A 115343-nucleotide genomic window follows, 5' to 3' on the forward strand; every position below is an offset into this window, starting at 1 on the left:
ATGAAGGGTTATTTTTAATTTGTATAGTAGTAGAGGAAGCAGGTTAGTATTGTCGGTTTTTGTCGGTAAGTCGATATATCTAGAAAATCGCTGATATAATTCGAGTTGCGCCGATATATTCAAAAAATCGCCGATATAATTTCATATACCTCTAAAACACCTCAAAAAAACGATCCACATAATTTCAATTACTGTAAAATTATCCCAGGAAAGAAAAAAGACGCCACATAGCGTCTTTCCTACGAACGAAACGGAAATACAAGAATAATCGTCGTTCCTTTTCCGAGTGCGCTATCAACGGAAATTGTTCCGTTATGAGCATGAACGAGCTGTTTTGTAATGGCTAGGCCAAGTCCAGTTCCGATGTTGCTTTCTTCTGTGTTTGTTCCGCGGTAATATCGTTCAAATAGAAGTTCTTTCGTTTTTTCATCCATTCCTTTTCCATCATCTGAAATGGAGAGTGTAAAGGAATTAGCGTTTTGTGATAGTTTTACGATGACAGTAGTTGTTTCATTATTATGTTTTACAGCATTTACTAGTAAGTTTTCGATAATACGCTGGAACCATTTTTCTTCAATGAAATATTGAATTTTATTTGAGCTCGGTACGAATTCAATATTTTGATTTTGGAGTGTTGGATTGTTAATAAATTGCAATAACACTTTTTGAACGAACTGATTGATTTCAACGTTTACGTGTTGGGCAGGAAGGCTGTTATTTTTTAATTGATACGTTAAGCTTAAATCATCAATTAATGTCGTCATATATTGAGATTTCTCTTTCATAACACTACCAAATTGCTGAATATCACGATCAGTCCAGTTATATTGATTCGATTCGAGTAATAATGCGTAGCCATATATAGAGCTAAGTGGTGTTTTTAAATCATGCGTTAGACCGGTAATCCATTCTTCTCGTGTTTGCTGAAGTACTTGCCTCATCGCATCGTTTTTTTTGAGTGTAATAGAAAGGTGTTCTAGTGAACTTGTTACATCTCTAAACAAACGGAATGACCATTTTTCTTTACCAGATCGCCGGAACCTGACAGGTTTTCCTTTTTTACTAATGGGTTCTTCATACTTTCCACCAGCGATATTTTTAAGCCAGCGCATCGCATGTAATAACGGTTTCCCGAATTTATTACCGTACCAAATAGAAAGAATGACTAAATAAACAAATACGATAAGAAGGATTAATCCGCATCCGATGAGAAACTTCTTAGTAAATACATCTTCAATTTCGTCATCTGGATAGTAGTGATCATTTTTCGCAGTCACAACGAGAAGGTTGCCACTATTTGCATCGTAAAAGCTAGACGTGTTTTCTTTATGATTCCACGGTTCTTTTTCATTAAGGGCGATTTGTATTGCTGAAAATGTTTTTTTCTTTCCAGCTGGATAGGCAAAAACCTCTTCGCCATTTTGATTAAATATTTGAAGTGCTGCTTTTTCTTTAGACAGTAACTGTTTTTCTTGATCTGTTAATGTGAACGAATCCATCGTTAAAGAGGAGTGATCCTTTTGAATTGCTGTCAGTAACGCATTGCTTTTTAACATACCACCATAAATAACAAGTACTTTCTTTTCTTCTAATTCAATTTCCCAATATGTAAATTTATAATTACTTTCGATATGATGTTGTATATATGCGACTAAAGATGTCTTCGTATAAGCATTCGGAACATCATTTGGTGTATTAAAGTGGTAGAGGATTTTTCCGTTTTCATCTACAACTTGGAGCCAATCATTTTTCTCCTTTATTAAATCTTGCACTTCAGATTGTAACGAAATATGCCCATCTTCTGAAGAGATGTATCTTGAAATTGTAAAACTATCAGAATCTGGAATATTAGGTTCGTATAAAGTACTAGTAAGAAGAAAAATTAAATAAGTAAAAGCAGCAACTACAGCGATAAGTAATGTAACTAAAACAAAAACGTGTTGCATGATAAATTGAATAATAAGTCGTTTATTAAAATTCATATCGTCACCCTACTTTGTAACGAACTTATAACCAAGCCCGCGAACGGTTTTTATATATTCTGGTTTACTTGGATCGTGTTCAATTTTTTCACGTAGTTTTCGAATGTGGACCATAACAGTGTTGTCATCGCCATTATAGGCAGGTGCTCCCCAAACTTTTTCGTATATTTCCTCTTTCGAAAATACGTAGTTCGGATTCTCGCAAAAGAAGAGTAGTAGTTGAAAGAGTTGAGCGGAACATTCGACAATGTGACCATCCACTGTCAGTTCTGCAGAGTGCTGATCAATTTCAAATCTGCCAAATGAAATCGAGTGTGATTTTTGTTCGTGTGGTACGGTTTGTTTCATATGTCTCCGAAGCTGTGCTTTCATACGTGCTACTACTTCTAATGGATTAAAGGGCTTCGTAATATAATCATCCGCACCGTATGAAAATCCGGATATTTTATCTAAATCAGATGCTTTTGCTGATAGGAAGAAAATTGGACAATCTGTTTGTTGGCGAATGATTGGACAAATATCAAAACCGGATTGTCCAGGAAGCATTACATCTAAAATAATTAAATCGTAATTGTTTTGCTTAGTTAGAGATAAAGCTATTTCAGCTGATGTTGCAGTTGTAATATGAGAAAAACCTTCTTTTTCAAGAATGGTAGTTAGTAATTGTAAAATTGCTGTTTCATCATCAACAAGTAAAATATTTGCTTGGTACATAAAAATCCCTCCTAATTTTCTCGAATATCATATCATCATTTTGTAACTTATGGAATTTTTAAGGAAATTTTAAGGTTTTCTTTCGCAAAAAATTAAGAATCAAATGATATGATAAAAGTAACATAGGGGAGGAGATGAGTGTGAATCCGTTTCAAGTGATGCGAGCTAGATATTTTTTAATTGTATTTGCACTATTAATTTTAATAGCGAGAAGTAGTGGCGATTTGCTAACAAGTATATTTCATATACAAAATTCTTCTTTTATAAATATCCTTATATTCTATATCCTTCCGATCGTATGGATTTTTTATGAGTATAGAAAGCATCGCATTTCATTTTCATTGTTTGTTAATAAAAATGAAACATTTAACTTGGTGCAAGTTTTATACATTACGGTTATGTTGTGCATGTTTAGTTACGGGTATCTTATTTTGTATATGTATAGTTTTGCATGGATTACACCGGACTTTATTATGAATGCATTGCATGAACCGATTATAGATAGTACTGGGGGATATGTATATCAAGTCATTAGGGTCGTATTCATCGCACCAATTATCGGGGAGTTTGTTTTTCGCGGATTTTTACTTCAACGTTTTGCAACAAAATGGGGAACGAGCATAGCGACCATCGTTGTAGCAATATTGTTTGCGTTGTTACATGTTGATTTCCTCGGTGCAGCCATATTCAGCATCGTATTATCAATCGTATATATTCGTACGAAAAGTTTACTCATGCCAATTGCAATACATATGTTAAACAATGCATTTATAATGGGTGCGTCTTTTTTTATAAGTAGAGAAAAAATTATGAGTTTTGCCGATTTCTCAAATTATACGACATTCTTTCCTGGACTTATTATTTTTATAACAGGATTAAACTTAGTACTTATCTTTTTATTTGTTAATCGTAAATATTGGAGTAAAGAAGTGCCAGTTATATATGCAGAGCAGGAAAAGAGCTTTTCAGATATAGTGGGGAGTAAATGAGATGAAGAAGACGGTTGAAAAAATATTAAAAGAGATTATAGATGCTACGTCTATTACAGATATGTGTGATAAAAGCGTTTGTCATTGGCTTCAACCTGTAGTAGATACGATTGTGTTTCCAGAGTAGTACTTATTTTCTAGTACTCATTTAAAAGAAAATATTATTTCTCTTCTTATTGTGTTCGGGGTTTTACTAATATTTGGTCTAATTGTAGAAGAAATGATGAAGCGCATCTTCAGAAAGAATGAAGAGAAGTATATGTGGATTCATAAAGTATTCGAGAAAGTAATGGTGGCTTTCCTTTTGTTTTATGGTATGAAAATAATCATTTACTTTATAGCTTTGAAACATCATTAATTCGAAATTTGAAAGGGATGTATAAAATTATATGAATGAAACGATATCATCAAATAAGTTTTTTTATTTGATTTTACTTAGTCTAGTGTTAATAACGACAGTAAATGTTATTTTGCGCTGGGAGGAAGCTTACTTTTTCATGTATTTAGCGCTTCATTTGCTAGGGATTTTATGTATAAGTGGTGGAGTGGTTACTGAAAAAAAGAATGAAGAAAGCGTTAATTATATGTGTGTGATCGGTCTTGTTTTACTTTTAGCTGTACAGGGTATTATGAAATATAGTTCTTTCTCTTTACAAGATTTTAATTTATTAATAGATGTACTTCCTTAAAGAGGCTTTTTATGTTATCTAAAAAGCAAGTAGGGTACGTGTGTTGGTTTGTACGTGCGATCCTTATTCCGGATTATGAACTAAAGAAAGTGTTTAAAGATAGGTAAAACTCTTCTTGTGTAGAAGAGTTTTTTTATGTAAATAAAAGGATCTCGAGCAATTCACATAATAAGCTTGTTCTAATTTAGCGTGTACGAACTTACAATAATAATAGACAGGCAGCATAGAGGAGGGAATAGCGTGAGGAAGGTTATCGGTTGGTCGCTTTTTTTGTACGTTGGATTTGCGTTACTTATATATTGGTATTTATTTGGATGGAATCATGAACTTATTCCGGACATGTATAAGGGAACGAGTGCAGATCCAGAAACGTTTATGAGTACGAGAGAGCTTACGCTAAGCCAAGATTATTCGCGCGTGAAAAATTTACTATACTTTTTAGCGACGCCTCTTGAATGGATTATTTTATTATTTGTACTTGTGCTAGGTATTTCAAGAAAGTTTGAGAAATGGTCGAAGGAAACGACTAAAATAAGTGTTTTGCAAGTTGCGATTTATTTCTTTTATTTATCATTATTGACAACAGTGCTTGCCTTACCGATGCAATGGATTGGCCGGAAAGTGTCCGTTGATTACGGCATTTCAACGCAAAGCACACAAAGCTGGATAAAAGATCATGTTATCGGTTTTTGGGAAAGTTATGCGACTATGTTAATTGTAGTTACCGTTCTATTATGGCTTATCCGTAAATTTCCGAAGAGATGGTGGCTCGCAGGATGGGCGCTCTCTGTTCCATTTACAATCTTTTTAACATTCATACAGCCTGTCGTTATTGATCCGCTTTATAACGACTTCTCGACGCTGAAAAATAAAGAATTAGAAACGAAAATTTTAGCGATAGCAGACAAAGCGGATATTCCTGCTAAACACGTATATGAAGTAAATATGTCAGAAAAAACGAATGCATTAAATGCTTACGTAACAGGAATTGGCCCTAACGCCCGTATTGTAATGTGGGATACAACGCTTAAGCAGTTAAAAGATAAAGAGATTTTATTTATCATGGCCCATGAAATGGGGCATTATGTTATGAAGCATATATATTTTGGCGTTGCAAGTTATGTATTGCTATCGTTTATAGGTATGTTTTTAATTAGTCGTATTATAAATATGTGTATTCGCAAATGGGGAGATACATTGCAAATTTCAAAAGTGGCATGTTTCTCCATTTTACCTTTATTTTTCTTAATTTCTTCTATACTCTCATTTGCAGTACAACCAGCAACAAACTATGTTTCACGTATAGAAGAAAGAGCGGCAGATCAATATGCTTTAAATATGACGAAGGACGGAAAATCTGGTGTGAAAACTTTTCAATATTTATCAAAAACAAGTTTAAGCCAAGTGAATCCGCCTGCGTTAGTGAAATTTTTCTTATACACGCACCCACCAATTTTTGAAAGAATTCATACGTTTGAACAATATGAGAAACAAAGAAAAAAGGAGTAGCTATTATGCTACTTTTTTTTATAGAGATATAAGTTTCATATTGGGAATATTTATCATTGCTTTTTATTGCGATTTTGTAAATAATAAGCTATAAAATTCTAAAAATCTATATATAAAGGAATAAAGGTGAAAAAATGTATTTTTTACAAAATTTAAAAGTGAAATATAAATTATTAGCGCTTATTTCATTAGCAGTTTTAGGTATGGTAATTATAAGCAGTGTAGCAATTAATTCTATTAATAAGATTAAGCACGATACAGAGGTTGTAGTAGATGATTATCAATATTCTGCAATTTTATTAGAAGGAATGCTTCGCACACAAAATTCACTAGAATATAACTTATTAGAGTTAATTACGGCATCACAAAATGAAGTGGCAAATAAAGAGGGAATAATTAATAATATTGAAAAGGATCTTAAAAAATATGATTCTTTATTAAAAGAATATGATGATGGTTTTAATTTAAGTAAGCAAGAGGATGAACTGTTTCAGAAGATGAAGAAATCTTTACCAAGTTATAAAGATACATATAAGAAATTATTTGAAAAGGCGAAGGCAACAAACGAGCCGCAAATGGTAAATGAATTTCAGAAGGAATTAAAACCGAAGGGAATAGAGTTAGCTGGTTATGCAGTGGATCTAGAATCGTATGTTTCAAATTTAGCTGACCAAGTATTTAAAGATTCGCAAAAAATGATTGATCGTTCCGTTATTACCTTTATCATTCTTGTAGTAGTTACTACAATCGTTATATGTATAGTAAGTTATATTATTAGCAAGCTTATAGTTGCTCCTTTACAAACGGTTAGTCGTATGATGGAAAGAGCGAAAGAAGGAGATTTAACTGTACATGGTGATTATACTGCTAAGGATGAATTAGGTGTATTAGTAAGTAATTTTAATGAGATGATTGCAGGGCTAAGAACAAATATGCAAGAAGTAGAGAATAATATTCAGCTTCTATTCCAATATGCAGACGGAGTAGCATCTGCGTCAGAAGTATCTAGTAGTGCAGCAAAAAAAATCACTATGGATATTGAAGAAGTCGCAAATGGTGCAGAGAGTCAAATGCAAGCAATGGAACAAACTGCGGGTGCGATGGAAGAGTTGACACAAGGAATGCAGAGTATAGTCAATACATCATCCTCTGTAAATGAATTATCTGCTCAATCAGCATTAGATGCAGAGAGTGGTAACAAATTAATGAAACAAATGATTCAACAGATGGATACAATCCAAAATTCGGTACATAGCGGTGTGAAACAAGTAGAGACTATGAAAGAACAATCAGAAGAAATTGTTAAAATCATTGATGTAATGCAAGGTATTACCTCTCAGATTAACTTATTAGCATTAAACGCCGCAATTGAGGCTGCACGTGCTGGTGAAAGTGGTAGAGGATTTGCAATTGTGGCAGATGAAGTGCGGAAATTAGCAGAACAATCTAGTGATTCTGCAAAACAAATTGAGAATCTTATTACTCAAGTTATGGGAACAACGAACCATACGGTACATATGATGGGGAAAGTAGATAATGAGGTACAGGCAGGTACACAAGTAGTAATGCACACAGAAAAAGTATTTGGAACAATTACAGAAAAAGTACAACAAGTATCTGAGCAAATTCAAACGGTATCTATGTCTACAGATGAAATTGCAGCGAGTAGTGAGGAAATCTCGGCTTCTGCAGAAGACATGGCTCAAATTTCCCAAAGATCATCTGACCGAACTGATAGGGTAAAAGAGTCTATTCAACAGCAAGAAAAATCTGTTCAAGAGATTTCGGTTTCAATTGAACATATGCATAACGCAGCAGGAAAATTAAAACAAATAGTTGCCCAATTTACTCTTCAAAAGTAGTAGCATATTTGAGTGTTAATAAATATAAAAAAAGCATCCTCTTTTAATAAAAAAAGGATGCTTTTTTTATTGCTACTATTCATAGACTTCGGGCATTTTCAAGGCGATGATTTATACATACTAGATTTGTATATTACTTGTTTTTTGACAGTGTAAGAGGTTTATCGACGAGAATTATTTCTGTATTAGTGTTTTTAGATCCTGCTGTTGCCAAACTATTAGACCGGATTTAGATGCAAGTAATAAGGATTATCCTTATATTTGTAGGGATGGCACTAACTTTTCGCAAGGGAAGAGAAGGCGAGTTATCAGTGAAGGGGAATGCTAACTCTGAAATATAAATCATGAATATAGTAACCTCCATTAGGTATTTCCTTTACGCGCCAATAAAGGGAAGTTGTAAAGTGAAAAGGAGTTTATAAAGAGATTGTAGAATGTTTTAGTACATAACACCTTAGAGGTGACAACTTCCTTTTTGAAAAAGAAAGAAGGAGGCATAAAGCAGAAAGGTAGTGGAAATATTTCTTCTAGAAGATTTGCATTTTATCTTACATTCACCAAAAAAGAGTACTCCTGAAACAATGAAATTCATTTTATTTGAATGAAATAGGGAGAGAGGATAATGAAGAAAAAAATATTGGGTGTAATGATGATTGCGACAATGGCAGGAGGTATATTTGCAGGGACGAATGTGACGCCTGTAAAAGCGGAAGAGTATCCACAAATGATTGTGTTTGAAGATGTTCCATACGGATTTTGGGCATATGATGCTATTATGGATTTAGCATATCATAAAATTATATTAGGGTATGGAAACGGGAAGTATGGTGTTGGTGATCTTATAACACGTGAACAAGTAGCTGGGACTATTTACAGAACACTTGAGATAAAAGAAGAAGGATCAGTAGCGAATCCATATAAAGATGTTTCTGATAGTACAACAACTTTTAAAAAGGAAATTTTGGCGTTAACAAAACGTGGTGTTTTTACAGGGGATGGCCAAGGGAATTTTAGGCCGAAAGCACCAATCTCTAGAGCGGAAATGGCTGTCATTTTAAAACGAGCATTTAATTTTGAAACGAAACAAAAACATACATTTAAAGATATTCCAAAAGGCCACTGGGCAGAAGATGCAATTAGTGCGCTACAATCTAATAATGTTGTAAGAGGAACTGGGAATGGCATGTATGAATTAAATCGCCCTGTACCTAGAGAACAATATGCTCAGTTTATTAATAATGCGATTATTAATTATCATTTGAAAGAGGATTGGAAATAGAGTGAAATATGAAAGCACAAATAGAAATATTTGTGCTTTTTTGTTTGTTTAAAAAAGAATTATTATTCGTTTATTTGTATTTTTAATGTTATACATAAGCTTTATAATCAACCCCATAAAAAAGACATGATGTGTAATATGATTCACAAAACCGTCACGAAATGTGTCGAAAAATATATTGTCACTATACCATTTATTCTGTATATTTTTAAAAAAACATATACATATTGGGGAGATAATTTGATGAGCAAAAAATTATTAAAAACAGCTACAGCATTAACAATTATGGGTGGGGTGTTATTCTCAGCAGAGAGTAACAGTGTAAAAGCGGAAAGTGCACCGTTGCAAAAAACAAATACAATTGTATTTAAAGATGTACCAAAAGGACATTGGGCATATGAGGCAATTCATGAATTAGCGGAACAAGAAATTATTTTGGGATATGGCGATGGAATATTCGGTTTTGGGGATAATGTAACACGTGAGCAAGTTGCAGCTTTAATTTACCGTGTGTTTGATATGGAAGAACAAGATGAATATGAAAACCCATATGGAGATATTGATGAAAATTCAACAAGCTTTATCGAGGAGATATTGGCTTTAACGGAAATGGGAATTTTCCAGGGAGACGAGAATGGAAACTTTAGACCGAAGGCGACGTTAACGCGTGCGGAAATGGCACAAGTTCTTACGAATGCTTTTGACTTACAGGCCAAGGGATCTCATAACTTTAATGATGTTTCAGCAAATTCATGGGCAACGAATGCAATTAGTGCAGTACAAACAAATGGTATTACAATGGGAATCGGAGAAGGTAAATTCGGTCCGTCTATGAAGGTAACAAGAGAACAATACGCACAGTTTTTACATAGAGCAATATTGCATGATATGGAACAAGGGCAGTAATAAAGTTTAACTAGTCAAAGTGAAATTTAAAAATAATACAAAAAGGTCGTTGTTGTATAACAGCGGCCTTTTTTGTATGAAATAAAGCACGAAAGAATGGCGTTTTGAAAAAAAATGAAATGAATTTTCAAAAAAAACTTCCTTTTCTGAAGATTTGTTATATAATATAAAACATGAAATCAAATCTGTTATAAAACAGTTTAAGAAGGGGATGCTAATATGTCGACGCAAACTTCACGGGTTACACTCGTTGGAGAAATGTTACCAGCGTACAACGAAATATTGACACCTGAGGTGCTTAGTTTTTTGAAGGAACTACATGAGAATTTCAATGAGCGCCGCATAGAACTTTTACAAAAACGTGTAGAAAAACAAAAGAGAATTGATGCAGGGGAGTTTCCGAAGTTTCTAGAAGAAACAAAACACATACGTGAAGCGGATTGGACAATTGCCAAGCTGCCAAAAGACTTAGAGGATCGCCGCGTAGAGATTACTGGACCGGTAGATAGAAAGATGGTCATTAACGCTTTAAATTCAGGAGCGCATCTTTTTATGGCGGATTTTGAAGATTCGAATGCACCAACTTGGGAAAACGCAGTTGAAGGTCAAATCAATTTACGAGATGCAGTAAAGGGAACGATTTCACATAAAAATGATAAAGGGAAAGAATATAGATTAAATGAGAAAACAGCTGTACTCATTGTACGTCCAAGAGGATGGCATTTAGAGGAAAAGCATATGCAAGTTGATGGGAAGAATATGTCGGGTAGCTTAGTAGATTTCGGCTTGTACTTTTTCCATAATGCGAAAGCTCTTTTAGCAAAAGGAAGCGGCCCATACTTTTACTTACCAAAAATGGAAAGTTATTTAGAAGCGAGATTATGGAATGATGTATTCGTATTTGCTCAAAAATATATCGGCATTCCAAATGGAACGATTAAAGCAACTGTGTTACTGGAAACGATTCACGCTTCGTTTGAAATGGATGAAATTTTATATGAGCTAAAAGATCATTCTGCTGGCTTAAACTGCGGAAGATGGGATTATATTTTTAGCTTTTTAAAGAGTTTCCGTAATCATAATAAATTCTTACTACCAGATAGAGCACAAGTCACGATGACGGCGCCATTTATGCGTTCGTATTCTTTGAAAGTAATTCAAACATGTCACCGCCGTAATGCACCAGCAATTGGAGGAATGGCGGCACAAATTCCGATTAAAAATAATCCAGAAGCAAATGAAGCAGCTTTTGAAAAAGTGCGTGCTGATAAGGAGCGCGAAGCTTTAGACGGTCATGACGGGACTTGGGTTGCCCACCCTGGACTTGTACCGGTTGCAATGGAAGTATTTAATCACATTATGAAAACACCGAATCAAATTTTTAGAAAACGTGAAGAAATATGTGTAACAGAAAACGATTTACTAGAGGTACCGGTGGGAACGATTACAGAAGAGGGCCTTCGCATGAATATTAGTGTAGGTATTCAATATATTGCATCTTGGTTAAGCGGACGGGGAGCAGCACCCATTTATAACTTAATGGAAGATGCGGCAACTGCTGAAATTTCAAGAGCACAAGTATGGCAATGGATTCGTCATGAAGGTGGAAAACTAAATGATGGTCGTAATATTACGCTTGAATTAATGGAAGAGCTAAAAGAAGAAGAATTAGCAAAAATAGAAAGAGAGATTGGTAAGGAAGCCTTTAAGAAAGGGAGATTCCAAGAGGCGACAACGTTGTTTACAAATCTCGTTCGAAATGATGAATTCGTACCATTTTTAACATTACCGGGTTATGAAATTTTATAAAAAATGAAAAGGGGATGGAACAAATGAAAAACGAAAGAATCGAGAAGTTACAAGAAAGCTGGGAATTAGATGAGCGTTGGAAAGGGATCACACGTCCATATTCGGCAGAAGATGTAATTCGCCTGCGCGGGTCAATTGATATTGAACATACGTTAGCGCGTCGTGGTGCTGAGAAGCTTTGGACATCGCTTCATACAGAAGACTATATTAACGCACTTGGCGCATTAACAGGAAACCAAGCGATGCAACAAGTAAAAGCTGGGTTAAAAGCGATTTACTTAAGTGGTTGGCAAGTAGCAGCTGATGCAAACCTTTCTGGACATATGTATCCAGACCAAAGTTTATATCCAGCGAACAGCGTACCTGCTGTAGTAAAACGAATTAATCAAACGCTTCAACGTGCGGATCAAATTCAGCATATGGAAGGAAGCGATGATACAGACTATTTCGTACCGATTGTAGCAGATGCAGAAGCTGGATTTGGTGGGCAATTAAATGTATTCGAACTGATGAAAGGTATGATTGAAGCAGGTGCATCAGGTGTGCATTTTGAAGATCAATTATCTTCAGAAAAAAAATGTGGCCATTTAGGCGGAAAAGTACTACTACCAACGCAAACAGCAGTACGCAATTTAATTTCTGCACGTCTTGCAGCAGATGTAATGGGAGTGCCGACAATTATCGTTGCAAGAACAGATGCGGATGCAGCTGATTTAATTACGAGCGATATCGATCCTGTTGATAAAGCATTTATTACAGGAGAAAGAACACCAGAAGGATTTTACCGTACGAATGCAGGTCTTGATCAAGCAATTGCGCGTGGTTTAGCGTATGCACCGTATGCAGACCTCGTTTGGTGTGAAACGTCGGAACCAAATTTAGAAGATGCAAAACGATTTGCGGACGCAATTCATAAGGAGCATCCAGGAAAGCTACTTGCATATAACTGTTCACCTTCATTCAACTGGAAACAAAAACTAGATGAAAAAACAATTGCGAGCTTCCAAAAGGAAATCGCATCTTACGGTTATAAGTTCCAATTCGTAACGCTTGCTGGATTCCATTCATTAAATTACGGTATGTTTGAACTAGCACGTGGCTATAAAGAGCGCGGCATGGCAGCATACTCTGAACTACAACAAGCAGAATTCGCAGCTGAAAAACACGGCTACTCTGCAACACGTCATCAACGCGAAGTAGGAACAGGTTACTTTGATGAAGTGGCACAAGTGATTACAGGCGGAACTTCATCAACGACAGCGTTAAAAGGATCTACAGAAGAAGCACAGTTTACGAAATAAAAGGAAGGGGCACCTTTTTGAAAGGTGCCCCTTGTTATTTTCTAAAAGATTCGAAAAGAAATATCGATTTACCGGCAAAAAACGATACTAACTTTTCTTTATTACTAAATCAACTCCACTCAGCTCCATGATCGCGAATAAACTTCATATCTTTCTCGTAATGCTCTAGATGTCCTTCATCAATCATTCTTTGGAAATTCAAGTCGCCTTCTTGTGCTTTTCGTTTCATATATGTACATAACCCTTCTAATCGAAGCAACACCATTCCTAAGTAATCTTCATCCATATTTTTATCATAGGACTGAACGAACAAATTCATTCTCTCTTTAATACAATCTGCATGTTGCGATGAGTCATAATGAACGGCTTCACCGGATTCTGTATAATACACTCTACTTAAAGGCACACAAGTATAGAGTGTATAAGCGATATCCCATAGTCTTGGACCAGGAGCAGCAACATCGAAATCAATAATCCCTACTGGCTTCTCATTATTAAAAATAATGTTATATATGGCAAAATCATTGTGACATAAAACCTCAATGTTATTTGGAGTATGATCCATCGGTTTCCAATCATCTAATAACGGAAAATCACTTACAGCATCATGGTAAAGGCGGAGCATCTTTGCGATTTCTTTTAATACATCATTAGATCGCATATATTCTTTTAAAGGATAATTGCCAGCTTCTCCTTCAATAAAGGATAAAATCTCTCTATCCTTTTCATCTACACCTAAAAACTTTGGAGCATAATGAAATCCTTTGTTTTCTAAATGTTGTAATAGCTTATGAATCTTTTCACTGCCTGGCTTTAACTCTCGCCGAACAGTATTTTCAGAACGATATACGCTTGAGACGTTTCCCCCTGTTAGCCTTTCTTCTTTAGCGTAGTTTGACATGTGAAAATTCCCCCTATAATTAAAAAATCCAATTCCAAATAGTGAATAGACCAACAATGGCAGAAAAGAGAAGGGAAGCAAGCAATGCTAGACAGCCAAAAGGGACTAGCTTATCTTGCCATGTTTCTTTATACTCATAAATTAACTCCTCTGCTACTTTCTTCTGCACTGAAGATAAAGGTTGCTCTTTATACAAACTTTTTATATGGTTAGAATCGCCTTTAAACTTTAAAGCACGTGCAATATGATGAGGACTATTTCCCATTGATTTTTCAAATAATAAACATGATTCATGCATTATGTCTGTTTTATGCTCCTCTAGATACCAGTAACGTCCAGCCATTTCTGGATATTGTAATGTATAATAAATATCTCCGAGTTGTTTTCGAAGATGTAATTCATTTGGGTATGTAAAGATGAGGCCGTGCAATCTGTCTCTTGCTTTTCCAAGATTATTATTTTCAATATCCTCTTCGATTCTTTTTAATGTTTTTCTAGGAATTTTATTGTTCATAAATTCCTCCTTATTTGGAATAGAGATAATTATATTTTATAAGAAATACTAAAAATTAGAAATTCCATTTTAGAAAAAGATTGTACATTTTATTTTAATGTGCTATGATGATGTCAGTTGAATAGTTAAATTAAGCAATCCATATGTTATCAAGTGCTGAAAACGAACGAGAAAAAGTATGTGAGAACTAGTTTATGTTTCGTATTTGATAATGTGTGGATTCTTTTTTTAGACAGGAAGACTAAAAAATTTAAAATTTGTATTTTCTTAGGAGGAAATAATTATGGCAGTAACAGGACAAGTAAAATGGTTTAACAACGAAAAAGGCTTCGGTTTCATCGAAGTTCCAGGTGGAAACGACGTATTCGTACATTTCTCTGCAATCGAAACTGACGGTTTCAAATCTCTAGAAGAAGGTCAAAAAGTTAGCTTCGAAATCGAAGACGGTAACCGTGGACCTCAAGCTAAAAACGTAATCAAACTATAATTTTATAGTTGATGATAAAAAAAAGGATGGCTAATGCCATCCTTTTTTTAGGTTGTGGAGAAAATTTTTCCAGAGCCTGTTTTTATATGTAAATCTCTTTTTTTATGTTAAAACTGGTAAAAAATTATCGGAAATGCGTATTAGTTTCTGTAGAAGAGTTAGTTCAGCAAGAGTATTTGCTGCGTATGATAGTAAATAACTATAAATTTGTTTTCTCTGTTGAAATGGGGAAATCTTTTCTAGATAGACCTTGAGTAACATCTTTTTTGTTAGCATTGTTGTTGGAATTTTGTACGTTTTGAGATGATGTTTCTAACAGTTGTTCTTGTTCCTTACTAGGGGTATTCAGAGCATCTGAGGGAATGCTATTAACCTGCTGACTTAATAGATTTTCTTTATCCATAGTATACAGCTCCTTTTTGGAATTCGATAAAAAGCAATATAATTATAAATAGCCACTTATATATATTGTGTTTTTGAATGAAATTATATACAAAACTTATATTACAAAGTTAACTAATTAACGAATTGTTAGTGATGGATAAAGATGTACAAATTTGAAGTGTTTAATAAAAATTAAAAGCGGGTAACAAGTACAAATACTCTTTCTCATGTTTTATATAAGGATCATATTACAAATCAAAAAAGATGTAGAGAACCTTGAAAGAAAATATAGTTTTTTTAGGGTGAAGAAGAATAAATAAAATGATACTACAAATGTAAAAAGGCATTCCATAAAGGAAGGCCTTTTATTGTTCTTGCCCTGATTTTTTCTTCTCACGTTTTTTACATTCTGGACATTTTGATTTACGAAACGGTTTAGCAAAGAATAGCAGAATGAAAAATAAACCGAATATAATACTAGCTGAGTTTTTCACGATAATGACGCTGCTATTTTTCATTTGAATCGATGGTTGGATCTCTTTTTCCTTCATAGTGGCCCTCCATATATTGGATTTACATTTTAATTATAGCAAAGTTAATTGTTTTCATGATGTGAAAATAGGAAGGGATAATAAATATTTATAGGTAGTATAAATGCTGTTTTTATAACTTTAAAATTAAATCATTACTATATCGTGATTTTTTTATTTAACAAATGTTTGATAAATGATAAAAAATTGTAAAAAAGCGGAACTTGTAAGCTATTTCCTTTTCATAGATGCTAAAATTGTATATGCAGCTGCTAATATAAATGGAAAAAAGGAGATAATGGAGTATGGAAAGTAAAGTGGAACGCTATGTCGAAAATTATGTTGTAACGAAAAATACGATGGCCTTACTTCCTGTTATTCTAAGTGAAAAGAAAATTGTTACGCGAGTCGTTGAAATGAATGATTCTTTTTTCGTATTTCAAAAACCTCTAGATATTATAGAAAGAAGTTGCCGCAAGCATGGCTCTAGTTTCTTAGGCAGAAAAGAAGGAACGAAAGAGTTAACTCATATTACACATAAAGCACCGATTGCGATTAGTCCAGCAGATCAACTTTATTTTTTCCCTACCTATTCTTACTCTAGAAAAGAGTGCGCTTGGTTGTCTCATTTTTATATTGAAAGTAATAAAGAATTAAAAGATGGAAATCTTATTATTAGATTTATAAATGGCTTTGCTGTGAAATTAGAAATATCAAAAACTAGTTTTGAAAATCAACAAAATCGTACAGCGAAATTACGTACTGAATATGAAGATCGTAGGAAAAAACAAGGGAGCCCTTGTTTTAAAGAGGTTGATAAAAAAGAGGAATCAACATTAAGACCCGCTTATGAGAGTGTGTATTTTGTGAAAGAAGGCGAGGTGTGAAAGAATGGGGGAATCCCCATTCTTTTTTTGTTTATCCCGTTATTTGTGGGCAGTAAGACCCCCACCTCAAAATTCAGCGAAAGCAAAAAAGTTAGGTGGGGGTCGGGCTGTATAGATAAAGCGATATATTTAGAAAATCACCAGTGTAATTTCATTTACCGATAAAAAATCGGAAAACCATCTAAATAACAAAACGAACGACATGTCCTGTCGAATATTGATAGATTATCATAGCTAAATAATGAAGGAATTCTTATGAAAGATATGGAAACTTTAATAAATGCATCTCCATATGTCGTATCTACCATTTCCTCTTTCATATAAGCGATGATACAGTAGGGATAGTATTTAGAGTAAAGGGGTAAAGTGTAGAATGGATTTTCAGACAATCAAAGAGTATTTTTCACCAGAAAATATGGATCATATTGTTGAGAGTTATAAAGCGTTCGGACCACTTCTTGGTATTGGTTTACCGATGATAGAGGCGTTGATTCCAGCATTACCGCTTATCGTATTTGTACTGGCGAATGCTGTTGCATTTGGCTTTTGGATCGGTTTTCTTTATTCATGGCTTGGATCAGTAATGGGTGCATTACTTGTCTTTTTCATCATCCGCCATTTTGGTCGCAGTCGTTTCTTTTCGTTTGTAAATAAGCATGAGAGAGTACGAAAAGCAATGGGGTGGATTGAAAGGAAAGGATTCGCACCGATTTTTGTTATATTTTGTTTTCCGTTTACACCGTCAGCGCTCATAAATGTTGTCGCTGGTTTATCCCGAATTAGTGTAAAACAGTTTGGTCTAGCGTTAGCATTCGGAAAACTTGTGATGATTTTTATTTTAACGTATATCGGTCATGATTTAATGTCATTTATTCATAACCCGGTGAAATCAGTCATTGTAGCGATTGGTATTTTTATTTTATGGTATGTCGGTAAGAAAATCGAAGTAAAGTTAGAACTACATTAAGAATAGTCTTCTTTGTAAAGGAAAGCTTCAGTATTAAAGGATAAGGGGAGAAGCAGATGAAGAAAACTTTGAAAAAAGAAGGCATAGAGTGGATACGAACAATTTTAATTGGTGTATTATTAGCTGTATTTTTTCGAACGTTTTTCTTTTCAACGTATGTTGTAGAGGGGAAGTCAATGATGCCGACATTGCAAGATGGCAATATGCTCGTTGTAAATAAGGTGAGTTATCAAGTTGGGGACTTGAACAGATTTGATGTTGTGGTGTTTCATGCGAATAAAAAAGAGGACTATGTAAAGCGAATTATCGGTTTACCTGGAGATCATATTGAATATAAGCATGATAAGTTATATATAAATGGACAATTTATTGATGAGCCGTATCTAGAGAAGTATAAGAAAGAGATAAATGGAAGGCAACTAACAGGCGACTTTACATTAGAAGAGTTAACGAAAGAAAAGCTGGTGCCACCCGGGTTTATTTTTGTAGTAGGTGATAACCGGCTCGGGAGCTGGGATAGTAGACACTTTGGCTTTGTAAAAGCTGATACAGTCGTCGGTAAAGTTGATTTGCGATATTGGCCAATTCAAGAGGTACAAACGAATTTTTCAAAAGGTTGATATAATGAAGTAGAAGTATAGAAAAGACAAACAACTCAGTTTGTCTTTTTTCGTGTACTATAATACAATTATAGTAGCAAACTAACGTTCGTTATGTAAGTGAAAGGTGGGGTTACATGTCACTTCGATTTGTGATTGGTAGAGCGGGAAGTGGAAAAAGTACACTTTGTTTACGTGAAGTGCAAGAAGAGTTAAAACAGCGCCCGAGAGGGAAAACAATATTATATCTTGTGCCAGAACAGATGACATTCCAGACGCAGCAGGCGTTAATTGGAAGTGAGGATGTAAGAGGTTCTATTCGGGCACAAGTTTTTAGTTTTTCACGATTAGCGTGGAAGGTGCTGCAAGAAGTTGGCGGAGCGAGTCGTCTTCATATTGATGAAGCTGGTGTACATATGTTACTCCGTAAAATTGTAGAGTCTCGTAAAGATGGATTATCGGTGTTCCAAAAAGCAGCGGAGCAAAATGGTTTCTTTGAACATCTTGGCAGTATGATCGCGGAGTTTAAACGTTACAATGTAACGCCATCTAACGTATATGAAATGTGGCAACAATTAGATGCGCATAGTAGCAGTGCCGAACAAAAGTTACTAGCGAATAAAGTGTATGATTTACAGTTACTATACGATGATTTTGAACGTGCTTTAATTGGAAAATACTTAGATTCAGAAGACTACCTGCAATTGCTAGTGGAAAAGCTTCCGCAGTCTGAATATGTAAATGGTGCGGAAATTTATATAGATGGATTTCATTCATTCTCCCCGCAAGAGTTAGAGATTGTAAGACAGCTTATGATTTGCGGAGCGAAAGTTACGATCACGTTAACGATAGATGAAAAAACGTTAGCACAGCCAGTAAATGAACTCGATTTATTTTATGAAACGACGTTAACGTATGAAAAAATAAAACAAGTAGCGCGTGAAGAGAAAATAGAAATTGAAAAAACAATTCCACTTATGGAACAGCCGCGTTTTCATTCTCCAGCATTAGCGCATTTAGAAGCTCATTATGAAGCGCGTCCGAATGAAAAATTTAACGGTGAAGCGAGTGTAACGATTAGTACAGCTGCGAATTTACGAGCGGAGGTAGAAGGTGTTGCTCGTGAAATTCGTAAACTTGTTGCGGACGAAAAATATCGTTACCGAGATATTGCAGTGCTTCTTCGTAATGGGGAAAGTTATTACGATGTGATGCGAACGTTATTTACAGATTACAATATCCCGCACTTCATCGATGAAAAGCGCCCGATGTCACACCACCCATTGGTAGAATGTATTCGTTCTGCACTCGAGATTATTAGTGGGAATTGGCGTTATGATGCGGTGTTCCGCTGCGTGAAAACAGAGCTTTTATATCCATTAGACGTAAGAAAAGAAACGATGCGTGAAGAAATGGATGAATTTGAAAATTACTGTTTAGCGTACGGTGTACAAGGAAAGAGATGGACTTCAGAGGATCCATGGATGTATCGTCGTTATCGTTCTCTTGATGATACGAACGGGATGATTACAGACAGTGAACGTGAAATGGAAGAGAAAATAAATAGACTACGTGACGTTGTAAGAATACCTGTTATTCGCATGCAAAAAAGGTTAAAGCGTGCAGGAACAGTTATGCAAATGTGTGAAGCAGTTTACTTGTTTTTAGAAGAACTGGATGTTCCGAAGAAACTAGAAGAATTACGTATACGTGCAGAAGAAAGTGGAGATTTCTTATTTGCGACAGATCATGAACAAGTATGGGAAGAAGTAATGAGCCTTCTTGATACATTTGTAGAGATGCTTGGGGAAGAGAAAATGTCTCTTTCTATGTTTACTGACGTTATGTCGACAGGTCTTGAGGCACTTCAATTTGCTAACATTCCGCCGTCATTAGACCAAGTGTTAATTGCTAATATTGATCACTCCAGGTTATCTGACGTGAAAGCAACGTTTATTATAGGTGTAAATGAGGGTGTCATTCCAGCAGCACCTATGGATGAAGGTATGCTTTCTGATGAGGAAAGAGAAGTTCTTGGTGCGGCAGGGATTGAATTAGCGCCAACGACGAGACAAACTTTGTTAGAAGAACAGTTCGTTATGTATCAAATGGTAACGAGAGCATCTGAGAAGTTATACATTTCATGCCCGCTTGCAGATGAAGAAGGAAAGACGTTACTTGCGTCTAGCTTTATTAAGAAAATAAAAAGAATGTTCCCTAATGTGAAAGATTCATTTATTACGAATGATGTAAATGATTTATCACGTTCAGAACAAATTTCATATGTAGCAACGCCAGAAGTAACGTTATCTTACGTTATGCAGCAACTACAAACGTGGAAGCGATACGGATTTGAAGGAAATTTAGACTTTTGGTGGGACGTATATAATTTCTACGTAACTTCAGATGAATGGAAACAAAAAAGTAGCCGCGTCTTATCAAGTTTATTCTATCGAAATCGTGCGAAGAAACTAAGTACAGCAGTAAGTAGAGATTTATACGGAGATATAATTAAAGGAAGCGTCTCTCGTATGGAACTATTTAATCGTTGTGCATACGCTCATTTTGCGCAGCACGGTTTATCGCTTAGAGAGCGTGATATTTTCAAGCTTGATGCGCCAGACATCGGCGAATTATTCCATGCGGCATTAAAGAAAATTGCGGACAAGTTATTGCGTGAAAACCGTACTTGGGCGGATTTATCCATAAAAGAGTGTGAGCATCTTTCTGTTTTAGTAATAGAAGAAATCGCACCGTTATTACAACGACAAATTTTATTAAGTTCAAACCGTCATTTCTATTTAAAACAAAAACTACAACAAATCATTTTCCGTACTTCAATCATTCTTCGTGAACATGCGAAGTCAAGCGGATTCGTACCAGTTGATTTAGAAGTGCCGTTCGGTATGGGTGGTACAGGATCACTTCCGCCGATGGAATTCTCATTACCAAATGGTGTGAAGATGGAAGTGGTCGGCCGTATTGACCGTGTTGATAAGGCAGAAGATGAAAACGGGACGTTCTTACGTATTATTGATTATAAATCAAGTTCAAAAGCGTTAGATTTAACGGAAGTGTATTACGGATTAGCACTTCAAATGTTAACGTATTTAGATGTCGTTACTTCGAATGCACAGACGTGGATGAAAAAAGGCCACGCAGCATCACCAGCTGGTGTATTGTATTTCCATATTCATAACCCAATCGTTGAGATGAAAGGTGACGCATCTGAAGCTGAAATTGAAAAAGAAATTTTAAAGAAATTTAAAATGAAAGGACTCGTATTAGGAGATGCTGACGTTGTTCGTTTAATGGATAACAAACTTTCAACAGGGAGCTCAGATATTATTTCTGCTGGCCTGAAAAAAGACGGTAGCTTTAGTGCGCGTTCAAGTATTGCAAGTGAGCAAGAGTTTAACGTACTGCAAAAATATGTACACCATACGTTTGAAAATATCGGAAAAGATATTACAGAAGGTGTTATCGATATTGCTCCTTATAAAATGGGAAATAAAGCAGCATGTACGTTCTGTAACTTCAAGTCTGTTTGTCAATTTGATGAGTCACTTGAAGATAATCAGTTCCGATCGTTAAAAGATATGAAAGATAGCGAAGCGATGGAGAAAATAAGAGAGGAGGTTGGCGGAGAATGATAGAAAATTGGCCTAAAAAACCAGAAGGTAGTCAATGGACAGATGACCAGTGGAAAGCTGTTGTAGCGAGCGGGCGTGATATTTTAGTTGCGGCTGCAGCTGGATCAGGTAAAACAGCAGTATTAGTTGAACGTATTATTAAAAAGATTATTAATGAAGAGAATCCAGTCGATGTCGACCGCCTGCTCGTTGTAACATTTACGAATGCAGCAGCGCAAGAGATGAAAAACCGAATCGGGGAAGCGTTAGAAAAAGTATTAATTGATGAACCAGGCTCTCAACACGTAAGAAAGCAGCTGAGCCTATTAAATAAAGCTTCCATTTCAACAATTCACTCATTCTGTTTACAAGTAATTAGAGGATATTACTACATGCTTGATGTTGATCCTCGTTTCCGTATTGCGAACCAAACAGAAAATGAATTGTTAAAAGAAGAAGTGCTAGATGACATATTAGAAGAAGAGTACGGAATCGAAGATAATACAATTTTCTTTGAACTTGTTGATCGTTATACGAGTGACCGTAGTGATGATGACTTACAACGTATGATTTTAGCGCTTCATACAGAGTCAAGAGCGCATCCAAATCCGGAAAAATGGCTTGATAAATTAGTAGAAGCATATGACGTAGAAGGAAAGACAATTGAAGATTTAGTATATGCTTCTTATTTATTAGAAGATGTGAAATTCCAGCTTGAAACAGCGGAACAGCATATTCGTAAGGCAACTGAACTCGCGATGCTTCCTGACGGTCCAGCGCCTCGCATTGAAACCCTGCAAGCAGATGTAGCATTACTTGGAACGCTATCATCAGCTGCTCGTGAGTCGTGGACAAGTTTGTATGAAGCGATGCAAAACGTATCGTGGCAAACGTTAAAGCGTATTAAGAAAAGTGATTACAATGAAGATGTTGTAAAACAAGTAGACTCTCTTCGTAATAAAGCGAAAGATGAAGTGAAGAAATTACAAGAAGAGTTATTTAGCCGCAAACCTGAAAGTTTCTTACGAGATTTTCAAGATATGCACCCAGTATTAGAAAAGCTTGTTCAACTTGTAAAAGTATTTACAGAGCGTTTCCAAGCGATGAAGCGAGATAAAGGAATGGTCGATTTCACAGATTTAGAGCATTTCTGTTTACAAATTTTAAGTGAACAAAGTGAAAATGGTGAAATGAATCCTTCAGCAGTAGCGCTTCAATATCGTAATAAATTTGCTGAAGTGTTAGTCGATGAATATCAAGATACGAACTTTGTACAGGAATCCATTATTAAATTTGTAACGAAAGATTCTGAGAGTGAAGGAAACTTGTTCATGGTTGGCGACGTAAAGCAGTCAATTTATCGTTTCCGACTAGCCGAACCAGGCTTATTCCTAGGAAAGTATAAACGCTTTACGCAAGAAGGATCGGGCGGCGGAATGAAGATTGACTTAGCGAAAAATTTCCGTAGTCGTCATGAAGTGCTAGCAGGAACGAACTTCATCTTCAAACAAATTATGGGCGAAGAAGTTGGGGAAATCGATTACGATGCTGACGCTGAATTAAAGCTAGGTGCTAGCTATCCAGAAGGTGAAGATGTAGCGGCAGAGCTATTATGTATTCAGCAAACGGAAGAAGAAGTAATAGACGGTGAAGAAGGTGCAGAAGTCGAAAAAGCACAGCTAGAAGCTCGTCTTATGGCGCAGCGTATTAAAGCGATGGTTGATTCAGGTTATGAAGTGTATGATCGTAAAACGGATAGTATGCGCCCTGTACAATACCGTGATTTCGTTATTTTACTCCGCTCGATGCCGTGGGCGCCGCAAATTATGGAAGAGTTAAAATTGCAAGGAATTCCAGTATATGCTGACCTTGCGACGGGTTATTTTGAAGCGACAGAAGTAAATATTATGATGAACGTATTCCGCGTTATTGATAATCCGATGCAAGATATTCCGCTTGCAGCTGTACTTCGTTCACCGATTGTGGGACTAAATGATGAAGACCTTGCGACGCTTCGTGCTCATGGGAAGAAAGGGTCATTTTATGAAGTAATGAGCTCGTTCTTAAAAGGAGCACCGCTTGAAGAAGAGCAAGAACTTCATGATAAATTAGAGTGGTTTTATAATTTACTGCAAGGATGGCGTGAATTTGCCCGTCAACAATCCCTTTCTGATTTAATTTGGAAAGTGTACGGTGAGACAGGTTATTACGACTTCGTTGGCGGTTTACCAGCAGGAAAGCAAAGACAAGCAAACTTACGCGTACTATATGACCGTGCAAGACAATATGAAGCAACATCATTTAGAGGATTATTCCGCTTCTTACGTTTTATTGAACGTATTTTAGAACGCGGTGATGATATGGGTACGGCGAGGGCTCTCGGTGAACAAGAAGACGTTGTTCGCATTATGACGATTCATAAAAGTAAAGGGTTAGAGTTCCCAGTTGTATTTGTAGCTGGACTCGGTCGTCGTTTTAATACACAAGACTTAATGAAACGTTTCTTATTGCATAAAGATTTCGGTTTCGGTTCGCAATTTATCGATCCGCGTAAACGAATTAAATATACAACATTATCACAGCTTGCGATTAAGCGTAAAATGAAAATGGAATTAATTGCGGAAGAAATGCGCGTACTATACGTAGCATTGACGCGTGCGAAAGAGAAGTTAATTTTAATCGGCACAGTTAAGGATGCAAATAAGGAAATGGAAAAATGGCTTGATGCGAGGGAACATAGTGAATGGTTATTACCAGATCACATACGTGCTGGAGCGTCTTGTTATTTAGACTGGATTGCACCTTCATTATATAGACACCGTGATAGTGAAATGCTTCTTGAATTAGGACAAGGAAGTATTCCAGATGAAATTTACGGGTATGACACTAGCTGGAAAGTAGAAGTTGTGGACGGTAACACGCTACTTGCACCAGAGCCAGTTCAAGAAGAGAAACAAGAATTGTTAGAAGCGCTTCGTGAGAAAAAGGCTGTTCCCCTGCAAAGTGAACGGAAAGAAGAAGTGTACGACAGATTAATGTGGAAGTACGGATATGAGGATGCGACATCTCATCGTGCGAAGCAATCTGTTACAGAAATAAAGAGAAATTATCAATCTGAAGAAGGTAGCGATAACGCCTTTATTAAAAAACTACGTGCACCAATTAAAACACGTCCGCGCTTTATGGAGAAAAAAGGGTTAACGTACGCAGAGCGTGGAACAGCAGTCCATGCCGTTATGCAGCATGTAGATTTGAAGAAACCGATTACGGCCGAAACGCTACAAGAACAAATCGCGGGAATGGTAAATAAGGAATTATTAACATTCGAGCAGGCGGAAGAAATAGCAATTGAAAAAGTAATTTCATTCTTTGACAGTGACTTAGGTAAAAGGGTATTAGCGGCAAAAAGTGTAGAGCGTGAAGTACCATTTACGATGATGCTTGCAGCAGAAGAAGCATATCAAGATTGGCAAGGGAAGAGTGAAGAAACGATTCTTGTTCAAGGGGTTATCGACTGCATGATTGAAGAGGAAGATGGCATTACGTTAATCGACTTCAAAACAGATACGATTGAAGGGAAATTCCCAGGCGGATTCGAACAAGCAAAACCAATTTTAGAAGATCGATATAAAGTGCAACTTTCGTTATATGCAAAAGCACTCGAAAAAAGCTTACAACATCCTGTGAAAGAGAAATGTTTATATTTCTTTGATGGGAATCACGTTGTAAATATTGAAGAATAGAGGGGCTTGAAAATGGTAACGGAAAAAACGTTAAGAACTTGTGAACAGGGACACGAGTATTATAAAAGTAGCGATTGTCCAACTTGCCCAACCTGTGAGAAAGAGAGAAAACCAAAAGAAGGTTTTCTCTCTCTTCTTTCAGCACCAGCAAGAAGGGCATTAGAACACCATGGAATTCAAACTGTAGAAGAACTCTCAAAATATAGTGAAAAAGAAATTTTAAAATTGCATGGTATGGGACCTGCGTCTTTGCCGAAGCTTAGAAAGGCTTTGGAGGAGAGCGGGTTATCATTTAAATAAAACGAAATAGTGTCTCTTCACTACTTACTTGTTTATACTACTATTTGTGGACAGTAAAGCTCTTGCTTATTAAAATTTCATTTTAATAATTTTGAATTAGATAAAAGAAAAAAGTAGGAGAATATCTCCTACTTTTTTTACGCTGTTCCAATCTGATCTTGATCTGCCACATCAGAATCAAACGTATTTGTTGCACTAACACCGCTAAAAGTATTCACAACAAACCCAACATTGGAAGCTCCAGATCCATTATAGGCTTTCGTGTTTTCTTTCGGAGACACGTTATAAAAATCTCCTAAGTTGAAAGAGCCGTTACTGTTTTGAACGACGAGATTTCCTACAACCGAAGGCATACCATCCACCTACTTTACTAAGCTTTTTAATTACTATATGAATTATTGTGCGGAAGGTTCATCCGTAATATATTGGCGGATTTGCATAATACGAGAGTTATTAAAAACATAATCAACATTTCCAATTTGAAAGCAACCAGAATTTAAAAGTGTCCGTAATTCAACGTTATTAACTTCAATAAAAGGGCATTCATTTACAATGTTTAATTTTACATCTGTCGTTCGTTTTGGAATTGTAATGTGTTCATCTGTAAAGATTTCAAAAGCATCAAAGCGACCTTCTCCCCGTATATAACAAGGAATTTCACGGTGGACGGCAATGGCTCTACTTTTTAATTCCATTTGGTTTGCATCTCCAACTTGAAATACGGCAGCAATCCCTAACGAAACAATAGAAACATTTTGGACAATAGACACATGATGCAACATAATTTTTCAGTCTCCTTAACCTGGAGTAGGAGGGACATCTGTTACTAATGGTACAAATGGACCCTCTGTAACTGTTTCAAATGGTGTATCGAGAATAGAAGATAGAATGAGGAGATTTGCATCTCCAATTAAAAAGAGTGCAGACGACGATACACCGTTCATTTTAATCTGCCCGACTTTTAACTCACGGTTTACAACGTTAAGGTTCATACATACTTACTCCTTTCGGAAATTTCCCGGTATGTGCTGAATAAAGGAGAGAAAGGCTTTGTCAATATCTTGTTTCATTGCCTGAATAATGATATCTCGTAAATAATCTGGATCTGTTGAAATACCTTCATGTGATTGAACTTGTGATAAATAATAAGGGAGTCGATGCTCCATCTGTTTTTTTATGTCATCCACCATCATTTGTCGATACATTTCATCAAGCGGTGTTCTCTCTTCTTGTTCAAAATGGAGAATACGATTATATGCTTCTTCATCTAAGTATCGATGCATTTCTTGGAGGATACCTTGATAAAAGTCTGGATTTGTTTCGGTTTCAGGATTTACCTTCAATGTTTCTGTATCCACTTGAAAATCTTCAATTTGTTGTCCTTTTGCTGAAAATGGGTTTAAACCAATATTTAAAGTACCATTTAAATTTTCGACTTTTAATTGATCGAATTTGTATTCCACTTTTCCTACAGAAGAGGAGGGGCGATTTTTTAATTCGTTAAGCTCTTCTTGGAGTTGGCGCACTTGATCTTCTAAATTCAGGATGGCTGCTTGTTGTGTTTGAAGAGCTTGTTGAAGTTGGTGTAAGTAAGTATATATATCTTGATTCATTTGTGAAACCTCCTTTTCAATAGGGAGGGTAAAAATATTCCTGCTATATATTTATGACAAGGATGTCTTAAGAAGAACTAGTTGATGGTTTGATAGAAATAATTTGTCCTTTTGCCTGTAATGGGCGAAGTGGCTCCGTAAATCCGCCCGTATTTGAAAATTTAGATAGTGCTTTAATACTTCCGGCAGTACCGATTTGGAATACAGAAGAGGTTGTAATGCTATCAATTTTAATACTGTTGATGATGATACTTTGGTTTACATAAAAATTCAATTCAATTGCCTCCTTTAAGTTGAGCCAATTATCGCTTGATCGATTACATCTGAATCGTTGACAGTCGTTGCACTTTGATAATTGTAGACAGAAACATTATCTCCAACGTTGAAAGAACCGGCCCCGGCGAAAGCACGTGAGTAACTAATAGGCCTAATCGCAAATACATCTCCAATATGAAAAATACCACTTGATCCAATATTGACGATACGAATATGTCCGACCATAGCTGGCATACAAAACACCCTTCGTTTTTAAAATTTTCTTTTCTACTATTGTATGGGCGTTTCCAATAAAATGTGTGTTTTTTTGAAATAAAAGAAACACACGCGTTATTGCGTGTGTGTGTTGAACGTTTGAGTAGGGTGTAAATCCGTATGTACATGACAAATTACATTTAAGAGCCTGTCCAGTTCTTGGCTACAATCCACTGTTCTTTGAGAAGTCATTCCATAGCGTTCAGCAAAATAGATCATTTTTTCACGTTTTTTTTCAATAGCTTGCTCAAACATTGAAATCGGCTCCATCTCTAAATGAAATTTTTAGTATATATGTAGTACATATTATACAAAAAAATCATAAAAAAGAAATGCCTTCGCTAAAAAAAGTAAAATTTCTACATTTTATGCTAAATAATGAATAAGTAACGAATAAGATGCGAGAAGAATATTGTAAAAATTAGCGTGCATGAGAAGGTTTTTTTCTTGCGGATGCGAATACAATTAAAGGGCATGAGTTTTAGGATGGAGAGTGGAAATATTGCGTTTTGTAACGGCGAAGAAAGAAGAAAAGGTATTTGTAGGTATTGTGGATGAAGAAGAAGAAAAGGTATTACACTTAAGAGAAGCGCAAAGACAAAAAGGGGAAAAGGTTACAATCCCTATTACAATGTTAGAGTGTATTGAAAGAGGGACTGAATGTTTTGAGAAAGTATGTGAAATTGTAAATTGGGCAAAAGAGAACGGGGAAGCGGCGTATTATCCGTTAACAGAGGTGAGAATATTAGCGCCGATTCCAAGGCCAAGAAAGAATATTTTGTGCGTTGGAAAAAACTATCGTGAGCATGCGGTAGAAATGGGCGGAGTAGAGTCTATTCCAGAAAATATAATGATCTTTACGAAAGCACCAACAACAGTTATTGGCATAAATGAGCAAATTAATGGTCACCCTCACGCAACGGACGAACTAGATTACGAAGGAGAACTAGCTATCATTATTGGTAAGCGAGGGAAGCAAATTAAAAAAGAAAAAGCGCTTGAGCATGTTTTTGGTTATACGATTATAAATGATGTAACAGCTCGAGACATTCAAAGAAAACATAAACAGTTTTTCCTTGGGAAAAGCTTCGATACATTTTGTCCGATGGGACCGTATTTAATTCATAAATCGGTGGTTGAAACGCCGAATGCATTACACATTGAAACGGTAGTAAATGGAGAAGTAAGGCAAACTTCCAACACAAATAAAATGATTTTTTCAATAGAAGAAATTATTTCAACGATAAGCAAAGGAATGACTTTAGAACCAGGCGATATTATCGCAACAGGAACGCCGGCTGGTGTCGGAAAAGGTTTTACACCACCGAAGTTTTTACATGCTGGTGATGAAGTGGTCATTACAGTGGAAAGAATTGGTACTTTGCGAAATGTAGTGAAATGAGAAAAGAGCTATCTTGTATAAAGATAGCTCTTTTCTATGGTCTCGGATTATAGAGATAATCGATAACGGCAAAAGTGTAAAGACCAATTAATGCAAGTGTACAAATGCCAAATAATATAACCGCAAGTGCGCTTTTTTCTCGTCCAAATCCAATAATAGTAAGAATAACAGCAGTCCAAAATGATGCTTTCAGTAGTGTGAGTGTAGTAGGAGTTGAGTAATGAAGCCATGTTGTGGAAAGTAGGAAACTAAAGAATGTAACTAAAATAAACGCTGTAGCTAAATAGTTAATATGTTTACCATATCTTAGTAGCATATCGCACCTCCTTTATGAATTTAAAATACAGAAAATTACAATTCTATCTTAATATAATTGAATATAAAAAGAAAGAGGTTGTCCCAACATGTTGGACAACCTCTCTATTATTACGATAATACAGCTTTAATTTTTTGGAATGCCCACTCTAAATCTTCTTCAGAGATTACTAGAGGTGGTGCGATACGAATTACGTTTTCGTGTGTTTCTTTACATAGTAGACCAGCTGCTTTTAGTTGTTCACAGTAAGGACGAGCTGGCTCGTTTAATTCGATACCGATGAATAAACCTTTACCGCGAACTTCAGTGATCATTGGGTTATCAATTTCTTTTAATTGCCCAACTAATTTTTCTCCTAATTGAAGAGAACGCTCTGTTAATTTTTCTTCTTCTAAAACTTCAAGAGCTGCGATAGAAACAGCACATGCAAGTGGGTTACCGCCGAATGTAGAACCATGAGAACCTGGCTCAAATACACCTAAAATGTCGCGGTTTGCTGCAACACAAGAGATCGGGAACACACCGCCACCAAGGGCTTTACCAAGTATGTACATGTCAGGAGTTACATCGTCCCAGTCACAAGCGAATACTTTACCAGTACGGCCTAAGCCTGTTTGGATTTCATCTGCTACGAATAAAACGTTTTCTTTTTTACATACTTCAAGAGCTTCTTTTAAGTAACCAGCTGGTGGGATGTTAATTCCTGCTTCACCTTGAATTGGCTCTAAAATGAATGCTGCTGTGTTTGGTGTAATTGCGGCTTTTAATGCTTCTAAATCACCGTAAGGAATTACAACGATGCCAGGAAGCATTGGACCGAATCCACGCTTGTACTCTTCATTTGAAGACATAGAAACAGAACCCATTGTACGTCCGTGGAAGTTATCTTCACAAACGATGATTTCAGCACGGTTTGCTTCTACTTTCTTCACATCATAAGCCCAGCGACGAACTGTTTTAATTGCAGTTTCAACAGCTTCAGCACCTGTATTCATTGGAAGTACCATTTCTTTATTAGTTAGTTTCGCAACTTTTTCGTACCAAGGACCTAATTGGTCGCTATGGAAAGCACGAGAAGTTAACGTAACACGATTAGCTTGGTCAATTAAAGCGTTAATAATTTTCGGGTGACGATGACCTTGGTTTACTGCAGAATATGCACTTAATAAGTCCATATAGCGGTTTCCTTCAGGATCTTCTACCCAAACACCTTCTGCTTTAGAAATAACGATTGGAAGTGGGTGATAGTTATTTGCTCCATATGTGTCTGTAAGTTCGATAATATCCTTAGTTTGAATCATGATTGTTCCCCCTTTTGTTATTACAAGAAGTTTGTAAATACTCTAAATATTATAGCATTTAAATGTAAAAAAGCGAAACATTTCCTGAAAATAAATGAACATGTTATCATATAGAGTGAAAAAGTGTGAAAAGAGGAGGTAAGGGATACGATGGTACATATGCATATTACAGCATGGGCGTTAGGTTTAATTTTATTCTTCGTTGCGTATTCACTTTATTCAGCAGGAAGAAAAGGTAAAGGTGTACATATGGGGCTTCGTCTTATGTACATTATCATTATTGTGACAGGTTTCATGTTGTACATGGGGATTATGAAGACTGCAACAAGTAACATGCACATGTGGTATGGTTTAAAAATGATAGCTGGTATTTTAGTTATCGGTGGAATGGAAATGGTTCTTGTGAAAATGAGCAAGAACAAAGCAACAGGGGCAGTTTGGGGGCTATTTATTGTTGCATTAGTAGCAGTATTTTACCTTGGACTGAAATTACCGATTGGTTGGCAAGTATTCTAATAAAGAAAATAAAACCACCTTATAATCTCAAAGACTTGGGAGCTAAGGTGGTTTTTACTTTTTATGTCGCATCGATATGTAACTCTTCTCCATTTACTTTCGTAAAACGGAACATGTTTTTATTGGATGTAGTGTGACGGACGAAATGATGCTGTAGTGTACAGATCATCTCTTCGTTATCAAACAAAAGAATATTTACTCCTTCGCGTGACTCCTCTTTCGGTAAGAAAGATAAATAATTATGACAATACATGCAATCATATAAAGAGTAGTGAAGTGATTGCAATGATTCGGTTAATAATGTGAACACAGAGTCAGGTAATTCCTCGAGCCATTCATTATAGCTAAGAAGTAATTTTTTTCGAATACGTATCATTTCCCCGTTTTGCAGGTGGTGCTGTTCGTTGGCGATTTGTAATATATCTTGTTCATAGAAACGAGCTGGTAGCCAGTTGTTGTTATATAAAATCTCAAAACCATCTTCGGCAATATCTTCTAATAAAAATGCTTCATCATTTTCATCATCAAAGAATACCCATTCATTGTTTATATATTCTACATTACCGACTGTATGAGCGCGGGGCTGGTTATATAAAATATGGTTACGTTGTATCATACATGATTTCTCCTTTATAAAAAGTAGTTATTCCTGTTATAGACAGTTCGTGCATTCTTTATAACTAGACACATCTAGACATAGGTGGGCATACAATAAAACACGTTTTACTGAGTGAGAATGCTATTCCATATGTGGATAGTAGGTTATCGTCAAGTTTTCCATTTTTTGATCCGCACTCTTAGGGTGGGGATTACTGCACGTTCAAGAAAAGAAATAAGATGGAAGGATGATTTATATGTGCGGGATTACAGGATGGGTGGATTATAAACGCTCATTAGAAGGAGAAAGAGATGTCGTTACGAAGATGGCTGAGACGTTAGCCAAACGTGGGCCGGATGATAATAAAGTTTGGATTAAAGGCAATGTCGCATTTGGGCATAAACGTTTAATCGTTGTGGACCCTGAGGGCGGGAAACAACCGATGACTTGTTTAAAAGATGAAACGAATTACGCCATTTGCTATAACGGTGAACTTTATAACACAGAAGACATTCGAAAGGAATTATTAAGAAGAGGATATACGTTCAAAGGTCATTCTGATACAGAAGTATTATTAGCTTCTTATATTGAATGGAAAGAAGAATGTGTCGATCATTTAAACGGTATATATGCGTTTGCTGTATGGGATGAACAGAAAGAACAAGTATTTATTGCGCGAGATCGACTAGGTGTAAAACCGCTATTTTATAAATATGATAGTGGGCGATTACTATTTGGTTCAGAGTTAAAAGCGATACTGGCTCATCCAGATGTGAAGGCGGAAGTAACGTTAGAAGGGTTATCCGAAATATTCGGCCTCGGACCGTCAAGAACGCCTGGCCATGGTATTTATGCTGGTATAAAAGAATTACGTCCAGGTCATGCGATGACATTTTCAAAGAACGGTTTATGTATATGGAGATATTGGAATGTAGAAAGTAAAAAACATGAAGACTCTTTTGAAGAAACAGTAGAGAAAACGCGCTTTTTATTACAAGATGCCATTACAAGACAGCTTGTTTCTGATGTACCACTATGTACTTTTTTATCAGGTGGTGTAGATTCGAGCGCTATTACAGCTATCGCAGCGAAAGAATACGAGAGATCAGGAAAAGGGCAATTACACACGTATTCTATTGATTACGAAGATAATGACAAATACTTTAAAGCGAATGCGTTCCAGCCAAATTCAGATGCTCCGTTTATTAATTTAATGACTGAGACATTTCAAACAACCCATCATCGCTGCGTCATTTCGAATGAAAAATTAGCAGAGTATTTAACTGAAGCAGTACTCGTTCGTGATTTGCCTGGTATGGCAGATATCGATTCGTCATTATTATGGTTTTGTCGTGAAATTAAACAAGATTTTGTCGTCGGTTTATCTGGGGAATGTGCAGATGAAATATTTGGTGGATATCCGTGGTTTTATAGAGAAGATGATTTACAATCGAGTGCCTTTCCGTGGATGCGCTCTACAGAAGCACGTGAACAACTGCTAAAGAAAGAATGGAGAAATAAATTAAATTTACAACAATATGTACAAAGGCGCTATGAAGAGTCGATTCAAGAAGTTCCTATTTTAGAGGGAGAAAGTCCGCTAGAAGCAAAAAGACGCCAATTATTTTATTTAAATATGGTATGGTTTATGACAACATTATTAGACAGAAAAGACCGCATGAGTATGGGGGCAAGTTTAGAAGTACGTGTTCCATTTGCAGATCATCGCCTTGTCGAATATGCGTGGAATATTCCTTGGGAAATGAAAATGTATAAAAACCGCGAAAAAGGTCTATTACGTAAAGCGTTAGAAGATGTACTTCCACATGACATCTTATATAGAAAGAAGAGTCCTTATCCGAAAACGCACAATCCACACTATACAAAAGCAGTAACAGTATGGCTTCAAAATCTATTAACGGATAAAGGTTCAATTTTACACGAATTGTTTGATAAAGAGCAGTTGAACGGATTAATTCAGTCTGGTGGCAGTGCATTTCAAACACCATGGTTTGGTCAATTGATGACTGGGCCACAGCTTTTAGCTCATTTAGCACAAATTCATGTTTGGTTTAAAGAATATGGGGTAAATATTAAGGAATAAGGGAAAAGCGGCTTACAATTATGTAAGTCGCTTTTTATTAAAGAAATTGTCATATAAAATTCAAAATCACCTTATAAATAATACTTAATTAGAATTATTATTTTGACGTACTTATTATTGCTTGTTATAATTGGAAACAAACGTTCTGAAAAGGATTCTCATTTATAAAATTGAGGTGCTATATAGATGACAAAGAAAAAAATAGGTTTACTCGTAATGGCGTATGGAACACTAGAATCATTAGACGATGTAGAGGCATATTATACACATATCCGTCACGGGCGTAAGCCGTCAGAAGAAGCGCTTGAAGATTTAATTGAGCGCTATAAAGCGATTGGTGGAATTTCGCCGCTTGCAAAAATTACGAAAGAGCAGGCGCATAAATTAACAGATTCAATGAATAACATATTTACAGAGTATGAATTTACTTGTTACTTAGGTTTAAAACATACTGCGCCATTTATAGAAGATGCTGTAGAGGAAATGAAGCGAGATGGAATTGAGCAGGCGATTAGTATCGTATTAGCACCGCACTATTCTACATTTAGCATTAAAGCGTATAATGATCGTGCTATTCGTCTTTCAAAAGAAATCGGTGGTCCTGTTATTGAACCAATTGAACAATGGTATGATGAACCGAAATTTATTTCGTATTGGGCAGACCAAATAAAAGAAACGTTTACAGAAATTGATGATAAAGAGAAAGCAGTCGTAATTTTCTCAGCGCATAGTTTGCCAGAAAAGATTATTGCAGCAGGAGACCCATATGTAGAACAACTAAAGCATACGGCAGATTTAATTGCAGAAGCTGCAAATATTCAAAACTATACAATCGGTTGGCAAAGTGCTGGGAATACTCCTGATCCATGGATTGGTCCAGATGTGCAAGATTTAACGAAAGATTTATATGCAGAGCATGGGTACGAATCTTTCATATATTGCCCAGTTGGTTTTGTAGCGGAGCATTTAGAAGTTTTATATGACAACGATTATGAATGTAAAGTTGTAACTGATGAATTAAATGCCAAATATTTTAGACCAAGTATGCCGAATGCACAATCTGCATTTATCGACTGTTTGGCTGAAATTGTTTCAAAAAAAGTGAAGGAAATAGTTGACAAAGGTTTAGTTTTGAATAATAATTATTTTATAATGATTTTAAATAAATAATAATTACTACGAAAGAAAGAGGAGGATCCCCCTAGATGAATCCAAATAATCGCTTAACAACAAACCAAGGTGCTCCAGTTGGAGATAACCAAAATTCTCGTACAGCTGGTCGTCGTGGACCAGTATTATTAGAAGACTATCATTTAGTAGAAAAACTTGCGCACTTTGATCGTGAACGTATTCCGGAGCGTGTTGTGCATGCGCGTGGTGCAGGTGCTCACGGTGTATTCGTAACGAAAAATAGTATGAAGCAATATACGAAAGCGGCATTTTTACAAAATGAAGGAACTGAAACGCCTGTATTTGTTCGTTTTTCAACGGTTATTCATGGTCAAGGTTCTCCTGAAACAGCACGTGACCCACGTGGGTTCGCTGTTAAATTTTATACAGAAGAAGGAAACTACGATATCGTAGGTAATCATTTACCGGTTTTCTTCATTCGTGATGCAATTAAATTCCCTGATATGGTACATTCTTTAAAACCAGCACCTGATACGAATATTCAAACGCCAGATCGTTACTGGGATTTCATGACGTTAACTCCAGAATCTACACACATGATGACATGGGTATTTTCTGATTACGGTACACCAGCAAGTTATCGTGAAATGGAAGGTTTCGGCGTCCATTCATTTAAATGGATTAATGAAGAAGGTAAAATTGTTTATATTAAATACCACTGGAAACCACAGCAAGGTGTACGTAACTTAAATGCGAAAGAAGTGCAAGAAGTACAAGGGAAAGACTTCAATCATGCAACTCGTGACTTGTTCGACGCAATCGAAAAAGGAAATCACCCGAAATGGGATTTACACGTACAAGTTATGCAATTAGATGAAATGGACTCTTTAGACTTTGATCCATTAGATCCAACGAAAGTATGGCCAGAAGATCGCTTCCCATTAATGGAAGTAGGGACGATGACGTTAAATCGTAATCCGAAAAATTTCTTTGCAGAAGTAGAACAAGTAGCGTTCTCTCCAAGTGCAACTGTAAATGGTATTGAGCCATCGGAAGATAAATTATTACAAGGTCGTTTATTCTCTTACCCAGATACACAGCGTTATCGTCTTGGTGCAAATTACTTACAAATTCCTGTAAACTGCCCATACGCAGCTGTTCATAATCAACAACGTGATGGTGCGATGCAAGTAAATCAAAACCCATCTACAATCAACTACGAACCGAGCCGTCATGCAGAGAATCCGGTTGAAGACAAAGCTTACCGCGATTCAACTATGAAAGTAGAAGGCTATGTATCTCGTGAAAAAATCGAGAAACCAAATGACTTCAAACAAGCAGGCGAGCGTTACCGTTCATTCTCTAAAGAAGAGCAAGATAACTTAATTGCAAACTTAACAAATGATCTAAAAGACGTAAATGAACGCACAAAATTATTAGCTGTTTGTAACTTCTTCCGTGCAGATCAAGAATACGGTATGCGTTTAGCGCAGGCATTAAATGTTGATATTACGCAATATGTAGGAAATGCTCCGAAATAAATAGGAAAAGACGACTGTTATGAAACGGTCGTCTTTTTTATGTGTAAAGTTACACGCGGGTATTCTTCAGTTTCGTTATGTCGGAATTTGTTGGTAAATCGATATCTTGTGTCGAAACGTTGATATATTGAAAGAAACAATCGATATATTTGAAAAATCATTGATATATCCAAAAAACCGTTAATATATTTCCAGTTATACTAGGTGGGGTATGTTGCCCGGTGCGCAAAAAAGAGATGCAATCTATTACTAATAGATTGCATCTCTTTTTTAGTTTGCTCGCTCTGCATGTTCATAAGCTTTCTCACCATGCATCGAAATATCAAGTCCCATATGTTCCTCGTGCTCATCTACCCGAACAGGGAGGAAGAAGTTAATAACTTTAATAATGGCATAAGTCATTATTATTGTGAATGCATATGTTGCTCCAATTGCTACCAGTTGTTTAAACAGTAAAGTGGCATTTCCGTAAAATAATCCGTTTGCACCATCTCCGTTTATGGTAGTGGTTGCAAATAGTCCTGTTGCAATACCGCCCCAAGTTCCTCCGATGCCGTGGCATCCAAAGGCATCAAGTGTATCGTCATACCCGAATTTTGTTTTTAAGAAGAAAACGGCGCCAAAGCATAATATACCACCAATTGCTCCGATAAGAAGAGCGGAGAAAGGTGTAACGAACCCGCAAGCTGGTGTAATAGCGACTAGACCAGAAACAACTCCGCAAGCAGCTCCCATCGCAGTCGGTTTTGATTGGAAGAACCATTCAGAAAGCATCCAAGTTAGAGCGGAGGCAGCAGCGGCTATATTTGTATTAATAAATGCAGTTAAAGCTACGTCGTTTAAGGATAATGCGCTGCCGACGTTAAAACCGAACCAGCCAAACCATAATAAGCCTGCGCCTAACATTGTAAATGGCAAATGGTGAGGAGAAGAACCATTTATGTTTTTTCGTTTTCCAAGGAAAATAGCTAATACAAGACCAGCAACTCCGGAAGTGATGTGAACGACGTTTCCGCCAGCGAAGTCTAGTGCCCCAAGTTCCCTTAGCCACCCGCCGACGCCCCATACCCAATGAGCGACAGGATTGTAAACGATCGTTGTCCATAGAAGGATAAAAATAAGAAAGGCAGAAAATCGCATTCTTTCAGCGAATGCACCTGAAATTAAAGCTGGAGTTAAAATGGCGAACATGAGTTGAAACATCATGAATAAATTGTGAGGAATAGTAGATGAGTAGTCTGGATTTGGTGCGTAGGTAACTCCGTTTAGACCGAACCAATCAAGTGTACCGATAATCCCGTGCCAATCTGGTCCGAATGATAAAGAATAGCCGATAACAATCCACTGAATCGAAACGATAGCCATTGCGCTATAACTATGCATCGTTGTACTGAGTACATTTTTGCTGCGAACCATACCTCCATAAAAAAGTGCCAATCCTGGTGTCATCAACATGACCATTACTGTCGTCACAAACATAAAAACCGTATCTCCCATATTCATGATTTTCCCTCCTGTAATGTTAGAAAAAATAACATCATTTTGTTATGTTTCATATCATATTCGAAATTGAACTAAAAATCAACTAAAAATTCAGAAAAATATATACATGATGTTAGAAAACCTAACATGTATTATTTTGTGAGGGTTGAAATCGACATATGCGTTTCATTCAGAAAATTGGTATAATATTCTTACAATTAAAAAACTTGGGGGATGCGTGTGGGAAAAATACGGACTAGGAAACTATTAATTTGTTTTTGCTTAGCTGTTGTTTTGTTTGTACCAATACATACTTTTGCAGACGAAAAAAGAGAGTGGCGAGACGAAGTTATCTATTCCATTATGATTGATCGCTTCAATAATGGAGAACCGAAAAATGACAAACAGTTAGAAGTTGGTAATTTAGAAGGGTATCAAGGTGGGGATATAAGAGGAATTATAAAAAGGTTGGATTACATAAAAGAAATGGGTTTTACTACCGTTATGCTTTCGCCGCTTTTTGAAAGTGGAAAGTACGATGGAGTAGACGTGCGAAATTTTAAAAAGGTAAATGAACATTTCGGGGCAGACAATGATGTGAAAGAACTTGTAAGAGAAGCTCATGCAAAAGGAATGAAAGTTGTATTTCAATTTCCGCTTGGAGAAAACGAACAACAGGTAATTGATGCAATGAAATGGTGGATAAAAGAAGTTGATTTAGATGGAAGTTATGTTATACATAGTGAAAAAAAGCCGCGTTCCTTTTGGGATAACGCGCAAAAAGATATGCAAGTGATAAAGAAAGATTTTCGTATTATGACAAAGGAGGATAGTGAATACAACGAAAAAATAGTAGAATCGTTTTCCAAAGCGGATGTATCGGTGAAATCGTTATACGATGTGAGTAAAAAAGAAGGGGAATTTGTTACGTTTTTAGATGATCAAGAAACAAAAAGATATGCGCGTATTGCAAAAGAAAATATGTATTATCCGCCATCACGTTTAAAACTGGCGCTTACATATTTGTTAACATCACCTGGAATTCCGAATTTTTATTACGGAACTGAAATTGCATTAGATGGAGGAAGTGTACCTGATAATAGACGATTAATGGATTTTAAGTCAGACGAAAAATTTATGCAGCACATAACAAAACTAGGTGAACTTAGACAGGCTAGACCGTCTTTACGACGCGGTACGTTTGAGCTACTGTATGATAAGAGCGGGATGAGCATACTAAAACGAAAATATAAAAATGAAGTAACTTTAGTAGCAATTAATAATACGAAAGAAACACAAAAAGTCTCCTTACCTGCAAGTACGATTGGTGAAAAACAAGAGTTAAGAGGATTGTTAGAGGATGAAATTATAAGAGAGGAAAATGGGGAATTTTATCTCGTTTTAAAGCGTGAAGAATCAAACGTGTATAAAGTTAACGGAGAAACAGGTGTGAATTGGTTATTTATCTCCTTAATCGTTGGTGTGAATGTATTATTTATTGCGTTTTTAATTGCAGTTAAAAGGAAACGTAGATGAGATGAGAAGTTACGCACTCTATATTCATGTCTTCTTATTGGATTTGTAAGTTTGTTCGGTGGGGCCAGGTTAGGGAGAAAGTCTTCTTCCTAGCCTGTTTTTGTGTCAATACGGATAGAGAAAGACCTTTGAAACAAACAATAATTGCAACTATATTAATTTTACATTACATTAAAAGTTAGAGAATACTCTTATACTAATATAGTACTAAATAGTAGGTGGGAAAATGGAATTTTACGATTTGGGTATTACCATTAAAGAGCTTAGAATTAAAAAAAATATATCACAATCCGAATTATGTCATGGAATATGTTCGCAAAGTCAAATTAGCAAAATAGAAAAAGGTATGATTTATCCATCTAGTATATTGTTATATCAATTATCAGAAAGACTTGGTATTGACCCAAATAATATATTTGCATTAACTCAAAACAAAAAGTTAAAATATGTAGAAAATGTAAAATGTGTAATAAAAGATTGCTTAAAGCAAAAACAATATAAAGAACTTTATGAAATCGTGAAAAAAGAGAAAGATGAAAAAAATTTTCAGGCAAAAGAAGATAAACAATTTCTCCTATGGCATGAAGCAATTGCTGTATTTGAGGTGAACAGATCCATAAAAACTGCTTTAAAGCTTTTAAATAATGCATTAAAACTAACTTTAACCAATGTTGATTTTTTATCAGAAAGAGAAATAGATATTATGCAGACAATGTCTATATTTTATGCGGAAAATAAAGAATATGATAAAAGTATTACTATATTAGGAAGATGTTTAACTAATTTTAATAAGTTAGATTTTCCGAGAGATAAAGCGATTAAATTAAAAATCATTTTTAATTTAGCGAAATGTTTAGGTATGACCTATCAATATGAAGAAGCGGTAAAATACATTGATAAGGGCATCAAATTAGCTATTAATCTAAATACTCTATACTTATTAGGTGAACTTTACTATTTAAAAGGATGGAATTTATTAAGATTTAAACAACAGAATGAAGAAGATATTGCAAATAACATGAAAAAAGCATTATTTATATTTGAACTAACAGAAAAAGAAAATCTGATAAAAATGGTTAAAGAAAAATATTTTGAAAACCAAACTGAAAAAAGCCACTCATAATACATTTGGAAATCACTTGAAATATAATAAAACCTACAGGGGAAATCCCTGTAGGTTTTACACTTATAAACTTGCTTCTAAAATATTAGTGTTTAATATAAATTTTTGAATAAGAGTTTACTTAGTGTACTTTTTATTTTGAAGTCTGCATCTTTATTAACAATTTATGCTTCTTTTTAATCACATCCAAATATTGTTAAGATTGAGATGATTCAAGTCGGAGGAAGGCACTTTGAGGTGTCTTTTTTTTATGACCTTTATCATTAACTATTTAATGTTTTTTTAAATGATTACATGACATATTTTTTTTGTACCAAGCTTTGTTGATACAGTTAGACTTATCCGTTAGTGTATTCGTATTATTAGAACATCCTACAGTATTTAGGGAGAATGTGGCCAATAAAAACCATAATATTAATTTCTTCAAATAACCACTTCTAACTCTTTTTTAATTAACATTTTTTAAAATACTTATTAATTTTACATTACATTAAAGGTTGGAAAATATTCTTATACTCATAAATTGTTACGTTTCGGCGAGGAGAGGAATTATGAGTTATAGCAATTTTTAAGATGACTTTGGCCTAGGATGTAATTGCTAAGAAAAGTAATTCAAATCGAAGGGAAAACGTCTTAAGGTGTCTTTTCCTTATTTTCAATTTACTTAGCGATTTTTACCGCACATACCCTTTTTTCTATGGTTTGTTCTTGTAATATTGTCTCTACAAGACAAAAAGAAAACTCCTCTAATTAAGAGGAGTTTTCTTTTTAGCGGTAGTTAATGAACTGTACGTCGATTGGTAAATCAGCGCTACGAACAGCTGCGATTACGGCTTGTAAGTCATCACGGCTTTTCGCTGTAACACGTACTTGATCGTCTTGTACTTGTGTTTTTACTTTTAATTTCATTTCTTTAATGATGTTGTTAATTTTTTTAGCGTTATCTTTATCGATACCTTGTTGAAGTGTTGCACGTTGGCGAACAGTGTTGCCAGTTGCAGCTTCAACTTTTCCGTAATCTAAGTTCTTAATTGGAACGTTACGTTTTACAAGTTTAGAAATTAAAACGTCTTTTACTTGGTCTAATTTGAACTCGTCGTCAGAAGTTAAAACTAGTACTTCTTTTTCTAATTTAATATCACTTTTACTTCCTTTAAAGTCATATCGGTTTTGGATTTCTTTTAATGCGATATTAATTGCGTTTGTTACTTCAGGTAATTCTACTTTCGAAACGATGTCAAAAGAACTATCTTTTGCCATAGTTAGCACCTCCAAATAAATTTCTAATCTTGTTATGTACTGTACATACTAAAGTATAGCTGAAAACGAGTCTAGACTTAAGTGTTTTTGTACTTATATTCATGGAACCTCATTTTATTATAGTGAATTTTGGGCAGTTGGACAAATACAGGAAAAATCATGTTATAATTAACTTTTGTTTGGAATGATAAAAAAGATAATTTTATATATATAGAAGGGAATTAAAAAATATGTATTTGCAAATAGGATCGATTGAACAGGTAACTGTTTTACGCGAAACGGAAATCGGATATATGGTTGGGAATGAAGAAGAAGAAATTTTCCTACATAAAAACGAAGTAGCTGGAGAAATTGAAGAAGGCGATACGATTGATGTATTTTTATACCTTGATCACCAAAATCGTATTTCAGCAACAATGAAGGAACCGATTATTACAACGTATGATTGGAACTGGGTAAAGGTTGTAGAAGTTATTCCTAGTTTAGGTGTGTTTGTTGATATTGGTGTGTCAAAAGATATACTAATTCCAGCTGATGAGTTCCCAATTTATATGCCGGTATGGCCAGAAGTAGGCGACGAATTATATTGTACGTTAAAATTAACGAATCGTGATCGTTTAATTGCTCTTCCGGCAAGAGACAGTGATATGCAAGAAATTATCGTAGATGCAACGCCATCTATGCGTAATAAAAACGTAAATGGACGTGTATATCGTTCGCTTCAAGTTGGTTCATTCATACTAACTGATGAGCATTTCCGTGCTTTCTTACACCATACAGAAAGAAAAGAACAAGTCCGCATCGGTGAGCGTGTAACGGGCCGTATTATTGACGTGAAAGATGATGGTACAATTAACATTTCACTTCTTCCTCGTAAAGAAGAAGGAATGGAAGACGATGCGGCAGTAATTTATGCATATATGGAAGAACGAGGCGGAGCAATGCCGTTTTGGGATAAGAGCCATCCGGAAGATATTAAAGAACGCTTTAACATGAGTAAAGCTGCATTTAAGCGCGCACTTGGTAAATTGATGAAAGAAGAAAAAGTTTACCAAGAAGAAGGTTGGACTTACTTTAAGAAATAAGATAGAAGATTAAAAAGCACAACCTTATGTAAAAAGATAAGGTTGTGCTTTTTTAATTTCCTTGCGGTGAAACAAGAGTAAATGTATCTTTCAAATCACTATCGTTTATTTTAATATTCGCCTTTTTTAATTCCTCTTGTAATAATTTTTGGCTGAATGCAGGATCAGCAGTACGTTCTTCCTCTAAGTTTTTGCGAATAGAGTTTTTTACCTCATCGTAAGGTTTTAGATCTTTTTTATCAGTTAATTTAATAACGTGATAACCGTTTGATGATTTTACGGGATTGCTAATTTGTCCAACATTTAGTTTGTACGCAGCGGTTTCGAATTCAGGAGCCATTGTACCTGAATTGAAGTATCCAAGGTCTCCACCTTTATCTTTTGATAGTAGATCTTGTGATTCTTGTTTTGCTAATTCTTCAAATGAAGCACCAGCATCTAATTTACTCTTTATTTCTTTCGCTTCATTTTCGTCACTTACTAAAATGTGACTCGCTTTAATTTCTGGCTTATAGTGATCTTTTACGTCTTTTTCTGTAATGCTTTTCTTAATCGCTTCATTCATAGCAAGTTTGAACTTAATTTGATTTTTGAAATCCTCTTCATCTTTTAAACGATTGTTTTCTAATACTTTTTTGAATTGATCTCCATATTGTTTTTTTACTTTTTCTACTTCTTTATTTACCTCTTCATCAGGTACTTTATATTTTTTTGTGATGACGTCTTGTGCCATCATTTCGTATAGCATGTCTTTTCCGTAACGATCTTTCAATTGTTTTTCGAAGTCGTCCTTCGTAACAGTCGAGTCTGTTGCTGTGGCGACTGTAGCTGATCCGTTTTTTTGTCCGCAAGCAGATAGCATCAATATACTTATTAGTGCAGTAATAATGAAAATATGTTTCCCTCTCATGCCAACACCTCATCCGAATATGTTATCGCTATTGTAGAATATAGAAGTGAACATGAAGTGAATTTTTAATGTTTTTTTCCTTTAAAATGTAAAAAAGTACATCAACATAATTGTTGATGTACGATGGAATCAAAGGTGATCGGTCTTTTTAGAGTATGCACGTTTACCTTGCTGAATATTTTTTTGCTCTTGCTCATTTTTTTGTGTGCGTTTTGCATTATTATCGCGTGCTTTTTTGTCGTTATCACTCGTATGTGGCATATGTATCAACTCCATTTCTAAACGTTGTACGTTTATCATTTCCTTTTTCGTAAAGACTATGTATAGCGGTGCATTTATGAAGGGTAAAGGTGGATTCGAAATGGATTTGAAGTTGAATTATACTGAACTTATAAAGAAGTTAATCGTTGTAATCATCGCAGGTTTATTAAACGCGATTGGGATGAATTTATTTTTAACGCCAGCGAAAGTGTATGCGAGCGGCTTTGCTGGATTGTCTCAATTATTATCACAAATATTAGGTGATTTTTTATCGATTCACATATCTACGGGAGTATTGTTTAGCTTATTTAATATTCCTGTCGTTATTTTAGCGTGGAAAAAGGTTGGAAAGGCCTTCACCTTTTTTAGTTTTCTTTGTGTTATATTTATGACTTTGTTTCTAGAAATCATCCCTGTTAGAGCGGTTTCGAATGATATCATATTAAATGCGATTTTTGGCGGGATTATTTCGGCAATTGGAGTAGGGATTGCTTTAAAGTGGGGTGCTTCTACAGGTGGATTAGATATTATCGCCATGATTTTATCAAAAATAAAAGATAAGCCTGTCGGTACATACTTTTTCTTTTTTAATGCAATTATCATTATCGCTGCTGGCTATGTATATGGATGGGAAAAAGCGTTATATACGTTAGTGACTTTATATGTATCAACGAGAATTATTGATGCAATTCATACTCGTCATGTAAAGATTACAGCATTAATTGTTACGAAGAATGGGGCGGACGTAAGAAAGGCGATTCACTCGCGATTAGTAAGAGGAATTACAACGATACCAGCAACAGGTGCTTATACGAATGAAAATAAAGAAATGTTAATGATGGTTATTACCCGTTACGAGTTATACGAATTGGAGAGGATTATTAAACAAGTGGACCCAAGTGCATTTACAAATATACTGCAAACAGTTGGGGTGTTCGGATTGTTTCGGAAAGATTAAAGAGGACCAAAGTTGGTCCTCTTTTTTAATGTACATTCGTAATGTTTTGCAATTGCTCTTGCATTTCACGGAGCTGAACTTTTTCAGCAGTTGAAGAGTTTGCGTAAGCGGATTGCAAAGCATTTTTTGCTCTATAGACGAGATCTTGTTGCTCAGTACCACTTGAACAAGATACGGCATTTTCAACAGCATCTCTAGCTTGTTGGAATAGTAAGTTCCCCATTTAAACCCCTCCAAAAGAAGAGTTACTTCTTGCCTTTTCTGCCTCAGCTAATGTACCTCTGTACGGGAATCTTGCATCATGCTTCATAACAGCATCGGCTCCTTGTTGGATAAAACGCTTTGATTTGTTCTTTTTACCCATTCGAAAAACCCCCTTTATTTAGCTGAAAACAATCGACGCGATGTCTCTTGCGTCTACTTATAGTATGGACATTTGGCAGGAAACTATAAGTAGGGAATTTTTAGATTACAACCCAAGAACCTCTTCTAAATATAAAGCAATACCATCTTCTTCGTTCGTTAACGTCGTATGGTTTGCGAGTGATTTTAATTCAGGGATGGCATTCCCCATTGCGATGCCGTGACCAGCAAATTCAATCATTTCAAAATCATTATCTTCGTCACCGAAAGCGATAATTCGCTCTTGTGGAATGTTGTAATGACTAGAAATTTTTTGTAATCCAACCGCTTTATTTAATCCGCTTTTCACAATCTCAATAATCGGCCAAGGTGCGCCCCATTTTCTATGATCGATTACTTCCGCGTGCATATCCGTTAAATGTTGACGAATTGCAGTGGAATGCTCGTCATGTGCATCAATTAATAAGCAAGTTGGATGATCGTTTAAAATATTTAATAAATCTCCCGTAAAAATCTTAGGAGAGCCGAATTCAAAAATATGTTTTTTATCTTCATCAATTTCACGAACATACACATCGTCCATTACTTCCGCGTATATATTTTTTACGCCGAAATCAAAGCAAGCTCGTACAATTTCTTGCGCTGTTGCTAGCTCAAGAGGAGAGTGGTGTGTTCCCCAGCTTGAATCAAGAGGATGATGTACGTAAGCACCGTTAAAGTTTACGATAGGTGTGTTAAGAGCAAGTTCTTTATAGTAATCATAACTAGCACGGAATGGACGTCCTGTTGAAATAATAACAATATGTCCCTGTTCCTTTGCTTTTGCAATTGTATGTTTCGTTCGAGTGGAAATTATTTTGTTGTCTGTTAATAAAGTACCGTCTAAGTCTAATGCGATTAAGTGTTGTTTGTTCATAATTTCACCTCTTATAATAATTTTTTTGTATCTATCTGTATTTCCGTTTTTAATATGCAGAAATAAGAGGTTAGACTCGGTGAAATCACCATAGATGGAAATTTCACTATATATCCATCTTACGTCTCAAAGTGCTGCGGTGTCTACTATTTATCGTTGGAAATTAAGAAAAGTCAACATCTTTTTAGAAAGTTCAAACAATGTTTCTTTCATTATGTACAAATTGTGAAAAGGGTTACATTGCTCGTGTGATGAGACTTATAATGAACATGTAATCTTCTCGTATATGTTTGACTCTCCTTTGAAACTAGCCTAGAGTAGGTTGGTTTCTTTTTTTTTCTACAAGTAGGAAAGAAATCCCTGCTTACGCTTGTATCATTCATATATATGTACAAGGACGAGATGTAGTACTGTTTCCTAAACATGACAGAAAACCTTTCTTTTAAAATGGATATACTAATGAGGCAAAGACGTCATGGAAGGAGAATGAAAATGGGACAAAATCGCAGGTTTCGTTCTGGACAAAAAGCGCCGAATGATGGTATTTATGTAGAAATTGGTGAAACGGGAAGTATGGTGAAAAATCCGCAAATGGTACAATTAACTGCCGGTGAAAAGTTTCCGGATAACACGAATCATAACCGTCAGTGGACATATAAAAGAAAACCGTAACAGAAGCCGCAATCGTTATTGCGGCTTTTTTGTCATTACACATTATAATTTCATTTACCATATTTTTAAAACAGTATAATGAATGCTTCCTTTTTCTTTTTCCAATAATAAGTTTGAAAATACATAGGCAAAATTATTGTATAAAAAAGTCAGTTGGCGTATAATCAAATCAAAGGTCAAAGAAAGTCAAACTTTTGGAGGGCTGTAAAGATGGACTTAAATCAAATGACAACAAAAACACAAGAGGCGATTATGAGTGCCCAATCTTTAGCGGTATCTCATCATCACCAAGAGGTGGATACTGTTCATCTATTACTTGCATTATTAGAAGAGCAAGATGGATTAGCAGTACGTATATTTCAAAAAATGAATGTTGATATAGAAGCATTAAAGCAAAGCGCTGAAAGCTTAATTAAAAAGAAACCTTCTGTAACAGGGAGCGGTGCAGAGGTTGGAAAATTGTATGTAACGAGCGCTCTGCAACAATTGCTTGTAAGAGCAGGGAAAGAAGCAGAAAAACTGCAGGATGATTACATTTCAGTCGAACATGTATTGCTTGCTTTTTCCGAAGAAAAAGGCGATATAAATCAATTATTTGCAAGATTGCATATTACGAAAGATAACTTATTACAGTCTTTAATGACAGTTCGGGGGAATCAAAGAGTGACTAGTCAAAATCCAGAAGCAACTTATGAAGCGTTAGAAAAATATGGCCGTGATTTAGTGGCAGAAGTGAGAGCTGGGAAAATTGATCCTGTTATCGGCCGAGATAGTGAAATTCGACGCGTTATCCGCATTCTTTCACGTAAAACGAAAAACAATCCTGTTTTAATTGGTGAGCCAGGTGTTGGTAAAACAGCAATCGTTGAAGGATTAGCACAGCGTATTGTGAAAAAGGATGTACCTGAAGGATTGAAAGATAGAACGATTTTTGCGTTAGATATGAGTGCGCTCGTAGCAGGTGCGAAATTCCGTGGTGAGTTCGAAGAGCGTCTGCAAGCTGTATTAAATGAAATTAAAAAGAGTGAAGGACGCATTTTATTATTCATTGATGAACTTCATACAATCGTTGGAGCTGGTAAAACAGAAGGTGCGATGGATGCAGGAAATATGTTAAAACCGATGCTTGCTCGTGGTGAACTGCATTGTATCGGGGCGACAACATTAGATGAATATCGTAAATATATTGAAAAAGATCCAGCACTAGAAAGACGTTTCCAACAAGTATTAGCAGAAGAACCAACTGTTGAAGATACGATTTCCATATTACGTGGATTAAAAGAACGCTTTGAAATTTATCACGGTGTAAATATTCATGACCGTGCGATTGTAGCAGCGTCAGTTTTATCAGATCGATATATTTCAGATCGCTTCTTACCGGATAAAGCGATTGACCTTGTTGATGAAGCGTGCGCAACAATTCGTACAGAAATCGATTCTATGCCGACAGAATTAGATGAAGTAACGCGTCGTATTATGCAGCTGGAAATTGAAGAAGCGGCTCTTGGAAAAGAAACGGATCGTGGTAGCCAAGAGCGTCTAAAAACATTGCAACGTGAATTATCGGATTTAAAAGAAGTTGCAAGTGGTATGAGAGCGAAATGGGAGAAAGAAAAAGAAGACATTCACAGAGTTCGTGACTTACGTGAACATTTAGAACGTCTGCGCCGTGAATTAGAAGAAGCAGAAGGTAATTACGATTTAAATAAAGCAGCCGAACTTCGTCACGGGAAAATTCCTGCAATCGAAAAAGAATTAAAAGAAGCGGAAGAAATGGGCGCGCATAATAAACAAGAAAATCGTTTATTACGTGAGGAAGTAAGTGAAGAAGAAATTGCAGATATTGTTTCACGCTGGACTGGTATTCCTGTTGCTAAACTTGTTGAAGGCGAACGTGAGAAATTACTACGCTTAGAGCAAATCTTATCAGAGCGTGTCATCGGACAAGAGGAAGCAGTAAGCCTAGTATCAGACGCGGTTCTTCGTGCACGCGCTGGTATTAAAGACCCGAATCGTCCAATTGGTTCCTTCATTTTCTTAGGCCCTACGGGTGTTGGTAAAACAGAACTTGCAAAAACGTTAGCGCAGTCTTTATTTGATAGTGAAGAGCAAATGATTCGTATTGACATGTCTGAGTATATGGAGAAACACGCTGTGTCACGCTTAATTGGTGCGCCTCCTGGATATGTAGGGTATGAAGAGGGCGGTCAATTAACAGAAGCGGTAAGACGTAAACCGTATTCAGTTATTTTGTTAGACGAAATCGAAAAAGCACATCCAGAAGTATTCAACATTTTATTACAAATGTTAGATGATGGACGCATTACAGATTCACAAGGAAGAACAGTAGACTTTAAAAACACAGTTATTATTATGACTTCAAATATTGGATCTGCTCATTTACTAGAGGGATTAGAAGAAGATGGTTCGATTAAAGAGGAATCAAGAGACCTTGTAATGGGGCAATTAAGAGGACATTTCCGCCCTGAATTTTTAAACCGTGTTGATGAAATTATTTTATTCAAACCTCTTACAACGAATGAAATTAAAGGCATTGTTGATAAAATTGTAAAAGAACTACAAGGCCGTCTAGCTGAACGTCACATTACAGTAGAATTAACAGATGCAGCAAAAAAATTTGTTGTAGAAGCTGGTTTCGACCCAATGTACGGAGCTCGTCCATTAAAACGATACGTACAACGTCAAGTGGAAACGAAATTAGCAAGAGAATTAATTGCAGGAACAATTACAGACAATAGTCACGTAGTTGTTGATGTAGAAAATAACGAATTAGTCGTTCATGTGAAATGAAAATAAAAAAGAGTTCGGATAAAATCCGGACTCTTTTTTTAGTGTTGTTCTACTGGCTCGTTTGGAATTGCAGCTGAAATTGCGAGTACTAATACAGCAAGAACAACTGAGAAAATAGACGCTTGGTTAAAGTCGTATGTACCGCCAGTCATAGAGCCAATTACGTAGCTCATCATATGTACAAGTAAGAACGACCAAATTAATGCCCAAATGAAACGCATATTTTACACCTCTATTCGTTCAATCTGTCCTTATTGTAACACAATTGAAAAAAGAATATAGAAAAATATTTGTAGATTTTTCAACGCAAATTTGCATTCCGTTCATACATTATAAAAGAGTGGTTTTATATGTTTAGAAAATAAGGCGGGGGAAAAATGAGTATTACGGAACGTTTTTTTTACTTAGAAAAAGAACCATGTGTCATTTATTTACCGGAGAAGCCAAATGGATTTTCTGTTATGCTCCTCGGTGATTATAACTACTTTATTGAGAATGGTACAAGTTTATGGACACAACATGCGGGTAAATCTTATTTCTTACATGGTCTTATTGAGCAAGGCTACACGGTCTTTTCCTCTAATTTATACGGAAGACATTGGGGGAACGATCAATCTGTTCGTCTGGCAAAACGTTTATATGATGTTGTTTTGAGAAAAGAGACGTTAAATGCGAAGATGCACATTATGGCAGATGGTATGGGAGCGCTTGTGGCACTTGAAATGATGAACAAATATCCTGAATGTATTCGTTCTGTTGTTATGTTAAATCCGTGTTTAGATTTACCAGAATATGTGGGTTTTGAGAAAGAGCATAAGTTTTTTTACAAGAGACTCGTGAAGGAATTAAGTTTGGCGTATGATTCCAAAGAAGAAGAATTAGATTTAAAAATAAATAAGAAATCATTTACGCTTCTTCCATCTTGTGTACCTGTTAAAATTTTCGTATCAACACAAGAAAAAAGAGGAAGAAAACAGCAGTTGCGGAGATATGAGAAAATGAGGCAATTAAATCAATGTGATACTTCTGTCTTATTCCATCTGCAAGATGTGAAATATAAAATGGTTAGGCAAACGACCGATTTCTTTAAAAAATATGAAGAAGAATTGTGAAGCTCCCATATACATAAATGAGGAGCTATTTGTTTCAAAGGGAAAGGGTTGGTGGTATGGAACGCGTGCTGATAATAGGTGCACTTACGTTTGTAGGTTATCACCTTGTGAATAAAATGATCGCAGAAGAAGTAGAAGTGTATGGTCTTGATTTTGATGAATTCGATAGTATGACCAAAATTAATGAAGAGAAGTTATTGTTAATTGGGCGAAATGCGTTATTTACGTATTATTCGATAAGAGATGAAGATGGATGGAGATCGGTAGAGGAAGAGAGATTCGATACTGTCTACTTTTGCTTATATGAGCCAAATCAGCAATGTGGATTTCGGAATGAAAGAGTCATATTACAATATTTAAAGCGAATTATAAGAATGTGTGAAGAACAAAAAGTGAAGTTAAATTTAATTTCTTCTATTGAAGTAAGTAGTACAGGTGAATCCGAAAATAAGCGCCTATTTTTGAAAGTAGAAGAAGGATTGAAAAAAGGGAATTTAAAATATAGTGTATTTCGAGTTCCTACATTATATGGACCGTGGCAACCATCCTTTATGATGTATCATCAGCTCATTTTATCAGAATTAGACGAGAAAGAGTGCCGTTGTACGAGTGAGGAAAAAGGAAGTGATTTGCTTTACATTGAAGATGTATGTGAATACTTATGGGAAAATGGAACGAACGGGGCGCATCTTGGTATATACAATTTACTTAGTGGTAAACAGTCATTATGGGAAAAAGGTATGAATCTTTTACGCGCGGATGATAAAGTAAATAAAAATAATAATGAAATAAGAGATGAGGCTATTGAAGTCATTTCGATAAAAAGAAATACTCCGTTAGAATACGGTTTAAATAAGCAACTGGCACACATGAAAAAATATAAAGAGTTATACGAAGAGTAGCACGCGTGTTACACTATTGTATGTGAAAGTTTTAATGGAGAGGAAGAGTATAATATGAACGAAAAAAGCATGCAGTTTTTACAAATCGCAATGAAGCATTTACCGGAAGCGAAGGCAATTTTAGATGATAACGGAATTGCACTTGATATGGAGAAAGCACAGCCGGTGTTAGAGTTGTTAATGAAAGTTATGAACGAAGCTTATGAGCTTGGGAAAGCAGATAAAGAATAAAATCCTTCTTTTTTGATGGAGGAGAGGCTCGAATCGTGAGTAGAAGCGGTTCGGGCCTTTTTATTTGGAATGAAACACGAAAAGGTATGATTCTGTTTCTTTTAATGAAAAATAAAGTGGATAATGCGTTAGCTTTCTGTTTTATGCGAAATATATTCTAGACAAAAATACATTTATGTTTTAAAATTAGTACCAAGTCATAATAATTGATATAAAACGGAGGGCTGCGATGTGAACGTGGGCATTTTAGGGATCGGAAGATATGTGCCAGAAAAAGTAGTCACAAATCACGATTTAGAAAAAATAATGGATACATCCGATGAATGGATTCGTACGAGAACGGGAATTGCAGAAAGACGCATTGCCGATGATACAATAGATACTTCATATATGGCCGTAGAGGCTGCAAAAAAAGCACTTGAAGATGCAGGGGTTAGCGGAGAAGATATCGATCTTATTTTAGTGGCGACAGTAACACCAGATCGTGCGTTTCCAGCAGTAGCTTGTGTCATTCAAGAAGCGATTGGAGCGAAACATGCAGCTGCAATGGATGTAGGTGCAGCATGCGCTGGTTTTATGTACGGAATGATTACAGCGCAGCAATTTATTAAAACGGGGACTTATAAAAACGTATTAGTAGTTGGTAGTGATAAGCTATCTAAAATTGTAGACTGGAATGATCGAAATACAGCGGTATTATTTGGAGACGGAGCCGGTGCTATCGTAATGGGAGCAGTTTCAGAAGGAAGAGGCGTTCTATCTTTCGAATTAGGAGCAGACGGAAGCGGCGGTAAGCATCTATATCAAGACGAGTATGTTATGATGAATGGCAGAGAAGTCTTTAAATTTGCCGTTCGTCAACTTGGTGAATCTTGTCTTCGCGTGCTGGATAAGGCTGGTCTTACAAAAGAGGATGTGGATTTCTTAGTACCGCATCAAGCGAATATTCGTATTATGGAATCTGCAAGAGAGAGGTTAAATTTACCACAAGAAAAAATGAGTATGACAATTGAAAAGTTTGGTAATACATCAGCTTCTTCAATTCCAATTGCAATGGTAGAGGAATTGCAAAATGGACGTATTCAAGATGGTGATTTAATTATACTTGTTGGTTTTGGCGGCGGATTAACATGGGGAGCAGTCGCTCTTCGTTGGGGTAAATAAGGACTGAGAGAAAAAAAGGAGTGTATTTTGTATGGAAAAAAAGAGGGTCGTAATTACAGGACTAGGAGCTGTTACACCGGTCGGAACAGATGTTGAAACAGCATGGGAAAACATTAAAAAGGGTGTATCTGGAATCGGGCGACTTACAAGAATTGATCCAGAACTATTTCCAGCAAAAGTAGCAGCGGAAATTAACGACTTTGAAGTCGAGAAATATATTGATAAAAAAGAAGCGCGCCGTATGGACCGCTTTACACAATATGCAGTAGCAGCAGCGAAAATGGCAGTTGCAGATGCAAAGCTTGAAATTACAGAAGAAAATGGACCTCGAATTGGTGTATGGATTGGATCTGGTATTGGCGGTATGGAAACATACGAAGAACAATTTAAGATTTTTACTGAGAAAGGCCCGCGCCGCGTGAGCCCATTCTTCGTGCCGATGATGATTCCAGATATGGCAGCAGGTCAAGTATCAATCGCAACAGGAGCAAAAGGAATTAACACTTGTTCTGTAACGGCTTGTGCATCTGGTGCAAACTCAATTGGTGATGCATTTAAAGCAATTCAGCGTGGTGATGCTGATGCAATGATTACAGGCGGAGCAGAAGCGCCGCTAACAAGTATGGCATTCGCAGGATTTAGCTCAGCGAAAGCATTAACATTTAATGAAGACCCAGCAACGGCTTGCCGTCCGTTTGATAAAAACCGTAGCGGTTTCGTAATGGGTGAAGGTTCAGGTATTTTAATTCTTGAAGAATTAGAGCACGCATTAGCTCGTGGTGCTCACATTTACGCGGAAATCGCTGGTTACGGTGCAACTGGTGATGCATTCCATATTACAATGCCTGCTCCTGGTGGTGAAGGCGGAGTGCGTGCAATGCGTCAAGCTTTAGCTGATGCAGGCCTACAGCCAGAAGATATTGATTACATTAATGCGCATGGTACAAGTACGGATGCGAATGAAAAATATGAAACGATGGCAATTAAAGAAACTTTCGGTGAGCACGCGTATAAAGTAGCAATTAGCTCAACAAAATCAATGACAGGTCACTTATTAGGAGCAGCTGGTGCTGTTGAAGCGATTTTCTCTATTAAATCAATTACAGACGGAGTAATTCCTCCAACAATTAACTATGAGACACCAGATCCAGAATGTGACTTAGATTACGTACCGAATCAAGCGAGACACCAAGAAGTAAACGCAGTATTAAGTAACTCATTAGGATTCGGTGGTCATAACGCAGTGTTAGTATTTAAATCGTATAAATAATAGATAAAATAAGGAGTTTTTCCGCATTATATTGCGAAAAAACTCCTTATTTATTTTTACGTCTTTTTCTCCTGTAGCATATACATAAGAAAAAGGAGGGATAAAGATGGGGATTGTTGAAACAGCTGAATGGCTACATTTATATTATGGACGGCCAGAAAAACTTTGTGAGAAATTTACGAAGTATATTCCGTTGCCAAAAGAAAGGTTGTATCGCTTTTTAATTTCAAAAGGGATGTATCGCCCGATCATGCGCGGGGAAAAGGAAATTAAAGAATTAGAGGAAAAGGAAATTTGGAAAGAGTTGAGCCTGGAGTATGATAAATTGAAAAATTGGTTGAAAGGTCCGGATGTCCCTGTCTTTATTTTATTATCAGATTCCTATAATCGAACTGTGCAAGAAGAGTATAACGGTAGGGCTGGATTATCTATGCGTCATGTTATTTTCTTATTCGTATGTGGACGGAATTCGGTAGAAGAATTAAAAGTGTTATTGGCGCATGAATACCATCACATATGCAGGTTACATCAAATTGAGACGAAAGAAACAGAATATACATTACTTGATACAATGATTATGGAAGGGCTAGCTGAGCAAGCAGTAACAGAAAGGTATACAGAAAAAAATAATGCACCGTGGACGGAGTATCTTTCAAAAGAAGAGGCTATTTATTATTGGAAAAATGTTGTACATGAAAGAATAAGTATAAAACGAGGAACAAGGGAACATGACATCTTATTAAATGGCTTTCACTCTTATCCGAAGATGCTTGGCTATGCGCTTGGATTTCATATTGTCAAAGATTGTGTAACTTTGGAAGGAGAAGATACACTTTCTTTATTATCTATAGATGCAAAAGAAATATTGAATAAAGCAAATACATTTCATATATAAAAAAACAGGGGCTCTATTTCCTGTTTTTTTTAGTATTAATAGAAGAAAAAATAATAATTAGAATATATTTCCTCAAGTGGAATAAAGTTAAGCAAAAATGAACATAATGATTGGTACAAACAGTAGTGAAGTGAGGGGTAGTGAATGTTATATCTACATGATGTATGGGTAAATTGGTTTGAAGGTGAAGAGAATGGGTATAACGTTTGTCATTTTTACGAATGGCGGAAAGATGATACGATTGAGCTATTAGATCAAGTGCCATTATTAAAAGTAGATGCCACATTATATCATTACATCGAGAACGAATTGTTAGAGCTTCCGCAAAAAATGCTGGAAGACGTACATCATAAGGCTTATATTCGTAAAAATCATGAACGTTTGCAGCAAGAGTATTGCTTTGTTGTTACAGATGGAAAAGGAATTATTGCGATTGACACAATTGGTTACAATGTACCAATTCGCAAAAGCAGACTTATACCACGCCAAGAGCAGATGGTATATGAGATGGTAGAAAACGTACAAGCAGAAAAGTATGAGTTCCAAGTAGAAGAAACAGAAAAAGAACATCACATTTTATCACCATCGCCTTTCATTATGAATGGCTTGACTCGTAAAGAAAGACAGCTAAAACAATTATTATTTATGGCGTTAGATCAATTACATACAACGAAAAATACAGCAGAGATTCGCTATTGGTACACAGAGTGGGATCCATCAGCATATGGAACGGTTCAACATATGGAGTTCGAGGATATTTGGGCTAGACTGTATGATGAAGCGAAAGCTGGCTGGTCTGAGAAACATGAACAATTATGCGAGCGTCTCGTAAAAGGACAGCCATTTTTTGAAAAGTTATGGGAAATGGAGAATGAGCAAAAGGTAAATTAAAAAACCGCCAATTGGCGGTTTTTTAATTTTGTAGTAATCTAGCTCCGGCAGCAAGCCCTCTGCTTTATATGAAATCCAGCTCCGGCTCCTAGCCCTTCGCTTTATATGTTACCTACGTTTTCTACTTAACCCCATTGCATTTTCTACTTTGCGTAGTTGTTTGAATGCAACGCGGTTTGCTTTTTCTGCACCTTTGTCTAGAATTTCGTCTAGTTCTGGTGAGTTGATTAGTTCGTTATATTTGTCTTGGATTGGACGAATTGCTTCTACGACTACTTGCGCTAGGTCGCCTTTGAAGTCGCCGTATCCTTTTCCTTCGTACATTGCTTCAATTTCTTCAACTGTTTTTCCAGAGAATGAAGAGTAGATTGTTAATAAGTTAGAGATACCAGGTTTGTTTTCTTTATCAAATTTCACAATACCTTCAGAGTCAGTAACAGCACTCTTAATTTTCTTTTCAATTGTTTTTGGCTCATCAAGCATACTAATCATTGATTTTGGATTCGGATCAGATTTGCTCATTTTTTTCGTAGGTTCTGTTAATGACATAACGCGAGCTCCTACTTTTGGAATACGAATTTCAGGCATTGTAAAGATTTCACGGTAACGTTTGTTGAAACGCTCTGCTAGGTCACGTGTTAATTCGATATGTTGCTTTTGATCATCACCAACCGGCACGATTTCAGTATTGTAAAGTAAAATATCAGCAGCCATTAATGGTGGATACGTAAGTAATCCAGCTGGAACTGAATCTCTACCAGAAGCTTTATCTTTATATTGCGTCATACGCTCTAATTCTCCAACGTAAGCAACAGATTGCATGATCCAACCTAGTTGAGCGTGTGCTGGTACTTCTGATTGTACAAATAAAGTAGCTTTTTCAGGGTCAATGCCACATGCCACATAAAGTGCAGCAAGACTGCGGATGTTTTTACGAAGTTGTACGGGATCTTGAGGTACTGTAATCGCATGTTGGTTTACAATACAGAAATAACAGTCGTGTTCATTTTGAAGCTCTGTAAACTGCTTCATGGCTCCTAAATAGTTTCCAAGTGTAATCGTTCCACTTGGCTGAATACCAGAAAAGATAACTGACATAAGTAATTCCTCCTAAAATTGAATGCGTGATGGGGGAAGAGAAGGCAAACAAAAAAGCCCATTCATCCCAAAAACTATAGGGACGAATGGACCGCGGTACCACCCTAATTATTTCACCACTGTGAAATCTCTCTAATCCATAATAACGTTTGGATATAACGCCAAAGCCTACTACTTTCGGTTCGGTTTGGTGCTCAAAAGCCCATTCCATACTGTACAATTACTTGTTCACACCGACCACAAGCTCTCTGAAATTGCCTCAATATGTACTCTTCTTTATCATCGCATACATATAAATTTATTTATTGTTACTTGAGCTCTTTTAATATGAAAGAACTAAAGTTTTATAACAAAATGTTTTGCTGATTATTATATCATATGGGATAGTGTTTGCAAACTACATCAAAATAGTAAAGCTAATAAGGGTCGAGAACAACCCAAGAACGATACCTGTAATACAAATTGGATATGTCCATTTGAATGAATATGTTTTATAAATACGTTCTTTCTTATCTGTAGGTTCCTCGACTTCTTCAATTAAAGAGTCAATCTTTTTATTCGTACCAAATACTCTTTGGAATGCGTAAATGGTTACATTGAAAAAACCATTTTGAAATATGTATAAAAAACCGCCGATAAGAATAAAAAACAGTGCAATATAAAACAAGATGTTGACAAAATTCAACAAAAATTGCGATGAAATGAGGAATGCGCCAATACTAGAAGCGATTATCGCTATGAAAATTAGTATACAAGTATGAAAAAAAACTTTATTCAAAATGTTCCCCCCCGTCAAAATATTACTAGAATTATTATACTATAAAAGCTATAATATGTACTAGAATTAATTTTTTGAAAATTATACGCAATTAAAGGTCTGATTTCAAGATGATGGTATCAATGTTAACGTATCCCTTTACAAAAAAATAAAAATATAAACATTTTATTAAAAATTTTAACAAAAAAACAAAAAACTATATTCACAATTGTTATATTATATGTATAATGAAAATTGTAGAAACTTGGAGATTATTCTTTCAATTCTACTTTTTAACAAGTGAGGGTACAGGAAGTGCAATTAGGGGAGGCAACACAACATGAAGAAAAAGATACCGTTATTACTTGCATCGACTTTAACTGCAAGTATGTTGCTGGGTGCGTGTAGCTACCAAAAAGATGACGCAAAAGCAAAAGGGAAAGAAAACACTACGAGTAGTAGTAACGGAAAGCAGGTTCTTAATTTAACAGAGTTATCTGAAATTCCGTCAATGGATGCATCGCTAGCATCTGACTCTGCATCTTCTACAGCATTAAATAATACGATGGAAGGTTTATATCGTATCGGCAAAGATCAAAAGAGAGTGCCTGGAATTGCAGAAGATGTTCAAAAGCTAGATGACGGAAAGAAATACATATTTAAATTAAGAAAAGATGCAAAATGGTCGAATGGGGAGCCTGTAACAGCAAAAGACTTTGTGTATTCATGGAAAAGAGCAGTAAATCCAGATACAAAAGCGACGTATTCGTACATTATGTTTGATATTAAAAATGCAGAGAAAATTCATAAAAAAGAATTACCTGCTGACCAATTAGGTGTAAAAGCGATTGATGATTATACATTAGAAGTGGAATTAGACAATCCCGTTCCTTATTTTGTTGATTTAACAGTTTATCCGGTATTTTACCCACTAAATGAAAACTTTGTAAAAGCACAAGGTGATAAGTTTGGGTTAGAGGCAAATACAACATTATATAATGGGCCATTTGTTATGAGTGATTGGAAACATGAGCAAAGCTTCCAGTTTAAGAAGAACCCATCATATTGGGATAATAAAACGGTTAAGATCGAAGAGATTAACTTTAATATTGTAAAAAATACGTCAACTGATGTAAATTTATATGAGACAAACTCGATTGATCGTGCGGCTCTAACTTCAGAATTTGTTGATAAGTTTAGACAAAGCTCAGAATTCCACACAAGAAAAGAAGCAGGGGTTGCTTACCTAAGATTTAATCAAAGTAATCAATACTTAAGTAATAAAAACCTAAGAAAAGCAATTTCAATGTCCTTTGATCGTGATAACATTGCGAAAGTTATTTTAAATAATGGTGCGATTGGAGCTTATGGATTTGTTGGAAAAGATTTCGCTGAAGGTCCGAATAAAAAAGATTTCCGAGCTGAAAATGGAAAGCTAGTTGAAACGAATCCAAAAGAAGCGAAAAAGCTTTGGGAAACAGCGAAGAAAGAGCTTGGCACTGATAAAATCGAACTAGAATTCTTAAACTTTGATAATGAAGATGCAAAAAAGGTTGGTGAATTCTTAAAAGGTGAGATGGAAAAAAACTTACCTGGTTTATCAATTAAAATTAAACAGCAGCCATTTGCACAAAAAAATAAATTAGAAGATTCTCAGCAATATGATATTGCGTTTGGTATTTGGGGCCCAGATTTCCCAGATCCAATCTCATATTTAGATATGTTTGTTACAAATGGTTCTCAAAATAAAACAGGGTATTCTAATCAGAAATATGATGAGTTAATTCTAAAAGCTAAAACAGATACAAAAGATTTACAAGCACGCTGGAACAACCTTTTAGAAGTAGAGAAGATGTTAATTAAAGAGGATGCAGTTATCACTCCAATCTTCCAAAAAGGTTCAGCATATATAGTAAAAGATGCTGTAAAAGATATTATACCAATCAACTATGGTGGTAGATTAACTTACAAATGGGCATCTGTTGAACAAAAATAATCTTTTTTTCCATCGTTTACAGGGGTATATGCCTATGATGGGCATATGCTCTTATTTTAAAAAAATAAAAGTAAGAATATTTTAAACTATCTTATTGCTTTTGAGAAAAACGGGGAGGTGCTTGACTATGGGACGTTATGTATTAAAACGTTTCGTGTACATGGCTTTGACATTATTTTTAATTACTACGCTGACTTTCTTTTTGATGAAATTACTTCCGGGTTCTCCGCTTAAAAACCAGGAGAAGCTATCACCGGCACAAAAAGAAATCATTCTTGAAAAATACGGATTGAATGATCCGGTACCAGTTCAATACGCACGTTATTTAGGTAACTTAGCAAAAGGTGATTTAGGGGTATCATTCCAATATGATAACCGTCCAGTAACAGATATGATTGTGGATCGCATTGGACCATCAGCACAGCTTGGTTTACAAGCGATTATATTAGGAACATTTATCGGTTTAATTTTAGGAATCGTTGCGGCACTTCGTAACAATACGTGGGTCGATTATGGAGCGACAATTATTTCCGTACTCGGGATGTCGGTACCATCATTCGTATTCGCCGCTTTACTACAATATTTCGTAGGGGTAAAACTTGGTTGGTTCCCAGTAGCGTTCTGGAAAGGACCAGAGTTTACAGTAATGCCTACAATTGCTTTATCGATGTCAGTTATCGCAACAATCGCACGTTTCTCTCGTGCAGAATTAATTGAAGTTATGCAAGCCGATTACATTTTAACAGCAAAAGCGAAAGGGATTAGCCAAGGCGTTATCATTGTCAAACACGCACTTCGTAACGCATTAATTCCAGTAGTAACAATTTTAGGACCAATGGTTGCGGCATTAATTACAGGAACACTTGTTATCGAGCAAATTTATGCTGTACCAGGACTAGGGGAACAGTTCGTTAAATCTATTACAGTGAATGACTATACAGTTATTATGGGAACTACGATTTTCTATAGTGCGATCTTCATTTTAGTTATTTTCATTGTCGATATTTTATACGGAATTATTGATCCTCGTATTCGTTTAGCGGGAGGGAAAAAATGATGAAAGATGTACAAAAATTATCTCCAGATTTATTTCAACAAGCCAATCAAAATAATGTTGATAATGAAGTCATTGCCCGCCCAAGCTTAACGTTTTGGCAAGATGTAAGAAGACGTTTGTTCCAACATAAAGGTGCGATGATTGGTTTTGTATTATTAAGCCTTATTATATTACTAGCGATTTTTGGACCGATGGTAAGTAAACACTCGTATAAAGAGCAAGATTTAGGTCGTGCGAAAATGCCACCGAAAATTCCTGTTATTGAAAATGTTCATTGGTTACCATTTGACGGTACAGATCAATATGGTGTTGACCAATATGAAAAACGTGATATTAAAGAGTACTTCTGGTTTGGTACAGATGATCTTGGTCGTGATTTATGGACAAGAACATGGGAAGGTACACGCGTATCATTATATATCGCTCTTTTAGCAGCAGCAATTGACTTAGTAATTGGGGTTGCATACGGAGGTATTTCAGCCTTTTATGGCGGCAGAGTAGATAATATTATGCAACGTATTATGGAGATTATTAACGGTATTCCATACTTAATCATCGTTATCTTAATGGTAATCATTATGGGATCTGGTATATGGTCAATTACACTCGCAATGGCAATTACAGGTTGGATAGGGATGTCGCGTATCGTTCGTGGACAAATCCTGAAATTAAAAAACCAAGAATATGTATTAGCATCTCGTACATTAGGTGCAACAAATACACAATTAATTGTGAAACATTTAATTCCAAACGTAATGGGACCTATTATCGTAATGACAATGTTTACAATTCCATCAGCGGTGTTTGGTGAAGCGTTCTTAAGTTTCATCGGTTTAGGAATTCAGCCACCATTTGCGTCACTAGGTTCTCTTGTAAATGACGGTTATAAATCTATTCAAACGTATCCGCATATGATGTTCATCCCTGCGGTTGTCATCAGTATATTAATTTTAGCGTTTAACTTAATGGCAGACGGATTACGCGACGCGTTAGATCCAAAAATGCGTAAGTAAAAGAGGGGAGAGGCAAAGATGAAAACATTGTTAGAGGTAAAAGATTTACAAGTCTCCTTTGATACACATGCAGGTGAAGTACAAGCTGTACGCGGCGTTACTTTTGATTTGAAAAAAGGAGAGACATTGGCGATTGTAGGAGAATCTGGTTCAGGGAAATCAGTTACTTCTAAAGCGTTAATGGGATTAATTCCGAATCCTCCTGGACGCATTAAAAATGGTGAGATTGTATTTGAAGGTCGTGACTTAACGAAATTAACAGAAAAAGAAATGCAGCAAGTACGTGGTAAAGATATCGCGATGATTTTCCAAGATCCAATGACATCATTAAACCCAACGATGACAATTGGAAATCAAATTATGGAAGGCCTTATTAAACACCAAGGGATGAGTAAAGCAGATGCACGTAAAGTTGCTTTAGAATTAATCGACCTTGTAGGTATTCCAAATCCAGAAGCTCGTTTAAAACAATATCCTCACCAATTCTCAGGTGGTATGAGACAGCGTGTAGTTATTGCGATGGCGTTAGCTTGTAACCCGAAATTATTAATTGCCGATGAGCCGACAACAGCGCTAGACGTTACGATTCAGGCACAAATTTTAGAACTTATGAAAGACATTCAGCAAAAAACAGAAGCGGCAATTATTTTCATTACGCATGACTTAGGTGTAGTAGCAAACGTTGCTGACCGAGTGGCAGTTATGTACGCTGGTAAAGTTGTTGAAATTGGAACTGTAGATGAAATTTTCTATAATCCGAAACATCCATATACTTGGGGCTTAATCGCATCTATGCCAAGTTTAGATGGCTCAGAGGAAGAGTTATATGCAATTCCTGGAACGCCTCCGGATTTATTAAAGCCGCCAAAGGGTGATGCTTTTGCACCACGTAACCCACAGGCACTAAAAATTGATTTTGAAATGGACCCACCTTTATTTAAAGTAAGTGATACACACTATGCGGCAACTTGGTTACTTCACGAGCAAGCTCCAGAAGTAAAACCGCCGGCAGTCGTTGAAAAACGTATTCTTCAAATGAAAGCAGGTGAACAACATGACTAAACAACGTGAGAAATTAATTGAAGTAAAAAATGTAAAGCAGCACTTCGACGTGAGTGGTGGTGTTGTCAAAGCGGTTAATGATATTTCATTTGATATTTACCGCGGAGAAACATTTGGTCTTGTAGGAGAATCAGGTTGTGGTAAATCAACAACTGGAAGAACGATTATTCGTTTATATGATGCAACTGCTGGTGAAGTATTGTTCGATGGTGAAAACGTACATGGTAAGAAATCACGCGCAGAATTGAAGAAATTCAACCGTAAAATGCAAATGATTTTCCAAGATCCATACGCATCATTAAATCCTCGTATGACAGTAGGGGATATTATCGCAGAAGGTATTGATATTCACGGATTAGCGAAAAGTAAAAAAGAGCGCATGGACCGTGTTCATGAATTATTAAACACAGTTGGTTTAAATAAAGAGCACGCAAACCGTTTCCCGCACGAATTCTCAGGTGGACAACGTCAGCGTATCGGTATCGCTCGAGCGCTTGCTGTAGAACCAGAATTTATCATTGCGGATGAGCCGATCTCAGCACTTGACGTATCGATTCAGGCGCAAGTTGTAAACTTACTGAAAAAGCTACAAAAAGAAAAAGGTCTAACATACTTATTCATTGCCCATGATTTATCAATGGTAAAATACATTAGTGACCGCATCGGTGTAATGTACCGTGGTCAAATCGTTGAGCTAACAACAAGTGAAGAGTTATATGCGAATCCAGTTCATCCATATACGAAATCACTATTATCAGCAATTCCGCTACCAGATCCAGATTATGAGCGCAATCGTAAACGTATCGTATACGATCCATCGCAGCATGATTACGGTAGCGAAGTGCCAACAATGCGTGAAATTCGCCCAGGACATTTCGTACTATGTTCTGAAGCAGAGTATAAGAAATATAAAGAGATTTATCAATAATAAAAAAAGCCATTCTTCCATTAAGGAAGGATGGCTTTTTTCTATACTATATAAATGAGTTGTCGGTAAGTCGATATAAATTGCATTTATTAATAACTACATCATGATCAAACAAGTACTACTGTGCCTGAACAGAACCAATCTCGTCTTGCTCTTCTGGTTTCACAAGTGCGTAACGTTCCCACGCCCTGCTTTTCCAGCGGAAGAACATAATAATGGCACGCGTCCATTCGTCGATGGCGATCGCTAGCCAAATACCAACGAGCCCCATATCTAAATGAAAGGCGAAAAAGTAACCTAGTGGTAAACTCATTAACACCATAGAGAATGCACCGATTAAAACAGGATATTTTGCATCACCAGCTGCACGAAGCGAATTAATGATGACGATATTCATCGTACGTCCCGTTTCAAGTAGTACACTTAGTAAAAGAACACTTGCGCCTAACCCGATAATGTGCGGATTATCTGTAAACAGTCCCATTAATTGTGTACGGAATGTAATAACGAGAGCGACCATACATAGAGTTACACCAATCGCCCATTTTACACTTTTCCATAAGCGTTCGTATGCTTCATCCTTTTCGCCACCACCAACAAGGCGGCCAATAATAATGGCTGTTCCCATACCAATCGCAATTGCAAATAAATAAGTGAACATGGAAATGTTAGTAGCGTATTGTCTAGCAGCTAATGATTCCGTTCCTAAGTACGTTGCGTAATAAAGGAAGACGATTTGACAAGCTTGATACATCACTTGTTCAAATGCAGATGGAATACCGATTTTTAAAATTTTCCCAATGTATTCTTTGGATAAAGTGAAGTAATATTGTAATTTCACGCGATATTCCATAACGCGGTATAGTAACCAGAAGAAAACAATAAGTGCGATCAATCGACTGATAGCGGAAGAAATTGCAGCCCCTTGTACACCGAGCTCAGGGAAACCAAATTTCCCGAAAATGAGTACGTAGTTTCCAGCGATATGAATAATATTCATTCCGAGTGAAATAAACATCGCTTGCTTTGTAAAACCATGTACACGGATGATTGCGGCTAATGAGTTAATGATAGCTTGCAGGAAGATAGCCCCTCCGACGATAGATAAGTAGTTTTGCGCATACGTTAGTACATCGCCTTGTAAGTTCATTGCGAGCATCATATGTTTCGAAAATAAAAGAAAACCAGCGCTTATAACGAGCCCAACTATTAAATTTAATGTGACGGCTAATGCTGATATTTTAGATGCTTCCATAAAGCGTCTGGAACCGAGGTATTGAGATACAACGATAGCAGCGCCGTTCCCGATGACTTCTAATACCAAAATCGCAATATGGAGATATTGATTCGCTGCACCAACCCCAGATACAGCATCGTCTGATAATGCACTTAACATGAAAGTATCAGCGATCCCCATCAACATAAAAAGAAAAACTTCTAGAAAAATAGGCCATGTTAATAAGAATAAACTTAATTTCTCTGTCGGCCCATTTTTTTCCTGAATTGCTGTCATGTCCGTCCCCTCTTTACCGATATCTATTTTTAGCAAAATGTATCGTAACATACTTTCTTATCCTTTGCACTCATTTTAGCCTACATATTTTTAATATGAAGGGACTGCTATTTTATGTTAAAAAGGTTGGGATAATTATACATAAAGTATTATAAAATATAAAATTTATTTTTCTCTGATAATTTAGAAAAATATAAAATTAATTATTTTTGGTACTTTAGTAAAGATAATCAGCAATATAAAACGTTTACAAAGATATATTTTTTTACAGAAAATTTTAATGAAATAGAAATATAAATATACAAAAAATATATTTGTGTGTATAATATGAATTATTAGAACATATATATATTTCTTTCTGTTTGAAAATGAAAGGGCTAACATTTTTTTGGAGGGTGGAAGTATGAAAAAAAAGATACCAGTTTTTGTAGCATCAACAGTAGCGATGAGCATGTTGTTAGGGGCATGTAGCTATCAAAAAGATGAACCGCAAGCAAACGCAAAAGGGGATAGCGGGAAAAGCGGTGCGAAGCAAGTTCTTAATTTAATTGAAACACAAGAAATACCAACAATGGACCCAGCATTATCAGCTGACGCAGTTTCTTCAAAAGTAATGAACAACACGATGGAAGGTCTATACCGCCTTGGAAAAGATGATAAGTTAGTTCCAGGTGTAGCAAAAGAATTTAAAAAGTCAGAAGACGGTAAAAAATATACATTTAAATTACGTGAAGACGCGAAATGGTCAAACGGTGAGCCTTTAACGGCGAAAGATTTTGTATACGCATGGCAAAGAGCGATCAATCCAGACACAGCTGCGAAATCAGCATACATTATGTATGATATAAAAAATGCAGAGAAAATTAATAAAAAAGAGATGAGTCCTGATCAATTAGGTGTAAAAGCAATTGATGATTACACATTAGAAGTAGAATTAGACAATTCTATTCCATATCTTGTAGATTTAATGGTATATCCAATCTTTTATCCTGTGAATGAGAAATTTGTGAAAGAGCAAGGTGCGAAGTTTGGTTTAGAAGCAAATACAACACTTTATAACGGACCGTTTACATTAAGCGATTGGCAGCATGAACGCAGTTTTAAAATGACAAAGAGCTCATCATATTGGGACAATAAAGAAGTGAAGCTTGAAGAAGTAAACTTTAATATTGTAAAAGATACATCTACGCCAATTAACTTATATGAAACAAATGCAATCGATCGAGCGACGTTATTAGCAGAGTTCATCGATAAATATAAAGGAAAACCAGATTTCAAAACAGTAGAAGAGACATCTGTATTTTTCCTACGCTTAAATCAAAAAGATCCAGCTTTAGCAAATAAAAATATTCGTAAAGCAATTTCACTTGCTTTTGATCGTAAGCCGTTCGTTGATACGTTATTAAACAACGGTTCTAAGCCAGCAACAGGATTAATTCCTGATAACTTCATTAAAGGACCAGATAAAAAAGATTTTCGTGCTGTAAATGGGGATATTGTAAAACCGAACGTAAAAGAAGCGAAGAAATATTGGGAAGCTGGTAAAAAAGAACTTGGCAAAAATGAAATCGAATTAGAATTATTAAATGAAGATGTAGAGTTATCAAAGAAAACTGGTGAATATTTAAAAGGTGAATTAGAAAAAAATTTACCAGGTTTAACAGTGAAAATTAAACAACAACCATTCGCACAAAAACTAAAATTAGAAGATGCGGGTGATTATGTCATGTCATTCTCTGGATGGGGGGCAGACTTCCCAGATCCGATTACATATCTTGATATGTTTGTAACAGATGGGTCACAAAATAAGATGAAGTACTCTAATCCGAAATACGATGAAATCATTATGAAAGCGAAAAAAGATGGAAGCGATGTAGATGCTCGCTGGAAAAACTTACTTGAGGCAGAAAAAATGTTACTTGATGACGCTGCGATTGTTCCAGTATACCAACGTGGTAGAGCATACTTACAAAGAGAAACAATTAAAGATATGTACAACCATAAATATGGCCCCGATGTGAGCTTCAAATGGGCATCCCTAGGAAAATAAAAAAAGCAGGCTAACCACCTGCTTTTTTTAATACGTTCGTTTCTTATAAATGCCTTTTCCACCAACTTGGTTCCAGCCGGATTGTACATCCAAACTTTTGTTAACAAACTTCATTTTTTCTTTTTCACCAAAGAGCTTTTCACCGATGCTATTTGTAATGACACCAATCAATGCTGTTATTCCGATGATGAGGGCAGCAACCGTAATAAAATCAATAAAAAAAGCAATCATTTGCAAACTCCCCCTTTGCCTGTCTGTATGTTTATTGTATGAGATAAAAAATAAAAAAGAAAGAAATGTCAGAAAAATATTTAATTTACTTTAGAAATCGTGTAGACAGGAGGGAGAATGTTTGTTAAAATAAGAACAAACGTTCCTTTTTATTCTCATTTGTATAGTCTTACATTTCTTAATTGATTTATCAAGAAAAAGTAAGAAAACGTTCTCTTTTTCATAGGGAAGATTATAGATAAATAACTATATATTATATGAAAAATTTAGAGGAAGTGAGTATTAAAGGGGTTGAAAGTTATTGTTCAAGTACAGCTAAATTGAGCGTAATCATGTTACATAGCAGTGGAATACACGGAAGAGTTTTCTCAACTAGCAGGAAATTTGCTGTATATTTCTTGCAAAATCTATTGTATAATGATTATAGAAGTTACTTATTAAAAGTAATTGTTGTTTATTATAAGTTGTTGCTTACATGAAATGCGATTTTTGTACTTTTCAATAAGACAAGTTATCGCGAAAAATTGCTGAAGTTAGAAATTAAAACTGTATTTAGTACAGAATTTGTACTCTTTAAGGAGAGTGAGCTTTGTATGGTAACATTATATAGTTCTCCAAGCTGTACGTCTTGTAGAAAGGCGAAATTATGGCTAGAGGAAAATCATATTCCCTATACAGAACGTAATATTTTCTCAGATCCATTAACGATTGAGGAAATTAAAGAGATTTTACGTATGACAGAAAGCGGAACGGATGAGATTATTTCTACTCGTTCGAAAGTTTTCCAAGAATTGAATGTAAACTTAGAATCTTTACCACTTCAAGATTTATATAAGATGATTCGTGACTATCCGGGGATTTTACGTCGTCCAATTATGATTGACGAGAAACGCCTTCAAGTTGGTTACAACGAAGACGAAATTCGCCGTTTCTTACCACGTACAGTAAGAACGTTCCAATTACGTGAAGCACAACGTCTTGTAAATTAATTATAATAATATGAAAACCTTCTACCTATTATATAGTAGAAGGTTTTTTTTAATGTTTCACATTGCGTAATCGAACTTGTTTTACGATAAAGCCGATGCATAAAATAGTGAAAATGAACAAATAAGGAATGCTTGAAGTGAAACTTGGGTTGTTATGAAAAAAGGTTGCAAGTCTGTCTTCATGTGTAACCATTTTCCCTGCAGTATAAGCAAGAATCGCTGCACCACAATAAATGAGGAATGGAAATCGTTCCATAAGTATTAAAATAAGTTTACTGCCCCAAATAATAATAGGGATAGAAATGAGTAAGCCGATTATGACGAGTAAAAATCTCCCGTGAGCTGCACCAGCAATGGCAATAACATTATCAAACCCCATAACGAGATCCGCGAAAACAATTGTCCGCACAGCTTGAAATAAAGTTGTTTTTCCTTGAATGGCAGAAAGATCGTTGCTATCATCAGTTAATAAATTGACTGCAATTAATGTAAGTAAAACCCCGCCAATCAATTGTAGAAATGGAATGTCGAGTAAATAGACAGCTAGTATAGTAAGGACAATTCTTAGTACGATTGCTAAAAGAGTACCGATCAAAATAGCTTTATTTCGTTTCGATTCAGGTAAATTTCGGCTAGCTAGTGCGATGACGATTGCATTGTCACCACCTAATACAACATCGATACCGACAATCATTAGTACGGATGTTAAAAACTCTAAGTCCATTCGTCTGCCTCCATTTATGATGTTTTAATAAGCGAACTGTATGTATGTGATGAAGAAAGTTGTTGTTAAATAATCTCTTCTAATAGAAGTTTCACCTTATTACAGTGTACGGGGGAATGTGGAAATGTATGTCCAAATTTTTTGTAAGTAAGAAATCGCTATAATAATATATTTATGTAGTTGATCGAGTAAAGATAGGCATATAACTATTTTTGTAAAATAAATCGATTTTATTTCCATTCTGGAGAATCTTATCATAAAATGAGAGTACAAGAATCTATTGATTTGTCATATGAGTGGGGAATCCCTTCATAACAATTCTAAGCAGGAAGGGAGAGTTGTATTTTGGATATTGAAAGAATTAATGATCATACGATGAAATTTTTTATTACGTACATTGATATAGAGGATAGAGGATTTAATCGTGAAGAAATTTGGTATGATCGCGAACGAAGTGAAGAGCTCTTTTGGGAGATGATGGACGAAGCTCGTGATCATGACGATTTCTTTATTGATGGGCCGTTATGGATCCAAGTGCAAGCAGTCGATAAAGGGATTGAAGTACTTGTCACGAAAGCAGAGCTTTCAAAGGATGGGCAAAAGCTGGAACTACCGATAGGGGTAGACAAAATTATAGATATTCCTCTAGATGAAGGCATTGAATCATTATTCCAACAAGAGTTAGTCGAAGAGGTAGAAGAACAAACAGGAACAAACTTTAATGAAGATGGTACGTTTGGCTTTTTAATTAAATTTAATGATTTTGAAGATGTCATTTCATTAAGTCATCGTCTTATCTTTGAAGATATAAAAGATGAGCTGTATTCATTTGAGGACCGCTATTATGTATATGTGGAATTCGATGAAGTGCTACATGATGAAGAAGAAATCGATCGTATTTTAAGTATTGTTTTAGAATATGGGGAAGAATCAACTTTAACAATTCATCGTGTAAGTGAGTATGGAAAACAAATTGTGAAAGAGCATGCGCTTGAAACGATTCGCAATAATTTTCCTGCTAAAACGTAGGCCGATTTCTGTAGTATGAAATCGGCTTTTTATATGAAGAATAGGAAAGCTTTCTTAGTTAGGAGGTAAGAGATGAAAAATACGTTAAAGCTGATTTTCTTTATCTTGCTATTGTTCGCATTATTTGTTTCGTTACGTATGTTTATTGATGTAGCATTTTATTCAGATGTGATTGGGATAAAAGATGTTTCGATTTTAGGTATTATTAGTATTTTATTTACAGTATCTGCGTTTTTAATTGGTTGCGTTATTTTCTTAGAAAATCGCCACCCATCTAAAACACTTACATGGTTAATTGTGTTAGGGATTTTTCCTGTATTTGGCTTCTTTGCTTATTTATTATTTGGACAAAATTTTCGGAGAAAAAGAATGTTTCAAAAGAAGGCGTTACTTGATGAACAGGCGTTTTTACAATATAAAGGGCATGAAGATTACGAAGAACGAATTTTACGCAATCATAAGCATCAAGAACTGTTATTTCGTTTAGCGGATCGATTAGGTGCTTTAAATATTTCATTTCAAACTGAAACGAGGACATTAACAAATGGAGATGAAACGTTTCAGGCCATTTTAAATGGGTTAAAACGAGCGAAACATCACATTCATATGGAATATTACATTGTGCGTGATGATAAATTAGGAACAGAAATTAAAGATATTTTAATACAAAAATCAAAAGAGGGCGTTGTTGTTCGCTTTTTATATGATGCGGTTGGAAGTTTTAAGTTATCGAAATCGTATATTGAAGAATTAAACGATGCAGGTGTAGAAATGATTCCGTTCTTTCCTGTGCGCTTTCCGATTTTAAACGATAAGATTAATTATCGAAATCATAGGAAAATTGTTGTGATTGATGGGAACGAAGGGTTTGTAGGTGGATTAAATATCGGTGATGAGTATTTAGGGAAAAGTAAATATTTTGGCTTTTGGCGAGACACTCATTTGTATTTACGTGGTGAAGCGGTTCAAAGTTTACAGCTTATTTTCCTTCAAGATTGGTTTTATATGACTGGAGAGGCTGTGCTAGCTCCTGAATATTTACAAGCAAAAGCAGTTGAGGGTGATCATTGGGGAGGAGTGCAGCTAGTTGCAGGCGGCCCCGATAATAAGTGGGAAACGATTAAGCATTTATATTTCGCAATGATCGCTTCTGCTCGGAAATCTATTTGGATTGCAACGCCGTATTTTATTCCGGATGATGATATTTTATCCGCATTAAAGGTTGCTGCACTTGCTGGTATTGATGTTCGTTTATTAATGCCGAGTAAACCTGATAAGCGTACTGTCTTTTACGCATCGAGATCGTACTTCCCAGAGCTTTTAGACGCAGGAGTAAAGATATATGAATACGAAAAAGGTTTTCTTCATAGTAAAATTGTCATCGTTGATTCTGATTTAGCTTCAATTGGGACAGCTAATATGGATATGAGAAGTTTTCATTTGAATTTTGAAGTAAATGCCTTTTTATATGATACAGATAGCATTAAAAGACTTGTTCAAGACTTTAAAGACGATTTAGAAGAATCCAGTGAAATTCACGTCGATCGTTTTCATAAAAGGCGTCTGCATAGACGAATTGTTGAATCAACGTACCGGTTATTATCGCCATTATTATAAAAAGAGATGTCCGAAATTGGGACATCTCTTTTTTAAAAGGAATTTGTAATAAATTGTAGAATATAAGGAGCTGAAAGGGTGTGATTCCGATATTTATCGCTAAAAGAGAAAACGGAGAAAAAATTCATTTACTCTATAATTGTAATGAAGAGCTTTTGCGCCGTATGCGCCAACAGGAACAATTCTTTTGTGTAGCTTGTGGAAAGGAAGTGCAAATGAAATTAGGGAAACAAAAAAGTTGGCATTTTGCTCATAAAAAAGTGGATTCATGTCTTGCCTTTTATGAAGCGGAATCAACGTATCATATGCACGGTAAAGAATTGTTATATAGATGGTTCAAACGTCAAAACTTTCAGGTAGATATAGAGTACTACCTTCCAGAAATTAAGCAACGACCAGATGTTTTTGTAGAGAGGGCGGGCAGAAAAATTGCAATTGAATACCAATGTGCAAACCTTGCTATAGAGCAGCTGTACAAAAGAACCTATTCATATTGGCGAGCTGGTATACAGGTCATTTGGATCGTTGGTGGAAATCAATTGAAAAAGCAATCGGCATATTGGATGAAATTCTCCTCACTTATGGCTTTCTCCTTACAATCTTATCCTCAACCATTTCTTATTTTCTTCTGTTCGAAAGAAAAATCATTTATGAAATGTACATTTATCACTTCATTTTCTACAAGCGTCTCTTTCTCACATATTATATATTTACCAATTGAAACGACTACTTTTGAAATGCTTTTTTCTCCTGTTCCTTTCAAAAAGGAAATATTAGAACGAGAATGGAAGAAGCGAAAGGATTATTTTCGGCAAAACGCTCTGCCTATTTGGAATTATAACTATAAGTCATTATTACGCCTCTTATATCAATTTAAATGTACCCCAGCGAGCTTTCCTTCTGAAATTGGTGTTCCACTCCCTTCTGGATTTGCTTTTCAAACAAACCCATTTATATGGCAAGCTTTTCTATATATGAAGTGTATAGGGGGGCTTGCAGTAGGAGAGTGTATTTCTCTTCAATATGTGTGTAGTTATGTAAAAAGGTATACGAAAAGGCGGATACTTCCGTACTTTTCACAGCACACATGGAAAGTGGCAGTTACTGAATATATGACATTTTTATGCTATATAGGTGTATTGCATAAAGTGGGAAGTTATACGTACCGAAAAATAAGGGATGCCGTGATGTTAAAAACAGAGGAGGAAATTATGAAACATGATGAGATTTGCTTAATACATGCGCTATCTTTATTTGAGGCAAATTTTAACATGAGAGGAGGAAAAGGGGATATAATAAAGAATGATTGTGAAGGAATTACATAAGAAAAAACGAATTGTACTTAAGTAGAGATATTTAAAGGAGGGCTTAAAGAATGTCTGAACAAAACAAAGCGAAAGCATTACCAGATCGCAACGAGATTGAAGAAGCAAGTACGTGGCGATTAGAAGATATTTTCCAAACGGATGCAGAATGGGAAAAAGAATTCCAGGCTATTAAAGAGCTATTACCGAAGTTAACTGAATTTAAAGGGAAACTTGGTGACTCTGCGGACAATTTACTTGAGGCATTGCAATATGAAGATGAAATTTCAATGCGATTAGGTAAGCTATATACATATGCTCATATGCGTTACGATCAAGATACAACAAACTCTGTATATCAAGCATTAAATGATCGTGCAACAAATTTATATTCACAAGTATCTAGTAGCACAGCGTATATTGTGCCTGAAATTTTATCGATTTCAGAAGATACACTGCAAACATTCTTGAAGGAAAATAGAGATTTAAGTGTATATGAACATGCATTAGAAGAAATTACACGTCAACGCCCGCACGTATTATCAGAAGCTGAGGAGGCTTTATTAGCGGAAGCATCTGAAGTAATGAGTTCATCAAGCAATACATTCGGTATGTTGAATAACGCGGATTTAAAATTCCCATCTATTAAAGGTGAAGACGGAGAAGAAATAGAAATTACACATGGTCGTTACATTCAGTTTTTAGAAAGTGATGATCCTCGTGTTCGCGAAGATGCATTTAAAGCTGTATATGAAACGTATGGGAAATTTAAAAATACATTCGCAAGTACGTTAAGTGGAGCAGTAAAACGTAATAATTTCAATGCGCGTGTTCGTAAATATGATTCTGCTCGCCAAGCTGCACTGAGCAATAATAATATTCCGGAAGCAGTATACGATCAACTCGTTGAAACGGTAAATGATAACTTACATTTATTACACCGTTACATCGATATTCGTAAGCGTGCACTAGGACTTGATGAGCTTCATATGTATGATTTATATACACCACTTGTACCAGAAGTGAAAATGAATGTGAAATACGAAGAAGCGCAAGACCTTTTATTAAAATCTTTAAACGTACTTGGTGATGAATATGTTGATATTTTGAAAGAGGCATATGAAAATCGCTGGGTAGATGTGTATGAGAATAAAGGAAAACGAAGCGGGGCATACTCATCTGGTGCATATGGAACAAATCCGTATATTTTAATGAACTGGCATGATAATGTAAATAACTTATTTACACTTGCTCATGAGTTTGGTCATTCGGTGCATAGTTACTATACAAGAAAAACACAACCACACGTATATGGTGATTATTCCATCTTCGTAGCAGAAGTGGCATCTACTTGTAATGAAGCGCTTCTAAATGATTATTTATTAAAAACGACAGAAGATAAGAAAGAGCGTCTATATTTATTAAATCATTATTTAGAAGGATTCCGTGGTACTGTATTCCGTCAAACGATGTTTGCAGAGTTTGAACATATTATTCATAAGAAAGTACAAGAAGGACATGCTGTTACGCCAGATATGCTAACGGAAATCTACTATGATTTAAATAAGAAATATTTCGGTGACGCTTTAGTAATCGACGAAGAGATTGGTTTAGAATGGTCTCGTATTCCACACTTCTACTACAACTATTACGTATATCAATACGCAACAGGATTTAGTGCAGCGACAGCTCTATCTAAACAGATTTTAGAAGAAGGACAACCAGCAGTAGAACGTTATATTAACGAGTTCTTAAAAGCAGGAAGCTCTGATTATCCAATTGAAGTGCTGAAAAAAGCAGGAGTAGATATGGCATCTCCTGAACCAGTAAAAGAGGCGCTACAAGTATTTGAAGAGAAATTAAATGAATTAGAAGCATTATTATTTGAAGAAAAGTAATGAAAAAAGACGAGGGATTGTATCCTCGTCTTTTTTTTGAATAGATTAAATGTCGATATATGTCGAAAAAACAAGGTGGATTTCTTTGTTTTTCTAACTGAAAGGATAGTTTTACGGCTGATTTTTGAAATTAAAACCCTTTGAATCGTTTTTTATGATTGAAATAAGAGAGAGTGATAACAATGATTCCGAATAAAAGAGGTAAGGCAATAATTTTAGGAAAAGCTTGTAGTAGAGAGAGGATGTACAAGAAAAAAGAAACGATGACAGCTAGAAAGAGAAGAGCAATATAAGATTTTTTCATAAATAAACCCCCTAAATGACCTTTTTTATAGCTTATTCAAAAATGAAAACGTTTAGAATGTGACAAAAGTGTGAAATTCGACAAAAGGGGTTGTCATCTGACGTCGAATCTTGTAATATAATAAGCGTGAACGAATTCACATACAAACATATACCCCTTTGTTTGAACGTGAAAATTTCTCCCATCCCCTTTAATATTTTTATAAGCCGTAAAGAAGAAGACCTGGTGTTTACACCAGGTCTTTTTCTTTTGCTATCCATTTCCAATAACGTTCGCATTTTACTTCAATCATTTGTACTTTTCGTTTCAGTTGTAATTTTTTAAGTTCGCGCTCAATTTCTTGTTGCGGACAGTCATAAATAAATGCTACTTCTTTTGAAGATATAAATTGTGTTGCTTCTAGTAGTACTTCTAAAGGTGGTAATGGTTCTGGCTCAATTTCACATTTTACAAGTTCTTTCAATAATTGTACGTATACATCGTAGGAATAATTTCCAGCGATTTTAATACCTTCTTCATCTGAGTTCGCATGAAAAAAGACGAGGGAGGGTATTTCTGTAATATGCATTTCATTCGTGAATTTCAAGTCACATTGGAAAGCTTTTTTTGCACTAGCAGAATGTAGATCTTTTTTAAATTCTTCTACATCAATATTGCTATCTTTCGCACATGCAAGTAATAGTTCGCAGTCAGGGTTTGATACATTTTCAAGGAAAATGTATTCTTGGAGTTTTCGCAAAAACTTCGAACCTGCTTTTCGGCCTTGCAACTCCGCTGCCTTAATTGCCATCGAAACTAAATATGGTGTTGACGATGCTTCTTGCATATGTACCTTTCCATCACATGAAAAACCTTGTAAACTTGTTGTCTTTTCCCACACAAATCGAATATTAGCAGGTTTATTCCATTTGTGTGAGGAAGCGTTCGTTCCATCCACTTTTCCTGTTACGATATGACGAATAGAGAAGTATTTCCCGTATTCAAGCCATAGTTTAATAATAAAAGGCTCAATTTCCCAGCAATCTTTACAAAGTGGATCAATAAATAAATATGCTTCTACAGACTTATGCTCACATGCGGAAGGAGATGGCATATTTATATGCTTTGCTTCCTGCTTATCCATTACACTTCACCTGTTTCGTTTGGAGTATTAACCATATGCTGAGCGGTTAATGCTAAACGTTCAAAGACAAACTCTCTTATATGACCATGCACTCCAGTATCATCCATTGCTTGCTCCATGCATGATAGCCAAGCCTCTGCTCGTTTTGGAGTAATCTCAAACGGAAGATGGCGTGCTCTTAACATAGGATGACCATGTTCTTCAGTGTACAAATTAGGACCACCTAAATATTGTGTTAAAAATTGCTTCTGCTTCCTAGCGGTTTCTGTTAAATCTTCCGGGAAGATGGGAGATAAGTCAGGGTGTTTACTGACATAGGAATAAAATGTATCTACTAATATTGCAATGCATTGTTCACCGCCAATTGCTTCAAATGGTGTCATCGGTTGCTTGCTCATCCTTTATAAACTCCTTTTTCCATGAAATGTATATCTATTGTAGCAATGGAATGTTCGAGAGGGCAAATAAACAGCCTTCTCAAAGATTCTTTGCTTATTCAACGGGTGTAAACTTTTTTAGTCAGATGTATCCACTAGTGAAACATATTCACTAGTGGAATTTTCACTTTAGCGTGCTTTGTTTTGTTTGGCAAGGAAAAAGCGTTTTACTTTGTTATTTGTATGGCGAACAGGTATGTTATGTTGCGTTAATAAATGAATAAATGCAGCTTTTCCTGTTTCTTCATCTTGTACTTCAAATTCAATTTCATAATCATCGTGATTGTAATAGAAACTATGATCAAAGACAAGCGTTCCGCCTTTAAATAATGTTTCTGCTCTTTCTGTTGTTAAACTACCCATATATGTTAAAGCAGAAACAGGAATTTGTAATTTGTGTAATTGATCTACTACTGCTCCTTGAATGATTGTGTTTGTTTCCATCATCATTTTTGCTTCGTCTTCTGTTACGACTTGATGCGTTTCTAATAAACCGATTTCTGCAGGTTGTTTCAACGTTAACGTATAAGTTTCTCCTTTATGACGAATACGAAGTGCAGAGCCAGCTTCTTTTAACGAGAAGTCAGGTGTTTCAAAGTAGTGATTCACTTGTTTCGTAAATGCTTCAATAGAAAACGATTTACATAATGTATCGAATTCTTCTTTTGTAACGATATTTTTGAATTCAATTTCAATTTCTTGTGTCATTGTATAATCTCCTTTTGAAAAATAATTCTTTACACATTATCGCTTTTTCATAAATTTGGTTCAATGTTTTATTTGTTTGCGTCCATGTTATGATACAATAATACTGTTAAGTAAGACAGGAAGTTGAGATGGAGGAGTTAGAGCATGCAAAATAAAATCCAAGTTAAGAGCGTAGAAAAGAGAGAGAATGCTCTTATTTTTTGTGCGGAAAATAGTGAAATAGAGGTAAAGGAGTTAAGTGCACGTAATCATGTACTTGTAGACTCAGACAATTTATCATTTTTATATATCTTAGAAAATGAATCATCTTTCATTTATGTAAGTATTCCGCACACATGCTGGGAAGCAATGCATGAAGCGATGAATAACGATGTGGTTATGTTCGTTAGCGTGAATGACATTGAAATGGAATTAGAAGGATTAAAAGAAGAAGTAGAATATTTAGTTGAAAATATTGAAGGTAATGCAAATTACGGAGAAGAATTAGTAACTGCTGTAGAAAAAGTATTTCTATAAGCAAATGGATTGATTTTGGTGGTGGTTGAAATGAATCGAAATTGGGAAGAATTTTTAGCACCTTACCACCAAGCGGTGGCAGAGCTGAAAGTGAAACTAAAAGGAATGCGTACTCAATTTGCAATGTTAACAGAGCATTCTCCAATTGAGTTTGTAACAGGAAGGGTAAAGTCGGTTGCAAGTATTATTGATAAAGCGGAGAAGAGAAATGTACCGCTAGACCGATTGAGAGAAGATATGCAGGATATTGCTGGGCTTAGAATGATGTGTCAATTTGTTGATGAGATTAAGCCTGTTGTAGAATATCTTCGAAAACGAAATGACTTTGAAATCGTGGAAGAACGTGATTATGTCACGCAAAAGAAAGATAGCGGTTATCGTTCTTATCATGTTGTCATTAGTTATCCTGTTCAAACGATTCAGGGTGAACAAAAAGTATTGGTAGAAATCCAAATACGCACGCTAGCAATGAACTTTTGGGCAACAATTGAGCATTCTTTAAATTATAAATATAGTGGACGTTTTCCTGAAGATATTAAAATACGCTTGCAACGTGCAGCTGAAGCGGCGTTTTTATTAGATGAAGAAATGTCTTCTATTCGTCTTGAAATTCAAGAAGCGCAAAAGGCTTTTTCAAGAAAGCAAGAAACGAAAGATTCCGAATCATAAACTAAAGGGTGTTGGGCGATGAAATTTACAATTATGTCAAAGGGAGATCAATCATCAGATACACTGGCAAGCACGATGAAAGAGTACTTGCTAGATTTTGGATTTATAATGGATGAAAAGGAACCCGATATTGTAATTTCTGTTGGGGGAGATGGAACGCTTTTGTATGCGTTTCATCGTTATTATAATCGATTGGATGAAACAGCATTTGTTGGTGTACATACAGGACATTTAGGTTTCTATGCAGATTGGTTACCGACAGAAGTAGAGAAATTAGTAATTGCGATTGCAAAAACACCATTCCAAGTGGTGGAATATCCGCTTTTAGAAGTTATTATTCGCTATGTGAATGGAAGTAAAGAGTCACAGTATTTAGCGATGAATGAGGCGACTGTAAAAAGTGCAGAAGGTACATTAGTAACAGAAGTAGAAATACGCGGAGAATATTTTGAAACATTCCGCGGGGACGGCCTTTGTATTTCTACTCCTTCAGGAAGTACTGCGTATAATAAAGCGCTTGGCGGAGCAATTATTCACCCATCTATTGAAGCGATTCAAATTGCAGAAATGGCGTCCATTAACAATCGTGTGTTTCGTACTGTAGGATCGCCACTCGTATTGCCGAAGCATCATACATGTGTGTTAAAGCCGGCTGCAGGAATGAACTTACAAATTACAGTGGATCATTTAACAATGGTCCATCAAGATGTGAAATCAATCCAGTATCGCGTAGCAAACGAGAAAGTACGATTTGTTCGTTTCCGCCCGTTCCCGTTCTGGAAACGAGTTCGTGACTCGTTTGTTGCAGATAAATAGAAAGGGTTATATATTTGAACAGATTTACATTGAAATGGGATATAGGGCTGGCTGAAGAGGGAACTTTAGTTAGGGAATTTTTGAAAACGAAAGGTATTTCTAAAGCCGCTTTAACGGATATAAAGTTTCACGGCGGGGCAATTGAAGTAAATAGTCAACATGCGAGTGTTCGTCATCAGTTGCGCGCTGGTGAAGAATTAAGTGTCTTTTTTCCAGTGGAGGAAAGAAGTGAAGGGATGATGGCAGAAGATATCCCTTTATGCATTGTATATGAAGATGATGCGGTTCTTATCATTGATAAAGAGGCGAACATGTCAACGATTCCGTCTAGAGAACATCCGACAGGGAGTGTTGCCAATGCGATTTTATCTCATTATGATAAGCAGCATCTGGCAAGTACAGTGCACATTGTAACACGGTTAGATCGTGATACTTCAGGGCTTATGCTTATTGCAAAAAATCGTTTCGTGCATCATCTTTTATCTAAGCAGCATCAACAAAAAGCTGTGAAACGAACGTATGAAGCAATTGTTCACGGTGAGATGGTAGAACGAGAAGGAATGATTGATGCACCAATTGGTCGGAAATCTGATAGCATTATTGAGCGAACGGTTTGTGAGGATGGACAAAGGGCGGTTACTCATTTTAAAGTAATTGATAGTACATATGATAAGACACATGTAGCGCTGGAGCTTGAGACAGGAAGAACGCATCAAATTCGTGTGCATATGGCTCATATAGGACATCCATTACTTGGTGATAACTTATATGGAGGAAGAAGGGATGAAATGAAACGGCAAGCACTTCATAGTAAATCTTTGACGTTTTATCATCCTATTTTAGAGAAAGAAATGTCTTTCACTATAAAAATTCCAAGCGATATGCAAGAGCTACTTAGGAATGCTTAAAAAGGGAACAAAATTCTTATATTATAAAGAATTTTGTTCCCTTTTTTCTTAGCGGAATAATATTAAAATTTGGTTTTCACCCGTACGCTTTATAACGAAAAATCCACTTTCGGCTTTTGTAGCAATGCCATTGTCATTTGGACGACAATATCCATGAGTTTCGCAAGTGCTGTCATCACGTACTAACATTTGCCCAATTAATCCGACAGGAAGCCACTCGGCGCGATCTTTTCTTGCTACATATTTGCAAGCTGGATCCCATTCTGTATTTAAAAGAGGTTGTATTTCTTCTGTTTCCGTCCATACATATTGGCGTTTCCCAAAGTTATCTGTTTTATAGCGTTTTTGCCAACTTAAAGCCCCGCTATTTCCTATAAGTGCAGGGGTTGCACTAGATATTCCTAAAATGAACGAATCGTGTGAAGTAGCTATCCGAATTTTTTCTTCGCTACTAAATGTAACGAAATAACCGACATCAATAGGTTTATGACCTTCTGTTTCAAACATTTGTGCAAAATCCGTTCCGCTTGCATTGTAAGACGCGCCCTCAATGTACATTTCTCCATTATGTGCAAGCCATTTAGCACCGATATTATGGTCGGTGTCGTTTACACCATTTGCAATAAACCAAGAATAAGCTTCTTCTGCAGTGCCGAAGCGCCCCATAATATGGCTACCTGCAAAATGAGCTGTTGATGTATGATGACCTTCCGCATGAGAAGAGGAGCCGTTAGCGATAGTTGCGGTTCCTTCTGCGTGTGCTGCTTCGCCTAAAGCAGTCGTCTGTTTACCCTCTGCATGAGAATAAGCACCGCCTGCTGTCGTTTCACTTCCCTCACTATGCGAACTATGTCCAGTTGCTTTTGAGTTTGATCCTTCTGCATGAGAGAAAGAACCTTTTGCGTGCGTTAATAAGCCTTCCGCATGTGCTGCCATGCCTTCCGCATGAGAGTGAAGCCCCTCCGCATATGCATATCGGCCGCCCCTTTTAACTTTTGTATTTTCAGGTGTAGGTGTCTCAATTATGAGTGGTTTTTCAGTTTGTATATCATTCGATGAAGCTAATGCTTCTTTTATTTTTTTTACTTTGTTTATAATAGCAGCTGGAATTTCTGGTTCCACTTTTTTATTTATTGCTACAGAAATATTTTCTTCCGCCTTTTCTTCTGTTTGGTTAGAATGTAGTACCTGTTCATCTTGATTTGAGAGCTGTTTATTTTTTTGTTGCATCTTTATTTTTTTACGATCGATTATGCGGCTCATCACAGCATTTTCTAAAGAGACATATGTTGGTTTTACTTTGCTTTTTTTTGATGACTCTTGTTCTTCCAGTTCTTCTATCGCTGCAGCTCGAATACTACACCAGTTGTTAATTCCGTACATGGGCAGATATAAAGGGGGAAATTTTCTTTTTTGTTTAGAAGATTTTTTCTTCATTCTGTCACCTCCTGCGACATTATATGTAGGGTAATTAAAAAAAGATGCACTTTATTGCATCTTTTTTTAATTACTTTACCTAGTTTTATATGAGATCTGCCTAAATAATGCTAAGTAAGGTAGTTATGAAATTGGACGGAATTTCTCAGCGACAAAAGGTAACGAAGAAGGGACAGAGATAGTCTCCATTTCAGGATAACGTAATCCGGTTAATTTGCCACCAAATACAGCACCAGTATCAATATTGACTGTCTGATTGACGAATCGAGGTTCTGCTACTGGTGTATGTCCATATACAATCCAAGCTTGCCCCTTGTATTCTTGCGCCCAATCACGACGGACAGGTGAGCCATCGGCATGCTTTTCTCCTGTAATATCGCCATATAATACAAAGGTTTGTACTTTTTTATCTCGTCTTCCTATGTAATCTTGCCGAATCCCGGCGTGACATACGATTACTCTTTTTTCATCTAGTATGTGGTAGAGTGGTGATTGTTCATAAAGAGTGGTAAACTTTTCTTTTATAATGTTTTGCTTATGAGAAGGAAGTGCTTCATATTCAGCAACAGTTGTTTCAAGTCCGTGAGCGACTGTTACATTACGTCCAAGGAAAAATCGATATAGTTTATTACAGTGATTTCCAGGAGCGTAATAAGCTTCTTTTTTATGTATGACAAGTTCCCATACAATTTCGATCATACGTAATGAATGAGGACCACGGTCTGTAATATCGCCAACGAATGCAAGTTTACGTTGGTCAGGGTGAACCGGTAGACCGCTACTCCAGTTATATCCTAGCTTCTCTGTTAAATTTTGAAACTCTTGGAAGCATCCATGAATATCTCCTATAATGTCATATTTCATATTTAAACCTCCATCGTATTTTTCATTAGTATATCTAAAAAAGGATAGAGATAAAAATATAGCGTTTTTTTGTTGTTCATTTAAACATAAAGATTTTCGTTCTTGAGCGAACATTTAAAATGAATCCAATCGCAATCATGTATGTAAGCAGTGAACTTCCTCCGTAGCTCATAAGAGGTAATGTTATCCCTGTAATGGGAAGTAATCCGATTGTCATCCCGATATTTTGGAATACTTGGAAAGTAAACATTCCGATTGTACCAGCGCAAATGTAACTACCGAAAGGATCATTACTTTCTAAAGCGATATGAATCATTCGAAAAATGAGTAAGAAAAAAAGTGAAATAATGACACTTGCGCCTAGAAATCCAAATTGTTCAGCGACATTAGTGAAAATAAAATCTGTATGTGGTTCTGGAAAATATACTTGTCCATTTTCCCACCCTTTTCCTTGCATTTCTCCGGATCCAGTCGCTAAGAATGCTTGTCTTAATTGATAGCCTTGTGCATCATATTTGTAAGGTGCTAACCATCCGTAGAAGCGATTTAGTTGATATTCTTTTAAAATGTGTGCTTTAAAGAAATCTGTGTGAGTAAAAAAAATATATATTAATGTAGATCCAGCGACGAAAGTACCTGAAACTAATCCGAAAATAAAACGCCATCGTATGCCAGAAACTAGTATCATTGCTGCAAGCATCGCTGAAATGACCATTGTGTTTCCTAAATCTGGTTCTTTTGCGATAAGTAGTAGTGGTGGCAAACTTGTTGCAAATATTTTTCCAAGTAATAAAAAATCGTCACGCATTGTTCGGGAAAAATATTTCTCATTATGATTTGCTATAATTCTTCCAATGACGATAATTAAAAACAATTTCATAATTTCAGAAGGCTGAAAATTTCCGATGCCTGGGAGCCTGTACCAAGCAGTAGCGCCTTTAATTGTAACGGCACCTGGTACTTGAAGTTCTAGTCCAATAAGTAGTACCATTGCAAAGCTATACAAATACCAAGCAATTTTTTGATAACGATCGAAATCGATAATCATAATAACACCAATGGCTATAAATCCAATGAAGTACCATTGGATTTGCTTTAGTACAAAATTGACGTTTTGTAAAAATGGCGGTAAAGAGGCTTGCGCACTTGCAATAGCACAACAACTAACAATCCCAATGGCAAATAAAATAAATAGTAATACGTAGTCTATTTGATATTGAGAATTTGGATCTTTCAATGTAGGTATTCCTTTCTACTGCTCTTTATAGTAATGGATTTTATAGTATGAGAAAGAATGTATGAACTATAAGAATGATTCACATATAGTCCATACATTTTTGATTTTGCAGAGTAGTTTAATTGTTTAACTCTTTAATAATTATATCCAAACAATGGGAAAGACGTACATGTGCGTCAGGAAAAATATCTAGTTGATGAAGATAGTATTTTAAGGAACTTTTACACCATTGGTAAGCACTAAGTAGAGCTGCTCTATAGTCCGTAGTATTTTGTAAAAAGCCATATTCTTTTGCTGTTATAACGAGGTGTGTGAAATCTTCACAACCTTGAAGGAGCTTATTGTGTATTTGTTGTCCAGCATGGTAGCGAAATTGACTTAAAGGCTCAGAAATGTATATTGCATTTCCTTTAGAAAGTAAAGAAATCCATGAGGCCATATCAACACTACAAGAATATTGTCGCTCTTTAAGGGTACCAAAAGGATCAGTGAGCAATTCTTTTCGGAACAAAGTAGTTGTAGGCTCACCGATAATGTTGTGCCCACCCTTTAACATCCAATTACCTAAAAATATCCCGTTTAATGGAGTGTCTTCACTATATAACCTTTGTGTTGGATGGGAATCACCGATTAGATTTCCATGATCATCAATACGTACTCGATAAGAAGTAACAAGAGCAAGATTTTTATTGGGATCTTGCTCAAAATAGGCCATCATTTTTTGTATTTTATGCTTATAAAACACGTCATCGTCCATTAAAAAATTTATATACTCACCATTTGATTTTTCTATGAGCATAAGGTCATTGTGAAATTGTCCTAGAGTAGGGATATTTCGAATGTATGTTATATTTTTATAATTTGGTAAGTATTGTTCGCGTATTAAAGTTTCTGTTTCATCATTTGTACTGTCATCTCCGATGATGATTTCAATATTTGAATAAGTTTGTGCCAATGCACTTTCTAGAGCGATTTTAAAATAATGAGGCCGATTATAAGTGGGAATAAGGATGGAAACGAGAGGTGGATTTTTTTCATTCATCATACATAACTTCCTTTCAGAAGCTTTTTTTTGTAAGAACAATATCTTGGTAACTTGTATATTCATTTCTGCCGCACCATAAACCGTAATGCGGCTTATTAATTATTTCTAGGCCGTACTTATTCAATAGATTGCAAATATCTGTCTCAGGATAAGCAACTGCAAAATTCGGAATATCTTTATTCACAACGTAGCAATTTTCAATTCGATGATAAAAACCTAATGTACTTTGTCCTGCATTTAAATAATAGGACGATTCAGGATTTATTAGAAAGAATGTAATGAAACATCTCCCATCTTTTTTTAATACACGTACAATTTCAGATACGTAATGTTCTAATTCTTTTGGGAGAAGATGCGTAAATACAGAAGTTAAAAAGATAAAATCGAATGTTCCGTCTTCATAGGGAAAACGATATTGAGAGGCATCTTCTTTTCCTTCTGGATTATAGAATTGATTGTATATGTCAACATGTTCAAAGTGAAAATTATTACGCATAGTTGAAATGTTATTTTGACACCAAGTAATTCCATCTTTAAATAAATCAAATCCATAATACGCTCCATCATCATTTAAGTAATTCATTAATGGTACAGCCATTCGACCGACGCCGCAGCCTACATCTAATACTTTTTCATTTGATTTTAAAGCACCAATTTGAATAAAATGCTTTAGGAACTCTTTTCCAACTTTTTTGAAGTCGCCACCTACATATTGGACGAGTTCAGGAGGGGGGAGTAAAGTCATTTCTTTGTTAAGTTCGCTCATGAGTATACCCCTTTCTTATGTGAGAATATGCAGTAACTCTATTAATAAAATTTTCAATTTGTAGTGAGAGAACAAAGGAAAACAATTGTTATATGTAAGGAGATTCCACAAAAGAAATACTTAATTGGATTAGAAGTGAGAGAAGGATGAGTGAAAATGGAATCTCCTATAGATTAAATCTTGTTTATTCTTTTCTCCAATAAACGCCAAATACATCAATTTTAGTAATAGGGGCTTTTAAATTTCGTTGCTTTCTAAAGTCTGTCACAGCCTCAGCGCATGGCGGTAGCCCGTAGTCATCAATAATTATATAGCCACCTTTAGAAACTTTATCATATAAGTTCATGAGACCATCCATGGTGGATTCGTACATATCACCATCAAGCCGTGCAATTGCTATTTTTTCAATTGGTGCTGTTGGTAAAGTATCTTTAAACCAACCTTTTAAAAATTTTACTTGATCATTTAGTAAATCATATTTTTTGAAATTCTCTTGTACTTGTTCTAAAGAGACGCGTAAGTAATCGAATGTGTGTAAATAATCACCGTAATCTTTTGGATATTGTTCTAGATTCGGTGCTGGCAAACCTTCAAATGAATCTGCGACCCACACATTACGATTCGTAATGTTGTTCGCTTGTAAAAAACCATTCATAAAAATGCATGATCCTCCGCGCCATACACCTGTTTCAATAAAATCTCCCTCTATATTTTCACGAACAACGGTTTCCATTGCCTCTTGTAATTGGTTCATACGTTCTCGACCAATCATGCTATGTGCTGCTCTTGGCCAATCCATTCCATCATGACGTTCACTTTTTGAAACATTTGGTTTTACAATTTTTAAGTTATGGTTTTCGGCATATTGCTTAATGAATAAAGGGAGAGGAACTGTAACTGGTTCGAATTCTAGTTCTTTCGAAATATGTAGAGATGCGGGTAAGTATGCCTCATATTCTAACCATATTTCAAATAAAATTGTTTTCTTTAGCAATTCGAGATAAAGCTGAACAGCAGATTTACTTTCCATATTTGTGCCTCCTGCAAAATGTCATACAACAATATAATTATGTAGCTAACGAATGTTTCATGATTGAATTTGAAATTGAAAAAGCAGTAAAACTGATATCAGTTTTACTGCTAAGTAAAAAATTAAGCAACTTTTTCAATAATAATGGATGCACTCGTACCAAGAGCTAATGATAGCCCAAGTCCTGTAACAATTACTTCAACCAATGAAGGAGTTGTCGTGATTTGCGTAATTGCTTGAATAACGATAGGTGCTCCAAGTGAGATTAAACTTGATCCAGTACCTGGTACAGGTAATCCATTCACTTGGATTGTAAGACCTCCTAATAGGCTTACTGTTGCAGTATTAGCAATAACAGTAATTTTATAGAATCCAGTTTCACTAATTACGAAAGTATCAGCATCTAATTGAGAAATTGCTGTACCAAACTGAGATCCAACAGTATTAAATGGTACTGGATCATTAATTCCTAAATCTAAAGAAATCCCACCGGAGTTAAATGCATATAGTCCTGCTGGAAGTCCTAGTCCGGATGGTCCAGTCGGTCCAGTCGGTCCAGTAGCCCCAGTAGGTCCAGTCGGTCCAGTAGGTCCAGTGTCACCAGTCGGCCCTGTAAGTCCAGTAGGTCCAGTGTCACCAGTCGGCCCCGTAGGTCCAGTAGCCCCAGTGTCACCAGTCGGCCCCGTAGGTCCAGTAGCCCCAGTGTCACCAGTCGGCCCCGTAGGTCCAGTTGGCCCAGTGTCACCAGTCGGCCCCGTAGGTCCAGTAGTCCCAGTGTCACCAGTCGGTCCCGTAGGTCCCGTAGGTCCAGTAGGCCCAGTAGGCCCAGTAGGCCCAGTCGGTCCAGTTGGCCCGGTAGGTACAGTCGGCCCAGTAGGTCCCGTAGGTCCAGTTGGCCCGGTCGGCCCAGTCGGAAGGGTAAACGGTGGTATCGGTGGTAATGTAGGTCCTACAAGATTAGGGTCAAATGCACTAGCTGATAAAGATTCATCGGGATTTAATCCATTTGAATAATTATTATTTGACATAAATTCACCTCCATAAAGCGTTCATTATATAGTAGATGCAAAACCGAAAGAAAATGACACGGACATTTGAATTATTGAAAAGAAATCTTAAACTACTTGAACAATTTAAAAAAATGGAAAGTTTAGTATATGTATAACATATGATTGATTTGGAAGAGGGTGATTATGTTGAACAAGCAAGGAATTACAATTAGTCTATGTATGATTGTTCGAGATGAGGAGGAGACAATAGCCCGTTGTTTAGACACAGTTGAAAAAATTGTGGATGAAATTATAGTGGTTGATACAGGTTCCGTCGATCGAACGAAAGAAATCGTAGAGAAATACACTTCTAACATATATGATTTCCAGTGGATTGATGATTTTGCAGCAGCAAGAAATTTTTCTTTTTCAAAAGCGACGCAAGAGTATATATTGTGGCTAGATGCAGATGACGTATTATTAGAAGATGCTCAAGAAGCATTGAAACTTTTAAAAAGAGAATTAGATCCTAAAATTGATGCTGTTTCGATGCTTTATCACCTTGCAATGGATTCTAACGGGAAACCTTTATATTGTACAAAAAGAAATCGACTTGTAAAGCGTGAAAAACAATTTCAATGGTTTGGAAAGGTTCATGAGTATTTAGCTATTTCTGGTGAGGTTTTTAGTAGTAATGTTGCTATTACACATAAAAAAGAAAAAAAAGTAACAGATCGTAATTTGAAAATTTTTCAAAATACTGTAGCTGCAGGTGAAGAATTGAGTCCGAGAGATTTATTTTATTACGCAAATGAATCTACGGATAACCAAAAATATGATGATGCAGTTCTTCTATATGAAACATTTCTTAATCAAGACGAAGGATGGTATGAAGAGAAAATTTATGCATGTGGTAAGCTAGGAGATTGCTATGCGAAGCTCGGAATGTGGGAGAAGGCAATCGAATCCTGTGTGAAGTCGTTTCGGTATGATGTCCCTAGAGGAGAGAATTGTACAAGAATAGGATATATATATATGGAACAAGAAAAATATAATGAAGCGATATTTTGGTTTAAACTTGCAACGGAAGTACCAATGGCAACGGAAAGTCCTTTCCATAGTCCAGCTAGCTACACATGGCTACCCTATTTACAAATGTGTATTTGTTATAGCAGGTTAGGGGAGCAGGATAAAGCGTATTATTACAATGAATTAGCAGCTTCTTATGTTCCGAATAATGCTGCAATTGAATATAACCGTAAATATTTTCGTGGAGTTTTTGATAAGCCATATAAAGTGTAATAAGTTTTGTTTTTTAGAAATGATTTATCGTTATTCTAACTCTAATAGATTGGTTATATATTAGAGTATCAGTAACGTAACCAATATAGATAAAAGATTTTATACTGCTATTTGCGGGCTAATAATCAGTGGGGGATGAACAAAATCTGCACTTTATAGAATTCATATGAGATTTATATTTCTAATTCAATTTGCATAAGGAGTGTGTGAAATGAATCGCGAAAAAAGTTCTTTATATGAAGAAAAATCCGAGCATTATTATAATGCAGCGAATCCGAATTTATTGAAGCATATAAAAAAGGAATGGAAAGAAGTTCTTGATATTGGTTGCTCGAGCGGTGCATTGGGAGCAGCTATTAAAGAAAATGGTACACGTGTATCAGGGATTGAGGCATTTCCAGAGGCTGCAGAAAAAGCGAAAGAAAGACTAGATCATGTTATTTTCGGGGATATAGAAAAAATAGATCTTCCTTATGAGGAGGGGCAATTTGATTGCATCCTATTTGGAGATGTATTAGAGCATTTATTTGACCCGTGGGCTGTGATTGAAAAGGTTAAGCCATATATAAAGCAAAATGGTGTGATTTTAGCAAGTATACCGAATGTTGCTCATATTTCAGTATTAGCTCCCTTACTTGCCGGAAATTGGACGTATACAGAATATGGTTTATTAGATAAAACACATATTCGTTTCTTTACATTTAATGAAATGCTAAGAATGTTTTTAAAAGCAGGATATGTTATTAGTAAAGTAGATCGTGTATATGTTGATCATAAAATGTATGAGCCGCTTATTGAGGAGTTATATGGAATTTGTAAAAAATATCGTCTTGGAAGTGGCTTCATGGCTGAGACAGTTGTATTTCAGTATATTATTGAAGCTGAAAAATCACAATTATGAGTGCTGCAGACAAAACAATATTATTTGTTACATGTATAAATGATCGGAAATTGTATGCAAACTGCGTGCGACATATATTGCAATTATTAGTACCTCCAGGGTATATTGTCCAATTTATGCCGATTCGAAATGCGAAAAGTATGACAAGTGGATACAATCAAGCCATTTCACATCCAGCGAAGTATAAAGTGTATTTACATCAAGATGTTTTTATTATAAATAGAGCTTTTTTATACGGATTACTTCAATTATTCGAGGAACATGAACACCTTGGTATGATTGGGATGGTTGGAGCGCAATATGTTCCTCCGACTGGTGTATGGAACGAAGGGCGTGGAATTGTAGGGAAGGTCATTGGTTATATGAATGATTTGTTTTATATGGCAAGTTTAGAACAACCGTATCATGAATCAAAAACATTTATTCCTGTAGAATGTATTGACGGTTTATTAATGGCGACACAATATGATGTTCCGTGGCGAGAAGACATATTTGACGGATTTGATTTTTATGATGTATCTCAATCGTTTGAATTTAAAAAAGCAGGATATACAGTTGGTGTACCTGTACAGCGCGATGCTTGGTGTATTCATTATCATTTTGATGTGAATATGACGAACTATGAAAAGTATCGAAAAATATTTGTGGAACACTATATGTCAGATGTAAATAAGGAAGAATAAAAGGGGGGACAAAAATGAAAGATCATACAATATTGGTCGTTGTTTGTGTAAATAATGAGGAGCTTTTCAAACAATGTGAGAGCCAAATACGAAACATTTTTGTTCCCCCTGGTTATGTCGTGCAAATTTTTCCGATACGAGATGCGCAAAGTATGGCAAGTGCATATAACCGAGCTCTTTCATATCCAGCGAAATACAAAGTATATATACATCAAGATACATATCTTATTAATCGAGACATGTTTTCTACACTTGTATCTCTTTTTAAAGAAAATGAAAAGCTTGGTTTAATAGGAGTCGCTGGGGCTCAGTTTTTACCGAATAATGGGATATGGTGGGAAGGGAAAAATCTAGTAGGGAAAGTGATTGAGTATAGAAGACAGAATTATCAATTATTAAATTTAGATCAGGTTTTTTATGGTAATCAACCATTTTTGTCAGTTCAGGCAATTGATGGTTTATTCATGGCAACGCAGTATGATATTCCGTGGCGAGAAGATTTGTTTCAAGGGTTTCACTTTTATGATGTGTCACAGTCTTTAGAGTTTCAAAAAGCAGGTTATTTAATCGGTATCCCAAATCAAGCAAATTTATGGTGTATTCATTACAACGGGGATGAGTTTGATGCGGATACATATGAGAAGTACCGGAAAGTGTTTGTAGAACATTACAAAGATATATTATCTCCATCATAAAGGAGAGATGCAAAGTGAAAGGTATTATTTTAGCAGGTGGTACTGGATCGAGATTATATCCAATAACGAAAGTAACGAATAAACATTTACTTCCTGTTGGTCGGTATCCGATGATTTATCATGCGGTATATAAGCTAAAACAATGCGATATTAAAGATATTATGATTATTACAGGTAAAGAGCATATGGGGGATGTTGTTAGCTTTTTAGGGAGTGGTCATGAATTTGGCGTGTCCTTTACGTATCGTGTGCAAGATAAAGCGGGCGGGATTGCACAGGCGTTAGGGCTTTGTGAAGATTTCGTCGGGAATGATCGTATGGTAGTTATATTAGGGGATAATATTTTTTCAGATGATATTCTTCCGTATGTTGAAGAGTTTACAAATCAAAAAGAAGGTGCGAAAGTACTCTTGCAATCTGTAGAAGATCCCGAAAGATTTGGCGTAGCACATATTCAAAACCGAAAAATAGTTGAAATTGAAGAAAAGCCGAAAGAGCCGAAAAGTTCTTATGCTGTTACGGGAATTTATTTGTATGATTCGAAAGTCTTTTCTTATATAAAAGAATTAAGACCTTCCGCACGGGGAGAACTTGAAATTACAGATATAAATAATTGGTATTTAAAACGAGGGGTACTTACTTATAATGAAATGAGCGGCTGGTGGACTGATGCGGGAACTCATGCTTCTCTTCAAAAGGCGAATACGTTAGCACGGGATATTAACTTTGGGAAACAGTTTAACGGAGAATAGGTGAGAATATGAAAGTTATAGAAACAAATTTTACCGATGCAAAATTGTTAGAACCGAGGTTATTTGGAGACGAGCGTGGCTTTTTTTCAGAGAGCTATAATAAGCAGGTGCTAGAAACATTAGGGATTACGTATTCATTTGTACAGGATAACGTATCTTATTCGGCTAAGGCAGGAACGATTCGGGGACTACACTTTCAAAAAAAACCGAAAGCACAAACGAAACTCATTCAAGTTATGCAAGGGGAAATTTATGATGTTATCGTAGATTTACGAAAAAAATCACCAACATTTAAACAATGGAAAGGGTATATTTTAAGTGCGGATAACCATCGGCAATTACTAGTGCCAAAAGGGTTTGCGCATGGATTTTGCACGCTTGTCCCGCATACTATCGTTATGTATAAAGTAGATGAATATTATAGCGCAGAGCATGACTCAGGATTACTTTGGGAAGATAAAGAGTTAGCAATTCCTTGGCCAGTAACCGATCCTATCTTGTCTGATAAGGACCGGATATTACCATTACTAGAGGAATATGAAGATAGTTTTTAAGTAGGAGAGTTGTTTATGAATATATTAGTAACAGGTGGGGCTGGATTTATTGGAAGTAATTTCGTTCATTACATGCTACAAAGTTATGAAGCATATAAAATTATTAATTACGATGCATTAACATATAGCGGGAATTTAAATAACGTAAAATCTCTTCAGGATCATCCGAATTACTCTTTTGTAAAAGGAGAAATTCAAAATGGAGAGCTATTAGAACACGTTATAAAAGAGCGAGATGTACAAGTGATTGTAAATTTTGCAGCTGAATCACATGTGGACCGTAGTATTGAAAATCCGATTCCTTTTTATGATACAAATGTAATTGGGACGGTCAATTTATTAGAACTAGTTAAAAAGTATTCGCATATAAAACTTGTGCAAGTATCAACGGATGAAGTGTATGGCTCTTTAGGGAAAACAGGGAAGTTCACAGAGACAACACCGTTAGCTCCAAATAGTCCATATTCTTCAAGTAAGGCGAGCGCGGACATGATAGCTTTATCTTACTATAAAACATATCAATTACCGGTTATAGTAACGCGTTGTTCTAACAATTATGGGCCGTACCAATATCCCGAAAAATTAATTCCGTTAATGATTACGAATGCACTGGAAGGAAAAAAACTACCGTTATATGGTGATGGTTTAAATGTAAGAGATTGGTTACATGTAACGGATCATTGCAGTGCGATTGACGTTGTTCTGCATAAGGGACGTGTAGGAGAAGTATATAATATAGGTGGAAATAATGAAAAAACAAATGTAGAAGTTGTGGAACAAATTATTACTCTTTTAGGAAAAACAAAAAAAGACATTGAATATGTTACAGATCGTTTAGGGCACGATCGTCGTTATGCGATTGATGCAGAGAAAATGAAGAATGAATTTGATTGGGAACCGAAATATACGTTTGAACAAGGATTACAAGAGACGGTGAAATGGTATGAAAAGAATAAGGAATGGTGGAAACCACTAAAAGACCAGTAAGGGGCATGTTACATGAAAGAGAGGGTTATCATAACAGGAGCAAACGGTCAATTAGGAAAGCAACTATTTGAAGAGTTAAACTCTGAAGAATATGATATATATCCATTTGATAAAAAGTTATTAGATGTGACAAATATATCCCGAATACAACAAGTGGTACAAGAAATAAAACCACATATAATTATTCATTGTGCTGCCTATACGAAAGTAGATCATGCGGAGAAAGAACAGGATCTTGCATATAGAATAAATGCAATCGGAGCTCGAAATGTAGCGGTTGCTTCACAATTAGTAGGAGCGAAGCTAGTTTATATTAGTACTGATTATGTATTTCAAGGTGCCAGACCAGATGGATACGACGAATTTCATAGTCCAGCGCCGATAAATATATATGGAGCGTCTAAGTATGCGGGGGAGCAGTTCGTCAAAGAGTTACATAATAAATATTTTATCGTTCGCACATCGTGGCTATATGGTAAATATGGAAATAATTTTGTGAAAACGATGATGCGATTAGGAAAAGAAAGAGATGAAATATCTGTTGTAGCGGATCAAATTGGCTCTCCTACGTATGTGGCGGATTTGAATATGGTTATTAATAAGCTCATTCATACTTCTTTATACGGTACATACCACGTATCAAACAGAGGTTCATGCTCTTGGTTTGAATTTGCACAAAAGATATTTTCGTACGCCAATATGAAAGTGAATGTATTACCTGTTTCAACGGAAGAATTCGGGGCTGCGGCTGCAAGGCCCAAATATTCTATCTTTCAACATAACATGCTACGATTAAATGGTTTTTCACAAATGCCGTCTTGGGAAGAAGGATTAGAGCGGTTTTTTATAGAAACAAAAAGTCATTAACAAATTTCTGTTAATGACTTTTTTGTTTGCCTTTAAGAGGTTTTATGTTACTATAATTATAGTATCAGGTACTAATAACAAGTATAAGCATTTCTGGGAGGATATATCATGGAATTATTACAAGGGAAAACATTTGTTGTTATGGGCGTTGCGAACCAAAGAAGTATTGCATGGGGAATTGCGCGTTCTTTGCATAATGCAGGTGCAAAATTAATATTCACATATGCAGGAGAACGTTTAGAAAGAAACGTTCGTGAATTAGCGGACACATTAGAAGGACAAGAGTCACTTGTATTACCTTGTGATGTAACGAATGATGAGGAACTTACAGCTTGCTTTGAAACAATTAAACAAGAAGTAGGTACTATTCACGGTGTAGCGCATTGTATTGCTTTTGCAAATCGCGATGACTTAAAAGGTGAATTTGTAGATACTTCTCGCGATGGATTTTTACTTGCACAAAATATTAGTGCATTCTCTTTAACAGCTGTAGCAAGAGAAGCGAAGAAAGTAATGACAGAAGGCGGAAATATTTTAACTTTAACATATCTTGGCGGCGAGCGCGTTGTGAAAAATTATAACGTTATGGGTGTTGCGAAAGCTTCATTAGAAGCGAGCGTGAAATATTTAGCGAACGATTTAGGGCAACATGGTATTCGTGTCAACGCTATTTCTGCAGGACCAATTCGTACGTTGTCTGCAAAAGGTGTAGGCGATTTCAACTCAATCTTAAGAGAAATTGAGGAGCGCGCACCACTTCGTCGTACAACAACTCCAGAAGAAGTTGGCGATACAGCAGTATTCCTATTCAGTGATTTAGCACGTGGAGTAACAGGAGAAAACATTCACGTTGATTCAGGGTATCATATCCTAGGATAAATAGAATATTAATTTTTAAAGGACAATCTCTAAATGCTGAGATTGTCCTTTTTATTTGTTCTGAGAAAGAACGATTTTTAACGAAAGTTCTTGCCACGTGATGAATATAACTATAATAGTACACGATTTATTCAGCTACGTATGGAAGTGGGAGGGACGAGTGTGAAGAATAAAAATAAAAGTTCAACAGTTGGAAAACCGTTGTTATATATTGCGCAAGTAAGTTTAGAACTTACTGCACCGAAAATAAAAAGGATTATCCTGACAAACTTTGAAAATGAAGATCAAAAAGAGCAAAGTGATAGACAAGAAAATATTGTAAGCAGTGCTGTGGAAGAGGTAACAGAACAAGAACAACAAGAAGAGCAGCAAGTGGAAGAAAAAATAGAAGAAGAAAAAGAAGAACACGCAGAACAAGAAGAGCAAGAACAACAAGAACCAGTAAGAACTGTCCCGTATAATAAATCATTTAAGGATATGAATAATGATGAAAAAATTCATTTTTTATTAAACCGCCCTCATTATATTCCGAAAGTAAGGTGCAGAATAAAAACAACTACAGTTTCTTATGTTGGATCGATCATATCGTATCGTAATGGCATTGTATCTATTATGCCGCAAAATAGTATGAGAGATATTAGGTTGTCTATAGATGATATCCAATCGATTAGTATGGCTGGCTTTTAAATATGTAAAGGTGGTAGAAAGCTTCTACCACCCCAATAGTTTTTTAGTTTACTTAACGATAGAAACGTCGCGTAAGCATTGAATCGCACAGAAACAGCTTAAATCAACAGTAATGCAAGTAGTTGTAGATATTAATCTTGCATTTGGTACAGCTAAAAACGTACAAATTGGATCGTCACCAGGTGGTACCGGAGAACTGTCACCTAAAACTACAGTTAATACACGTAGTACAGCACAGCTATCGTCATCTACACTTTCCACACGGAAAATTGGAGATCGGCAGCTAGTAAGGCTTGCAGATGGTGCGAATGCTTCAAAAGGTTCTCCAGTTTTTGTGTATAAAATAAAAGGGCGTGTATTAGCTACTGATGCAGTATTGTGTGCACCTAAGAATGGGATTTCACAACCAGATCCACATGTTGTTGTAGAACAATCTTGTAATTCATTGATGAATTTTACAACGTCAACTACACAATGAGAAGAGCCATGGTGTTTATTTTCGTTACAACTCATTAATGTCACTCCTTATCTTCTTGTTTGTATTTACATTAATAAGATATTGGAGTCGAGGAGATTTGGTCACAATCTCAAGACCTTTTTTTTTAAATAGGCGAAAGAGGATAAGGGAAGGTGGAATTATGCTGTTTACAAGCTGGCTTTTATTTTTTATTTTTGCGTTAGCTGCTTTTAGGCTCACTCGTTTAATTGTATATGATAAAATAACAGCTTTTTTGCGAAGACCATTTATTGATGAATTAGAGATTACGGAGCCGGATGGAAGTGTATCAACATTTACAAAAGTAAAAGGTAAAGGATTAAGAAAGTGGATTGGTGAATTGTTAAGCTGTTATTGGTGTACAGGTGTATGGGTTAGTGCTTTTTTATTAGTTTTATATAATTGGATTCCTATCGTTGCGGAGCCGTTACTTGCATTATTAGCCATTGCAGGTGCAGCAGCAATCATTGAAACGGTTACAGGATATTTTATGGGAGAATAATATATTTTCATAATAAGAGAAAAAGCGGAGTTTAAAAGAATGAGGGAACGGAAATAAAGAGTTGTTCATATAGTAAATAGACAGAATTGACAGTAGAGGAGATGTTTGCTGTGAGCAATAATCCAAGGCAAAATTCATATGACCTGCAGCAGTGGTATCAAATACAGCAACAGCACCATGCACAACAACAGGCATATCAAGAACAATTGCAACAACAAGGATTTGTGAAGAAAAAAGGATGTAATTGTGGGAAAAAGAAGAACACAATAAAACACTATGAAGAATGAAACACTCATGTTACTGTGAGTGTTTTTATTATATATAAAAAGCGGTATTTCTGTATTAGAAATACCGCTTTTTACTAGCTAATTTGTGCAACTGTTAATGCTGCTGCACGGATGTCTACAGTTCCAATCAGTTCAACTGGTACAATTTGAATTAAGTCACCAGGGTTTAAGTTAATAAGAATAACACCGCTAGATACATCTACTTCACCAGTACCAATAACGTTAGAACGAACCGCTGTACCTGATCCAGGAATAATGTTAGCTGGCGTACCTAATGATAAGAAGAAACGACCAGCTTCTGGTGCTACAGGTGAGTTATCAAGACTAATCGTTAATGTATAACTGATTTGATAAATACCAGCTCGTAGAATTCGAATGCCATCTCCAACACTTACTGTATCATTTATTACAGGAACAGTAATATTTGGGTTTGGACTTACGCTAGGTAATAATAGTGGTGTAAATAGTGAAGCGAACTGAGGTGCAGACGCGTTGAAAGCAAAACCGAAGGCAGGTAGTGTACTAGCTGGTTTTGCCTCGCAATCAATTTTAGTAAATTCGCAATCAGAAGAGAACATGTTTTTCACTCCTTTATCTGTTTCTACTTTCAGTTAATGAAAAGGACAGGTTCTATGTTCTAGACAAGTTCCCAATTTTAAGAAATTTACATAATAATACTCTTTAAGCATGGATTGGGTGGCAGAATTATCTGCCACCCAATCCATGCTTAACTCATTATTTAGTTTTAAATAGAAACATCTCGTAAGCATTGAATAGCGCAGAAGCAACTTAAATCAACAGTAATGCAAGTGGAGGTTGATATTAGTCTTGCATTTGGTACAGCTAAAAACGTACAGATTGGGTCGTCACCAGGTGGTACAGCGGTACCATCACCTAAAACTACAGTTAATACACGCAATACAGCACAGTCATCATCATCTATACTTTCTACGCGGAAAATGGGAGATCGGCAGCTAGTAAGGCTTGAAGATGGTGCAAATGCTTCAAAAGGTTCTCCAGTTTTTGTGTATAAAATAAAAGGACGTGTATTCGCTACTGATGCATTGTTATGTGCACCTAAAAAGGGAACTTCGCAACCAGATCCACATGTTGTCGTTGCACATTCTTGTAGTTCATGTATAAAACGAACGACATTCGATACACAGTTGAAATCACACTCATGTTGATGATCTTCACAATTGCAGCTCATTATGTTCACTCCTTCTCGTGAGTTCTGACATACACTATTACAATATGAGTGGGATATGGCTGATATTACGTTAATTCTCACGATAAAAACAAGGAATTTATATAGGAGGGATGTACATAACGTGATATAAAAAAAGACACCCTTATTTAGTGGATGTCTTTTCAGGTAAATCTTTTCGCACAGTATATAAAAAACGAGATATTTCTAATTTCTTTCCTCTGAAAAATTGCGGAGAAGAAATGTAAAGTTCTTCTTTCGCACGTGTAATGGCGACATAAAGTAATCGGCGTTCTTCTTCTAACGCTTCAGAAGTTTCCGTAACACGATCATTTGCATCTTTTAAAGAAGAAGTATGAGGCAGGATCCCATCACTCGCTCCAAGTAAAAAGACACATGGAAATTCAAGGCCTTTTGCGTTATGAATTGACATAAGTGAAACGGCATCTTTTTGCGGCATTGTTTTTAATGCTTCCATTTCTTTTTGACCTTGAATCGCCTCGTCAATAAATTGTAAATAAGCTGGAATATCGGTGAAACGAGTTGCAGACTCCATTAATTCTTCCAACATTTCTTCTTGTATGTCTTTATGCATCGTAAAGGAAGAACGATCGTTACTTTGTAAGTACTCTAAATATTTTCCTTTACCATGAATGATTTCTTTTAATGCTTTTTTCGGTTCTAATTCTTTAATAAATTTAATAAAATCGATGCGCTCATTTACCTTTTTCACTTGAAAAGGTTTTAAGCTTGGATTTAATAGTAAGAAATGAAGAAGAGAAGGGAAGCGCCCCTCACCATATTTCCATTGTTCACGTTCAATAAATGAAATACAATCATCACGTCCGATATACATCGTCGGCAATATGTTTGAAAGTGATTCTAGTCGAAACGGCTCAATCACGAGTCTTAAATGATCTAATACAGGCTTGATTAAAGAATGTTCATAAAATGATTGGCTCGCCCCGTGTTTAATAAACGGGACTTTATGAATGGTAAGTTGATCAAGTAACGAACGACTTACAGAATGTGTGCGATACAGTAAACAAAAATCTTTATAGTTTCGGTCACCGCTATCTACTTTTTCTTGAATGAGCTGTAAAATTTGATTTGCTTCATCAAGAGTCGTAGCAGGTCTTGCATAAAAAGGTTGTACACCTTCCTCACGAACGGAGTATAGCTCTTTATCAAAACGTTCTTGATTTAATTTTATAACTTCATTTCCAAGCCCGACGATAAAGGGATTAGATCGATAATTCGTATTTAGTGCAATGATTGTTGTGTTATCAAATTCTTTTGGAAAAGATAAAATAATTTGGTGACTTGCCCCTCGCCAGCCGTAGATAGCTTGATCATCATCACCTGCGATGAATAAATTATTTCTTGGTGTGGCTAACAATTTTACAATTTCATATTGTGCATACGATGTATCTTGAAACTCATCTACTTCAATGTAGTGAAAACGTTGTTGTAATTGAGTTAGTAAAGGAGCATTATTTTCTAACATATAATATGTTTCCAATAAGATGTCATCGAAATCAATATAATTGTATCGTTGTTTTACTTCTTCAAAACGTTCATATACTTCTTTAAATTCTTGTTCCACTGGTGTTTTCGCTTTTACATCTTTCGGACGATTTAATTTGTTTTTCTCAAGTGAAATCATCGCGAGTATCGTTTCCGCATCATAATCGTCTTTTAAACGCAATTCTTTTAAGATTTTCTTTATCATAATTTGTTTATGTTTTTCATTTGCTAAAATTTGCTGATTATACCCTTGACTACGAAGCAATTTTAAGAAAACAGAGTGGAATGTACCAGCAACAACATAGCTACTTGCTGCATGATTCATACCTGGTAACTTCGCAACACGACTTCGGATTTCTTCAGCTGCTTTTTGTGTAAATGTAAGTAATAAAATATTTCGTGGATGAACTTGTTTTACATTTACTAAATAACCAACGCGAGTTGTTAAAACAGATGTTTTCCCGCTTCCAGCACCAGCTAGTGTGAGAACAGGACCTTCTGTTGTGCGCACGGCTTCTAATTGTTTTTCGTTTAAAAAAACATTTTGTTGTTCGAGAGCGCGGAAATAAGCCACATCTACATCTTCTTCCATAATTAAATGGGTAGATGTTTTCGGAATATGATATGTCGCACGCGGAATATCAGCGTGTGTTAATGATTTTTGTGAAAATTTTTCTTGTGTCATATGTTCACCTTCAAAACTATAGCATCAACATTTAACTTTAGCGGAAGAAAAAGAAAATAGCAATGTAAAAAACAGGAGGGGTCACCTCCTGTTTTCAAATTACAATTCTTTTATCATTACAACGTGCGGGATATTTGCTTCCATAAATACATCAGAACTTGTTACATATCCAAGTTTTTTATAGAAATCTTCAGCATGTGTTTGAGCGTGAAGTTTCAATTTTTGTAGCGAATTTTCTTTTGCATACGCTTCAAGAGAATCCATAACAATTTTTCCAATCCCTTTTTTGCGATGGGAATTTAGCACGCAAATGCGTTCCATTTTTCCTATACCATCAAGGATGCGAAAACGTCCAGCACCAACTGGAACATCATTGTCATATATAACAACGTGTGTTGAAGTTTCTTCAAACTCATCGTACTCTTCTTCAGCAGAGACACGTTGTTCATTTACAAACACTTGTTTACGTACAGAGAATGCATCTCTTAGTTGTTCGTCCGTTTGTACAATCTGTGCGTGCAAATTAGTTGTTCCCCTTTCCAAGACGGAATGTTTCGTGTACAGTCCATGTTCCATTTTCTAATTGATATAGAAGATGGAAACGATCAATTGGTTGTTCGTAATAGAAATCTTTCATACGTAATCGGCCCAACACATCAGCATGCTCTGCATCTGATAAGCCTTGTCCGATTGTTAAGTGAGGTACGAAAGCATATTCGCGTTCTTGCGTGAATAACCCGCCATGCATTTCTTCATTTAAGAAAGTAAGTTCAGGTGTTTTTTCTACTTTAAAGTAAAGGACGTTATTAACAGGTGCGAATGAACCAACTTTCCCAACATGAAGGGTGAAAGGGTTCGTTTTACTTGCGATTGTATGTAGCTCGTTTACAATCGATTCTAATTGTTCATCTTGCGCCTCAAAGGGTGTTTTCAATGTAATATGTGGCGGAACTAATGCGTAGTGCGGGTCATAACGTTTACGCAATCCGTTCGCTTTATCTTGAATCATTTTAGATGGAAAAATTACAATGCCTAATTTCATGTTCCAATTCCTCCCTTTGTAAGTCTAGTTAGATTTTGAGATAAATAAATCTCTTTATCTATTATATCAAATTATTCTGAATACTGCTCTCTATTATTTCATTGATAGAATATGAGAGAAGGCTTTCGGTAAATCAGTCTGCCAATATTTCCAAGTATGATTACCTTCAAACTCCTCGTAATGCGTAATGAAATTTCTATCTGTGAGAAGTGTATTTAACTCACGGTTTGGTTCTACGAAATCAGATACTTGTCCATCAGTACGCTTTACAGCCGTTTCTTCTGTACCAATGACGTGATACAGTTCTAATGCTTGTGGATCTTTGAAGTCTTTTGCTAAGTTCATCACTGTCTCATCCACAAATGGTGATTGCATAACGACTTTACCGAATGTATGCGGATACATAAGTGCAGTCATAAAGGAAACTGTTCCGCCAAGAGAATCACCAATTAAAACACGACCTTTTCCCATTTGGTACGTTGGATAATTTTCATCAATATATGGTGCAAGTTCATGAGCAAGGAAACGAATATATGCAGCATTTTTCACTTCACTTGGGAAATATTTTTCTTTACGATCCTGTACATTTTTATATGGAATACCGACAATAATTGTACGGTCAATTTCTTCAGTTTCACGAAGGCGCTCAATTACACGGTGCGCTTTACCAAGCTGAAAATAATCTCTACCATCTTGTGCAATTACAACTGTATGTTTGTGCAGTGGTGTGTAATTTACTGGCAAATAAACGAGAAGCGTAACGTCTTCTTGAAGTGATGCGCTATAAAATGAAATTTCTTCAATTCTCCCTATTGTTTGACTCATGTAGATCCCCCTAAATAAAAATTTACTGTAACGATTGTAAGAGCGACGCTTGTAGTGAAAAAGGAAATAAATATTCACTAATTGGTGCCTTAATTTCTATTTTACCATAATGGTACGAAGAATCTAAAAAATTAGTATTTAAGTTACGAAAGAAAACGGATATAATGAAGTGGGATTTTTGACAGGTGAGAGGGGAGACAGGATTTGAAACAAGAAAAATCAATCGCACTACCATTGGCTATTTCTATAATTGCTATTTCCTTTGCAGCAGTTTTTGTAAAGATGTCCTCAGCACCATCTTCAATATTAAGTATGTACCGCTTATGGATTATCGTACTTATTATGCTGCCTATCGTATGGAAAAAAAGAGAGGAATTTAATAGGATTCAAATGAAAGATTGGGGCTTTTTAATTGGATCTGGTTTCTTTTTAGCACTTCATTTTCTTTTATGGTTTGAATCTTTAAAGCATACAACAGTTGCTAGTTCAACAATTATTTTGGCACTTCAACCGATCGTATCTTTAGTTGGAGGTTTTTTTCTGTTTAAAGAAAGAACAACATATTCAGCCATTGCAACGATGGGAATCGCTATTCTAGGCGTAATGTGCATTGGTTGGGGAGATTTAGGTTTAAGTAAGCAAGCAATTTATGGAGACATATTATCCTTTCTAAGTGTAATAGCAGTTGTCGGTTATTTATTTATCGGGCAAACGACAGTAAAGAAAGTATCACACTGGATTTATAGCTTTACAGTCTTTGCATTCGCAGGTCTTTTTATGTGGATTTATAATGTCATATTGCAAGTACCCTTTACAGGTTATACGAAGTGGGATTGGACCGTTTTTCTTTTACTTGCGGTTGTGCCGACAGTGTCACATGTAATTAATAACTGGCTATTAAATTATGTAAATGCAACGACAATTTCAATGAGTATTTTAGGAGAACCTGTTGGAGCATCTATACTTGCGTTCTTCTTACTTGGAGAAAAATTAAATGCAATGCAAATTATCGGTAGCATGCTCGTATTGTTTGGTGTATCTGTTTTCTTACTGCAGCAACAAAAGCGAACAGCAAAAAATGTCGTAAACGAGCCGGTGTACACACAGGAATTATAGTGTTAGGGGAGAAAAGAGAAGTTGTGATACTTCTCTTTTTGTTTTATAGAAATACGGGCGTAGAAGGGGGAGGAAAATGGCAGAGATATTAAAGGAGTATATGAAGAATCTTACAACATTAAGTGAAGAAGAGCAGCAAATGATCCTCAGTGAATTACAAATTGAAGAATATAAAAAAGGAACAGTGCTCCTAAGACAAGGAAAAGTTCCGTTAAAATGTTATTTTGTATTAAAAGGATGCGTTAGGCAACATAGTATAGATGAAGCAGGGAAAGAAGTTACATCAAATTTTTATACAGAAGAACAGGCAATTTCTAATTTCAACCATCATAAACAAGATAAATCTTCATCATATACGTTAACGTGTTTAGAAGATTGTACTGTAGTTGTTGGTGATCTACATAGTGAAAAGGACATGTATAATAAGTATTCACAATTAGAAGAAATGACGCGTAAAATGATCGAGTACAATTTCGGTGAAGTACAAGATGAACTTGCTGTATTTATCTCATCGACACCAGAAGAGCGATATAAAACATTGTTACAAAAACGCCCGTATTTAATTAATCGCGTTCCACAATATCAGCTAGCAAGCTATCTTGGCATGACACCAGAATCATTAAGTAGAATTAAGAAACGGCTTAATTAGAGTGTTTACCACCTTTCAATAGTAGCCATATCGCAAGTCCTAATTCACCTGCAATCATAGGTAATTGGAATAGTGATTGTATGATTGAAATCATTGTATCGTATTGTGTAAACATTGTATTCATGACGTGAATTAACATATAACCGGTAGCAGCAATGAACAGCAGTATACTAATAAACTTTGGTATCTGTTTAGAGAGAAAAGCTACATATCCTAAAACGAAAAGATGCAATCCAAAAATGATCAATCCTACAGACCAAATGTATTCGAATGCACTAAGAAACAACATCGTATATGTTTCTGGATTCGCAATTGTATTTTTTGAAAGCAACAATGCCAATATTAGATTGAATATTGCAATCCCAAGTATAGCTGTATACATAAGACGAAGCCAAGCTGCTAGTAATGAGAGGCTAGTATGAATTGGTTTTAGAAAGAAATAAAGAGCCCATGCGGCGACAATATCAGTAATAAAAATGGTAATCCACCCGAAGATTTCTGCTTTGAAAAGTGAATTTGAAGTTTGGATATTATGGAATGTTGTACTCGCATCTCCTTGTACAACGAGATTTTCATGAACAAAACCGTAAGAAAAAAATGCAATGAATGCCATAACAAGAAGAGAGGTGCCAGCAAATAAGGCGTACTTTCGTTCAGTCATAATACGTCCTCCTTTTCTAATATTGTTTTCATTGTAATAGGGAAGAGAAGGAGATTCATTGACTTAAATCAAGAGGGGGAAAGTTTAGTGGAATTTCCATCAAAAAAAGATGTATGGTTATATCCGATTTTTTTTGTTGTCATAGGAGCGTGTTTTGCTCCTATATTTGCAGAGAGAGAATATTTTCTTTTATTTTTTACGATTCCGTTAGCCATAGTATTTATTTTTGGGTGGTTTTCAACCAAATATATTGTGGAAGAGGAAATGATTATCATTAGGTCAGGTTTTATTAAAAAACGTATTTTTATACGAGATATAAAACAAATTTCAAATACGAAAAATCCAATAGCAGCCCATGCATTATCATTTGACCGACTTGAAATTGTTTACGATACATATAAAACAGAAATTATTTCTCCAAGAAATAAAGAACAATTCATTAATCTTGTAAAAAGTAAAAACTCAAATATTGAAATCAAGTAAAAGAGTGGCTACGAAGCCACTCTTTTACTTTGGATTTGTCATATAAGGTTGTACATGAATGACACATAGGTCACGAAATTTGCCTTCAGCAGTTGTGACAATTACGACTGCTTTACCTGCACTTTTTCCAGTAATCGTCACGGTGTCACCTTTTGGATATATGGTGATGATATCAGAATTCATATTTGACCAAATAAGCTCTTTATGCGTTGCTTGTATTGGCAAAATGGAAGCTGATAACACAATGTTTTGTCCCGTTTTTATTTTTAATTTATGTTTTTCCATATGAACACCGATGACTGAAATAACAGAAGGAGCAATTGAAATTTTAGGCGGGTTAGGTTGCATGTTTAAACAAGACGCAGAAGTATTTGTGATAGGTGAAAATTTTCGTGTTTGTTGTTGCTGGAAAGCTGCTAACATGTTGGAGTCCCCTTTCTGTATAAGTGCTGATACTCATACTATAAAGGAGTAGTGTTATGTTAAATTTAACGAAACATAAAGAATTTGTTAAATTTGATAAGAAGATTGTCGAACTGTAAAAAATCTCTGCTGTTACGATAACAGCAGAGATTTTTTTATAAATTATGACGATGTTGTTTTTCGAAATCCTCAAATTGCTCTTCAACTTCTTTTGAAGGTTGTGTTAGTAAACTAACAATTACGATGGCTAGTAAACTAATAGCGAAACCTGGAATCATTTCATATAAGAAATCTTTTAAGAATTTGAATTGAGTCCATATAATAACAGTAGCGGCACCAGAAATCATACCAGCAAGCGCGCCCCATTTCGTCATACGTTTCCAATATAAGCTTAATAAAATAGCAGGTCCGAATGAAGAACCGAACCCAGCCCAAGCGTATCCAACAAGAGCTAAAATCGTATCATTTTGTTTAAGCGCTAATGCACATCCAATTAAAGCGATAACAAGAACAGCCATACGACCGACAAATACAAGTTCTTTATCAGAAGCATCACGCTTAAAGAATGTTCTATATAAGTCTTCTGTTACTGCACTCGAAGTAACGAGAAGTTGGGAAGAAATTGTACTCATAATAGCTGCTAAAATAGCTGCTAATAAAAATCCAGTAATAAGTGGATGGAATAAAATAGTGCCAAGTTCAACGAAAATCGTTTCTGGATCAGAAAGTTTTAAACCTGCTTTTGAATAGTATGCAATACCGATAAGGCCAGTAAACATAGCTCCAGCAACAGAGAAAATCATCCAGCTCATACCAATACGTCGTGCACTTTTAATTTCTTTTACAGAAGAAATCGCCATAAAGCGTACAATAATATGTGGTTGTCCAACATAACCAAGGCCCCATGCGAATAATGAAATAATTCCTAATACAGAAGTACCTTTAAAAATATCTAATAATGCCGGATCGATAGATTTAATTGTTTCAAATGCTGGACCAAGTCCATTTACGTGCATAATTGTTACGACTGGAACAAGAATAAGAGCGACTACCATAATGATTCCTTGCACGAAGTCTGTCCAACTTACAGCTAAAAATCCACCAAATAATGTGTAAGCTACGACAACTCCACCAACGATAAGAAGACCAACATGGTAATTGAGTCCAAATGAATTTTCGAATAATACAGCACCAGAGACAAATCCTGAAGCTACATAAAACGTGAAAAATATCATAATAACAAGTCCAGATACTAAACGTAGCATATGGGATTTGTCGTGGAAACGGTGTTCCAAAAATTCTGGGATAGTAATAGAGTTATTTGCAATTTCAGAGTAGGTACGTAAGCGAGGAGCGACATAAAGCCAGTTTGCATATGCGCCTAATGTTAGGCCAATCGCAATCCAGCTACTACTTAATCCAACGCTAAACATTGCACCGGGTAAGCCCATTAAAAGCCAACCACTCATATCAGCTGCTCCAGCACTTAATGCTGTTACTGCGGGGCCTAGTGTACGCCCGCCAAGCATATAATCTGTTAAGTTGGATGTTTGCTTATAAGCGAAATAGCCGATAATTAGCATCCCGAGCATGTAAATAGAGATAGAAGTTAAAATTAACATCTGCGTACTCATGTAGTTCCCCTTTCTTTTGTCATGTCTTTTGATGCGTTATGCATATTTATCCCGCATTTACGGGCAGTAAAACTCCCACCTTAAAATTGGATGGGCAAGGAAGTTAGGTGGGAGATCAACTGCCCGTAAATGCCCGATTAGTTCAACTAATAATAAGTGGGGGATGAACAAAACCCCTACTTATTAAAGTTTCACTTTATAATCTATCATGATTATTCTGAAAAATCCATATAGAAATACGAATTTTCAGAAATGTAAGCGTTTTTTGATGTCATTTTACTTTTTTAATATATAATATTCATACAAAAAACCTTATTTTTAATAGAGTATTTATTATATTTACATAAAAAGAGGTTGTTTTGTCAATATAATATTGAAAGGAAAGAAAAATAAAATTTTTAAAAAAGTATTGACTTGTGAAAAAAGTCAGGTCTATAATGAGTGCAACTTAAAAAAATGCAAGCGTTGATGAAGAAGAGTACACATGATGAACATGTCAGAGAGCTGATGGTTGGTGCGAATCAGTATGGAATTGATGTGGAATGGGCTTCGGAGCTTCCAAACCGAAACGAAAGAAGTAGGCTTTGGCGACATGATCTCATCGATACAAGAGACACGTATTGTTTTTGATACGGTAAAGTGCGTTACATTTGTAACGAATTAAGGTGGCACCACGGGAGTACCCGTCCTTTCTATAGGATGAGTACTCCCTTTTTGTGTATAAAAAATTAAATAAATGAAATCGTTTAAGTAAGAAGAGTACGTATATTGGAGACGTTACAGAGAGCCGGGAATAGGTGGGAGCCCGGTACGGTGCCATATACGGAATGGGCTTACGAGAGGTATGCTGAACAATTATTTTCAGTAGGCAACCCGGGTTCCGCCGTTACAAGGATAAGGTATAAATTTTGTACCTGAACAAAGCGGGATGCTTTTGCATCCAACACGAGGTGGTACCGCGGTATATTTATCGTCCTCTACATATTTTCGATATGTAGAGGACTTTTTTATTTTTCAGGGCGAGGTGAAGGACATGATGACGAAAGAAGAATTTATAAAACAAAAAAGAGAGAGAAAGACATTTTTAGTAACCACTGAAGAAGAAGGAGATAGCATTACGCCAATTTCTTTATATAGACGTATGAAAGGAAAGAAGAAATTTTTATTAGAAAGTTCACAGCTTCATCAAGATAAAGGGCGTTATTCTTACTTAGGATGTAATCCTTATGGAGAAGTAAAAAGCGTTGGTACGGAAGTAGAACGAACGATTTTCGGGCAAACAGAAAAGTTACAAGGTAACGTACTACAAGTGTTAGAAGAAATAATCGCACCATCACAAGTAGACAGCCCATTTCCATTTTGCGGAGGAGCAGTTGGTTATATTGGATATGATGTCATTCGGCAGTATGAAAACATTGGAGCGGATTTACACGACCCATTAAATATTCCGGAAGTACACCTCTTACTATATCGTGAGTTTATCGTTTACGATCATTTACGCCAAAGGTTGTCGTTTGTATATGTATGCAGGGAAGATGATTCAGCAGATTATGAGGAAGTATACGAAAGGCTACGAGTATACAAAGAGGAAGTGCTACAAGGAGAAGAAACTGAAGTAAATGCAATACAATCCACATTATCATTCACTTCTTCTATAACGGAAAAAGAGTTTTGTGAGATGGTAGAAATGGCGAAAGAACATATAAGAGCCGGAGACATATTCCAAGTCGTACTGTCACAGCGTTTACAAAGTGAATGTATTGGTGATCCATTCGCGTTATACCGAAAACTTCGAATTGCAAATCCATCACCATATATGTTCTATATCGATTTTCAAGATTATGTTGTACTCGGTTCTTCACCGGAAAGTTTGCTATCAGTAAGGGAGGATAAAGTAATGACGAATCCAATTGCTGGTACAAGACCGAGAGGGAAAACGAAGAGGGAAGATGAGGAAATCGCAAAAGAACTGTTAGACAATGAGAAAGAGCGAGCAGAGCATATGATGCTTGTAGATCTTGGGCGAAACGATATTGGTAGAGTGAGCGAAATCGGCTCGGTTACGATAGATAAATATATGAAAGTAGAAAAATACTCTCACGTTATGCACATTGTATCTGAAGTTTACGGAACATTGCGAAAACAAATGAGTGGATTTGATGCATTAGCGTATTGTCTACCAGCAGGAACAGTGTCGGGAGCTCCGAAAATTAGAGCGATGGAAATTATAAATGAGCTAGAGAATGAAAAAAGAAATGTATACGCGGGTGCAGTTGGATACGTTAGTTTTTCAGGAAATCTTGATATGGCGCTCGCTATTCGAACGATGGTCGTAAAGGATGAAAAAGCATACGTTCAGGCAGGAGCGGGAATTGTTTATGATTCAGACCCAGTAGCTGAATATGAAGAAACGTTAAATAAAGCGAGAGCACTATTGGAGGTAATGAAATGATTGTACTAATTGATAATTATGATTCATTTACTTATAACTTGTATCAACTGTTAGGTGAATACGAAGAAGATATTGTAGTCGTAAGAAATGATCAAATAACGATAGAACAGCTAGAAGAGATGAATCCAACAGGAATTGTGCTTTCACCAGGACCAGGAAAACCAGAGGATGCTGGTATTTGTATCGAAGTGATTCGTCATTTTTATAAGAACGTTCCCATATTAGGTATTTGCCTTGGTCATCAGGCGATTATATCAGCATTTGGAGGAGGAATTGTTCGAGCGGAGCGTATTAAACATGGGAAAACATCACGCGTGAAACATAATGGAACGTCAATTTTTTCATACGCTACACAGCCGCTAACGGCGATGCGCTATCATTCCCTTGTTGCAGAGCACACGAGCTTGCCAAAGTGTTTTGACATATTAGCGACAGCGATGGACGATGGAGAAATAATGGCAGTCCGTCACAATTATTATCCGCTCTTCGGATTACAGTTTCATCCGGAATCAATCGCAACAGAAGAAGGCGGAAAGTTAATACGTGCCTTTTTAACAGAAGTAAAAGAGGAGGAAAGAGTATGAATAGCTATCTTCGTAAATTAGTGGAGGGTCAACATTTAACAGAAGAGGAAATGTATAAAGCAGGACTACTTTTATTAAGTGAAAACATATTAGAAAGTGAAATTGCAGCTTTCTTAGTCTTACTGAAAGCGAAAGGTGAAACTGCAGAAGAAATATACGGTCTCGTTCGGGCTCTTCGCGAAAAGGCATTGCCGTTTTCGAACCATATACAAGGAGCAATGGACAATTGCGGAACGGGTGGTGACGGTGCTCAAACGTTTAATATTAGCACAACTTCAGCATTCGTACTGGCAGGAGCTGGCGTAAAGGTTGCAAAACATGGTAATCGTGCTGTTTCTAGTAAAACAGGAAGTGCGGACTTATTAGAAGAATTAGGTGTAAATATTAGCAGTACGCCAAGCGAAATTGATTATTTACTAGAGCATGTGGGCATTGCATTTTTATTTGCACCAGCGATGCATCCAGCACTAAGGCGCATTATGAAAATAAGAAAAGAGTTAAACGTGCCGACGATCTTTAATTTAATTGGCCCTTTAACAAATCCAGTGAATTTAGAAACACAATTTGTCGGTATTTATAAACGAGATATGTTATTACCAGTTGCGCAAGTATTACAAAAGTTAGGCCGGAAACAAGCACTTGTCGTAAATGGAAGTGGTTTTTTAGATGAAGCATCATTACAAGGGGAAAATCACGTAGTCCTTTTAAAAGATAATGAAATAGTGGAAATGATTATTGATCCAGAAAAGTATGGTTTTTCAAGAGTGAAAAATGAAGAAATTAGAGGGGGGAATTCAAAAGAAAATGCAAAGATTACAGTCGGCGTATTGAGCGGAGAAAAGAGTGTTTATCGCGATACAGTTTTATTAAATGCAGGTCTAGCTCTTTTCGCAAATGGAAAAACGGAAACGATTGAAGAAGGAATTAAACTCGCGGCACATAGCATTGACTCTGGAAAAGCATTAGCCAAATTAAACTTATTAATTGTAGCAAGCAACGAAAAATTAGAAAGGGTGAACTAAAGTGGGGACGATTTTAGATAAAATTGTAGAACAGAAGAAAAAGGAAGTTGCGGAGTTATATGAAATATATACACCAGTAAAAACAAAAAGAAAGACACATTCACTTGTAGAAGCGTTACAGCAGTTTACTGTCATTGCAGAAGTAAAGCGAGCATCACCATCAAAAGGAGATATCAATTTACACGTTGACGTACGAAAACAAGTGGGAACATATGAGAAATGTGGTGCAGGAGCAGTATCTGTTTTAACAGATGGTCAATTTTTTAAAGGATCGTTTCACGATTTACAAACAGCAAGAGAAGAAAGTAACATTCCGCTTTTATGTAAAGATTTCATAATCGATAAGATTCAAATCGATAGAGCGTATGAAGCGGGAGCAGATATTATTTTACTAATCGTAGCAGCGTTAACGAAAGAGAAGTTAAAAGAGCTGTATAGCTACGTGTTAGAAAAAGGATTAGAAGCGATTGTTGAAGTTCATGATGAACAGGAATTAGAAACTGCGATTGTATTAAATCCGCACGTTATTGGCATTAATAATCGTAATTTAAAAACGTTCGAAGTAGATTTAAGCCAAACTGAAAAGCTTGGAAAAAGATTGAATGAGGAGAAACTACTTTGGATTAGTGAAAGTGGCATTCATTCAAAAGAAGATATTATTCGTGTTAAAAGAGCTGGAGCCAAAGGTGTATTAGTTGGAGAGGCGCTTATGACATCATCTTCTATTAGTAGTTTTTTTGAAGATTGTAAGGTGAATATATGAAAGTGAAAATTTGCGGCATCACTGATGTGGAAACAGCGAAAAGTGCGTGCGAATATGGCGCAGATGCACTCGGATTTGTTTTTGCAGAAAGTAAGCGGGAAATCACTCCAAAGAGAGCGGAAGAAATCATTCAGGAGCTTCCAGCCAACGTGTTAAAAATCGGTGTTTTCGTAAATGAATCAGTAGAAGTGATCCAGAAAATTGCAGATGAGTGCGGGTTAACACATGTACAACTACATGGGGATGAAGACAATTATCAAATTAGAAGATTGAATATTCCGTCTATAAAGTCACTAGGAGTAACTTCAGAGAGTGATATGAAAAACGCCCAAGGGTATGAAGCGGATTATATATTATTTGATAGCCCGAAAGAAAAGTTTTATGGAGGAAATGGAAAGACATTTTCATGGGAGCTACTTAGAGATATGCCAAAAGAATTGCGAAAGAAAATGATATTAGCTGGTGGATTAAACGCTCTTAATATAGAAGAAGCAATTCGAACTGTTCGGCCTTATATGGTTGATGTGAGCAGCGGAGTAGAGACAGAAGGAAAGAAAGATGTAGAGAAAATAAAACAATTTATTATAAAAGCGAAGGAGTGTTCCAAATGAACTACGCATATCCAGATGAAAAAGGACATTACGGTATATACGGAGGACGATACGTTCCAGAAACGTTAATGCAATCTGTACTAGAACTAGAAGAAGCATATAAAGAAGCGATGCAAGATGAAGCATTTCAAAAGGAATTAAATCATTATTTAAAAACGTACGTCGGAAGAGAAACACCGCTATATTATGCTGAAAATATGACGAAGTATTGCGGTGGTGCAAAGATTTATTTAAAACGTGAAGATTTGAATCATACAGGAGCTCATAAAATCAACAATACAATCGGTCAGGCACTACTTGCAGTGCGAATGGGCAAGAAAAAAGTTGTCGCTGAAACAGGAGCTGGACAACACGGAGTTGCAACAGCTACTGTATGTGCTCTTCTCGGATTAGAATGCGTCATTTTTATGGGAGAAGAAGATGTAAGACGTCAAAAATTAAATGTGTTCCGAATGGAATTACTCGGAGCGAAAGTAGAAAGTGTAGCGGCAGGTAGCGGTACATTAAAAGATGCGGTAAACGAGGCGCTTCGTTACTGGGTTTCACATGTGCATGATACGCACTACATTATGGGATCTGTTCTCGGACCACATCCATTCCCGCAAATTGTCCGTGATTTCCAAAGTGTAATTGGAAATGAAACGAAAAAACAATATGAGGCGTTAGAAGGAAAGTTACCAGAAGCAGTCGTTGCTTGTATTGGCGGTGGTAGTAATGCGATGGGGATGTTTTATCCGTTCGTACACGATGAAGAAGTTGCTCTTTACGGCGTAGAAGCAGCTGGAAAAGGCGTTCATACAGAAAAGCATGCAGCAACTTTAACGAAAGGAAGCGTCGGTGTTTTACACGGATCAATGATGTATCTTCTGCAAAATGAAGAAGGGCAAATTCAAGAAGCACACTCTATTTCAGCAGGACTTGATTATCCAGGTGTTGGTCCAGAACATAGTTTGCTAAAAGATATTGGCCGCGTTTCTTATCAGTCGATAACAGACGAAGAAGCATTAGAAGCATTTCAATTATTAACGAAAAAAGAAGGCATTATCCCGGCGTTAGAAAGTTCACATGCTGTC

At 36.0% G+C, this 115343-nt stretch carries 119 protein-coding genes, 3 pseudogenes and 3 other annotated features (1 of these 125 running past the window's edge); of the genes and pseudogenes, 72 read left to right on the forward strand and 50 right to left on the reverse strand.

The features are described 5' to 3' along the window. Nucleotides 1–239: 239 nt before the first annotated feature. Together ACS2FK_RS06640 and ACS2FK_RS06645 are read right to left on the reverse strand one after the other, a co-directional pair. Nucleotides 240–1982 (reverse strand): sensor histidine kinase, encoded by a 1743-nt coding sequence (locus tag ACS2FK_RS06640; RefSeq protein WP_001010445.1) that lies wholly within the window; start codon nt 1980–1982, stop codon nt 240–242. A 9-nt stretch (nt 1983–1991) separates the two neighbouring features. Beyond that, on the reverse strand, nt 1992–2696 hold the full coding sequence (locus ACS2FK_RS06645) for a response regulator transcription factor (protein ID WP_029442109.1): 705 nt from the start codon (nt 2694–2696) through the stop codon (nt 1992–1994). Nucleotides 2697–2836: 140 nt separating this feature from the next. Here ACS2FK_RS06645 and ACS2FK_RS06650 point away from each other — a divergent pair, with 140 nt between their 5' ends. The 11 genes and pseudogenes from ACS2FK_RS06650 to aceA all read left to right on the forward strand — a co-directional run bounded on the left by ACS2FK_RS06650 (nt 2837) and on the right by aceA (nt 13040). Beyond that, a complete protein-coding gene (locus ACS2FK_RS06650; protein ID WP_063546768.1) occupies nt 2837–3685 on the forward strand; it encodes a CPBP family intramembrane glutamic endopeptidase in 849 nt (282 codons plus the stop codon). A 1-nt stretch (nt 3686) separates the two neighbouring features. Beyond that, a pseudogene (locus ACS2FK_RS06655) lies at nt 3687–4043 on the forward strand (hypothetical protein). A 31-nt stretch (nt 4044–4074) separates the two neighbouring features. Continuing rightward, nucleotides 4075–4374 carry a DUF2101 family protein gene (locus ACS2FK_RS06660; RefSeq protein WP_016082517.1) on the forward strand — a complete coding sequence of 100 codons (300 nt, stop codon included), beginning with the start codon at nt 4075–4077 and terminating at the stop codon, nt 4372–4374. Nucleotides 4375–4614: 240 nt separating this feature from the next. Next, nucleotides 4615–5883 (forward strand): M48 family metallopeptidase, encoded by a 1269-nt coding sequence (locus ACS2FK_RS06665; protein WP_001233328.1) that lies wholly within the window; start codon nt 4615–4617, stop codon nt 5881–5883. A gap of 134 nt (nt 5884–6017) precedes the next feature. Next, nucleotides 6018–6797 (forward strand): annotated as a pseudogene (locus ACS2FK_RS06670) (MCP four helix bundle domain-containing protein); the annotation flags it as partial. A gap of 156 nt (nt 6798–6953) precedes the next feature. Then, nucleotides 6954–7745: a methyl-accepting chemotaxis protein gene (locus ACS2FK_RS06675; RefSeq protein WP_404978265.1), complete on the forward strand. Its 792-nt coding sequence runs from the start codon at nt 6954–6956 to the stop codon at nt 7743–7745. A 60-nt stretch (nt 7746–7805) separates the two neighbouring features. Continuing rightward, a pseudogene (locus ACS2FK_RS06680) lies at nt 7806–8086 on the forward strand (EamA family transporter); the annotation flags it as partial. A 281-nt stretch (nt 8087–8367) separates the two neighbouring features. Continuing rightward, nucleotides 8368–9024 (forward strand): S-layer homology domain-containing protein, encoded by a 657-nt coding sequence (locus tag ACS2FK_RS06685; RefSeq protein ID WP_000727104.1) that lies wholly within the window; start codon nt 8368–8370, stop codon nt 9022–9024. Between the two features lie 138 nt (nt 9025–9162). Continuing rightward, complete coding sequence (locus tag ACS2FK_RS06690; RefSeq protein WP_113304420.1) at nt 9163–9930, forward strand: S-layer homology domain-containing protein; 768 nt, start codon at nt 9163–9165, stop codon at nt 9928–9930. Nucleotides 9931–10149: 219 nt separating this feature from the next. Beyond that, the gene (gene aceB, locus ACS2FK_RS06695; protein WP_048537986.1) at nt 10150–11739 is read left to right on the forward strand and encodes a malate synthase A; all 1590 of its coding nucleotides are present in this window, start codon (nt 10150–10152) and stop codon (nt 11737–11739) included. Between the two features lie 23 nt (nt 11740–11762). Continuing rightward, nucleotides 11763–13040 (forward strand): isocitrate lyase, encoded by a 1278-nt coding sequence (aceA, locus tag ACS2FK_RS06700; protein ID WP_000787346.1) that lies wholly within the window; start codon nt 11763–11765, stop codon nt 13038–13040. 109 nt (nt 13041–13149) lie between these two features. Here aceA and ACS2FK_RS06705 read toward each other — a convergent pair whose 3' ends face one another. Together ACS2FK_RS06705 and ACS2FK_RS06710 are read right to left on the reverse strand one after the other, a co-directional pair. Then, nucleotides 13150–13941, reverse strand: coding sequence for a phosphotransferase (locus ACS2FK_RS06705; RefSeq protein WP_023521409.1), 792 nt, complete (start codon nt 13939–13941; stop codon nt 13150–13152). A gap of 19 nt (nt 13942–13960) precedes the next feature. Further along, complete coding sequence (locus ACS2FK_RS06710; protein ID WP_023521410.1) at nt 13961–14455, reverse strand: DUF6584 family protein; 495 nt, start codon at nt 14453–14455, stop codon at nt 13961–13963. 283 nt (nt 14456–14738) lie between these two features. Here ACS2FK_RS06710 and cspA point away from each other — a divergent pair, with 283 nt between their 5' ends. Beyond that, entirely contained in the window at nt 14739–14942 is a 204-nt protein-coding gene (cspA, locus tag ACS2FK_RS06715) for an RNA chaperone/antiterminator CspA (RefSeq protein WP_000301523.1), read from the forward strand. A gap of 199 nt (nt 14943–15141) precedes the next feature. Here cspA and ACS2FK_RS06720 read toward each other — a convergent pair whose 3' ends face one another. Both ACS2FK_RS06720 and ACS2FK_RS06725 read right to left on the reverse strand, forming a co-directional pair. Further along, nucleotides 15142–15345, reverse strand: coding sequence for a hypothetical protein (locus ACS2FK_RS06720; protein ID WP_000356914.1), 204 nt, complete (start codon nt 15343–15345; stop codon nt 15142–15144). A 346-nt stretch (nt 15346–15691) separates the two neighbouring features. After that, entirely contained in the window at nt 15692–15877 is a 186-nt protein-coding gene (locus tag ACS2FK_RS06725; RefSeq protein ID WP_000659558.1) for a hypothetical protein, read from the reverse strand. 284 nt (nt 15878–16161) lie between these two features. On the opposite strand from ACS2FK_RS06725, the gene ACS2FK_RS06730 reads away from it, so the two are divergent. From ACS2FK_RS06730 to ACS2FK_RS06755, 6 genes are all read left to right on the forward strand, one after another. Further along, a complete protein-coding gene (locus ACS2FK_RS06730) occupies nt 16162–16743 on the forward strand; it encodes a competence protein ComK (RefSeq protein ID WP_000444444.1) in 582 nt (193 codons plus the stop codon). 373 nt (nt 16744–17116) lie between these two features. Further along, nucleotides 17117–17710, forward strand: a complete 594-nt coding sequence (locus tag ACS2FK_RS06735; protein ID WP_000347515.1) for a TVP38/TMEM64 family protein — start codon at nt 17117–17119, stop codon at nt 17708–17710. 56 nt (nt 17711–17766) lie between these two features. Continuing rightward, on the forward strand, nt 17767–18330 hold the full coding sequence (gene lepB / locus ACS2FK_RS06740; protein ID WP_000751897.1) for a signal peptidase I: 564 nt from the start codon (nt 17767–17769) through the stop codon (nt 18328–18330). A gap of 116 nt (nt 18331–18446) precedes the next feature. Further along, on the forward strand, nt 18447–21962 hold the full coding sequence (gene addB, locus ACS2FK_RS06745; protein ID WP_063546770.1) for a helicase-exonuclease AddAB subunit AddB: 3516 nt from the start codon (nt 18447–18449) through the stop codon (nt 21960–21962). After that, on the forward strand, nt 21959–25684 hold the full coding sequence (addA, locus tag ACS2FK_RS06750; protein ID WP_063546772.1) for a helicase-exonuclease AddAB subunit AddA: 3726 nt from the start codon (nt 21959–21961) through the stop codon (nt 25682–25684). Before addB ends, addA begins: the two co-directional genes overlap by 4 nt. 12 nt (nt 25685–25696) lie before the next feature. Beyond that, nucleotides 25697–25984, forward strand: coding sequence for an RNA polymerase alpha subunit C-terminal domain-containing protein (locus ACS2FK_RS06755; protein ID WP_000255723.1), 288 nt, complete (start codon nt 25697–25699; stop codon nt 25982–25984). A gap of 137 nt (nt 25985–26121) precedes the next feature. On the opposite strand, the gene gerPF is transcribed toward ACS2FK_RS06755, so the two are convergent. The 7 genes from gerPF to ACS2FK_RS06790 form a co-directional block, all read right to left on the reverse strand. Continuing rightward, nucleotides 26122–26337, reverse strand: coding sequence for a spore germination protein GerPF (gene gerPF, locus ACS2FK_RS06760; RefSeq protein ID WP_001141570.1), 216 nt, complete (start codon nt 26335–26337; stop codon nt 26122–26124). A gap of 42 nt (nt 26338–26379) precedes the next feature. After that, nucleotides 26380–26766, reverse strand: a complete 387-nt coding sequence (locus ACS2FK_RS06765) for a spore germination protein GerPE (RefSeq protein WP_063546774.1) — start codon at nt 26764–26766, stop codon at nt 26380–26382. 15 nt (nt 26767–26781) lie between these two features. Beyond that, nucleotides 26782–26976, reverse strand: coding sequence for a spore germination protein GerPD (gene gerPD / locus ACS2FK_RS06770; RefSeq protein WP_001052807.1), 195 nt, complete (start codon nt 26974–26976; stop codon nt 26782–26784). A gap of 6 nt (nt 26977–26982) precedes the next feature. Next, on the reverse strand, nt 26983–27597 hold the full coding sequence (gerPC, locus tag ACS2FK_RS06775) for a spore germination protein GerPC (protein WP_063546776.1): 615 nt from the start codon (nt 27595–27597) through the stop codon (nt 26983–26985). A gap of 67 nt (nt 27598–27664) precedes the next feature. Next, nucleotides 27665–27871: a spore germination protein GerPB gene (gene gerPB, locus ACS2FK_RS06780; protein WP_001012508.1), complete on the reverse strand. Its 207-nt coding sequence runs from the start codon at nt 27869–27871 to the stop codon at nt 27665–27667. A 14-nt stretch (nt 27872–27885) separates the two neighbouring features. Next, nucleotides 27886–28107, reverse strand: a complete 222-nt coding sequence (gerPA, locus tag ACS2FK_RS06785) for a spore germination protein GerPA (RefSeq protein WP_001111187.1) — start codon at nt 28105–28107, stop codon at nt 27886–27888. Nucleotides 28108–28203: 96 nt separating this feature from the next. Next, complete coding sequence (locus ACS2FK_RS06790; RefSeq protein ID WP_000462857.1) at nt 28204–28383, reverse strand: aspartyl-phosphate phosphatase Spo0E family protein; 180 nt, start codon at nt 28381–28383, stop codon at nt 28204–28206. Nucleotides 28384–28630: 247 nt separating this feature from the next. Between ACS2FK_RS06790 and ACS2FK_RS06795 the strand changes: the two genes are divergently transcribed. Beyond that, nucleotides 28631–29530, forward strand: coding sequence for a fumarylacetoacetate hydrolase family protein (locus ACS2FK_RS06795; RefSeq protein WP_063546778.1), 900 nt, complete (start codon nt 28631–28633; stop codon nt 29528–29530). A gap of 34 nt (nt 29531–29564) precedes the next feature. Here ACS2FK_RS06795 and ACS2FK_RS06800 read toward each other — a convergent pair whose 3' ends face one another. Together ACS2FK_RS06800 and rocD are read right to left on the reverse strand one after the other, a co-directional pair. Further along, entirely contained in the window at nt 29565–29846 is a 282-nt protein-coding gene (locus ACS2FK_RS06800) for a hypothetical protein (protein WP_000926859.1), read from the reverse strand. Between the two features lie 110 nt (nt 29847–29956). Further along, nucleotides 29957–31147: an ornithine aminotransferase gene (gene rocD / locus ACS2FK_RS06805; RefSeq protein WP_000616660.1), complete on the reverse strand. Its 1191-nt coding sequence runs from the start codon at nt 31145–31147 to the stop codon at nt 29957–29959. 150 nt (nt 31148–31297) lie between these two features. Here rocD and ACS2FK_RS06810 point away from each other — a divergent pair, with 150 nt between their 5' ends. After that, entirely contained in the window at nt 31298–31663 is a 366-nt protein-coding gene (locus ACS2FK_RS06810) for a YisL family protein (protein ID WP_000233490.1), read from the forward strand. Between the two features lie 61 nt (nt 31664–31724). On the opposite strand, the gene ACS2FK_RS06815 is transcribed toward ACS2FK_RS06810, so the two are convergent. Further along, nucleotides 31725–32279 (reverse strand): DUF2777 domain-containing protein, encoded by a 555-nt coding sequence (locus ACS2FK_RS06815; RefSeq protein WP_000616066.1) that lies wholly within the window; start codon nt 32277–32279, stop codon nt 31725–31727. A 238-nt stretch (nt 32280–32517) separates the two neighbouring features. Here ACS2FK_RS06815 and asnB point away from each other — a divergent pair, with 238 nt between their 5' ends. The 3 genes from asnB to katB all read left to right on the forward strand — a co-directional run bounded on the left by asnB (nt 32518) and on the right by katB (nt 37037). Further along, nucleotides 32518–34365, forward strand: a complete 1848-nt coding sequence (gene asnB, locus ACS2FK_RS06820) for an asparagine synthase (glutamine-hydrolyzing) (RefSeq protein WP_000333991.1) — start codon at nt 32518–32520, stop codon at nt 34363–34365. Between the two features lie 186 nt (nt 34366–34551). Continuing rightward, nucleotides 34552–35535: a ferrochelatase gene (gene hemH / locus ACS2FK_RS06825; protein ID WP_063546780.1), complete on the forward strand. Its 984-nt coding sequence runs from the start codon at nt 34552–34554 to the stop codon at nt 35533–35535. Between the two features lie 35 nt (nt 35536–35570). Continuing rightward, the gene (gene katB, locus ACS2FK_RS06830; RefSeq protein WP_001069184.1) at nt 35571–37037 is read left to right on the forward strand and encodes a catalase KatB; all 1467 of its coding nucleotides are present in this window, start codon (nt 35571–35573) and stop codon (nt 37035–37037) included. Between the two features lie 270 nt (nt 37038–37307). Here katB and ACS2FK_RS06835 read toward each other — a convergent pair whose 3' ends face one another. After that, a complete protein-coding gene (locus tag ACS2FK_RS06835) occupies nt 37308–38540 on the reverse strand; it encodes an ammonium transporter (protein WP_063546782.1) in 1233 nt (410 codons plus the stop codon). Between the two features lie 213 nt (nt 38541–38753). Between ACS2FK_RS06835 and ACS2FK_RS06840 the strand changes: the two genes are divergently transcribed. After that, the gene (locus ACS2FK_RS06840) at nt 38754–40055 is read left to right on the forward strand and encodes an alpha-amylase family glycosyl hydrolase (protein ID WP_049800791.1); all 1302 of its coding nucleotides are present in this window, start codon (nt 38754–38756) and stop codon (nt 40053–40055) included. A gap of 226 nt (nt 40056–40281) precedes the next feature. After that, nucleotides 40282–41178 carry a helix-turn-helix domain-containing protein gene (locus ACS2FK_RS06845; RefSeq protein WP_000397875.1) on the forward strand — a complete coding sequence of 299 codons (897 nt, stop codon included), beginning with the start codon at nt 40282–40284 and terminating at the stop codon, nt 41176–41178. Between the two features lie 768 nt (nt 41179–41946). On the opposite strand, the gene ACS2FK_RS06850 is transcribed toward ACS2FK_RS06845, so the two are convergent. Further along, nucleotides 41947–42438 (reverse strand): YajQ family cyclic di-GMP-binding protein, encoded by a 492-nt coding sequence (locus tag ACS2FK_RS06850; RefSeq protein WP_001040146.1) that lies wholly within the window; start codon nt 42436–42438, stop codon nt 41947–41949. Nucleotides 42439–42668: 230 nt separating this feature from the next. Between ACS2FK_RS06850 and ACS2FK_RS06855 the strand changes: the two genes are divergently transcribed. Beyond that, nucleotides 42669–43523 (forward strand): CvfB family protein, encoded by an 855-nt coding sequence (locus tag ACS2FK_RS06855; RefSeq protein ID WP_000281259.1) that lies wholly within the window; start codon nt 42669–42671, stop codon nt 43521–43523. 52 nt (nt 43524–43575) lie between these two features. Here the strand turns inward: ACS2FK_RS06855 and prsA are convergent, their stop codons facing one another. Together prsA and ACS2FK_RS06865 are read right to left on the reverse strand one after the other, a co-directional pair. After that, nucleotides 43576–44433, reverse strand: a complete 858-nt coding sequence (gene prsA / locus ACS2FK_RS06860) for a peptidylprolyl isomerase PrsA (protein ID WP_063546784.1) — start codon at nt 44431–44433, stop codon at nt 43576–43578. A 129-nt stretch (nt 44434–44562) separates the two neighbouring features. After that, complete coding sequence (locus ACS2FK_RS06865) at nt 44563–44694, reverse strand: DUF3941 domain-containing protein (protein ID WP_001120851.1); 132 nt, start codon at nt 44692–44694, stop codon at nt 44563–44565. A 100-nt stretch (nt 44695–44794) separates the two neighbouring features. On the opposite strand from ACS2FK_RS06865, the gene ACS2FK_RS06870 reads away from it, so the two are divergent. Continuing rightward, complete coding sequence (locus tag ACS2FK_RS06870; RefSeq protein WP_016082482.1) at nt 44795–45652, forward strand: YitT family protein; 858 nt, start codon at nt 44795–44797, stop codon at nt 45650–45652. Nucleotides 45653–45677: 25 nt separating this feature from the next. Here ACS2FK_RS06870 and ACS2FK_RS06875 read toward each other — a convergent pair whose 3' ends face one another. The 3 genes from ACS2FK_RS06875 to ACS2FK_RS06885 form a co-directional block, all read right to left on the reverse strand. Further along, the gene (locus ACS2FK_RS06875) at nt 45678–45875 is read right to left on the reverse strand and encodes a DUF3813 domain-containing protein (protein WP_000527408.1); all 198 of its coding nucleotides are present in this window, start codon (nt 45873–45875) and stop codon (nt 45678–45680) included. Continuing rightward, nucleotides 45876–46016: a hypothetical protein gene (locus tag ACS2FK_RS06880; RefSeq protein ID WP_000516816.1), complete on the reverse strand. Its 141-nt coding sequence runs from the start codon at nt 46014–46016 to the stop codon at nt 45876–45878. 105 nt (nt 46017–46121) lie between these two features. After that, nucleotides 46122–46931, reverse strand: a complete 810-nt coding sequence (locus tag ACS2FK_RS06885) for a Cof-type HAD-IIB family hydrolase (RefSeq protein ID WP_063546786.1) — start codon at nt 46929–46931, stop codon at nt 46122–46124. A 492-nt stretch (nt 46932–47423) separates the two neighbouring features. On the opposite strand from ACS2FK_RS06885, the gene ACS2FK_RS06890 reads away from it, so the two are divergent. Both ACS2FK_RS06890 and clpB read left to right on the forward strand, forming a co-directional pair. Further along, on the forward strand, nt 47424–47603 hold the full coding sequence (locus ACS2FK_RS06890) for a YjzC family protein (RefSeq protein ID WP_000531422.1): 180 nt from the start codon (nt 47424–47426) through the stop codon (nt 47601–47603). A gap of 210 nt (nt 47604–47813) precedes the next feature. Then, complete coding sequence (gene clpB / locus ACS2FK_RS06895) at nt 47814–50414, forward strand: ATP-dependent chaperone ClpB (RefSeq protein WP_063546788.1); 2601 nt, start codon at nt 47814–47816, stop codon at nt 50412–50414. Nucleotides 50415–50452: 38 nt separating this feature from the next. Here the strand turns inward: clpB and ACS2FK_RS06900 are convergent, their stop codons facing one another. After that, nucleotides 50453–50635, reverse strand: coding sequence for a YjzD family protein (locus ACS2FK_RS06900; RefSeq protein ID WP_001211116.1), 183 nt, complete (start codon nt 50633–50635; stop codon nt 50453–50455). A gap of 156 nt (nt 50636–50791) precedes the next feature. Here ACS2FK_RS06900 and ACS2FK_RS06905 point away from each other — a divergent pair, with 156 nt between their 5' ends. From ACS2FK_RS06905 to ACS2FK_RS06935, 7 genes are all read left to right on the forward strand, one after another. After that, nucleotides 50792–51526 (forward strand): hydrolase, encoded by a 735-nt coding sequence (locus ACS2FK_RS06905; protein ID WP_000028690.1) that lies wholly within the window; start codon nt 50792–50794, stop codon nt 51524–51526. Between the two features lie 29 nt (nt 51527–51555). Further along, entirely contained in the window at nt 51556–52428 is an 873-nt protein-coding gene (locus tag ACS2FK_RS06910) for an NAD-dependent epimerase/dehydratase family protein (RefSeq protein WP_000487723.1), read from the forward strand. 54 nt (nt 52429–52482) lie between these two features. Beyond that, nucleotides 52483–52659: a ComZ family protein gene (locus ACS2FK_RS06915; protein ID WP_001986215.1), complete on the forward strand. Its 177-nt coding sequence runs from the start codon at nt 52483–52485 to the stop codon at nt 52657–52659. Between the two features lie 231 nt (nt 52660–52890). Continuing rightward, nucleotides 52891–53823 (forward strand): beta-ketoacyl-ACP synthase III, encoded by a 933-nt coding sequence (gene fabH / locus ACS2FK_RS06920; RefSeq protein WP_001100532.1) that lies wholly within the window; start codon nt 52891–52893, stop codon nt 53821–53823. A gap of 31 nt (nt 53824–53854) precedes the next feature. Next, complete coding sequence (gene fabF / locus ACS2FK_RS06925) at nt 53855–55093, forward strand: beta-ketoacyl-ACP synthase II (RefSeq protein ID WP_000412656.1); 1239 nt, start codon at nt 53855–53857, stop codon at nt 55091–55093. 106 nt (nt 55094–55199) lie between these two features. Next, complete coding sequence (locus ACS2FK_RS06930; protein ID WP_000513280.1) at nt 55200–55988, forward strand: DUF2268 domain-containing protein; 789 nt, start codon at nt 55200–55202, stop codon at nt 55986–55988. Between the two features lie 144 nt (nt 55989–56132). Beyond that, on the forward strand, nt 56133–56879 hold the full coding sequence (locus ACS2FK_RS06935) for a YjbA family protein (RefSeq protein ID WP_000966129.1): 747 nt from the start codon (nt 56133–56135) through the stop codon (nt 56877–56879). Between the two features lie 108 nt (nt 56880–56987). Here ACS2FK_RS06935 and trpS read toward each other — a convergent pair whose 3' ends face one another. Both trpS and ACS2FK_RS06945 read right to left on the reverse strand, forming a co-directional pair. Next, nucleotides 56988–57977 carry a tryptophan--tRNA ligase gene (gene trpS / locus ACS2FK_RS06940; RefSeq protein ID WP_063546790.1) on the reverse strand — a complete coding sequence of 330 codons (990 nt, stop codon included), beginning with the start codon at nt 57975–57977 and terminating at the stop codon, nt 56988–56990. A gap of 75 nt (nt 57978–58052) precedes the next feature. Beyond that, nucleotides 58053–58269: a binding site (T-box leader), on the reverse strand. 105 nt (nt 58270–58374) lie between these two features. Further along, complete coding sequence (locus ACS2FK_RS06945) at nt 58375–58755, reverse strand: DUF3899 domain-containing protein (RefSeq protein WP_001044985.1); 381 nt, start codon at nt 58753–58755, stop codon at nt 58375–58377. 319 nt (nt 58756–59074) lie between these two features. Between ACS2FK_RS06945 and ACS2FK_RS06950 the strand changes: the two genes are divergently transcribed. From ACS2FK_RS06950 to ACS2FK_RS06970, 5 genes are all read left to right on the forward strand, one after another. After that, nucleotides 59075–60730: a peptide ABC transporter substrate-binding protein gene (locus tag ACS2FK_RS06950; RefSeq protein ID WP_000727213.1), complete on the forward strand. Its 1656-nt coding sequence runs from the start codon at nt 59075–59077 to the stop codon at nt 60728–60730. Nucleotides 60731–60857: 127 nt separating this feature from the next. Beyond that, on the forward strand, nt 60858–61787 hold the full coding sequence (opp3b, locus tag ACS2FK_RS06955) for an oligopeptide ABC transporter permease (protein ID WP_023521423.1): 930 nt from the start codon (nt 60858–60860) through the stop codon (nt 61785–61787). Further along, nucleotides 61784–62800 (forward strand): oligopeptide ABC transporter permease, encoded by a 1017-nt coding sequence (opp3C, locus tag ACS2FK_RS06960; protein WP_000974103.1) that lies wholly within the window; start codon nt 61784–61786, stop codon nt 62798–62800. The genes opp3b and opp3C overlap by 4 nt, the downstream gene beginning before the upstream one ends. An 18-nt stretch (nt 62801–62818) precedes the next feature. Further along, nucleotides 62819–63862 (forward strand): ABC transporter ATP-binding protein, encoded by a 1044-nt coding sequence (locus ACS2FK_RS06965; protein ID WP_000854346.1) that lies wholly within the window; start codon nt 62819–62821, stop codon nt 63860–63862. Next, nucleotides 63855–64790 carry an ABC transporter ATP-binding protein gene (locus tag ACS2FK_RS06970; RefSeq protein WP_016082471.1) on the forward strand — a complete coding sequence of 312 codons (936 nt, stop codon included), beginning with the start codon at nt 63855–63857 and terminating at the stop codon, nt 64788–64790. Before ACS2FK_RS06965 ends, ACS2FK_RS06970 begins: the two co-directional genes overlap by 8 nt. Nucleotides 64791–64908: 118 nt before the next feature. Here ACS2FK_RS06970 and ACS2FK_RS06975 read toward each other — a convergent pair whose 3' ends face one another. Beyond that, nucleotides 64909–66354: an MATE family efflux transporter gene (locus tag ACS2FK_RS06975; RefSeq protein ID WP_003291568.1), complete on the reverse strand. Its 1446-nt coding sequence runs from the start codon at nt 66352–66354 to the stop codon at nt 64909–64911. Nucleotides 66355–66706: 352 nt separating this feature from the next. Between ACS2FK_RS06975 and ACS2FK_RS06980 the strand changes: the two genes are divergently transcribed. Continuing rightward, nucleotides 66707–68353 carry a peptide ABC transporter substrate-binding protein gene (locus tag ACS2FK_RS06980; RefSeq protein WP_000727243.1) on the forward strand — a complete coding sequence of 549 codons (1647 nt, stop codon included), beginning with the start codon at nt 66707–66709 and terminating at the stop codon, nt 68351–68353. A gap of 27 nt (nt 68354–68380) precedes the next feature. Here ACS2FK_RS06980 and ACS2FK_RS06985 read toward each other — a convergent pair whose 3' ends face one another. Further along, a complete protein-coding gene (locus tag ACS2FK_RS06985; RefSeq protein WP_063546792.1) occupies nt 68381–68584 on the reverse strand; it encodes a hypothetical protein in 204 nt (67 codons plus the stop codon). 593 nt (nt 68585–69177) lie between these two features. On the opposite strand from ACS2FK_RS06985, the gene spx reads away from it, so the two are divergent. After that, a complete protein-coding gene (spx, locus tag ACS2FK_RS06990) occupies nt 69178–69573 on the forward strand; it encodes a transcriptional regulator Spx (RefSeq protein WP_000258267.1) in 396 nt (131 codons plus the stop codon). A 49-nt stretch (nt 69574–69622) separates the two neighbouring features. On the opposite strand, the gene ACS2FK_RS06995 is transcribed toward spx, so the two are convergent. Further along, the gene (locus ACS2FK_RS06995) at nt 69623–70297 is read right to left on the reverse strand and encodes a TerC family protein (RefSeq protein ID WP_063546794.1); all 675 of its coding nucleotides are present in this window, start codon (nt 70295–70297) and stop codon (nt 69623–69625) included. A 345-nt stretch (nt 70298–70642) separates the two neighbouring features. On the opposite strand from ACS2FK_RS06995, the gene mecA reads away from it, so the two are divergent. The 4 genes from mecA to pepF all read left to right on the forward strand — a co-directional run bounded on the left by mecA (nt 70643) and on the right by pepF (nt 76145). After that, nucleotides 70643–71326 carry an adaptor protein MecA gene (gene mecA / locus ACS2FK_RS07000; protein ID WP_000350715.1) on the forward strand — a complete coding sequence of 228 codons (684 nt, stop codon included), beginning with the start codon at nt 70643–70645 and terminating at the stop codon, nt 71324–71326. Nucleotides 71327–71398: 72 nt separating this feature from the next. Beyond that, entirely contained in the window at nt 71399–72943 is a 1545-nt protein-coding gene (locus ACS2FK_RS07005; RefSeq protein WP_000799191.1) for a cardiolipin synthase, read from the forward strand. A gap of 80 nt (nt 72944–73023) precedes the next feature. After that, nucleotides 73024–74268, forward strand: a complete 1245-nt coding sequence (locus ACS2FK_RS07010) for a competence protein CoiA (protein ID WP_063546796.1) — start codon at nt 73024–73026, stop codon at nt 74266–74268. A gap of 50 nt (nt 74269–74318) precedes the next feature. Continuing rightward, entirely contained in the window at nt 74319–76145 is a 1827-nt protein-coding gene (pepF, locus tag ACS2FK_RS07015; protein ID WP_063546798.1) for an oligoendopeptidase F, read from the forward strand. Between the two features lie 130 nt (nt 76146–76275). On the opposite strand, the gene ACS2FK_RS07020 is transcribed toward pepF, so the two are convergent. The 4 genes from ACS2FK_RS07020 to ACS2FK_RS07035 form a co-directional block, all read right to left on the reverse strand. Then, nucleotides 76276–76449 (reverse strand): hypothetical protein, encoded by a 174-nt coding sequence (locus ACS2FK_RS07020; protein WP_000750354.1) that lies wholly within the window; start codon nt 76447–76449, stop codon nt 76276–76278. 229 nt (nt 76450–76678) lie between these two features. Beyond that, nucleotides 76679–77572: a ClpXP adapter SpxH family protein gene (locus ACS2FK_RS07025; protein WP_000360645.1), complete on the reverse strand. Its 894-nt coding sequence runs from the start codon at nt 77570–77572 to the stop codon at nt 76679–76681. Continuing rightward, the gene (locus tag ACS2FK_RS07030) at nt 77572–77970 is read right to left on the reverse strand and encodes a globin domain-containing protein (RefSeq protein ID WP_000043386.1); all 399 of its coding nucleotides are present in this window, start codon (nt 77968–77970) and stop codon (nt 77572–77574) included. Before ACS2FK_RS07030 ends, ACS2FK_RS07025 begins: the two co-directional genes overlap by 1 nt. A gap of 168 nt (nt 77971–78138) precedes the next feature. Next, nucleotides 78139–78717: a CYTH domain-containing protein gene (locus ACS2FK_RS07035; protein WP_000191122.1), complete on the reverse strand. Its 579-nt coding sequence runs from the start codon at nt 78715–78717 to the stop codon at nt 78139–78141. 144 nt (nt 78718–78861) lie between these two features. Between ACS2FK_RS07035 and ACS2FK_RS07040 the strand changes: the two genes are divergently transcribed. The 4 genes from ACS2FK_RS07040 to ACS2FK_RS07055 are packed head-to-tail and all read left to right on the forward strand — an operon-like array spanning nt 78862 to nt 81626. Next, nucleotides 78862–79233: a hypothetical protein gene (locus tag ACS2FK_RS07040; RefSeq protein WP_001180005.1), complete on the forward strand. Its 372-nt coding sequence runs from the start codon at nt 78862–78864 to the stop codon at nt 79231–79233. A 30-nt stretch (nt 79234–79263) separates the two neighbouring features. Next, a complete protein-coding gene (locus ACS2FK_RS07045) occupies nt 79264–79902 on the forward strand; it encodes a GTP pyrophosphokinase (protein ID WP_001081482.1) in 639 nt (212 codons plus the stop codon). An 18-nt stretch (nt 79903–79920) separates the two neighbouring features. Continuing rightward, nucleotides 79921–80718, forward strand: coding sequence for an NAD kinase (locus ACS2FK_RS07050; RefSeq protein ID WP_000673190.1), 798 nt, complete (start codon nt 79921–79923; stop codon nt 80716–80718). Between the two features lie 14 nt (nt 80719–80732). Next, on the forward strand, nt 80733–81626 hold the full coding sequence (locus ACS2FK_RS07055; RefSeq protein ID WP_001079126.1) for an RluA family pseudouridine synthase: 894 nt from the start codon (nt 80733–80735) through the stop codon (nt 81624–81626). Between the two features lie 48 nt (nt 81627–81674). Here ACS2FK_RS07055 and ACS2FK_RS07060 read toward each other — a convergent pair whose 3' ends face one another. From ACS2FK_RS07060 to ACS2FK_RS07090, 7 genes are all read right to left on the reverse strand, one after another. Beyond that, nucleotides 81675–83063 carry a peptidase G2 autoproteolytic cleavage domain-containing protein gene (locus ACS2FK_RS07060; protein WP_063546800.1) on the reverse strand — a complete coding sequence of 463 codons (1389 nt, stop codon included), beginning with the start codon at nt 83061–83063 and terminating at the stop codon, nt 81675–81677. A gap of 123 nt (nt 83064–83186) precedes the next feature. Further along, entirely contained in the window at nt 83187–83927 is a 741-nt protein-coding gene (prpE, locus tag ACS2FK_RS07065) for a bis(5'-nucleosyl)-tetraphosphatase PrpE (RefSeq protein ID WP_063546802.1), read from the reverse strand. Between the two features lie 76 nt (nt 83928–84003). Beyond that, complete coding sequence (locus tag ACS2FK_RS07070) at nt 84004–85164, reverse strand: FtsW/RodA/SpoVE family cell cycle protein (protein WP_000654703.1); 1161 nt, start codon at nt 85162–85164, stop codon at nt 84004–84006. Nucleotides 85165–85282: 118 nt separating this feature from the next. After that, the gene (locus ACS2FK_RS07075; protein ID WP_003269828.1) at nt 85283–86209 is read right to left on the reverse strand and encodes a glycosyltransferase family 2 protein; all 927 of its coding nucleotides are present in this window, start codon (nt 86207–86209) and stop codon (nt 85283–85285) included. A gap of 13 nt (nt 86210–86222) precedes the next feature. Beyond that, the gene (locus tag ACS2FK_RS07080) at nt 86223–86975 is read right to left on the reverse strand and encodes a class I SAM-dependent methyltransferase (RefSeq protein ID WP_063546804.1); all 753 of its coding nucleotides are present in this window, start codon (nt 86973–86975) and stop codon (nt 86223–86225) included. Between the two features lie 184 nt (nt 86976–87159). After that, entirely contained in the window at nt 87160–88005 is an 846-nt protein-coding gene (locus ACS2FK_RS07085; protein ID WP_063546806.1) for a TylF/MycF family methyltransferase, read from the reverse strand. A gap of 122 nt (nt 88006–88127) precedes the next feature. Continuing rightward, nucleotides 88128–89033 carry a BclA C-terminal domain-containing protein gene (locus ACS2FK_RS07090; RefSeq protein ID WP_063546808.1) on the reverse strand — a complete coding sequence of 302 codons (906 nt, stop codon included), beginning with the start codon at nt 89031–89033 and terminating at the stop codon, nt 88128–88130. Nucleotides 89034–89198: 165 nt separating this feature from the next. Between ACS2FK_RS07090 and ACS2FK_RS07095 the strand changes: the two genes are divergently transcribed. From ACS2FK_RS07095 to ACS2FK_RS07140, 10 genes are all read left to right on the forward strand, one after another. Then, the gene (locus ACS2FK_RS07095; RefSeq protein WP_063546810.1) at nt 89199–90296 is read left to right on the forward strand and encodes a glycosyltransferase; all 1098 of its coding nucleotides are present in this window, start codon (nt 89199–89201) and stop codon (nt 90294–90296) included. Nucleotides 90297–90507: 211 nt separating this feature from the next. After that, complete coding sequence (locus ACS2FK_RS07100) at nt 90508–91197, forward strand: class I SAM-dependent methyltransferase (RefSeq protein ID WP_063546812.1); 690 nt, start codon at nt 90508–90510, stop codon at nt 91195–91197. Continuing rightward, nucleotides 91194–91880: a glycosyltransferase family protein gene (locus ACS2FK_RS07105; protein WP_063546814.1), complete on the forward strand. Its 687-nt coding sequence runs from the start codon at nt 91194–91196 to the stop codon at nt 91878–91880. Before ACS2FK_RS07100 ends, ACS2FK_RS07105 begins: the two co-directional genes overlap by 4 nt. Before the next feature lie 14 nt (nt 91881–91894). After that, nucleotides 91895–92575, forward strand: coding sequence for a glycosyltransferase family protein (locus ACS2FK_RS07110; RefSeq protein ID WP_063546816.1), 681 nt, complete (start codon nt 91895–91897; stop codon nt 92573–92575). Nucleotides 92576–92589: 14 nt separating this feature from the next. Beyond that, complete coding sequence (locus ACS2FK_RS07115; RefSeq protein ID WP_063546818.1) at nt 92590–93327, forward strand: sugar phosphate nucleotidyltransferase; 738 nt, start codon at nt 92590–92592, stop codon at nt 93325–93327. Between the two features lie 8 nt (nt 93328–93335). Then, complete coding sequence (gene rfbC, locus ACS2FK_RS07120; RefSeq protein ID WP_063546820.1) at nt 93336–93881, forward strand: dTDP-4-dehydrorhamnose 3,5-epimerase; 546 nt, start codon at nt 93336–93338, stop codon at nt 93879–93881. Between the two features lie 15 nt (nt 93882–93896). Beyond that, the gene (rfbB, locus tag ACS2FK_RS07125; RefSeq protein ID WP_063546822.1) at nt 93897–94868 is read left to right on the forward strand and encodes a dTDP-glucose 4,6-dehydratase; all 972 of its coding nucleotides are present in this window, start codon (nt 93897–93899) and stop codon (nt 94866–94868) included. A 12-nt stretch (nt 94869–94880) separates the two neighbouring features. After that, nucleotides 94881–95735 (forward strand): dTDP-4-dehydrorhamnose reductase, encoded by an 855-nt coding sequence (rfbD, locus tag ACS2FK_RS07130; RefSeq protein WP_063546824.1) that lies wholly within the window; start codon nt 94881–94883, stop codon nt 95733–95735. Between the two features lie 108 nt (nt 95736–95843). Then, nucleotides 95844–96614, forward strand: a complete 771-nt coding sequence (gene fabI, locus ACS2FK_RS07135; RefSeq protein WP_000421885.1) for an enoyl-ACP reductase FabI — start codon at nt 95844–95846, stop codon at nt 96612–96614. 141 nt (nt 96615–96755) lie between these two features. Next, on the forward strand, nt 96756–97301 hold the full coding sequence (locus tag ACS2FK_RS07140; protein WP_080469910.1) for a spore coat CotO family protein: 546 nt from the start codon (nt 96756–96758) through the stop codon (nt 97299–97301). A 48-nt stretch (nt 97302–97349) separates the two neighbouring features. On the opposite strand, the gene exsY is transcribed toward ACS2FK_RS07140, so the two are convergent. Further along, nucleotides 97350–97814: an exosporium assembly protein ExsY gene (gene exsY / locus ACS2FK_RS07145; protein WP_001277740.1), complete on the reverse strand. Its 465-nt coding sequence runs from the start codon at nt 97812–97814 to the stop codon at nt 97350–97352. 125 nt (nt 97815–97939) lie between these two features. Between exsY and ACS2FK_RS07150 the strand changes: the two genes are divergently transcribed. Together ACS2FK_RS07150 and ACS2FK_RS07155 are read left to right on the forward strand one after the other, a co-directional pair. After that, a complete protein-coding gene (locus tag ACS2FK_RS07150; RefSeq protein ID WP_063546828.1) occupies nt 97940–98299 on the forward strand; it encodes a DUF1360 domain-containing protein in 360 nt (119 codons plus the stop codon). A gap of 101 nt (nt 98300–98400) precedes the next feature. After that, on the forward strand, nt 98401–98586 hold the full coding sequence (locus ACS2FK_RS07155; protein WP_014894818.1) for a hypothetical protein: 186 nt from the start codon (nt 98401–98403) through the stop codon (nt 98584–98586). 74 nt (nt 98587–98660) lie between these two features. Here the strand turns inward: ACS2FK_RS07155 and exsF are convergent, their stop codons facing one another. From exsF to ACS2FK_RS07185, 6 genes are all read right to left on the reverse strand, one after another. Then, nucleotides 98661–99164 (reverse strand): exosporium protein ExsF, encoded by a 504-nt coding sequence (gene exsF / locus ACS2FK_RS07160; protein ID WP_000492937.1) that lies wholly within the window; start codon nt 99162–99164, stop codon nt 98661–98663. Between the two features lie 167 nt (nt 99165–99331). After that, nucleotides 99332–99796: a spore coat protein CotY gene (cotY, locus tag ACS2FK_RS07165; protein ID WP_063546830.1), complete on the reverse strand. Its 465-nt coding sequence runs from the start codon at nt 99794–99796 to the stop codon at nt 99332–99334. A 142-nt stretch (nt 99797–99938) separates the two neighbouring features. Beyond that, entirely contained in the window at nt 99939–102005 is a 2067-nt protein-coding gene (locus ACS2FK_RS07170) for an ATP-dependent helicase (protein WP_063546832.1), read from the reverse strand. 99 nt (nt 102006–102104) lie between these two features. After that, nucleotides 102105–102527 (reverse strand): GNAT family N-acetyltransferase, encoded by a 423-nt coding sequence (locus ACS2FK_RS07175; protein WP_063546834.1) that lies wholly within the window; start codon nt 102525–102527, stop codon nt 102105–102107. Between the two features lies 1 nt (nt 102528). Further along, entirely contained in the window at nt 102529–103047 is a 519-nt protein-coding gene (locus ACS2FK_RS07180) for a YjcG family protein (protein ID WP_000765862.1), read from the reverse strand. Between the two features lie 93 nt (nt 103048–103140). After that, the gene (locus tag ACS2FK_RS07185) at nt 103141–103872 is read right to left on the reverse strand and encodes an alpha/beta hydrolase (protein WP_000084015.1); all 732 of its coding nucleotides are present in this window, start codon (nt 103870–103872) and stop codon (nt 103141–103143) included. A gap of 204 nt (nt 103873–104076) precedes the next feature. On the opposite strand from ACS2FK_RS07185, the gene ACS2FK_RS07190 reads away from it, so the two are divergent. After that, nucleotides 104077–104988 carry a DMT family transporter gene (locus ACS2FK_RS07190; protein ID WP_063546836.1) on the forward strand — a complete coding sequence of 304 codons (912 nt, stop codon included), beginning with the start codon at nt 104077–104079 and terminating at the stop codon, nt 104986–104988. A 76-nt stretch (nt 104989–105064) separates the two neighbouring features. Continuing rightward, nucleotides 105065–105637, forward strand: coding sequence for a Crp/Fnr family transcriptional regulator (locus tag ACS2FK_RS07195; RefSeq protein WP_063546838.1), 573 nt, complete (start codon nt 105065–105067; stop codon nt 105635–105637). Here ACS2FK_RS07195 and ACS2FK_RS07200 read toward each other — a convergent pair. Continuing rightward, nucleotides 105630–106298 (reverse strand): DUF4386 domain-containing protein, encoded by a 669-nt coding sequence (locus ACS2FK_RS07200; RefSeq protein WP_063546840.1) that lies wholly within the window; start codon nt 106296–106298, stop codon nt 105630–105632. The two genes, ACS2FK_RS07195 and ACS2FK_RS07200, sit on opposite strands and share 8 nt — an antisense overlap. A gap of 87 nt (nt 106299–106385) precedes the next feature. On the opposite strand from ACS2FK_RS07200, the gene ACS2FK_RS07205 reads away from it, so the two are divergent. Further along, nucleotides 106386–106781: a PH domain-containing protein gene (locus ACS2FK_RS07205; protein WP_063546842.1), complete on the forward strand. Its 396-nt coding sequence runs from the start codon at nt 106386–106388 to the stop codon at nt 106779–106781. A 24-nt stretch (nt 106782–106805) separates the two neighbouring features. On the opposite strand, the gene ACS2FK_RS07210 is transcribed toward ACS2FK_RS07205, so the two are convergent. Beyond that, nucleotides 106806–107204: an Ig-like domain-containing protein gene (locus ACS2FK_RS07210; protein WP_063546844.1), complete on the reverse strand. Its 399-nt coding sequence runs from the start codon at nt 107202–107204 to the stop codon at nt 106806–106808. A 155-nt stretch (nt 107205–107359) separates the two neighbouring features. Beyond that, nucleotides 107360–108838: a sodium/proline symporter PutP gene (putP, locus tag ACS2FK_RS07215; protein WP_000107190.1), complete on the reverse strand. Its 1479-nt coding sequence runs from the start codon at nt 108836–108838 to the stop codon at nt 107360–107362. Nucleotides 108839–109294: 456 nt separating this feature from the next. After that, nucleotides 109295–109532: a binding site (T-box leader), on the forward strand. A gap of 42 nt (nt 109533–109574) precedes the next feature. Then, nucleotides 109575–109819 (forward strand) — a binding site (T-box leader). Nucleotides 109820–109871: 52 nt separating this feature from the next. Between putP and trpE the strand changes: the two genes are divergently transcribed. The 6 genes in view from trpE to trpB are tightly spaced (at most 1 nt apart) and all read left to right on the forward strand, a layout consistent with a single transcriptional unit that may run on beyond the window. Continuing rightward, nucleotides 109872–111290: an anthranilate synthase component I gene (trpE, locus tag ACS2FK_RS07220; RefSeq protein WP_063546846.1), complete on the forward strand. Its 1419-nt coding sequence runs from the start codon at nt 109872–109874 to the stop codon at nt 111288–111290. Continuing rightward, nucleotides 111287–111874: an aminodeoxychorismate/anthranilate synthase component II gene (locus ACS2FK_RS07225; RefSeq protein ID WP_063546848.1), complete on the forward strand. Its 588-nt coding sequence runs from the start codon at nt 111287–111289 to the stop codon at nt 111872–111874. Before trpE ends, ACS2FK_RS07225 begins: the two co-directional genes overlap by 4 nt. Next, entirely contained in the window at nt 111871–112896 is a 1026-nt protein-coding gene (trpD, locus tag ACS2FK_RS07230) for an anthranilate phosphoribosyltransferase (protein ID WP_001089856.1), read from the forward strand. The genes ACS2FK_RS07225 and trpD overlap by 4 nt, the downstream gene beginning before the upstream one ends. Before the next feature lies 1 nt (nt 112897). Next, a complete protein-coding gene (gene trpC, locus ACS2FK_RS07235) occupies nt 112898–113659 on the forward strand; it encodes an indole-3-glycerol phosphate synthase TrpC (protein WP_000536699.1) in 762 nt (253 codons plus the stop codon). Beyond that, on the forward strand, nt 113656–114270 hold the full coding sequence (locus tag ACS2FK_RS07240) for a phosphoribosylanthranilate isomerase (RefSeq protein WP_000865142.1): 615 nt from the start codon (nt 113656–113658) through the stop codon (nt 114268–114270). Before trpC ends, ACS2FK_RS07240 begins: the two co-directional genes overlap by 4 nt. Next, nucleotides 114267–115343, forward strand: the 5' portion of a protein-coding gene (gene trpB / locus ACS2FK_RS07245) for a tryptophan synthase subunit beta (RefSeq protein ID WP_001105036.1). It continues 117 nt past the right edge of the window; the window shows 1077 of its 1194 coding nt (coding positions 1–1077); it begins with the start codon at nt 114267–114269; its stop codon lies off the right edge, out of view. The genes ACS2FK_RS07240 and trpB overlap by 4 nt, the downstream gene beginning before the upstream one ends.

Origin of the sequence: Bacillus cereus group sp. BceL220 (assembly GCF_051776965.1) — a bacterium.
GTDB classification, from domain to species: domain Bacteria; phylum Bacillota; class Bacilli; order Bacillales; family Bacillaceae_G; genus Bacillus_A; species Bacillus_A cereus.

What these genes read in the sequence shown, in the direction of transcription:
- putP (WP_000107190.1), bottom strand. Translation starts at nt 108,838, where the DNA reads ATGAGTACGCAGATGTTAATTTTAACTTCTATCTCTATTTACATGCTC.
- cspA (WP_000301523.1), top strand. Translation starts at nt 14,739, where the DNA reads ATGGCAGTAACAGGACAAGTAAAATGGTTTAACAACGAAAAAGGCTTC.
- trpE (WP_063546846.1), top strand. Translation starts at nt 109,872, where the DNA reads ATGATGACGAAAGAAGAATTTATAAAACAAAAAAGAGAGAGAAAGACA.
- trpS (WP_063546790.1), bottom strand. Translation starts at nt 57,977, where the DNA reads ATGTCAGTTATCTTTTCTGGTATTCAGCCAAGTGGAACGATTACACTT.
- ACS2FK_RS06870 (WP_016082482.1), top strand. Translation starts at nt 44,795, where the DNA reads ATGGATTTGAAGTTGAATTATACTGAACTTATAAAGAAGTTAATCGTT.
- exsF (WP_000492937.1), bottom strand. Translation starts at nt 99,164, where the DNA reads ATGTTCTCTTCTGATTGCGAATTTACTAAAATTGATTGCGAGGCAAAA.
- ACS2FK_RS06865 (WP_001120851.1), bottom strand. Translation starts at nt 44,694, where the DNA reads ATGCCACATACGAGTGATAACGACAAAAAAGCACGCGATAATAATGCA.
- ACS2FK_RS06685 (WP_000727104.1), top strand. Translation starts at nt 8,368, where the DNA reads ATGAAGAAAAAAATATTGGGTGTAATGATGATTGCGACAATGGCAGGA.
- ACS2FK_RS07170 (WP_063546832.1), bottom strand. Translation starts at nt 102,005, where the DNA reads ATGACACAAGAAAAATTTTCACAAAAATCATTAACACACGCTGATATT.
- ACS2FK_RS07155 (WP_014894818.1), top strand. Translation starts at nt 98,401, where the DNA reads ATGTTTGCTGTGAGCAATAATCCAAGGCAAAATTCATATGACCTGCAG.
- ACS2FK_RS06930 (WP_000513280.1), top strand. Translation starts at nt 55,200, where the DNA reads ATGGGGATTGTTGAAACAGCTGAATGGCTACATTTATATTATGGACGG.
- katB (WP_001069184.1), top strand. Translation starts at nt 35,571, where the DNA reads ATGAATCCAAATAATCGCTTAACAACAAACCAAGGTGCTCCAGTTGGA.
- ACS2FK_RS06845 (WP_000397875.1), top strand. Translation starts at nt 40,282, where the DNA reads ATGGAATTTTACGATTTGGGTATTACCATTAAAGAGCTTAGAATTAAA.
- hemH (WP_063546780.1), top strand. Translation starts at nt 34,552, where the DNA reads ATGACAAAGAAAAAAATAGGTTTACTCGTAATGGCGTATGGAACACTA.
- ACS2FK_RS06765 (WP_063546774.1), bottom strand. Translation starts at nt 26,766, where the DNA reads ATGTTGCATCATGTGTCTATTGTCCAAAATGTTTCTATTGTTTCGTTA.
- addA (WP_063546772.1), top strand. Translation starts at nt 21,959, where the DNA reads ATGATAGAAAATTGGCCTAAAAAACCAGAAGGTAGTCAATGGACAGAT.
- clpB (WP_063546788.1), top strand. Translation starts at nt 47,814, where the DNA reads ATGGACTTAAATCAAATGACAACAAAAACACAAGAGGCGATTATGAGT.
- cotY (WP_063546830.1), bottom strand. Translation starts at nt 99,796, where the DNA reads ATGAGCTGCAATTGTGAAGATCATCAACATGAGTGTGATTTCAACTGT.
- ACS2FK_RS06885 (WP_063546786.1), bottom strand. Translation starts at nt 46,931, where the DNA reads ATGAACAAACAACACTTAATCGCATTAGACTTAGACGGTACTTTATTA.
- aceA (WP_000787346.1), top strand. Translation starts at nt 11,763, where the DNA reads ATGAAAAACGAAAGAATCGAGAAGTTACAAGAAAGCTGGGAATTAGAT.
- lepB (WP_000751897.1), top strand. Translation starts at nt 17,767, where the DNA reads ATGAAGAAAACTTTGAAAAAAGAAGGCATAGAGTGGATACGAACAATT.
- ACS2FK_RS06660 (WP_016082517.1), top strand. Translation starts at nt 4,075, where the DNA reads ATGAATGAAACGATATCATCAAATAAGTTTTTTTATTTGATTTTACTT.
- ACS2FK_RS06835 (WP_063546782.1), bottom strand. Translation starts at nt 38,540, where the DNA reads ATGAATATGGGAGATACGGTTTTTATGTTTGTGACGACAGTAATGGTC.
- prsA (WP_063546784.1), bottom strand. Translation starts at nt 44,433, where the DNA reads ATGAGAGGGAAACATATTTTCATTATTACTGCACTAATAAGTATATTG.
- ACS2FK_RS07150 (WP_063546828.1), top strand. Translation starts at nt 97,940, where the DNA reads ATGCTGTTTACAAGCTGGCTTTTATTTTTTATTTTTGCGTTAGCTGCT.
- ACS2FK_RS06810 (WP_000233490.1), top strand. Translation starts at nt 31,298, where the DNA reads ATGGTACATATGCATATTACAGCATGGGCGTTAGGTTTAATTTTATTC.
- fabF (WP_000412656.1), top strand. Translation starts at nt 53,855, where the DNA reads ATGGAAAAAAAGAGGGTCGTAATTACAGGACTAGGAGCTGTTACACCG.
- ACS2FK_RS07100 (WP_063546812.1), top strand. Translation starts at nt 90,508, where the DNA reads ATGAATCGCGAAAAAAGTTCTTTATATGAAGAAAAATCCGAGCATTAT.
- fabI (WP_000421885.1), top strand. Translation starts at nt 95,844, where the DNA reads ATGGAATTATTACAAGGGAAAACATTTGTTGTTATGGGCGTTGCGAAC.
- rfbD (WP_063546824.1), top strand. Translation starts at nt 94,881, where the DNA reads ATGAAAGAGAGGGTTATCATAACAGGAGCAAACGGTCAATTAGGAAAG.
- ACS2FK_RS06710 (WP_023521410.1), bottom strand. Translation starts at nt 14,455, where the DNA reads ATGAACAATAAAATTCCTAGAAAAACATTAAAAAGAATCGAAGAGGAT.
- rfbB (WP_063546822.1), top strand. Translation starts at nt 93,897, where the DNA reads ATGAATATATTAGTAACAGGTGGGGCTGGATTTATTGGAAGTAATTTC.
- exsY (WP_001277740.1), bottom strand. Translation starts at nt 97,814, where the DNA reads ATGAGTTGTAACGAAAATAAACACCATGGCTCTTCTCATTGTGTAGTT.
- ACS2FK_RS07110 (WP_063546816.1), top strand. Translation starts at nt 91,895, where the DNA reads ATGAAAGATCATACAATATTGGTCGTTGTTTGTGTAAATAATGAGGAG.
- gerPC (WP_063546776.1), bottom strand. Translation starts at nt 27,597, where the DNA reads ATGAATCAAGATATATATACTTACTTACACCAACTTCAACAAGCTCTT.
- ACS2FK_RS06935 (WP_000966129.1), top strand. Translation starts at nt 56,133, where the DNA reads ATGTTATATCTACATGATGTATGGGTAAATTGGTTTGAAGGTGAAGAG.
- ACS2FK_RS07030 (WP_000043386.1), bottom strand. Translation starts at nt 77,970, where the DNA reads ATGAGCAAGCAACCGATGACACCATTTGAAGCAATTGGCGGTGAACAA.
- pepF (WP_063546798.1), top strand. Translation starts at nt 74,319, where the DNA reads ATGTCTGAACAAAACAAAGCGAAAGCATTACCAGATCGCAACGAGATT.
- rfbC (WP_063546820.1), top strand. Translation starts at nt 93,336, where the DNA reads ATGAAAGTTATAGAAACAAATTTTACCGATGCAAAATTGTTAGAACCG.
- ACS2FK_RS06730 (WP_000444444.1), top strand. Translation starts at nt 16,162, where the DNA reads ATGGAAAGTAAAGTGGAACGCTATGTCGAAAATTATGTTGTAACGAAA.
- ACS2FK_RS06790 (WP_000462857.1), bottom strand. Translation starts at nt 28,383, where the DNA reads ATGTTTGAGCAAGCTATTGAAAAAAAACGTGAAAAAATGATCTATTTT.
- ACS2FK_RS07140 (WP_080469910.1), top strand. Translation starts at nt 96,756, where the DNA reads ATGGAAGTGGGAGGGACGAGTGTGAAGAATAAAAATAAAAGTTCAACA.
- ACS2FK_RS07025 (WP_000360645.1), bottom strand. Translation starts at nt 77,572, where the DNA reads ATGGATAAGCAGGAAGCAAAGCATATAAATATGCCATCTCCTTCCGCA.
- ACS2FK_RS06995 (WP_063546794.1), bottom strand. Translation starts at nt 70,297, where the DNA reads ATGGACTTAGAGTTTTTAACATCCGTACTAATGATTGTCGGTATCGAT.
- ACS2FK_RS06850 (WP_001040146.1), bottom strand. Translation starts at nt 42,438, where the DNA reads ATGGCAAAAGATAGTTCTTTTGACATCGTTTCGAAAGTAGAATTACCT.
- ACS2FK_RS07090 (WP_063546808.1), bottom strand. Translation starts at nt 89,033, where the DNA reads ATGTCAAATAATAATTATTCAAATGGATTAAATCCCGATGAATCTTTA.
- ACS2FK_RS06875 (WP_000527408.1), bottom strand. Translation starts at nt 45,875, where the DNA reads ATGGGGAACTTACTATTCCAACAAGCTAGAGATGCTGTTGAAAATGCC.
- ACS2FK_RS06690 (WP_113304420.1), top strand. Translation starts at nt 9,163, where the DNA reads ATGATTCACAAAACCGTCACGAAATGTGTCGAAAAATATATTGTCACT.
- ACS2FK_RS07075 (WP_003269828.1), bottom strand. Translation starts at nt 86,209, where the DNA reads ATGATGAATGAAAAAAATCCACCTCTCGTTTCCATCCTTATTCCCACT.
- ACS2FK_RS06720 (WP_000356914.1), bottom strand. Translation starts at nt 15,345, where the DNA reads ATGGATAAAGAAAATCTATTAAGTCAGCAGGTTAATAGCATTCCCTCA.
- ACS2FK_RS06800 (WP_000926859.1), bottom strand. Translation starts at nt 29,846, where the DNA reads ATGCTACTAAGATATGGTAAACATATTAACTATTTAGCTACAGCGTTT.
- ACS2FK_RS07200 (WP_063546840.1), bottom strand. Translation starts at nt 106,298, where the DNA reads ATGACTGAACGAAAGTACGCCTTATTTGCTGGCACCTCTCTTCTTGTT.
- rocD (WP_000616660.1), bottom strand. Translation starts at nt 31,147, where the DNA reads ATGATTCAAACTAAGGATATTATCGAACTTACAGACACATATGGAGCA.
- ACS2FK_RS07225 (WP_063546848.1), top strand. Translation starts at nt 111,287, where the DNA reads ATGATTGTACTAATTGATAATTATGATTCATTTACTTATAACTTGTAT.
- ACS2FK_RS06905 (WP_000028690.1), top strand. Translation starts at nt 50,792, where the DNA reads ATGAGTATTACGGAACGTTTTTTTTACTTAGAAAAAGAACCATGTGTC.
- ACS2FK_RS06965 (WP_000854346.1), top strand. Translation starts at nt 62,819, where the DNA reads ATGAAAACATTGTTAGAGGTAAAAGATTTACAAGTCTCCTTTGATACA.
- ACS2FK_RS07210 (WP_063546844.1), bottom strand. Translation starts at nt 107,204, where the DNA reads ATGTTAGCAGCTTTCCAGCAACAACAAACACGAAAATTTTCACCTATC.
- ACS2FK_RS06640 (WP_001010445.1), bottom strand. Translation starts at nt 1,982, where the DNA reads ATGAATTTTAATAAACGACTTATTATTCAATTTATCATGCAACACGTT.
- ACS2FK_RS06735 (WP_000347515.1), top strand. Translation starts at nt 17,117, where the DNA reads ATGGATTTTCAGACAATCAAAGAGTATTTTTCACCAGAAAATATGGAT.
- ACS2FK_RS07050 (WP_000673190.1), top strand. Translation starts at nt 79,921, where the DNA reads ATGAAATTTACAATTATGTCAAAGGGAGATCAATCATCAGATACACTG.
- ACS2FK_RS06970 (WP_016082471.1), top strand. Translation starts at nt 63,855, where the DNA reads ATGACTAAACAACGTGAGAAATTAATTGAAGTAAAAAATGTAAAGCAG.
- ACS2FK_RS06890 (WP_000531422.1), top strand. Translation starts at nt 47,424, where the DNA reads ATGGGACAAAATCGCAGGTTTCGTTCTGGACAAAAAGCGCCGAATGAT.
- gerPF (WP_001141570.1), bottom strand. Translation starts at nt 26,337, where the DNA reads ATGCCTTCGGTTGTAGGAAATCTCGTCGTTCAAAACAGTAACGGCTCT.
- prpE (WP_063546802.1), bottom strand. Translation starts at nt 83,927, where the DNA reads ATGAAATATGACATTATAGGAGATATTCATGGATGCTTCCAAGAGTTT.
- ACS2FK_RS06645 (WP_029442109.1), bottom strand. Translation starts at nt 2,696, where the DNA reads ATGTACCAAGCAAATATTTTACTTGTTGATGATGAAACAGCAATTTTA.
- ACS2FK_RS07020 (WP_000750354.1), bottom strand. Translation starts at nt 76,449, where the DNA reads ATGAAAAAATCTTATATTGCTCTTCTCTTTCTAGCTGTCATCGTTTCT.
- spx (WP_000258267.1), top strand. Translation starts at nt 69,178, where the DNA reads ATGGTAACATTATATAGTTCTCCAAGCTGTACGTCTTGTAGAAAGGCG.
- ACS2FK_RS06975 (WP_003291568.1), bottom strand. Translation starts at nt 66,354, where the DNA reads ATGTTACGATACATTTTGCTAAAAATAGATATCGGTAAAGAGGGGACG.
- ACS2FK_RS07035 (WP_000191122.1), bottom strand. Translation starts at nt 78,717, where the DNA reads ATGACACAAGAAATTGAAATTGAATTCAAAAATATCGTTACAAAAGAA.
- aceB (WP_048537986.1), top strand. Translation starts at nt 10,150, where the DNA reads ATGTCGACGCAAACTTCACGGGTTACACTCGTTGGAGAAATGTTACCA.
- ACS2FK_RS07185 (WP_000084015.1), bottom strand. Translation starts at nt 103,872, where the DNA reads ATGAGTCAAACAATAGGGAGAATTGAAGAAATTTCATTTTATAGCGCA.
- ACS2FK_RS06755 (WP_000255723.1), top strand. Translation starts at nt 25,697, where the DNA reads ATGGTAACGGAAAAAACGTTAAGAACTTGTGAACAGGGACACGAGTAT.
- ACS2FK_RS07095 (WP_063546810.1), top strand. Translation starts at nt 89,199, where the DNA reads ATGTTGAACAAGCAAGGAATTACAATTAGTCTATGTATGATTGTTCGA.
- ACS2FK_RS07060 (WP_063546800.1), bottom strand. Translation starts at nt 83,063, where the DNA reads ATGAAGAAAAAATCTTCTAAACAAAAAAGAAAATTTCCCCCTTTATAT.
- ACS2FK_RS06675 (WP_404978265.1), top strand. Translation starts at nt 6,954, where the DNA reads ATGCAAGCAATGGAACAAACTGCGGGTGCGATGGAAGAGTTGACACAA.
- ACS2FK_RS06900 (WP_001211116.1), bottom strand. Translation starts at nt 50,635, where the DNA reads ATGCGTTTCATTTGGGCATTAATTTGGTCGTTCTTACTTGTACATATG.
- ACS2FK_RS06950 (WP_000727213.1), top strand. Translation starts at nt 59,075, where the DNA reads ATGAAGAAAAAGATACCGTTATTACTTGCATCGACTTTAACTGCAAGT.
- ACS2FK_RS07180 (WP_000765862.1), bottom strand. Translation starts at nt 103,047, where the DNA reads ATGAAATTAGGCATTGTAATTTTTCCATCTAAAATGATTCAAGATAAA.
- ACS2FK_RS07005 (WP_000799191.1), top strand. Translation starts at nt 71,399, where the DNA reads ATGAAAAATACGTTAAAGCTGATTTTCTTTATCTTGCTATTGTTCGCA.
- ACS2FK_RS07080 (WP_063546804.1), bottom strand. Translation starts at nt 86,975, where the DNA reads ATGAGCGAACTTAACAAAGAAATGACTTTACTCCCCCCTCCTGAACTC.
- ACS2FK_RS07085 (WP_063546806.1), bottom strand. Translation starts at nt 88,005, where the DNA reads ATGGAAAGTAAATCTGCTGTTCAGCTTTATCTCGAATTGCTAAAGAAA.
- ACS2FK_RS07240 (WP_000865142.1), top strand. Translation starts at nt 113,656, where the DNA reads ATGAAAGTGAAAATTTGCGGCATCACTGATGTGGAAACAGCGAAAAGT.
- opp3C (WP_000974103.1), top strand. Translation starts at nt 61,784, where the DNA reads ATGATGAAAGATGTACAAAAATTATCTCCAGATTTATTTCAACAAGCC.
- ACS2FK_RS07105 (WP_063546814.1), top strand. Translation starts at nt 91,194, where the DNA reads ATGAGTGCTGCAGACAAAACAATATTATTTGTTACATGTATAAATGAT.
- ACS2FK_RS06705 (WP_023521409.1), bottom strand. Translation starts at nt 13,941, where the DNA reads ATGTCAAACTACGCTAAAGAAGAAAGGCTAACAGGGGGAAACGTCTCA.
- ACS2FK_RS06880 (WP_000516816.1), bottom strand. Translation starts at nt 46,016, where the DNA reads ATGGGTAAAAAGAACAAATCAAAGCGTTTTATCCAACAAGGAGCCGAT.
- addB (WP_063546770.1), top strand. Translation starts at nt 18,447, where the DNA reads ATGTCACTTCGATTTGTGATTGGTAGAGCGGGAAGTGGAAAAAGTACA.
- ACS2FK_RS06855 (WP_000281259.1), top strand. Translation starts at nt 42,669, where the DNA reads ATGTATTTGCAAATAGGATCGATTGAACAGGTAACTGTTTTACGCGAA.
- ACS2FK_RS07195 (WP_063546838.1), top strand. Translation starts at nt 105,065, where the DNA reads ATGGCAGAGATATTAAAGGAGTATATGAAGAATCTTACAACATTAAGT.
- ACS2FK_RS06980 (WP_000727243.1), top strand. Translation starts at nt 66,707, where the DNA reads ATGAAAAAAAAGATACCAGTTTTTGTAGCATCAACAGTAGCGATGAGC.
- ACS2FK_RS07045 (WP_001081482.1), top strand. Translation starts at nt 79,264, where the DNA reads ATGAATCGAAATTGGGAAGAATTTTTAGCACCTTACCACCAAGCGGTG.
- ACS2FK_RS06985 (WP_063546792.1), bottom strand. Translation starts at nt 68,584, where the DNA reads ATGATTGCTTTTTTTATTGATTTTATTACGGTTGCTGCCCTCATCATC.
- opp3b (WP_023521423.1), top strand. Translation starts at nt 60,858, where the DNA reads ATGGGACGTTATGTATTAAAACGTTTCGTGTACATGGCTTTGACATTA.
- asnB (WP_000333991.1), top strand. Translation starts at nt 32,518, where the DNA reads ATGTGCGGGATTACAGGATGGGTGGATTATAAACGCTCATTAGAAGGA.
- ACS2FK_RS06915 (WP_001986215.1), top strand. Translation starts at nt 52,483, where the DNA reads ATGAACGAAAAAAGCATGCAGTTTTTACAAATCGCAATGAAGCATTTA.
- ACS2FK_RS07040 (WP_001180005.1), top strand. Translation starts at nt 78,862, where the DNA reads ATGCAAAATAAAATCCAAGTTAAGAGCGTAGAAAAGAGAGAGAATGCT.
- trpD (WP_001089856.1), top strand. Translation starts at nt 111,871, where the DNA reads ATGAATAGCTATCTTCGTAAATTAGTGGAGGGTCAACATTTAACAGAA.
- gerPD (WP_001052807.1), bottom strand. Translation starts at nt 26,976, where the DNA reads ATGAACCTTAACGTTGTAAACCGTGAGTTAAAAGTCGGGCAGATTAAA.
- ACS2FK_RS06840 (WP_049800791.1), top strand. Translation starts at nt 38,754, where the DNA reads ATGCGTGTGGGAAAAATACGGACTAGGAAACTATTAATTTGTTTTTGC.
- gerPA (WP_001111187.1), bottom strand. Translation starts at nt 28,107, where the DNA reads ATGCCAGCTATGGTCGGACATATTCGTATCGTCAATATTGGATCAAGT.
- ACS2FK_RS06725 (WP_000659558.1), bottom strand. Translation starts at nt 15,877, where the DNA reads ATGAAGGAAAAAGAGATCCAACCATCGATTCAAATGAAAAATAGCAGC.
- ACS2FK_RS06815 (WP_000616066.1), bottom strand. Translation starts at nt 32,279, where the DNA reads ATGATACAACGTAACCATATTTTATATAACCAGCCCCGCGCTCATACA.